The sequence below is a fragment of the Kribbella lupini genome, assembly GCF_039529595.1.
Taxonomy (GTDB): Bacteria; Actinomycetota; Actinomycetes; order Propionibacteriales; family Kribbellaceae; genus Kribbella; species Kribbella lupini.
Map to the genome: position 1 here is coordinate 2,769,292 of NZ_BAAANC010000001.1, position 85,770 is coordinate 2,855,061.

Annotated in this window: 79 protein-coding genes and 1 pseudogene; 19 read left to right on the top strand and 61 right to left on the bottom strand. The window is 70.3% G+C overall.

The genetic code is table 11. The features are described 5' to 3' along the window. Window positions 1–3: 3 nt before the first annotated feature. The 14 genes from secA2 to ABD235_RS12825 all read right to left on the bottom strand — a co-directional run bounded on the left by secA2 (window position 4) and on the right by ABD235_RS12825 (window position 16,081). On the bottom strand, window positions 4–2,478 hold the full coding sequence (secA2, locus tag ABD235_RS12760) for an accessory Sec system translocase SecA2 (protein ID WP_344173454.1): 2,475 nt from the start codon (window positions 2,476–2,478) through the stop codon (window positions 4–6). Window positions 2,479–2,556: 78 nt separating this feature from the next. Further along, on the bottom strand, window positions 2,557–3,354 hold the full coding sequence (locus ABD235_RS12765; RefSeq protein ID WP_344173456.1) for a GNAT family N-acetyltransferase: 798 nt from the start codon (window positions 3,352–3,354) through the stop codon (window positions 2,557–2,559). 53 nt (window positions 3,355–3,407) lie between these two features. Further along, on the bottom strand, window positions 3,408–5,441 hold the full coding sequence (locus ABD235_RS12770) for a GxGYxYP domain-containing protein (RefSeq protein ID WP_344173458.1): 2,034 nt from the start codon (window positions 5,439–5,441) through the stop codon (window positions 3,408–3,410). 157 nt (window positions 5,442–5,598) lie between these two features. Then, window positions 5,599–5,952 carry a GntR family transcriptional regulator gene (locus tag ABD235_RS12775; protein WP_344173460.1) on the bottom strand — a complete coding sequence of 118 codons (354 nt, stop codon included), beginning with the start codon at window positions 5,950–5,952 and terminating at the stop codon, window positions 5,599–5,601. Window positions 5,953–5,974: 22 nt separating this feature from the next. Next, window positions 5,975–6,403, bottom strand: coding sequence for a VOC family protein (locus ABD235_RS12780; RefSeq protein ID WP_344173462.1), 429 nt, complete (start codon window positions 6,401–6,403; stop codon window positions 5,975–5,977). Beyond that, window positions 6,400–6,762, bottom strand: coding sequence for a helix-turn-helix domain-containing protein (locus tag ABD235_RS12785; protein ID WP_344173713.1), 363 nt, complete (start codon window positions 6,760–6,762; stop codon window positions 6,400–6,402). The genes ABD235_RS12780 and ABD235_RS12785 overlap by 4 nt, the downstream gene beginning before the upstream one ends. Further along, the gene (locus tag ABD235_RS12790; RefSeq protein WP_344173464.1) at window positions 6,666–7,601 is read right to left on the bottom strand and encodes a proline iminopeptidase-family hydrolase; all 936 of its coding nucleotides are present in this window, start codon (window positions 7,599–7,601) and stop codon (window positions 6,666–6,668) included. The genes ABD235_RS12785 and ABD235_RS12790 overlap by 97 nt, the downstream gene beginning before the upstream one ends. Before the next feature lie 12 nt (window positions 7,602–7,613). Beyond that, a complete protein-coding gene (locus ABD235_RS12795) occupies window positions 7,614–8,621 on the bottom strand; it encodes an alpha/beta fold hydrolase (protein WP_344173467.1) in 1,008 nt (335 codons plus the stop codon). Beyond that, window positions 8,618–9,556 (bottom strand): acetamidase/formamidase family protein, encoded by a 939-nt coding sequence (locus ABD235_RS12800; protein WP_344173469.1) that lies wholly within the window; start codon window positions 9,554–9,556, stop codon window positions 8,618–8,620. Before ABD235_RS12800 ends, ABD235_RS12795 begins: the two co-directional genes overlap by 4 nt. A 3-nt stretch (window positions 9,557–9,559) precedes the next feature. Next, complete coding sequence (locus tag ABD235_RS12805) at window positions 9,560–11,593, bottom strand: ABC transporter ATP-binding protein (protein ID WP_344173471.1); 2,034 nt, start codon at window positions 11,591–11,593, stop codon at window positions 9,560–9,562. Next, entirely contained in the window at window positions 11,590–12,531 is a 942-nt protein-coding gene (locus ABD235_RS12810; RefSeq protein WP_344173473.1) for an ABC transporter permease, read from the bottom strand. Before ABD235_RS12810 ends, ABD235_RS12805 begins: the two co-directional genes overlap by 4 nt. Further along, window positions 12,528–13,460, bottom strand: coding sequence for an ABC transporter permease (locus tag ABD235_RS12815; RefSeq protein ID WP_344173475.1), 933 nt, complete (start codon window positions 13,458–13,460; stop codon window positions 12,528–12,530). The genes ABD235_RS12810 and ABD235_RS12815 overlap by 4 nt, the downstream gene beginning before the upstream one ends. After that, window positions 13,460–15,136, bottom strand: a complete 1,677-nt coding sequence (locus ABD235_RS12820; protein ID WP_344173477.1) for an ABC transporter substrate-binding protein — start codon at window positions 15,134–15,136, stop codon at window positions 13,460–13,462. The genes ABD235_RS12815 and ABD235_RS12820 overlap by 1 nt, the downstream gene beginning before the upstream one ends. Window positions 15,137–15,406: 270 nt before the next feature. Then, the gene (locus ABD235_RS12825) at window positions 15,407–16,081 is read right to left on the bottom strand and encodes a GntR family transcriptional regulator (RefSeq protein ID WP_344173479.1); all 675 of its coding nucleotides are present in this window, start codon (window positions 16,079–16,081) and stop codon (window positions 15,407–15,409) included. A gap of 88 nt (window positions 16,082–16,169) precedes the next feature. Here ABD235_RS12825 and ABD235_RS12830 point away from each other — a divergent pair, with 88 nt between their 5' ends. Further along, window positions 16,170–16,853: a class I SAM-dependent methyltransferase gene (locus ABD235_RS12830; RefSeq protein ID WP_344173481.1), complete on the top strand. Its 684-nt coding sequence runs from the start codon at window positions 16,170–16,172 to the stop codon at window positions 16,851–16,853. Here the strand turns inward: ABD235_RS12830 and ABD235_RS12835 are convergent. From ABD235_RS12835 to ABD235_RS12855, 5 genes are all read right to left on the bottom strand, one after another. After that, window positions 16,850–17,533, bottom strand: coding sequence for a glycoside hydrolase family 19 protein (locus tag ABD235_RS12835; protein WP_344173483.1), 684 nt, complete (start codon window positions 17,531–17,533; stop codon window positions 16,850–16,852). The genes ABD235_RS12830 and ABD235_RS12835 overlap by 4 nt on opposite strands. Window positions 17,534–17,972: 439 nt before the next feature. Then, window positions 17,973–19,754 carry an aspartate--tRNA ligase gene (gene aspS / locus ABD235_RS12840; RefSeq protein ID WP_344173485.1) on the bottom strand — a complete coding sequence of 594 codons (1,782 nt, stop codon included), beginning with the start codon at window positions 19,752–19,754 and terminating at the stop codon, window positions 17,973–17,975. Next, window positions 19,751–21,094 carry a histidine--tRNA ligase gene (gene hisS / locus ABD235_RS12845; RefSeq protein WP_344173487.1) on the bottom strand — a complete coding sequence of 448 codons (1,344 nt, stop codon included), beginning with the start codon at window positions 21,092–21,094 and terminating at the stop codon, window positions 19,751–19,753. Before hisS ends, aspS begins: the two co-directional genes overlap by 4 nt. Window positions 21,095–21,098: 4 nt before the next feature. Further along, complete coding sequence (locus tag ABD235_RS12850) at window positions 21,099–21,779, bottom strand: MBL fold metallo-hydrolase (RefSeq protein WP_344173489.1); 681 nt, start codon at window positions 21,777–21,779, stop codon at window positions 21,099–21,101. A 72-nt stretch (window positions 21,780–21,851) separates the two neighbouring features. After that, window positions 21,852–22,877 carry a hypothetical protein gene (locus tag ABD235_RS12855; protein ID WP_344173491.1) on the bottom strand — a complete coding sequence of 342 codons (1,026 nt, stop codon included), beginning with the start codon at window positions 22,875–22,877 and terminating at the stop codon, window positions 21,852–21,854. A 248-nt stretch (window positions 22,878–23,125) separates the two neighbouring features. Between ABD235_RS12855 and ABD235_RS12860 the strand changes: the two genes are divergently transcribed. Together ABD235_RS12860 and ABD235_RS12865 are read left to right on the top strand one after the other, a co-directional pair. Beyond that, window positions 23,126–24,352, top strand: a complete 1,227-nt coding sequence (locus ABD235_RS12860; RefSeq protein ID WP_344173493.1) for a DUF349 domain-containing protein — start codon at window positions 23,126–23,128, stop codon at window positions 24,350–24,352. Window positions 24,353–24,403: 51 nt separating this feature from the next. Further along, entirely contained in the window at window positions 24,404–25,243 is an 840-nt protein-coding gene (locus tag ABD235_RS12865; protein WP_344173495.1) for a hypothetical protein, read from the top strand. Between the two features lie 322 nt (window positions 25,244–25,565). Here the strand turns inward: ABD235_RS12865 and ABD235_RS12870 are convergent, their stop codons facing one another. Then, entirely contained in the window at window positions 25,566–26,768 is a 1,203-nt protein-coding gene (locus ABD235_RS12870; protein WP_344173497.1) for an MFS transporter, read from the bottom strand. Window positions 26,769–26,874: 106 nt separating this feature from the next. Here ABD235_RS12870 and ABD235_RS12875 point away from each other — a divergent pair, with 106 nt between their 5' ends. Continuing rightward, complete coding sequence (locus ABD235_RS12875) at window positions 26,875–27,786, top strand: LysR family transcriptional regulator (RefSeq protein WP_344173499.1); 912 nt, start codon at window positions 26,875–26,877, stop codon at window positions 27,784–27,786. A 94-nt stretch (window positions 27,787–27,880) separates the two neighbouring features. On the opposite strand, the gene ABD235_RS12880 is transcribed toward ABD235_RS12875, so the two are convergent. From ABD235_RS12880 to ABD235_RS12960, 17 genes are all read right to left on the bottom strand, one after another. Further along, window positions 27,881–28,894, bottom strand: a complete 1,014-nt coding sequence (locus ABD235_RS12880; protein WP_344173501.1) for a DUF4037 domain-containing protein — start codon at window positions 28,892–28,894, stop codon at window positions 27,881–27,883. A 71-nt stretch (window positions 28,895–28,965) separates the two neighbouring features. Continuing rightward, complete coding sequence (locus ABD235_RS12885; RefSeq protein ID WP_425553101.1) at window positions 28,966–31,338, bottom strand: RelA/SpoT family protein; 2,373 nt, start codon at window positions 31,336–31,338, stop codon at window positions 28,966–28,968. Between the two features lie 118 nt (window positions 31,339–31,456). Next, window positions 31,457–31,996, bottom strand: coding sequence for an adenine phosphoribosyltransferase (locus ABD235_RS12890; RefSeq protein WP_344173503.1), 540 nt, complete (start codon window positions 31,994–31,996; stop codon window positions 31,457–31,459). A gap of 22 nt (window positions 31,997–32,018) precedes the next feature. Next, window positions 32,019–33,203: a protein translocase subunit SecF gene (gene secF / locus ABD235_RS12895; RefSeq protein WP_344173505.1), complete on the bottom strand. Its 1,185-nt coding sequence runs from the start codon at window positions 33,201–33,203 to the stop codon at window positions 32,019–32,021. Continuing rightward, complete coding sequence (gene secD / locus ABD235_RS12900; RefSeq protein WP_425553109.1) at window positions 33,203–34,906, bottom strand: protein translocase subunit SecD; 1,704 nt, start codon at window positions 34,904–34,906, stop codon at window positions 33,203–33,205. The genes secF and secD overlap by 1 nt, the downstream gene beginning before the upstream one ends. Before the next feature lie 124 nt (window positions 34,907–35,030). Beyond that, window positions 35,031–35,498, bottom strand: a complete 468-nt coding sequence (yajC, locus tag ABD235_RS12905; protein WP_344173509.1) for a preprotein translocase subunit YajC — start codon at window positions 35,496–35,498, stop codon at window positions 35,031–35,033. A gap of 390 nt (window positions 35,499–35,888) precedes the next feature. After that, window positions 35,889–36,941, bottom strand: coding sequence for a Holliday junction branch migration DNA helicase RuvB (gene ruvB / locus ABD235_RS12910; protein ID WP_344173511.1), 1,053 nt, complete (start codon window positions 36,939–36,941; stop codon window positions 35,889–35,891). A gap of 3 nt (window positions 36,942–36,944) precedes the next feature. Continuing rightward, entirely contained in the window at window positions 36,945–37,544 is a 600-nt protein-coding gene (ruvA, locus tag ABD235_RS12915) for a Holliday junction branch migration protein RuvA (protein WP_344173513.1), read from the bottom strand. Next, window positions 37,541–38,167 carry a crossover junction endodeoxyribonuclease RuvC gene (gene ruvC / locus ABD235_RS12920; protein WP_344173515.1) on the bottom strand — a complete coding sequence of 209 codons (627 nt, stop codon included), beginning with the start codon at window positions 38,165–38,167 and terminating at the stop codon, window positions 37,541–37,543. The genes ruvA and ruvC overlap by 4 nt, the downstream gene beginning before the upstream one ends. A gap of 90 nt (window positions 38,168–38,257) precedes the next feature. Beyond that, entirely contained in the window at window positions 38,258–39,430 is a 1,173-nt protein-coding gene (locus ABD235_RS12925) for a GNAT family N-acetyltransferase (RefSeq protein WP_344173517.1), read from the bottom strand. Window positions 39,431–39,476: 46 nt separating this feature from the next. After that, window positions 39,477–39,938 carry a hotdog fold domain-containing protein gene (locus ABD235_RS12930; protein ID WP_344173519.1) on the bottom strand — a complete coding sequence of 154 codons (462 nt, stop codon included), beginning with the start codon at window positions 39,936–39,938 and terminating at the stop codon, window positions 39,477–39,479. A 91-nt stretch (window positions 39,939–40,029) separates the two neighbouring features. Next, window positions 40,030–40,791 carry a YebC/PmpR family DNA-binding transcriptional regulator gene (locus ABD235_RS12935; RefSeq protein WP_344173521.1) on the bottom strand — a complete coding sequence of 254 codons (762 nt, stop codon included), beginning with the start codon at window positions 40,789–40,791 and terminating at the stop codon, window positions 40,030–40,032. 32 nt (window positions 40,792–40,823) lie between these two features. Continuing rightward, the gene (gene pdxT / locus ABD235_RS12940; protein WP_344173523.1) at window positions 40,824–41,411 is read right to left on the bottom strand and encodes a pyridoxal 5'-phosphate synthase glutaminase subunit PdxT; all 588 of its coding nucleotides are present in this window, start codon (window positions 41,409–41,411) and stop codon (window positions 40,824–40,826) included. Continuing rightward, complete coding sequence (locus tag ABD235_RS12945) at window positions 41,408–41,971, bottom strand: DUF6891 domain-containing protein (RefSeq protein WP_344173525.1); 564 nt, start codon at window positions 41,969–41,971, stop codon at window positions 41,408–41,410. The genes pdxT and ABD235_RS12945 overlap by 4 nt, the downstream gene beginning before the upstream one ends. A 20-nt stretch (window positions 41,972–41,991) precedes the next feature. Next, complete coding sequence (gene hrpB, locus ABD235_RS12950) at window positions 41,992–44,517, bottom strand: ATP-dependent helicase HrpB (RefSeq protein ID WP_344173527.1); 2,526 nt, start codon at window positions 44,515–44,517, stop codon at window positions 41,992–41,994. Window positions 44,518–44,682: 165 nt separating this feature from the next. Then, a complete protein-coding gene (locus tag ABD235_RS12955; protein WP_344173529.1) occupies window positions 44,683–46,935 on the bottom strand; it encodes an ABC transporter permease in 2,253 nt (750 codons plus the stop codon). Beyond that, window positions 46,932–47,735, bottom strand: a complete 804-nt coding sequence (locus tag ABD235_RS12960) for an ABC transporter ATP-binding protein (protein WP_344173531.1) — start codon at window positions 47,733–47,735, stop codon at window positions 46,932–46,934. The genes ABD235_RS12955 and ABD235_RS12960 overlap by 4 nt, the downstream gene beginning before the upstream one ends. A 192-nt stretch (window positions 47,736–47,927) precedes the next feature. Here ABD235_RS12960 and ABD235_RS12965 point away from each other — a divergent pair, with 192 nt between their 5' ends. Continuing rightward, complete coding sequence (locus ABD235_RS12965; RefSeq protein WP_344173533.1) at window positions 47,928–49,130, top strand: sensor histidine kinase; 1,203 nt, start codon at window positions 47,928–47,930, stop codon at window positions 49,128–49,130. Continuing rightward, window positions 49,127–49,867: a response regulator transcription factor gene (locus tag ABD235_RS12970; RefSeq protein WP_344173535.1), complete on the top strand. Its 741-nt coding sequence runs from the start codon at window positions 49,127–49,129 to the stop codon at window positions 49,865–49,867. The genes ABD235_RS12965 and ABD235_RS12970 overlap by 4 nt, the downstream gene beginning before the upstream one ends. Here ABD235_RS12970 and pdxS read toward each other — a convergent pair whose 3' ends face one another. Both pdxS and ABD235_RS12980 read right to left on the bottom strand, forming a co-directional pair. Next, window positions 49,868–50,767 (bottom strand): pyridoxal 5'-phosphate synthase lyase subunit PdxS, encoded by a 900-nt coding sequence (gene pdxS, locus ABD235_RS12975; protein ID WP_344173538.1) that lies wholly within the window; start codon window positions 50,765–50,767, stop codon window positions 49,868–49,870. A gap of 79 nt (window positions 50,768–50,846) precedes the next feature. Then, window positions 50,847–52,202, bottom strand: a complete 1,356-nt coding sequence (locus ABD235_RS12980; protein ID WP_344173540.1) for an aminotransferase-like domain-containing protein — start codon at window positions 52,200–52,202, stop codon at window positions 50,847–50,849. A 199-nt stretch (window positions 52,203–52,401) separates the two neighbouring features. Here ABD235_RS12980 and ABD235_RS12985 point away from each other — a divergent pair, with 199 nt between their 5' ends. Next, complete coding sequence (locus ABD235_RS12985) at window positions 52,402–54,060, top strand: bifunctional 3'-5' exonuclease/DNA polymerase (protein ID WP_344173542.1); 1,659 nt, start codon at window positions 52,402–52,404, stop codon at window positions 54,058–54,060. Here the strand turns inward: ABD235_RS12985 and ABD235_RS12990 are convergent. Next, on the bottom strand, window positions 54,042–55,007 hold the full coding sequence (locus tag ABD235_RS12990; protein WP_344173544.1) for an RNA polymerase subunit sigma-70: 966 nt from the start codon (window positions 55,005–55,007) through the stop codon (window positions 54,042–54,044). The two genes, ABD235_RS12985 and ABD235_RS12990, sit on opposite strands and share 19 nt — an antisense overlap. Continuing rightward, entirely contained in the window at window positions 55,004–55,492 is a 489-nt protein-coding gene (locus ABD235_RS12995; protein ID WP_344173546.1) for a hypothetical protein, read from the bottom strand. The genes ABD235_RS12990 and ABD235_RS12995 overlap by 4 nt, the downstream gene beginning before the upstream one ends. A gap of 77 nt (window positions 55,493–55,569) precedes the next feature. Between ABD235_RS12995 and ABD235_RS13000 the strand changes: the two genes are divergently transcribed. Next, window positions 55,570–56,367, top strand: a complete 798-nt coding sequence (locus tag ABD235_RS13000; protein WP_344173548.1) for an S-methyl-5'-thioadenosine phosphorylase — start codon at window positions 55,570–55,572, stop codon at window positions 56,365–56,367. Next, window positions 56,364–57,383: an NAD-dependent epimerase/dehydratase family protein gene (locus tag ABD235_RS13005; protein WP_344173550.1), complete on the top strand. Its 1,020-nt coding sequence runs from the start codon at window positions 56,364–56,366 to the stop codon at window positions 57,381–57,383. The genes ABD235_RS13000 and ABD235_RS13005 overlap by 4 nt, the downstream gene beginning before the upstream one ends. Here ABD235_RS13005 and ABD235_RS13010 read toward each other — a convergent pair. Then, a complete protein-coding gene (locus tag ABD235_RS13010) occupies window positions 57,373–58,536 on the bottom strand; it encodes a sensor histidine kinase (RefSeq protein ID WP_344173552.1) in 1,164 nt (387 codons plus the stop codon). The two genes, ABD235_RS13005 and ABD235_RS13010, sit on opposite strands and share 11 nt — an antisense overlap. Further along, window positions 58,533–59,231, bottom strand: coding sequence for a response regulator transcription factor (locus tag ABD235_RS13015; RefSeq protein ID WP_344173554.1), 699 nt, complete (start codon window positions 59,229–59,231; stop codon window positions 58,533–58,535). The genes ABD235_RS13010 and ABD235_RS13015 overlap by 4 nt, the downstream gene beginning before the upstream one ends. A 111-nt stretch (window positions 59,232–59,342) precedes the next feature. Between ABD235_RS13015 and ABD235_RS13020 the strand changes: the two genes are divergently transcribed. Genes ABD235_RS13020 through ABD235_RS13040 form a run of 5 tightly spaced genes read left to right on the top strand, consistent with a single transcriptional unit; the run spans window position 59,343 to window position 64,456 of the window. Next, window positions 59,343–60,002 (top strand): glycosyltransferase family 2 protein, encoded by a 660-nt coding sequence (locus tag ABD235_RS13020; RefSeq protein WP_344173556.1) that lies wholly within the window; start codon window positions 59,343–59,345, stop codon window positions 60,000–60,002. After that, entirely contained in the window at window positions 59,999–61,240 is a 1,242-nt protein-coding gene (locus tag ABD235_RS13025; protein WP_344173558.1) for a DUF2064 domain-containing protein, read from the top strand. Before ABD235_RS13020 ends, ABD235_RS13025 begins: the two co-directional genes overlap by 4 nt. Beyond that, window positions 61,237–62,589: a glycosyltransferase 87 family protein gene (locus ABD235_RS13030; RefSeq protein ID WP_344173560.1), complete on the top strand. Its 1,353-nt coding sequence runs from the start codon at window positions 61,237–61,239 to the stop codon at window positions 62,587–62,589. The genes ABD235_RS13025 and ABD235_RS13030 overlap by 4 nt, the downstream gene beginning before the upstream one ends. 42 nt (window positions 62,590–62,631) lie before the next feature. Then, window positions 62,632–63,498 carry an ATP-grasp domain-containing protein gene (locus ABD235_RS13035; RefSeq protein ID WP_344173562.1) on the top strand — a complete coding sequence of 289 codons (867 nt, stop codon included), beginning with the start codon at window positions 62,632–62,634 and terminating at the stop codon, window positions 63,496–63,498. Window positions 63,499–63,529: 31 nt separating this feature from the next. After that, entirely contained in the window at window positions 63,530–64,456 is a 927-nt protein-coding gene (locus tag ABD235_RS13040; RefSeq protein ID WP_344173564.1) for a threonine ammonia-lyase, read from the top strand. On the opposite strand, the gene ABD235_RS13045 is transcribed toward ABD235_RS13040, so the two are convergent. Beyond that, on the bottom strand, window positions 64,453–65,910 hold the full coding sequence (locus tag ABD235_RS13045; RefSeq protein WP_344173566.1) for a glycosyltransferase family 87 protein: 1,458 nt from the start codon (window positions 65,908–65,910) through the stop codon (window positions 64,453–64,455). The two genes, ABD235_RS13040 and ABD235_RS13045, sit on opposite strands and share 4 nt — an antisense overlap. 118 nt (window positions 65,911–66,028) lie before the next feature. Here ABD235_RS13045 and ABD235_RS13050 point away from each other — a divergent pair, with 118 nt between their 5' ends. Together ABD235_RS13050 and ABD235_RS13055 are read left to right on the top strand one after the other, a co-directional pair. Then, window positions 66,029–66,574 (top strand): SigE family RNA polymerase sigma factor, encoded by a 546-nt coding sequence (locus ABD235_RS13050; protein WP_344173568.1) that lies wholly within the window; start codon window positions 66,029–66,031, stop codon window positions 66,572–66,574. Next, the gene (locus ABD235_RS13055; RefSeq protein WP_344173570.1) at window positions 66,574–67,299 is read left to right on the top strand and encodes a hypothetical protein; all 726 of its coding nucleotides are present in this window, start codon (window positions 66,574–66,576) and stop codon (window positions 67,297–67,299) included. Before ABD235_RS13050 ends, ABD235_RS13055 begins: the two co-directional genes overlap by 1 nt. Here ABD235_RS13055 and ABD235_RS13060 read toward each other — a convergent pair. The 6 genes from ABD235_RS13060 to ykgO all read right to left on the bottom strand — a co-directional run bounded on the left by ABD235_RS13060 (window position 67,292) and on the right by ykgO (window position 72,711). After that, complete coding sequence (locus ABD235_RS13060) at window positions 67,292–68,281, bottom strand: LacI family DNA-binding transcriptional regulator (RefSeq protein ID WP_344173572.1); 990 nt, start codon at window positions 68,279–68,281, stop codon at window positions 67,292–67,294. The genes ABD235_RS13055 and ABD235_RS13060 overlap by 8 nt on opposite strands. Before the next feature lie 15 nt (window positions 68,282–68,296). Continuing rightward, window positions 68,297–69,178 carry a carbohydrate ABC transporter permease gene (locus ABD235_RS13065; protein ID WP_344173574.1) on the bottom strand — a complete coding sequence of 294 codons (882 nt, stop codon included), beginning with the start codon at window positions 69,176–69,178 and terminating at the stop codon, window positions 68,297–68,299. Beyond that, a complete protein-coding gene (locus ABD235_RS13070; protein WP_344173576.1) occupies window positions 69,175–70,110 on the bottom strand; it encodes an ABC transporter permease in 936 nt (311 codons plus the stop codon). Before ABD235_RS13070 ends, ABD235_RS13065 begins: the two co-directional genes overlap by 4 nt. Further along, window positions 70,110–71,756: a type 2 periplasmic-binding domain-containing protein gene (locus tag ABD235_RS13075; RefSeq protein ID WP_344173578.1), complete on the bottom strand. Its 1,647-nt coding sequence runs from the start codon at window positions 71,754–71,756 to the stop codon at window positions 70,110–70,112. Before ABD235_RS13075 ends, ABD235_RS13070 begins: the two co-directional genes overlap by 1 nt. Window positions 71,757–71,868: 112 nt before the next feature. Further along, the gene (locus ABD235_RS13080) at window positions 71,869–72,522 is read right to left on the bottom strand and encodes an HAD family hydrolase (RefSeq protein WP_344173718.1); all 654 of its coding nucleotides are present in this window, start codon (window positions 72,520–72,522) and stop codon (window positions 71,869–71,871) included. Between the two features lie 66 nt (window positions 72,523–72,588). Further along, a complete protein-coding gene (gene ykgO, locus ABD235_RS13085) occupies window positions 72,589–72,711 on the bottom strand; it encodes a type B 50S ribosomal protein L36 (RefSeq protein ID WP_344173580.1) in 123 nt (40 codons plus the stop codon). 295 nt (window positions 72,712–73,006) lie between these two features. On the opposite strand from ykgO, the gene ABD235_RS13090 reads away from it, so the two are divergent. After that, the gene (locus tag ABD235_RS13090; protein WP_344173582.1) at window positions 73,007–73,930 is read left to right on the top strand and encodes a serine/threonine-protein kinase; all 924 of its coding nucleotides are present in this window, start codon (window positions 73,007–73,009) and stop codon (window positions 73,928–73,930) included. Here ABD235_RS13090 and ABD235_RS13095 read toward each other — a convergent pair. From ABD235_RS13095 to ABD235_RS13120, 6 genes are all read right to left on the bottom strand, one after another. Beyond that, a complete protein-coding gene (locus ABD235_RS13095; protein WP_344173584.1) occupies window positions 73,927–74,565 on the bottom strand; it encodes an SGNH/GDSL hydrolase family protein in 639 nt (212 codons plus the stop codon). The genes ABD235_RS13090 and ABD235_RS13095 overlap by 4 nt on opposite strands. Window positions 74,566–74,720: 155 nt before the next feature. Then, on the bottom strand, window positions 74,721–75,329 hold the full coding sequence (locus tag ABD235_RS13100; RefSeq protein WP_344173586.1) for a hypothetical protein: 609 nt from the start codon (window positions 75,327–75,329) through the stop codon (window positions 74,721–74,723). 61 nt (window positions 75,330–75,390) lie between these two features. Continuing rightward, window positions 75,391–75,972, bottom strand: a complete 582-nt coding sequence (locus ABD235_RS13105) for a hypothetical protein (RefSeq protein ID WP_344173588.1) — start codon at window positions 75,970–75,972, stop codon at window positions 75,391–75,393. A 239-nt stretch (window positions 75,973–76,211) separates the two neighbouring features. Further along, window positions 76,212–77,741 carry a cytochrome bc1 complex cytochrome b subunit gene (gene qcrB / locus ABD235_RS13110; RefSeq protein WP_344173590.1) on the bottom strand — a complete coding sequence of 510 codons (1,530 nt, stop codon included), beginning with the start codon at window positions 77,739–77,741 and terminating at the stop codon, window positions 76,212–76,214. Between the two features lie 88 nt (window positions 77,742–77,829). Beyond that, a complete protein-coding gene (locus tag ABD235_RS13115) occupies window positions 77,830–78,720 on the bottom strand; it encodes a MerR family transcriptional regulator (protein WP_344173592.1) in 891 nt (296 codons plus the stop codon). Window positions 78,721–78,742: 22 nt separating this feature from the next. Continuing rightward, on the bottom strand, window positions 78,743–80,773 hold the full coding sequence (locus tag ABD235_RS13120) for an MMPL family transporter (RefSeq protein WP_344173594.1): 2,031 nt from the start codon (window positions 80,771–80,773) through the stop codon (window positions 78,743–78,745). A gap of 92 nt (window positions 80,774–80,865) precedes the next feature. Here ABD235_RS13120 and ABD235_RS13125 point away from each other — a divergent pair, with 92 nt between their 5' ends. Further along, window positions 80,866–81,351 (top strand): MarR family winged helix-turn-helix transcriptional regulator, encoded by a 486-nt coding sequence (locus ABD235_RS13125; protein ID WP_344173596.1) that lies wholly within the window; start codon window positions 80,866–80,868, stop codon window positions 81,349–81,351. Here ABD235_RS13125 and ABD235_RS13130 read toward each other — a convergent pair. The 4 genes from ABD235_RS13130 to ABD235_RS13145 are packed head-to-tail and all read right to left on the bottom strand — an operon-like array spanning window position 81,348 to window position 84,213. After that, the gene (locus ABD235_RS13130) at window positions 81,348–82,112 is read right to left on the bottom strand and encodes an anti-sigma factor (RefSeq protein WP_344173599.1); all 765 of its coding nucleotides are present in this window, start codon (window positions 82,110–82,112) and stop codon (window positions 81,348–81,350) included. The two genes, ABD235_RS13125 and ABD235_RS13130, sit on opposite strands and share 4 nt — an antisense overlap. Further along, window positions 82,096–82,668 carry an RNA polymerase sigma factor gene (locus ABD235_RS13135; RefSeq protein ID WP_344173601.1) on the bottom strand — a complete coding sequence of 191 codons (573 nt, stop codon included), beginning with the start codon at window positions 82,666–82,668 and terminating at the stop codon, window positions 82,096–82,098. Before ABD235_RS13135 ends, ABD235_RS13130 begins: the two co-directional genes overlap by 17 nt. Window positions 82,669–82,702: 34 nt before the next feature. Then, window positions 82,703–83,389 (bottom strand): class F sortase, encoded by a 687-nt coding sequence (locus ABD235_RS13140; protein ID WP_344173603.1) that lies wholly within the window; start codon window positions 83,387–83,389, stop codon window positions 82,703–82,705. Further along, window positions 83,386–84,213: a DUF4397 domain-containing protein gene (locus tag ABD235_RS13145; RefSeq protein ID WP_344173606.1), complete on the bottom strand. Its 828-nt coding sequence runs from the start codon at window positions 84,211–84,213 to the stop codon at window positions 83,386–83,388. Before ABD235_RS13145 ends, ABD235_RS13140 begins: the two co-directional genes overlap by 4 nt. A 142-nt stretch (window positions 84,214–84,355) precedes the next feature. On the opposite strand from ABD235_RS13145, the gene ABD235_RS13150 reads away from it, so the two are divergent. Beyond that, on the top strand, window positions 84,356–85,672 hold the full coding sequence (locus ABD235_RS13150; protein ID WP_344173609.1) for a TIGR01777 family oxidoreductase: 1,317 nt from the start codon (window positions 84,356–84,358) through the stop codon (window positions 85,670–85,672). On the opposite strand, the pseudogene ABD235_RS13155 reads toward ABD235_RS13150, so the two are convergent. Continuing rightward, window positions 85,669–85,770, bottom strand: a pseudogene (locus ABD235_RS13155) (IS481 family transposase); the annotation flags it as partial. The gene ABD235_RS13150 and the pseudogene ABD235_RS13155 sit on opposite strands and share 4 nt — an antisense overlap.

Genomic DNA, 85,770 nt, shown 5'->3' on the forward strand with positions numbered 1-85,770 from the left:
TAGCTACTTCCTCTTCTCGTCTTCGTCCTCGTCCGCCTCGCGGAGCTCCTCCGGCAGCTCGTCGGCGAGCTCGTCCTCGTCGAGGTCGCGGAGCTCCTCGGGCAGGTCGTCCTCGTCGAGCTCGACGGGGGTGTCGTCCTCGACGGTGACCAGCTCGTCGCCCTTGACGGCGTTGCGGAGGCGGCCGAGGATCCGGTCGGCCTCGGTGCCGAAGGGGTTGTCGTTGACCAGGTACGTCCACGTCGCGGTCGGGCGCGGTACGCCGGTCTTCTCCTCGTCGAGGCCGGACTCGCCGATCTCGGCACCGGCCAGCGACTCGGCGGCGTCGGTCCAGGCGTCGTCGACCAGGGTCCTGAACGACTCGATCGCCAGCTTGTTGAACTCGTCGATCGGCTTCTGGTGCACGATGCCGCCGGCCAGCGAGCGCAGGTGGATGCCTTCGCGGAGGTCGGCCAGGTACGCGACGTGGTCGGTCCAGCGGCGGTCGAGGTGGTGCAGGGCGATCCGGCGAGCGGCGTCCTTCACCACGGACTCGTCGTGCGCCTCGACGAGCTCGTCCCAACGCTCCTTCGACGCGGCGGCGAGCTTCTCGGCGGCGAGGTCCGAGACCAGCACCTTCTCCCGGGTGTCCAGCACGATCGCGCGCTGCTGCTCGGTGAGCCGGCTGTACGACCACGTCGTCCGGAGCAGCTCCGCGTTCGCACCGTCGGCGACGCGCTGCGCGTGCTCGAGCGTGCCGATCGCCTTCCGGTCCGTCAGCCGGCCCTCCTTGTCCGGCGACGGCCGCAGCCCCGAGGTGATCGAGTACCGCGTGACCAGCTCGTCGGCCAGGCTCGCGAAGAACACCGACCCGCCCGGGTCACCCTGCCGCCCGGCACGGCCGCGCAGCTGGTCGTCCAGCCGCCGCGAGGCGTGCAGACCGGTGCCGACCACGTACAGACCTCCCAGCTCGGCGGCCCGCTCGCGCCCGTTCGACCCGTCGCGACCACCCAGCCGGATGTCCGTACCGCGGCCGGCCATCTGCGTCGACACGGTCACCGTCTCCGGCACGCCCGCCTCGGCGACGATCGCGGCCTCCTCGGCGTCGTTCTTCGCGTTCAGCACGACGTGCGGCACGTCCGCGGCCTCGAGCTGGTCGCTGAGCTGCTCGGACTCCTCGACGCTGTGCGTGCCGATCAGGATCGGCCGCCCGGTCTCGTGGACCTCCTTGATGTGCGCGACCAGCGCCTTGTTCTTCTGGTCGACGGTCAGGTACAGCCGGTCGGCCTCGTCGATCCGGATGTTCGGCTTGTTCGGCGGGACGACCGCGACCTCGACGTCGTAGAACTCCTGCAGCTGCTCGCCGACGACGACCGCCGTACCGGTCATGCCGCACAGCTTCGGGTACCGCTTGATCAGCGCCTGGACGGTGATGCTGTCGAGCACCTCGCCGCTCTCGCTGACCGGCACGGCCTCCTTCGCCTCGACCGCGGCCTGCAGCCCGTCGGGCCAGCGTTGCAGCTTGGCGATCCGGCCGCGGCTGTTGTTGATCAGGTGGACCTTGCCGTCGCGGACCAGGTAGTCGACGTCCCTGCGCAGCAGCACTTCGGCGTGCAGCGCGACGTTGACCTGGGTCATCTTGTCCAGGTTCGCGTCGTCGTACAGGTCGATGCCACCGAGGTGCTCCTCGACGGTGTCGGTGCCCTTGTCGGTCAACGCGACCGACCGGCCGTCGCCGTCGATCTCGTAGTCGACACCCGCGCGCAGCGTCCGGACCAGCTGGACGACGTCGTCGTCAAGCTCCTCGGACCGGGTCGCACCGGCCAGCACCAGCGGCACCCGGGCCTCGTCGATCAGCACCGAGTCGGCCTCGTCGACCAGGGCCACGTCCGGCTCCGCGGACACCCGGTCCGCGACGTCGGCGACCAGCCGGTCGCGCAGGACATCGAACCCGACCTCGCTCACCGGCGCGTAGCAGACCTCGGCCTGGTACGCCGCGCGCCGCTCCTCGGGCGTCGAGGCCTGCCCGACGTGGCTCACCGTGACGCCGAGCAGCTTGTACAGCGGCTCCATCCACTCCGCGTCGCGCTCGGCCAGGTAGTCGTTGACCGCGAGCACGTGCACCTTGCGGCCACCGATCGCGTACCCGGCGGCGGCGAAGGCGCCGGCCAGGGTCTTGCCCTCACCGGTCGCCATCTCGACGACGCGACCCTGCAGCAGCGCCAGCGCGCCGACGATCTGGCCGTCGAAGGCCCGCTCGCCGAGCGCGCGCTCGCCGGCCTCGCGGGCCAGCGCCAGGAACTCGATCAGCCCGTCCTCGTCCAGGCCGCCCTCGGTCCGCATCTCGGCGACGACCTCGGTCAGCTCCTCGTCGGTGAGGCCCTTGGAGGACTCGCCCGCCTCACCGACCGCGGTGGTCAGCTTCTCGTACGGGCCGAGGTCGATCGAGCCGGGGCGCTGCAGGAGCCGGCGGAAGCGCGAGGTGAGTTTCAGAGCCATGATCTCCGCAACGTACAACGTGACCCGGTCGTTCCGTACGGCGACCCGCGTGTTACCGCGCGAGGACCAGCCGGCCTGTCAGGGAGTCCAGGTGTACGGCGTGGTGGTGGTCACCGCGTGCAGCCCCAGCTTCTGCAGAATCGGGCTGGAGTCCGGCGAGGCGTCGACGCGGAGGTACTCGTACCCACGCTCGCGAGCGATCCGGGCCCGGTGGACCAGCATCGCCGAGTACAGCCCGCGCCGCCGCCACTCCGGCAGCGTCCCGCCGCCCCACAGACTCGCGAACCCCGTCCCGGGGTGGAACCGGATCCATCCGGACGTCAACACCGGCCCAACAGAATCCAGCGCGTTCTCCACCACGCTGACCACCAGCCGGTCGGGGAACATCCGCGCCTCGCCGGCCAGCTGCTCCTCGATCCGCTCCATCCCGTTGTGCCACAGCGTGTCGGTCAGCACGGCGATCCGGTGGAAGTCCGCCGCCGCCTCGACGTCGCGGATCACCACCTTCGACGGCAGCGTCAGCGGGCGCTGCAGGATCGTCTCGACGTCGCCGAGGATCAGCGTCTCCGGGTCCTCGGCGGTGAACCCGTGCCGGACCAGCCGCTCGCCGAGGTCGGCCGGTTCGTCGTACGCGTAGGTCTTCCACTCGAACGCCAGACCGCGCTCGCGGAAGAACGCCAGCTCGCGCTCGATCACGGCGTCCGGGTCGTCGCCCAGGCCACGCGGGGTCTCGACGAAGCCGCCGCCACCCGGGCCTTCGGCGTACGACCGATGGACGAGGCCGTCGTGCTCGACCTTCCAGCCCGGGATGGTGTCCGCGTCGGGCAGACGGATGCGGCGATGGAAGACGTCGAGAAGCTCAGCGGAAGTTTTCATCGAGCCTCATCTTCCTCGCCGTGGTGTCACCCGTCATCCCTATTAGTCCGCGGCTAGAGGACCTTGTTCAGCGCGTCGAAGAAGACGTTGCCGAGGACCAGCTCGTACGGCGCGGTGAGCAGCTCGGCGAGCTCGGCGACGTCGGTCGGGGTCCAGTTCCACGCGTTGATCGCACCGGCGATGAACAGTGGTGCGTCACCGGTCCACGCCTTGGTGTGCTCGTCGAGAGCCGCCTTGTACTCGGCCGCCTTGCCGGGCGGGGAGAAGTTGCCGATCACCGGCAGGCCTCCCCGGCGGACGAGCAGGTCGCCCTTCTCCCAGGACTGGATGATGCCGCGGATCTGGGTGTGCTCGGCGTACGCGCGGCCGATCGCCTCCGAGAACGGCACCCACGCGTCGCCTTCGCGATGGTTGTAGGCGTAGACGAGGTCCATGCCGGTACGGCGTACATAGGTCCCGGAGAGCTTGAGGTACGCCTCCATCTGGTCCGCCGGCCACGCTCCGGGGTAGGTGTAGCCGGCGCCGGACGGGCCGCAGACCAGCAGGTCGTTCTTGGTCGCGGTGCGCTGGTAGTGGCTCAGGATGCCCGGGCCGATGTCGGCCAGCAGCGGGCTGACGGTCCAGTTCGCCGGGGCGTCGCCGCGGCGCGGGTCGTCCCACAGGTCGCGCATGTGCCGCTGGCAGTACTGGACGTTGTCACCCTCGCCGAAGGTCAGCGTCACGTAGATCTTCTTCCGCGGCGTGATCGGCGTGAACTTCCTGACCTTGTCCGAGATCGGCGCGGCGACGCCGGAGTGGACCGTGCCGTTCATGTAGAAGTCGGCCGGCAGCACTTCGGAACCGCCCTGCGCGGCCAGGTCGACCCCGCTCCACTCCCCCGCGACGTCGTTCGCGAACCAGCCGGCGTACGGCGTGGTCGGGCCGACCTTGCTGAAGTGCTCGCGCAGGAGATCGCCGGTCGGCCCGTTCGGCGGGAGCCAGCTGACCAGCGACCTGGTGGCGACGACGTAGTCGCGGAAGTACGGGAACGGCTCGACCCGGGTCGGCGCGGTGTCGGTGGCGGTGACCAGGTACTGGTTCCACATCTCGACGGTGACGGTCAGGTTCGTCGTACCGGCGGGTGGGGTGAACTGGTAGATGAAGTAGCCGCCGCCGTCGGCGAAACGGTTGCCTGCGGCACCGATCGAGGAGTTCAGGCCGTCGAACAGGTACGGCGCCTCCTCGGGGGTGCCGGGTGCGAAGGTGGCGATCGTCACGCCGTTCGCCTTCGCGGTGACCGACAGCACCGACGGGCCCCAGCCGTCGTCGCCGAAGGAGTCCTGGAAGCGCACGAACACGGTGCCCTGGCCGAGCGCCGGCGAGACGTCGAGGGTGAACGTGCCGCGGTTGGACTCGTCGCGGATCTGCCGGGTCTCGCGGGCGATCTCGCGCCAGGTCACGTTCTCGGCCTGCACGACCATGGTCGGCGGCAGGCCGGCGAGCAGTTGGTGCGAGCAGCGCGGGAACAGGTTGGTGAGCTGCCAGCGGTACGTCTTCACGCGGTCGTCGTCGAACATCCCGCGCAGGTCCTTCACGACGCGCAGCCCGTGCGCCTTGGCCTGGGCCGCGTCGGCGACGACCGCGTTCTCCAAGCCGGCCAGGGTGGTCGCGACGTTGAGCGAGTCGGGGACCTCGGGGTCGTGCAGGACCGCTCCGCGGACGTGGCGCTTGTACTTCGCGACCAGGTCCAGCGGGTCGGCGTACCGGGTGGTCGGTACGCCGGTGTTGCGCAGCCAGCGGGCGTCGACGCCGTCCGTGCCGCCTGGTGAGTAGAGGAAGTAGAGCTCGGGGCGGGTGCGGTTCACCACGCCCTGGAGGGTGGTGAGCAGGGTCTGATCGCCGCCGCTCAGCTTGCTGACATCGCCGTAGTGCAGGTGGTGGGGGCGGGCGAAGGCCGGCAGCAGGCGCCGGCCTCCGGTGTTGCTCGCAGCGCTCACCAGACCGCTGCCGACCTGCCCGGTCGCTGCCGCGGACCCGGCCTGGAACCAGCCGAATCCACCGGCGGCCACCGCGCCGCTGCCCGCCAGGAACGTTCGTCTCGAGACCATCGTGACCACTCCCCTGTCGCTGACATCGCTGTCAAATGCGGGCGACAGTAACAACGGCGTCACACGCTGTACAGAGCTCGACAACGTTGTCCGGGAAGATTTTGGAATCGTTTCCGTCCGAGCGGGCTCAAGCGGCTGGGACGACCGCCGCGGTCGGCTACCAGGCTTCGTCGAGCAGCCGGCCGGCCTCGGACCGGCTCAACCCCGCGCGACGCGCGGCCCGGGCGAAGGTCTCCGCCGCGGCCCGGGCCTGCTCGTCGTCCACCTGGCTGCGCGAGGCGAGCACGAACGTCCCGTTCCGGCCCTCGGTGCGGACCAGCCGGTCCGCCTCCAGCTCCTTGTACGCCCGGGCGATCGTGTTCGTCGCCAGCCCGAGATCGCCCGCGAGCCCACGGACGGTCGGCAACCGCGTCCCCTGGGCCAGGTCCCCGTTCCGGATCAGTGCCTCGATCTGGTTCTTCACCTGCTCGTACGGCGGCTCGGAGCCGGCCGGATCCACCGAGATGTCCACCCGGCTGATCCAACCACCTCGATCAGGCGAAGTCCTCCGCGGCGTACGGGTGCTGCTCGACCAGGACCAGCCAGTTGCCGGAGTTGTCGCGCAGGACCGCCTCCACGCCGTACGGGCGTTGCGACGGTTCCTGGATGTGCTCGACGCCCTTGGCGACCAGTTCGTCGAAGGTCTTGCGGCAGTCGTCGGTGGCGATGCCGACGCCGTGCATCATGCCCTTGGCCATGATCCGGCGGATCGCGGCGGCCGACTCCTCGTCCATCGGCGGGCCGGGGATCATCAGCGCCAGCTCGAGCTCGGGGTGGTCGCGCTGGTAGACCGTCACCCAGCGGAACTCGGGACTGAGCGTGATGTCGTTGCGCAGCACGAAGCCGAGCGTGCTGGTGTAGAAGTCCTTCGCCTCGTCGAGATCGTTGACGTAGACGGTGACCAGGTGGACGTTGGTGATCACGCGCGCTCCTCGGTGTCGTCGGTGCTTCGACCGTACGGCGCCTGCCGCCGATCCGGCTTCGCCGGAATTGCGGAGCTCAGACCGAGCATGAACACGTAGCACCCCGGGATCCGCGCGCCGGTCTGGGTGCGCTGGTACTCCGACGGGCTGACGCCGACCAGCTCGGTGAACCGCCGGGTGAACGAGCCGAGCGCGGAGTAGCCGACCATGACCGACACCTCGGTCACCGTCAGGTTGGTGTGCCACAGCCCGGCCTTCGAGGTCAGTCGCGGCCGCGGAGAAAGGACTCGACCACCGACACGTACCGGCTGTGCTCCTCGACGTGGGGCATGTGGCTGGAATACTGGAACACCTCCCAGTGCACGTCCGGGATCAGCTGCACGTACGGCATCACCGCGACCGGCGCCGCCTCGTCGTACGCGCCGGAGACCACCAGCGTCGGGACGTCGATGTTCGGCAGCCGGTCCACGACGCTCCAGTCGCGCAGACTGCCGACGACGTGGAACTCGCTCGGCCCGTTCATCGTGTGGTAGACGGTCGGGTCTTCGGCCAGCGCGGCGAACGCTGCCCGCACCTCCGGCGGGTTGGGCACCATGCGGCAGACGTGCCTGTCGTAGAACGTCGTCATCGCTGCCTCGTACGCCGGGGAGTCGGTCGTGCCGGCCTCCTCGTGCGCACGCAGCGTCTGGTCGATCACCGGAGGCAGCTCGGCCCGCAACGAGGCAGCGGCCTCCAGCCACAACGGCATCGAGGCCGGTGAGTTCGCGATGACGAGCCGCTTCAGCCCGGCCGGACGCCGTACCGCGTGCTCCGCGGCCAGCATGCCTCCCCACGACTGGCCGAGCAGGTGGTAGTTGTCCGCGATCCCGAGCAGCGTCACCAGGTTCTCCAGCTCGGCGAGGAACAACTCGACCGTCCAGTACGACGGATCGGCGTCAGGCAGGTGGGTGGAGTTGCCGCAGCCGACCTGGTCGTAGTGCACCACCGGACGCGCGGGCCCGTCCGGATCGGCGAAGGCGGTCAGCGACAACAGGTACTGGTGGGTGGCGCCCGGACCGCCGTGGGCGACGACCAGCGGCGTGACGCCACTGGACAGGTCGCCGGTCACGCGGAACCAGGTCTCGCCGTCGGCGAACGGGATTCGCCCGTCCAGCGTCGGCGGCAGGATGCGGTAGGGCGACGACTCGATGATGCTCATGCGGGGAACCTTTCAGTCGGCAAGCCAGCTGCGCACGTGCCGGCGCAGGAAGGCGAGGTCTTCGGGGATGTCGCGGGGCGAGCCGGCCCGGTGTCCCCACACACTCGGGATCTCGGCCAGTTCGGCCTTGCGCAGGGCGGCCAGTTCGAGCTCGTTGTCGGCCGTCCGGAAGTACAGATCCGTTGCCGAGGGCACCAGAAGTACGCGGGCCGTGATCGCCGCCAGCGCGGCGTCCAGGTCACCGCCGTACGGCGTACTGATGTCGGCGGCGAGCCAGGTGAGCGCCTGGGCGTACTGGTCGGCCGCGCGTCCCTCCGCGAACTTGTCGACCCAGTCGGCCTGCAGGAACGTCTCCAGATCGGTGTACCCGAGCGACTCGAACAGGCGGGCGCGGTAGAAGTCCTGGCTCAGGCCCCACCCGGCGTACACGTGTGCGAAGGCCTTCTTCGCCGCGACCGGTTCGGCCCTGAACCGACCGCCGCCGAGGTGCTCCGGCGCGGCCTCCAGGATGCGCAGCAGCCCGGACAGGAACACCCGATTGTGCAGCGACGTCCGGGCGCTGCCGCACACCACGACGGCCCGCTCGACGAAGTCCGGGTACAGCGCCGCCCAGTGATAGGCCTGCCCGGCCCCCATCGAGAACCCGTACGCCGCCTGCAGCCCGGCGATCCCGAACACTTCCGTCAGCAACCGGTACTGCGCATGCACGTTGTCGGCCATCGTCACCAGCGCCGGGTACTCCGGGTCCGTGGACGGGCTCGACGACAACCCGTTGCCGAACATGTCCGGGATCACCACGAACCATCGCTCCGGATCGAGTACGCCGTCCGGCCCGATCAGCCACTCCTGCGACTCGTGCGTCGCGCCGTAGCTGCACGGGTAGACGATCATGTTGTCCCGGCCGGGCGACAACGTGCCGTACGTCCGCCAGGACAGCCGGGCGTCGTGGATGAGGCCGCCGCGTTCCACCGGAAGGTCGCCGAGCGCGAACACGCCGGTCTCCACCGGCCAACCCGTCATGCCAGGACTCCGGTCGGCAGGACGGCGTGCACGCCCCAGGTCTGGTTCGCGACCTGGGTGATCCTCAGGTCGACGGCGGTACTGGCAAGGGCCAGGGCGGTGCTCTTGTCCACGTCGAGAATCACCTGCAGCCAGCACACCATCGCGTCCAGCGCGTCGCCCATCGCGACGTCGAGGTCGGGATCGAAGCCGAACGTGATCCGTCCCGCCGGGGTGACCGCGTGGATCGAGCGCAGCGGCGGTTCGTCGGGGACCAGGTCGACCGTCAGCGTGGTCGTCATCGGGCACTCGATCGCGGTCCCGCCGACCTCGCCGTCGCCCTGGGCCGCGTGCCCGTCGCCGAGGCTGAGCATCGCCTCGGCGACGGCGACCGGAAGGTAGAGCGTCGAACCGGCGACGAGCTCCTTGCAGTCGATGTTGCCGCCGCCGACCGCGCGCGGCGGGATGGTCGAGAACTCGCCGGTCGCCTGCGGAGCAACGCCGATCACCCCGAGGAACGGCGCCAGCGCGCGGGTGAAACCGCCGTTGCAGCTGCCCGACCCGGCCTCGGCGTCGAGATTCCACAACAGCCAGGCCGGCGGCTGCCCAGTGATGCCGAGCCGCTCGGTGATCGGCGACTCGAGCGCACCCGCGACGGTCCAGCCCCACGGGTCGGGTGTCAGCGAGACGAGCCGCACCGCCAGCAGATCGCCGGGCTCAGCGCCCCGTACGGCGATCGGTCCGGTCAGGCAGTGCCCCCGCGACTCGGCGAACATCGTCGGCTGCTTCTCCCCCGGCGTCGTCTGCGGCTGGAGGTAACCCGAGGCGTCCAGCGACCGTACGACGATCGTCTCGCCCGGCTCGACGGTGAGCACGGGATCGCGCTCGGCAGTGAACACGTCGACCGTCGTACCGGGAGCCGGATCGAGCCTGTGAGTGGTGTCCTGCATGGTCATCCGCTACCTCGCCGGGGTCAGGAGTTCGGTGGTCAGGGGGTGGTGGCAGGCCACCGCGTGCAGACCTTCGCCGGCGGTCAGGGCCGGTGCCTCCACTGCACAGCGGTCGGTGGCCAAAGGGCAACGGGTCCGGAAGTGGCAACCGCTGGGCGGATCGATCGCGGACGGCAGCTCACCGCCGAGCCCGACGGACTTCTCCGGACCCACGCCGGTCCGCGCGGCCGAGGGCAACGGGATCGCTTTGATCAGGCCCGCCGTGTACGGGTGCCGGGGCGCGCCGTACACCTGCTCGCTCGGGCCGAGCTCGACGAGCCGGCCCAGGTACATCACGCCGATCCGGTCGGCCAGGTACTTCAGCAGCGACAGGTCGTGCGAGATCACCACGTACGTCTGGCCGTACCGGTCCTGCAGCGAGCGCATCAGGTTCAGGATCTGCGCCTGGACCGACACGTCGAGCGCCGAGACCGGCTCGTCGGCCACGATCACCTTCGGGCGCAGGGCCAGCGCGCGGGCCATCGCGATCCGCTGCCGCTGTCCACCGGAGAACTCGTGCGGGTAACGCTGCGCGGCCTCGGGCGGCAGACCCACCGCATCCAGCAGTTCGCGGACCGTATCGCGTCGTTCGCGGCGGGTGCCGACGCCCTGCGCGACCAGCGGTTCCTCGATCAGCGCGGCCACCGTCATCCGCGGGTCCAGGGCGGCCGCGGAGTCCTGGAACATCATCTGCAGGTCCCGCCGGCGACGGCGTCGTACCGCCGGGCTCTGGGCGGACAGGTCACGGCCGTCAAAGGTGACCGAGCCGCTGCTCGGGCGCTCCAGCCCGACCAGCATCCGCCCGATCGTGGTCTTGCCGCAGCCCGACTCCCCCACGATGCCGAGCGTCTCACCGGCCGCGATCGACAACGTCACGCCGGACACCGCGTGCACCGCCCGGCGCGGCCCGAACGGCCGTTGCGCCTTGAGCCCGAAGCGTTTGTGCACGTCGAAGAGCTGGACCAGCGTCTCGCTTCCCCGCGGCTCGTCGGCTCCCGTACGCGGTACCGACGGCTCGGTTCGCACCGCCGGCTCGGTCGCCGGGTGGAAACACGCGTGCAGGTGATCGCTGTCGGGCGCGACCGTTGTCAACGCCGGGTCGGTACGGCGGCAGTCGTCCTGGGCGAACGCACAGCGCGGCGCGAACCGGCACTGCGGCGCGAGGTCCAGCAGCTTCGGCGGAGCACCGGGAATCGTGGCCAGCTCGGCGCCGCGGTCCAGCTCCAGCGTCGGCATCGCCGCGAGCAGGGCCTTCGTGTAGCGGTGCCTCGGCGCTTCGAACAGCTCCTGGACGCCGGCCTGCTCGACCATGCGGCCGCCGTACATCACCGCGACCCGGTCGGCGTACTCGGCGATCACGCCCATGTCGTGGGTGACCAGCAGCACGCCCATCGACAGCTGCGACTTCAGGTCGTCGATCAGGGTCAGGATCTGGGCCTGGATCGACACGTCCAGCGCGGTGGTCGGTTCGTCGGCGATCAGCAGCTTCGGCTCGCACATCAGGCCGAGCGCAATCATGACCCGCTGCCGCATGCCGCCGGACAGCTGGTGCGGGTAGTCGTGCAGGCGTTCCCGCGGCCGGGGCATGCCGACGAGCCCGAGTACGTCGGTGGCGCGAGCGGTGGCGGCCGACCGGCTGCCACCGACGTGAATCCGGTACGCCTCGCGCAGCTGGCTGCCGATCGTGCGGACCGGGTTCAGCGAGGTCATCGGGTCCTGGAAGATCATCGCCATCCGGCTCCCCCGCAACCGGCGCATGGCGGGCTCGTCCAGGCCGGTCAGCTCCTCGCCGTCCAGACGGACCGATCCGCCGGTGATCGCACCGCCGGGCGGCAGCAGGCGCAGGATCGACAGGCCGGTCAACGTCTTGCCGCAACCCGACTCGCCGACCAGGCCGAGGGTCTGGCCCGCCTCGACGGAGAAGCTGACGCCGTCGACCGGCCGGATCGTGCCCTGCCGGGTGTCGATCTCGGTCCGCAAGTTGGTGACTTCGAGCAGGCTCATGCGTCGTCCCCTCCGTCGCGGGTGGCGGACCGCCGTACGGCGGCCGGACGGAAGAGGCGGCCGAAGCGGACGCCCTCGCGCGGGTCCAGCACCCGCATCAGGTGGTCGCCGGCGAAGTTGGCCAGCAGGATCGTGGCCATGATCGCCAGGCCGGGGAAGGTGGACAGCCACCAGGCGTCGGCGAGGTTCGTCGCGCCCGCGGCGAGGTCGCTGCCCCAGTCGGGCGCGGGCAACCGGACGCCCAGGCCGAGGAAGCTGAGCGTTGTCGCCGTCAGCACTCCCCACCCGATCGCGCTGCTGCCCAGGACGACGACCTCGGTGAGCAGGTTGGGGATCAGGTGCCGCCAGGAGGTGCGCAGGGTGGTCGATCCGAAGACCCGCGCGGCTTCGACGTACTCCGCTCTGCGCAACCGGCGGACCGAGGACTCCACCACGCGGGCGAAGCCGGGGGTGAAGGCGACGCCGATCGCGAGCACGATGCTGCGGACGCCGGAGCCGGCGGTCGCGATCAGGATCAGCGCGATCAGCAGCACCGGCAGGGCGAGGAACACGTCGACCAGCCGCATCACCAGCGCGTTGACCAGGCGCGGAGCGACTCCGCCCAGGACGCCGATGGCGACCCCGGCCGCCGTGGCGAGCAGTACGCCGAGCAGGCTGGCCAGGAGCACCGGCCGCGCGCCGTGCACGGTGCGGCTGAAGATGTCGCGGCCGAGCAGGTCGGTGCCGAACAGGTGACTGGCGCTGGGGCCCCGCAGGTTGGCGTCGCTGGTGGCGACCGGGTCGACGTGGGCCAGCAGGCCGGGCGCTACCAGGAGGACGACCAGCAGGAGGACCGCGACGAGCAGCGCCGCGCGGCCGATGGTTGCCTTGAGCCCCTTGATGCCGACCGGCCGCGGCGTCCTCGTGGCCACTGTCATGCTCAACGGATCGGTCGTCATCCGCGGGCCTCCTGCCGGGTGCGGGGGTCGATGGCGCCGACGAGCAGGTCGACGCCGAGATTGATCAGCACGTAGGCGACACCGATCACCACGACCGCGCCCTGTACGACGGGGATGTTCTTGCTGGTGATCGAGGTGGCCAGGAAGCTGCCGAGCCCGGCGCGGCCGAAGATCACCTCGGTGATCGCGGCCCCGGTCAGGATGTTGCCGAACTGCAGGCCGATCGTGGTGACCGCCGGCACCGACGAGTTGCGCAGCACCTGCCGCAGCAGCACCCGGACGTCGCCGCTGCCGCGAGCGCGGGCCGCCTTCACGTAGTCGCTGCGCAGTTCCTCGATCACCCGGCCGCGCACCAGCCGGGTCAGGATCGCGGCGTAGCCCCAGCCGAGGGAGACGGCCGGCAGCACGAGGCTTCGCGCCGTACCGTCGTCGATCGCGGAGAACCACTGCAGCTTCACGCTGAACACGAGCACGAGCAGCAGGGCCAGGAAGAAGTACGGGACGGCGACGCCCGCGAAGGAGATCCAGCGGGCCAGCGTGTCGAGCACCGAGCCGGGCCGCATGCCCGCGACCAGACCGAGCGGGACGCCGATCAGGATCGCGACCAGCATCGACGCCGCGGTGAGGACCAGCGTGCTCGGTGCCCGCGAGAGCAGCTCGAAGGCGACCGAGTTCTGGGTCAGGAACGAGGTACCGAGGTTGCCGTGCAGCAGTTGGCCGGCGAAGTCGGCGTACTGGCGCCAGATCGGGAGGTCGAGGCCGAGCTGCTGCCGCAGGGCCGCGATCTGCTCGGGCGAGGCGTTCGCGCCGTACAGGATCACTTTGGCGGGATCACCCGGTACGACGTGCACGAGGACGAACGCGATCACGGTGATGCCCAGCACGACCGGCACCGCGGCGCCGAGCCGGCGCAGGACGAACAGCGTCATCAGCCGACGGTGGCGCTGTGGAACGCCAGATAGCCGTTGAGGGTCTGGTGCAGGTTCTTCACCTTCGGCGAGAGCGTGAAGGCGCCGGCCACGTCCCACAGCGGCAGGAACATCGCGTCCTGCATCAGCTTGGTGCCGACCTGCTGGTACAGCCGGTCGCGGGTCGCGTCGGCCGCGGTGGCGTTGGCGGTCGCGATCATCTTGTCGACCGCGGGGTTGTCGTAGTGCGACCAGTTGAAGCCGGACTCGATCGCGCCGGAGTTGACCCAGATGTTGAGCAGGTACGGATCGGCGCCGTAGTAGCCGAACGAGCCGAGGTTGTGGACGCCGGAGTTGAAGCTCGCCTGTGCGGTGGCGAACGGCTGCACCGACGTGGTCGCGGCGAAGCCGACCTTCTGCAGCTCGGAGACCACGAACTGGGTCGGCAGCTCCAGGCCTCCCCCACTGAACAGGATGATGTTCAGGTCAAGCTTCTGCCCGTTCTTGGTCCGGGTGCCGCCGTCGCCGACCGACCAGCCGGCCCGGTCGAGCAGCGCCGCGGCCTTGTCCGGGTCGTAGGTGTGGACCTTGCTCGCCGACTCGCTGTAGCCGGGCGTGATCGGGGTCAGCACGTTGTGGGCCGGCTTGTAGACGTCGTACAGGACGCTCTTGACCATCGCGTCCTGGTCGACCGCGGCCAGGATCGCCTGCCGGACCAGCGGGTCGTCGGTCGGCGGCTTGGCCACGTTGATCGGCATCCCGAGCGGCGTACCGATCGAGGGCACCAGCAGTTGCTCGTACTTGCCGGACTTCTGCGCGGCGGAGATGTTGTTCGGCGGCAGGTTCATCGCGATCTGCAGCTGGCCGCTCTGCAGCGCGTTGTAGCGGCCACTGTCGTCGGTGACGATCCGGAAGACCAGCTTGTCCAGCTTGGCCGGACCGTCGCCCAGCGCCTTCGGGCCCCAGGTGTACTTCGGGTTCTTGAGCAACGTGAGCTGGCTGCCGGTCTGGTAGCTGTCGAAGGTGAACGGGCCGGTGCCGACAGGGTTGTTGCCGAAGCCGGTCGGACCGTACTTGGTCAGCGCGGCCGGCGAGGAGATCCCGAAGTTCCCGGCCGCCTGCTGGTGCAGGAAGGACGCGTTCGGCGCGCTGAAGACGATCTGCGCGGTGTAGTCGTCGATGACCTTGGTCTCGCGGTACGGGCCGAGGGCGCCGAGCCCGCTCTTGGACTTCGTCCGCGGGTCGACCACGTGGTCGTACGTCGCCTTGACCGCGGCGGCGTTGAACGGCGTGCCGTCGTGGAACGTCACGCCCTTGCGCAACTTGAAGGTGTAGACCGACGCGTCCGGTGAGATCGTCCAGGACTCGGCCAGCCCGGGGTGGAAGGCACTGCCGCCCTTGCCGTCGGGCAGCCAGTAGACCAGCGGGTCGAACAGCGCGAACGAGATCAGCAGGGTCAGCGCCAGGCCGGTCGCGCCCGGGTCGAGGGTGTCGGGCGTGGCGTTGATGCCCATGGTGAGCGTGCCGCCACCGGCGGAGACGGAGGCGGACGTGGTGGCGTCGTCGGCGCTGCAGGCCGACAGCGCCGGGGCGAGGCCGATACCGGCGGCCAGGCCGCCGCTCATCCCCAGGAGCCGGCGGCGGGACAGCGGGCGGCGCAGGGCCGCGGTGGTGGAGCGACGGGGGTTGTGGTCCATGGGAGGTGCTCCTCGGGGACGAACAGACGGAAGCTGTTCCGTATGTTGTATACGAAACATGCTACGCCCGTATTTCCGATCCGCCACGAGCAGATTTCGTCTCCGACGGTGCTGCAGCCGCCACGGAGCGCCAGATCTGTTGAAAACAAGGTGCTTCGGCGTTGCCGCGCCATCAGATTTCAGGCGAGGGGTCGCCGCAGGCCGCAGAATCGGCGGGGCCTGCCTATCACCTACGGAGGAAATCCGTATACAGCTTTGGCGATCAGTGGCTCAATCGGCGGGGTCGAGCCGCGGGCGCAGCGTGCTCCGCACGCTCAGCACGTGATGGCGGGCGGCCGCCTCGGCGAGGTCGGCGTCGCCGGCCGCGATCGCCTCGATCAGGCCGTGGTGCTCGGTCCAGGCCGCCGGGTCCTGCAGAGGAGCGCTCTGCCGGAGCAGCCACTGCCCCCGCTTGACCATCGGAATCGCGATCGCGATCAGGTAATCGTTGCGGGTCATCTCGAAGATCAGCGAGTGCAACTCGGTGTGCAGGGTCGACAGGACGTCGAGATCCTGGCCCGGCCCCGAGTCGCGGACCAACTCCAGGATCTCCCAGGCCCGTTCCAGGGCAGCGGTTTCGGGCTCCTCGACCGAGGCGGCCAGCCGCGCTCCGAGTGGCTCCAGGGCGAGCCGGACGTGAAACAGGTCGTCGGCCTGACGAGCCGACAGCTTGGCCACGAACGCCCCGCGCCGCGACACCACGTCGAGGAAGCCTTCCGCCTCCAGGACCCGCATCGCCTCCCGGATCGGGTTCCGCGACACCCCCAACTGCTGGGCGAGCCGGTCCTCGACCAGTCGCTCGCCGGGACGCAGTGAACCGTCCAGGATCAGCCGGCGCAGCTCCGCCGCGACGACGTCCCGCAGTGGCAGGTGGCCGTCTCCGACGAGTACCGGGTTCGAGGTCACCGCTGAACTGTATACGAAGCACCGATCGACCTTCGGCCCGTGCCGAAAGTCTCCCCGCTCCCCCGTCCGATCGGCGATGCTGGCCGGCATGGACATCCGAGGCAGTTCCGGGCAAGGCGGCAGTGGTCCCGGCGCGATCACGCCGGACGGCAGTCCGGTCGAGCTGTACGTCGACGCCGGCGCACACGGCGACGACGAGGTGATCGCCGCCGCGATCCCGACGTACGCCGAGATCCTCGAGCTGGGCTGCGGCACCGGCCGGATCACCCGGCCGCTCACCGCCCGCGGCCACCAGGTCGTTGCCGTCGACGAGTCACCGGACATGCTGGCCCACGTCACCACCGCGGGGACCGTCTGCAGCTCGATCGAGGACCTCCGTCTCGACCGGCGCTTCGACGTGGTGCTGATGATGTCGTTCCTCATCAACGCTCCCGACGACGCCGTACGCCGTCGCCTGCTGGCGACCTGCACCCACGACGTGCGCGCGGACGGAGTCGTCGTCCTCCAGCGCCACGACCGGGCGTCCTTCGCCGAGCCGCGCGTGCTGGAGCGGGAGGACCACCGCCTGGAGATCGCCGACGTCGAGCACCTGCCGGGCGACGTCGACGCGGCGACCATGACCCACACCGTCGCAGGCCGCACGTGGAGCCAGCGCGTGGTGGTGCAGAACTTCACCGACGAGCAGCTGGAGGCCCTGCTCGCCGAGGCGGGCCTGGGGAAGGTCGACTACCTCACCCCAGACCACACCTGGCTGACCGCTCAGCTCCTTTAGCCGGCGATGGCGTCGAACTGCGCCCTGGTCAGCCGGCTGGTGTCCTCGGCCAGCTTGCCGGTGCGACTGCAGTTGACGGCGGGCGCCGGCTGGCCGGTGAGGTAGGCGATGGCCGTCTGGAACGTCGCGCACCGTCGCCCGTCCTCAGCACCGGCCGGGTAGCCGATCGCCGCGTTGACCCGGCCCATCTTCAGCTGGTCGGCGTACGGGTTGATGTTGCGGGCGACCGTCCAGTACCAGCGGGCGATCTGCGCGCTGTACCGGATGTCCCGCGCCAGCTCGGGGTTGCCGATCAGGTCGACGCCGAGCCACTGCCCGGCGGGCCGGTAGTTGAAGTCACCGGTCAGCTGGATGTACCCGCGGCCGCCGTACAGGCGGGTGTCCCCGATCTCGCGGATGTTGTACTCCAGCCGCGACTCGTGCACGAGCGTCGCCAGGAAGGCGGCCTTGCGGTACGGCGTGTTGACCTGCGCGTCGCGCATCGCCTGGTTCAGCGACGGCAGGCCGGTCTGCACCAGCGAGGGATTCGCGATCCGGCTGCCGAACATCGCCTGGACGTCGGCCAGCGTGATGTCGCCGGTCGGCGGGTTCGGATTGCTGCCGCACTCGGCGACCCCGGGCAGCTTGTCCTCGGGAATCGCGACGTAGGCGACCGTGACGTACCCGCCGAGCGCGGGCACGTGGGCCCACCACCGGCTGGAGCCGCCGCTGACGGTGTGACCAGGTCACCGAGCTTCTGGCAGTCGACGTCGATCGCGGTGGGGCCGGGCAGCGTGCGGACGACCGGTGACGACAGGGAGGCGTCGGCCCGGACGTTCACGCCGGTGCCGTAGGTCTGGAAGACGGCGGCGTGGGCGGGGAGGGCGGTGACCAGGCCGGCGACGGTCAGGCCGGTCAGGGCCAGGGCGGCGGTGAGGAGAGGACGGAATCTGCGCATGTCGTGCTCCCGGGGCGGGAAGGGCGGACGGAGCGTCGCGTCGTGAAAAGTTGGCTACTCCGCGAGGCGACTCTGTCACTTTCCACCGACGCCGGGCGACGCTCAACCCTTTCCACCCCCATCACACGGTGCCGTGACCGCTACCTGCCACGGCACCGTGCGCGGTACTGCTCGAGGCCGAACTAGGCCTTGGCCTCTTTGTCCTCCGGCTTGGCGTCGACGCCGGCTTCCTTGCGCTGCTCCGGGGTGATCGGCGCCGGCGCCGCGGTCAGCGGGTCGTAGCCGCCGCCGGACTTCGGGAACGCGATCACGTCGCGGATCGAGTCCGCGCCGGCCAGCAGCGCGGTGATCCGGTCCCAGCCGAACGCGATGCCGCCGTGCGGCGGGGCGCCGAACTTGAACGCGTCGAGCAGGAAGCCGAACTTCTCGGTGGCCTCCTCGTCGGTCAGGCCCATCACCTTGAACACGCGCTTCTGCACGTCCTCGCGGTGGATACGGATCGACCCGCCGCCGATCTCGTTGCCGTTGCAGACGATGTCGTAGGCGTAGGCCAGGGCCGAGCCCGGGTCGGTGTCGAAGGTCGCCAGCGAGTCCGGCTTCGGCGAGGTGAACGCGTGGTGCACGGCGGTCCAGGCGCCCGAACCGACGGCGACGTCACCGGCGGCGGTCGCGTCGTCGGCCGGCTCGAACAGCGGCGCGTCGACGACCCACACGAACGACCAGGCCGACTCGTCGATCAGGCCGCCGCGACGGCCGATCTCCAGCCGCGCCGCACCGAGCAGCGCGCGCGACGACTTGACCGGGCCGGCGGCGAAGAAGATGCAGTCGCCCGGCTTGGCGCCCACGTGGTCGGCGAGGCCGGCGCGCTCCTGCTCGGACAGGTTCTTGGCGACCGGGCCACCCAGCTCGCCGTCCTGACCGACCAGCACGTACGCGAGACCCTTGGCGCCGCGCTGCTTGGCCCAGTCCTGCCACGCGTCCAGCTGCTTGCGCGGCTGGTCGGCGCCACCCGGCATCACGACCGCACCGACGTACTGCGCCTGGAAGACCCGGAACGGGGTGTCCTTGAAGTAGTCGGTGCACTCGACCAGCTCCAGACCCATCCGGAGGTCGGGCTTGTCGGAGCCGAAGCGGGCCATCGCCTCGGCGTACGTCATCCGCTGGATCGGCGTCTGCACCTCGTGCCCGGCGAGCTTCCACAGCTCGACCAGGATCTCCTCGGACAGCGCGATGATGTCGTCCTGGTCGACGAAGCTCATCTCGACGTCGAGCTGGGTGAACTCCGGCTGCCGGTCGGCGCGGAAGTCCTCGTCGCGGTAGCAGCGGGCGATCTGGTAGTACCGCTCCATCCCGGCCACCATCAGCAGCTGCTTGAACAGCTGCGGCGACTGCGGCAACGCGTACCAAGAGCCCGGCTGCAGACGCGCCGGGACCAGGAAGTCGCGGGCGCCTTCCGGCGTCGACTTGGTCAGCGTCGGCGTCTCGATCTCGACGAAGTCGTGCTTGGCCAGGACGTCGCGGGCCGCCTTGTTCACCTTGCTGCGCAGGCGCAGCGCGGCGCCGGGGCCCTGCCGCCGCAGGTCGAGGTACCGGTACTTCAGCCGGACCTCCTCGTTCACCGGCGTCGCGTGGTGCTCCTCGACCGGGAACGGCAGCGGCGCGGCCTCGCTGAGGACCTCGATCTCCTCGGTGATGATCTCGATCTCACCGGTCGGCAGGTCGGGGTTCGCGTTGCCCTCGGGGCGCGCCGCGACGGTGCCGACGATCTTCAGGCAGTACTCCGAGCGCAGGCCGTGCGCGGCCTCCTCGTCGCGGATGACCACCTGGACGGTGCCGCTGGAGTCGCGCAGGTCGATGAACGCCACGCCACCGTGATCGCGCCGCCGCGCCACCCAGCCCGCCAGGGTGACGGTCTGCCCGGTGTGCTCGGCCCTGAGCGAGCCGGCGGAATGGGTACGGATCACGAGTTCTCCTGTGGGGTTTCGATGCTGGGTCGTACGTCGTGCTGCGGCGGCGTCCAGGTCGCCGGGTCGGCCGGCACCTGCTCACCGCTGCGGATGTCCTTGACCTCGGGGCCGTTCTCGGTGCTGAACCAGACGAACGGGATGCCGCGACGGTCCGCGAACTTGATCTGCTTGCCGAACTTGGCCGCGGCCGGCGCGACCTCGACCGGGATGCCACGCTGCCGGAGCACCGCCGCCGTCCGCATCGCGTCGGCGCGGTCGGCTTCGTCGTTCAGCGCGACCAGGACGGCGGTCGGCGTACTGCGGCTGCCCTTGAGCAGGCCCTGGCTGAACAGCCGGGCCAGCAGGCGGCTGACACCGATCGAGATGCCGACGCCCGGGTACGTCGTCTTGCCGTCGGTCGCGAGCGCGTCGTACCGGCCGCCGGAGCAGATCGAGCCGTAGGACTCGTGCCCGATCAGCTGGGTCTCGTAGACCGTGCCGGTGTAGTAGTCCAGGCCGCGGGCGATCTTCAGGTCGGCGACCAGCAGGCCGGGGGCGTGCTCGTTGGCCGCCGTCATGATCGCGGCCAGCCGCTCCAGGCCCTCGTCGAGCACCTCGTGCTGGACGCCGAGCGCCCGCACCTGCTCGACGAACGACGCGTCGGTCGACGAGATCTCGGCCAGCCGCAGCACCTGCTTGGCGGTCTCGGCCTCCAGCGCTGGACCGTCGGCCGCGGTCAGCAGCTGGGTCACCTTGTCCGGACCGATCTTGTCCAGCTTGTCGACGATCCGCAGGACCGCGGTGACGTCCTCGACGCCCAGGCCGCGGTAGAACCCCTCGGGGATCTGCCGGTTGTTGACCTGGATCCGGAACGGCGGGATCGGCAGCTTGCTGAACGCGTCGGCGATCACCAGCGGCAGCTCGACCTCGTAGTGGAACGGCAGCGTGCCGTCGCCGACCACGTCGATGTCGGCCTGGGTGAACTCGCGGTACCGGCCCTCCTGCGGCCGCTCGCCCCGCCAGACCTTCTGGATCTGGTAGCGGCGGAACGGGAACGCGAGCTTGCCCGAGTTCTCCAGCACGTAGCGGGCGAACGGGACCGTCAGGTCGAAGTGCAGCCCGAGGCCCGGGCCCTCGTCGTCGGCGGCCGCGCCGAGCCGGCGTACGGCGTAGATCTCCTTGTCCGCGTCCTCGCCCTGGTTCGACAGCCGCTCGACCGGCTCGACCGCGCGGGTCTCGATCGAGGCGAACCCGTGCAGCTCGAACGTCTCCCGGATCACGTCGAGGAAGTGCTGCTCGACGATCCGGTCCGACGGGAGGAATTCGGGGAACCCACTGATCGGGGTCACCTTTGCCATTGCCTTATGTCTCCAGGTCCTGCAAGTAGGGGTTGGTCGCCTTCTCCCGGCCGATGGTCGTCTGGCCACCATGACCCGGCAGCACGACGATCTCGTCGCGCATCGGGAGGATCTTGGTGGCCAACGTATGCAGCATCGTCGGATGGTCGCCGCCGGGCAGGTCCGTCCGGCCGATCGACCCGGCGAACAGCACGTCCCCGGAGAACAGCACCGCCGGGACGTCCTCCGGCCCGTCGTACGGCGTGGTGAAGGTGACCGAGCCGCGGGTGTGCCCCGGGGTGTGGTCGACCGTGAACTGCAGCCCGGCCAGCTCGAGCGCCTGGCCGTCCTTGAGCTCGGCGACGTCGTCCGGCTCGGCGAACTTGTGGTCACCGCCGAGCAGCATCCGCGCGCTCTCCGCGCTGATCCCGGCCATCGGGTCGCTCAGCAGGTGCCGGTCGTCGGCGTGGATCCAGGCGGTGCTGTCGTAGGTCCCGCAGACCGGCAGCACCGAGAACATGTGGTCGATGTGGCCGTGCGTCAGCAGGACGGCGACCGGCTTGAGCTTGTTCTCCCGAACCACCTGGTCGACGCCCTTCGCGGCGTCCTGACCCGGGTCGATCACGATGCACTCAGCGCCCTGGCCGGTGGCGACCACGTAGCAGTTCGTACCCCACGACCCCGCGGGGAACCCGGCGATGAGCACGACTGACCTTCCTGAACGGGTGCGGGACCATCCAAGGCTACCGGTCGGCCCCCTCCCCGCAGGTACCGGGTTTCAGCCCAGCAGCGCCCGCATCCGCGCGACCGCGTCGGCCGCCTGTTCCGGCGTACGGCGGCCGAGCCCGCAGGCGGTCGCGATGTCGACCGGCCGGCCGACGGCGTCCTCCACCAGGCGTCGTACGACGAACTGGTCGGCGAGCGGCTGCGCTTCGTGCGCGATGCCGGCGACGAGCGGAGGCTCGCCGTTCAGCTTCTTCAGGGGCGCGTAGAACGCCGGGTCGGTGCTCGGCGGTTGCTGGCCGCCGCAGAGCGGCAGATGAAGGTATTCGAGCGTGCTGCCCTGCGGCCAGTGCCGCTGCAGGGCGTTGGCCAATGTGACGAGCGGAGCGGCGGTCTTGGGCTGCAGCTTCGCCTCGTGGCCCATGTCGCCGAAGCAGAGGTGGAGGCCGAACCGGGTTCGCTGCGGTGCGCTAGCGACCTGCCGAAGGACCATTCGACTCATCAGGTCGGCGAGGACTGCCCGGATCGGCGGCGGGGCGGAGCTGACCGCGATCAGCGCGGCCGGGGTCTCCAGCTGATAGACCACCCGGTCGCCGGCAACGGCGCTGATCTCTTCGATCTGCGCCGCCACGGCGTCCAGGAACGCCCGGCCGTGCCGGATCGCGCCGCTCGGGCCGAAGATGAACAGCGCCATGTCGAGGTAGCCCGGGACACCGATCTGGAGCGGCCGATCGGGCGTGGCCGGCGAGCCGCTGTCCTCGAGCACGGCCAGTTCCTCCTTGGCCCACTCGGCGAGGTGCAACGGGATGTCACCGCTCGTCAGCTGCTCACCGCGACGAACGGCCAGCCGGTCGACGTCGTCGTAGTCGGTCCAGTCGCCTTCCCGGACCGCACGGATCTTGGGGTGCCGTTTGAGTTCCTTGACCAGCGGTACGAACCACGCCAGTCGCGGCCCGGTCTCGCCGCCACTGAGGCGCCGGACCTGTGCACCGAGCTCGGTGAGCTGCCAGGTGAACGCCTCGGCCGCCGTACCGAACTGCGGCATGGTGCCGACGAAGTGCAGCCGTCGCGTGTCTGCCATCGATGATTCGCCCCGTTCCCCGTGATTCAAATTTCAAGCAGACAGTACTGGTCCGGGTGGGCGCCGGCCCGGAGTACGCCGGATTGTGACGGCAACCCCGTTGCGTCCGGGCTGCTTGTTTGTGATTGTTCAGTGATAAGCGCCGGGAGGAGTTCCGACGCGCCCGGCCGGACCCTGTGCACCCGGATGGACCAGGGGCCGACCAGAATGGGCACGAGCGCAGTGCATACCGCCGGAAGGGGCGAGTTGTGGCCGAGGAAAGCTGGGGCCGGGTAGCAGACGACGGAACGGTGTACGTCCGGACCAAGGACGGCGAACGGGCGGTCGGCCAGTGGCCGGACGCGAACCCGGAGGAGGCCCTCGCCTTCTACACCCGACGGTACGACGCGCTGGCGTTCGAGGTGGACCTGCTGGAGAAGCGGGTGCAGGCCGGCACGGTGTCGCCCGACGACGCCCGCGCCGCGGTGAAGAAGGTGACCAGCTCGATCACCGACGCCCAGGCGGTCGGCGACCTGGACGGCCTGCTCGCCCGGCTCGAGGCGCTCACCCCGCTGGTCGCCCAGCAGCGCGAGAAGAAGAAGGCCGAGCGTGCGGCGAAGGTCGAGGAGGCCCGCGAGGCCAAGACCAAGATCGCCACCGAGGCCGAGACGATCGCCGCCGGCACCGACTGGCGGCACGGCGTCACCCGGCTGCGCGAGCTCCTCGACGAGTGGAAGGCGCTGCCGCGGCTGGACAAGTCCAGCGACGACGAGCTGTGGCACCGGTTCTCGTCGGCGCGTACGACGTACACGCGGCACCGCAAGCAGCACTTCGCCGAGCTGTCCTCCAAGCGCGACGAGGCCGCCACGGTCAAGGAACGCCTGGCTGCCGAGGCCGAGTCGATCGCGACGTCGACCGACTGGGGCCCGACGTCGGGCCGCTTCCGCGACCTGATGCGCCAGTGGAAGGCCGCCGGCCCCGCGCCGCGCGAGGTCGACGACAAGCTCTGGGCCCGCTTCCGCAGCGCCCAGGACACCTTCTTCGGCGCCCGTGACGCCGTCCAGGCCGAGGAGAACGTCGAGCAGCAGGCCAACCTGCAGGCCAAGGAAGCCCTTCTGGTCGAGATCGAGGCGATCCTCCCGGTCACCGACGCCAAGGCCGCCCGCGAACAGCTCCGCGGCCTGCTCGACCGCTGGGACGAGATCGGCAAGGTCCCCCGCGACTCGATGCGCTCCATCGACGGCCGCCTGCGCGCCGTCGAGCAGGCCGTCAAGTCCGCCGAGGACGAGGTCTGGAACAACACCAACCCCGAAGCCCGAGCCCGAGCCGAGGCCACGGTCAAGCAACTCCAGTCCCTGATCACGGACCTGGAGAAGCAAGCGTCCAAGCACGAGGCCCAAGGCAACGCCCGCAAGGCCAAGGAAGCCCGCGAGGCCATCGCCGCCCGCCGCGAATGGCTCACCCAGGCCCAGAACGCGCTCGCAGACTTCAGCTGACCTGTGGACAACTGAAATCACCGAAGGATGGTCATCGACCATCCTTCGGTGATGGACTCCCCGCTGTACTTCTGCGGCCTGCCCTTCACGGGTCGTCAGGTCGGGCGCAAACTCAACTGGCTCCTCGGCTCGGGACAGATCCGTCCGGTGCTGAAAGGCGTGTACGTCGACGCCCGCGTTCCCGACACCCCTGAGCTCCGCGCCCTGTCGGTCACTCGGCTGCTCCCACCGGACGCGACCGCCTGCGGCCGCACCGCGGCCTGGATCCACGGAATCGACACCACCGCCCTCGGCGAATCGGGCGAGCCCGGCCTGCAGTGGACCAACCAACCGACCGACACCGTCGAGCTCGCCGGCCTGCAGGTCACCTCCCCCGCCTCCACCGCCCTGGCCCTCGCGACGAACCTCCCGCGCCCTTTCGCCCTGTCAGCAGTCGACGCCTTTCTCCGCTCAGGGGCGACCACCCTCGACGTACTCCGCCAACTGGCGTCCCACTCCGACCAGCCACGCATTTGGCAGGCCCGACGAATCCTCGAGTACGCCGACGCTCGCGCCGAATCCCCCGGCGAGTCCTGGCTCCGCCTCCGCCTCCTCGACGCCGGCTTCCCCCGCCCGGCCCTCCAGGTCCACGCCGGCAAGTACCGCCTCGACCTCGCCTACCCCGAGCCTCTCGAGGACGGCCGCCGCCTGGGCCTCGAGTACGACAGCGACCGCTGGCACTCCCGCCCCCGCCAGCAAGCCCGCGACGAACGCCGCCAGGAGGAGCTGGCCAAGCTCGGCTGGCACATCATCTCCGTCCGCCGCCCGGACCTCTGGGGCAGCTACCCCGCCCTGGAACTGGCCGTAGGCAGCTACCTCAGCCAACAACCCCGCCTCCCCCGCCGCTGGTAGCCGGCGCCCATCGCCGCCCAGCACTGATCAACCTGCTGGGCCGAGGCCTTTAACCCGCTTGCTGAGCGTGGAGTCCGCCGGCGGACGGCGGTTGATCAGTGGTGGGCGACGGCCACCGCCGTCGAACCTGCTGCGGAGGAGCCTCGGGGCGCCTGCTGAGCGTTGGGTCTGGCGACGGGTGGGGGTTGGACGGTGGTGGGTGGCGGTGATCGGGCGGTGGGCAGGCGCGCGCTGGATCTGCGGCAGCCGCGGCTCGGTTGGTGCCTTCGTGATGAGGGTTATGTTTCCTGCGTGGCTCGGTTGGTGGCTTGGTGGTGAGGGGTCATGGCTGGGTAGCTCCCGTGGCGGTGGTGGAACTGCGGCGGCGGATGAGGGTGGTCAGTAGCGACGCGGTGGTCAGGGCCAGGCCGAAGTACACGGCACTGGTGACGCTGGATTGATCGGCGGTCAGGCCGCCGAGTAGGGCGCCGAGGGCTATGGAGGTGTTGTAGGCGAGGGTGTTGATCGACATGGCGGCTTCGAAGGTGTTGGGGGCGGCGGCGAGGGTGAGGTTGATCTGGCAGAGGTTGGCGGCGCCGAAGGAGATGCCCCACAGGGCCAGGGCGATGATCGCGCCGGGGGTGGTGTGGCCGATGGTGAGGAGTAGGAGGAGGGCGGCGACCAGGCCGGCGCGGGCGATGGCGAAGGTGGCGGCGAGGTTGAGCGTGGTGGTGTAGCCGGCGACGAAGTTGCCGATCGCGCCGCCTGCGCCGTACACGATCAGGAGGGTGGCGATGAAGCCGGGCGTGACCGACGAGTTCTCCTCCAGGAACGGGCGGACGAAGGTGTACGCCGCGAAGTGGCCCAGCACGTAGAGGGCGACGGTGATCATCACCAGGCGCAGCGGGATGTTCTTGAGTGGTAGCGCGAAAACCTCACGGACCGGGACGGCGTTGCTCGACGGGAGCGACGGTACGACGGCGGCGACCGCGACGAGGACCAGGGCGCTGAGGCCGCTCCAGATCAGGAACGTCGTACGCCAACTGGTGAGGCTTTCCAGGAACGTCCCCAGCGGGATCCCCGCGACGGTGGCGATCGAGATGCCGGACAGGGCGACCGCCGCGGCTCGGCCGGCGCGGTGCTGCGGGACCAGGCGCATCGCCATGCTGACGCCGATCGCCCAGAACACGCCGTTGGCGAACCCCATCAGCAGCCGGGCGGTCAGCACCAGCGGGTAGTTCGGCGAGATCGCGGTAATCAAGTTGCCGATGGCAAGGACTGTCAGCAGGGCGGACAGCAGCGCCCGCCGGTTGACGCGGCGGGTCCACGCGACGATGAACGGCACGCCCAGACCGGCGGAGACGCCGTACAGCGTGACCATCAGGCCGGCGACGCCGACGGAGATGCCGAGGCTCGCGCCGATCGGGGTGAGCAGGCCGACCGGCATCAGCTCGGTGGTGACGAACGTGAACAGGCTGGCGGTGATGACAGCGACGCCCAGCCACGACTTGACCGTCGAGGCCGGAGTTTCCACGGATGTGCTCATTTCTCCTCAGCGCTTTCTGGAGGGTTCGCTGAAAGTCTCCAGCCGCCGGGATCGATGAGTCCAACACATGTTTGTCATCGGATCGATCGTGAATCACGATGGACCGATGGAGCTGCAGCAGATCCGGTACGTCGTCGCCGTCGCCGAGACGAACAACTTCACCCGGGCCGCCGAGCGCTGCCACGTGGTCCAGTCCGCGCTCAGCCACCAGATCGCGCGCCTCGAACGCGAACTCGGTTTCCGGCTGTTCGAACGCAGCAGCCGGCGCGTGCAGCTGACCCCGGCCGGTACGGCGTTCCTCCCGGCCGCTCGCCAGTGCCTCGACGCCGCCGAGCGCGCGACCGCACTCGCCGCCGCGGCGGTCGGTGAGATCCGTGGCCGGCTCGCCGTCGGGCTGATCCCCACGGTCGCCGCGGTCGACATCCCGCGAGCGCTGCGCACGTTCCACGAGCAGTACCCCGACGTGCGGATCAGCCTGCGCGTCGGCGCCAGCGACGAACTCGTCGAGCAGGTCAGGGCCGAAGCCATCGACCTTGCGTTCCTCGGACTGCCGACCACCGCCCGGCCGCACGGCGTCGACGCCTGGGAGCTCGGCCGCGACCGGCTGGTCGCCACGGTCGCTCCCGACCACCCCTTGGCCGGCGAATCAGCCGTCAGCCTGAGCAGGCTCGCGTCCGAGGTCTTCGTGGACCTCCCGGCGAGGACCGCCGGACGCGCCCAGACCGACCAGGCCTTCGCCGCCGCCGGCCTCACCCGCGATGTCGCCTACGAGGTCACCAACGCCGACTTCATCGCGCGCCTGGTCGTCAACGGCCTCGGCATCGCGCTGCTCCCGTCGGCGTACGTCCCCCAGCTCACCGGCCTGACGACGATCGAGGTCACCGACGCCCCCGGCCGCGTCGAGTACGTCGTCTGGAACCGCTTCACCCGCCCGCCAGCCGCCACGGCGTTCCTCGCCGGCCTGGACATCCCCACTGGCGCAGGACCGAAGGCAACCCAGCAGCACACGAGCAGCTAGCGCGGGAATCAGCTGCGGCGCCTCCACTTGGCCCGGCTTCAGCAGCTAGCACGGGACTCACCTGCAGCGCCTGCACCTGGGCCGGCTTCAGCAGCTAGCACGGCTCAGGCGGCGACAAGAGGCTGAGCAGCGCCGCGCGTTCGCGGGGATGCCAGAGGAGTTCGCGGACCTGGTCGACGGCTCCGGCCGGCCAGCGGTCGGCCAGGGCTTTGACCTCGGGGTCCGTGATCCGCGCGGCGAGTGCTTCCGGGAAAGGTCCCCAGAACACCTTGAACGGGCGGTCCCACATCTGGACCACCTCGGTCGCGACCGGCGGCGTGATGGCCAGCGCGTTGTGCCGGGCGGCCACCAGTCCGTACGCCGTCAGCAGCGCGTCCTCGCGCTCACGCCAGGAGCGGGCCCGGACGACGTCCGACAGCACCGGCGTCAGCTCCGCGGCAGAGGCGAGTCGGCTGAACGCCGTGCCGAACCACTTGGCGTACGGCGCGTAGACGCGCTCCTGCAGGAAGCACAGGTGCATCAGGTCGTGCACGAGCCGGGAACCGATCAGCGCCGAACCGAGCTCGTCGCCGGCCTGGCCGGCGCGGCCGACGAGGTTGACCTCCGGGTGGATGCGCCACCAGCCGGCCAGCTGCAGGTAGAGCCAGACGTCGTGGGGGTAGTAGGCGAAGCGCTGACGCGCCGGCTCCAGGTCGACCTCGTCGTGGAAGACCCTGCCGGCGGTGATCTTCCGCAGGCTCTGCTCCGAGAACGTCAGCCAGTCCCGCGCCTCCGGCGAGCTGTCGGGGTCGATGCCGAGGTGCCGCGTGAAGTAGCTCCGCACGGTGTGGAGGCTGACGTCGGTGGGGCGATCCGCGAAGGACGAGGGGACCTGCTGACGCAGCGGCTCGGCGTACCGGTCCAGGTCCTCGTCGCGCAGGAACAGCTGGATCCGCGGCAACCCGTCGTGGTCCGTCGACATCGGGTCGTCGAAGCCCAGCACCTCCGAGCCACGCCCCATCAGGGCTGCCGCGTGCGGCAGACCGGGGAAGGCCGAGTCCAGCATCGGCCGGACAGCCTCGGAGTAGAACCGCCCGCTGAGCTCCAGACCGGACTCGAACGCCACCATCGCCTACTCCCCCAGGAACTACCGGCCGAGGAACGAGGGTCGGGTCGGACCAATGGGCCGGCCCGACCCTCCTACTGCGTGACGCGGTAGACGTCGAAGACGCCCTCAACCGAGCGCACTGCCTTCAGCACGTGCCCCAGATGCGTCGGGTCGCCCATCTCGAACGTGAAGCGGGACTTGGCGATCCGGTCGCGGGTGGTGGTGAGCGCCGCCGAGAGGATGTTCACGTGGTAGTCCGACAGGACTCGCGTGATGTCCGACAGCAACCGCGCCCGATCCAGGGCCTCGACCTGGATGGCGACCAGGAAGACCGACTGGGCGGTCGGGGCCCACTCGACCTCGACGATGCGCTCGGGCTGGGTCTGCAGGTTCTCGACGTTCGCGCAGTCCGCCCGGTGCACCGAGACGCCCGCGCCGCGGGTGACCCAGCCGATGATCTCGTCACCGGGAACCGGCGTGCAGCACCGGGCCAGCTTGGACAGTACGTCGGTCGCGCCCTTGACGATGACCCCGGCGTCGCCGCGCGCGGTGCGCTTGCGCCGTTCGCGCGTCTGCGGGAGTCGCAGGCCCTCGGCCAGGTCCTCGGCCGCGCCCTCTTCCCCGCCGTACGTCTCGATCAACCGCCGGACGACGGCCTGGGCGCTGACGTGGCTCTCGCCGACCGCGGCGTACAGACCGGTCACGTCGGGATAGCGCAGTGAGTTCGCGACCGCGGTGAGCGTCTCGTGCGACAGCAGGCGCTGCAGCGGCAGACCCTCCTTGCGCAGCTGCTTGGCGATCGCGTCCTTGCCGTGCTCGATCGCCTCGTCGCGGCGTTCCTTGGAGAACCAGTGCTTGATCTTGTTCCGCGCGCGCGGGCTCTTGACGAACCCGAGCCAGTCGCGGGACGGACCCGCGCCCTGCGCCTTCGAGGTGAACACCTCGACGACGTCGCCGTTCTCGAGCGTGCTCTCCAGCGGGACGAGCCGGCCGTTCACCCGGGCGCCGATGCAGCGGTGCCCGACCTCGGTGTGCACGGCGTACGCGAAGTCGACCGGCGACGAGCCCGTCGGCAGCGACATCACGTCGCCGCGCGGGGTGAAGACGTAGACCTCGGAGTTGTTGATCTCGAACCGCAGCGAGTCGAGGAACTCCGACGGGTCGGAGGTCTCCCGCTGCCAGTCGACCAGCTGCCGCACCCAGGGCATCTCGTTCGGCGTGCTGACGTCGGTGGTCGGCGCGGCGCCCGCCTCCGGGGCCGGCGCGTTCGGGTCCTCCTTGTACTTCCAGTGCGCGGCGATGCCGTACTCCGCGCGCCGGTGCATCGAGAAGGACCGGATCTGCAGCTCCACCGGCTTGCCCTGCGGGCCGATCACGGTGGTGTGCAGCGACTGGTACATGTTGAACTTCGGCATCGCGATGTAGTCCTTGAACCGGCCGGGGACCGGGTTCCACCGCGCGTGCAGGACGCCGAGCGCGGCGTAGCAGTCCCGGACCGACTCGACCAGCACGCGAATGCCGACCAGGTCGTAGATGTCGCCGAACTCGCGGCCGCGGACGATCATCTTCTGGTAGATCGAGTAGTAGTGCTTGGGCCGGCCGGTGACGGTCGCCTTCACCTTCGCGGCGCGCAGGTCCTCGTGGACCTGGTCGATCACCGAGGCCAGGTACTCGTCGCGCGACGGCGCGCGCTCGGCGACCAGGCGGACGATCTCGTCGTACACCTTCGGGTGCAGGGTCGAGAACGACAGGTCCTCGAGCTCCCACTTGATCGTGTTCATACCCAGCCGGTGGGCCAGCGGGGCGTAGATCTCGAGGGTCTCGCGGGCGATCCGCTCCTGCTTCTCCTGCCGCAGGAAGCCGAGTGTGCGCATGTTGTGCAGCCGGTCGGCGAGCTTGATCACCAGCACCCGGATGTCCTTGGCCATCGCGACGACCATCTTGCGGATCGTCTCGGCCTGCGCGGACTCGCCGTACTTGACCTTGTCCAGCTTGGTCACGCCGTCGACCAGCATCGCGATCTCTTCGCTGAAGTCCTTGGTCAGCTCGGCGATCGTGTAGTCGGTGTCCTCGACGGTGTCGTGCAGCAGCGCGGCGCACAGCGTCGGCGCGGTCATGCCCAGCTCGGCCAGGATGGTCGCGACGGCGAGCGGATGGGTGATGTAGGCGTCACCGCTCTTGCGCAGCTGGCCGGTGTGGTGCTTCTCCGCGGTCCGGTAGGCGCGCTCGATCATCGCCAGGTCGGCCTTGGGGTGGGTCGCCCGGACGACCCGGAACAGCGGCTCCAGCATCGGGGCCCGGTTCGGGTGGCGGGTGCCCCCCAGGCGGGCGAGCCGGGCGCGCACCCGGGCGGGCGCGATCCGCGGCGGTTGGGCGGCAGGCGGCGGCGCCGAGCTGACCGGGCGCACCGGTGCGGGCGCGCGCGGAGGCTCGTGCGGCACCACATCCGGTACCGCTGACGTCATCGCCGGGTCTTCGCCCACGTTGTGTCCCTCCGCCGACAGACCACCAGTCTAGGGGGTCACGACCAACGAGGTGGACACGGCCTGTGGACAACACGCCGATTCGACCAACCGGCCGGTTTCACACAGTGACGAGGGCGTCCACCCGCTCGTCCGCCAGCCGCTTGCGACCGGGCAGGAACGACAGCTCGATCAGTACGGCGGTACCGACGACCTCGGCCCCGCAGCGCCGGATCAGCCGCAGGCACGCCTCGACCGTGCCGCCGGTGGCGAGCACGTCGTCGATCACCAGCACCCGGTCGCCGGGCGCGAACGCGTCCTGGTGCACCTCGATCGTCGCCTCGCCGTACTCCAGCGCGTACGACTCCGCGAACGTCGCCGCCGGCAGCTTGCCCTGCTTGCGGACCGGGACGAACCCGGCCCCGAGCGCGAGCGCGACCGGGGCGGCCAGGATGAAGCCGCGGGCCTCGATCCCGACCACCTTGTCGACCACGACCTCGCCGTCGTCGTCCTTGCCGAACGCGGCCAGCGCCTCGACCACCTGGGTGAACCCGGTGTGATCGGCCAGCAGGGGGGTGATGTCCTTGAACAGCACCCCCGGCTGCGGGTAGTCCGGGATGTCGCGGATGCCCTGGGCCAGGACGTCTTCCAGCGAGCGCATCAGCAACCCTTCGTCGAGGTGATCACTTGCCGCGCTTGGAGCGCGGCTTGCGGCTCGGCTGCGGCCGCCCGGCCGCGCTGGTCGACTTCACCGGCCGGCTCGACGCCACCGGCGTACCGGCCTTGGGCGCACGGTCCTGCGGCCGTACGGCGGTCGCGGCGCCGCCGCCACCGACCAGCGCACCCGCCGGCTCGGCACCGGCGACGGCCGGGGCCGAACCGCTCTGCTGGGCCCGCTTGGCGAGTACTCGGCGGCGCAGCGCCTGCATGCCCGGCTCGCGCTCTTTGAAGGTGGCCAGCAGCGCCGGGGCGATGAAGACCGAGGAGTACGCACCGACGGCGATACCGACGAACAGCGCCAGCGACAGGTCCTTCAGCGGACCGGTGCCGAGCACGACCGTGCCGACGACGAGGATCGAGCCGACCGGCATCAGCGCGATCAGCGTGGTGTTGATCGAGCGGACGACGGTCTGGTTGACGGCCAGGTTGGTCGCGTCGCTGTAGGTGTAGCGGTTCGAGCCGGTGATGCCGCGGGTGTTCTCGCGGACCTTGTCGAAGACCACGACGGTGTCGTACAGCGAGTACCCGAGGATCGTCAGGACGCCGATCACCGTGGCCGGGGTGACGTCGAACCCGATCAGCGCGTACACGCCGACCGTGATCAGCACGTCGTGCAGCAGCGCGATGATGGCGGCCATCGAGGCCTTGGGTTCGCGGAAGTAGATCCAGATCACCAGAAAGACCAGGACCAGGAAGACGATCAGCGCGAGCACGGCCTTGTGCGCGATCTGGTCACCCCAGGAGGCGCCGATCTGCGACGTACTGACCTGGTTCGGCTGGACGCCGGCCTGCTGGGCGATCGCGTTGCGGACCTTGGTGATGTCGTCCTGGCTCAGCGGCCGGGTCTGGACCCGGACCTTGTCGCTGCCGACCGTGGTGACGACCGGGTCGCCGAGGTCCTGGGCGTTGGTCGCCTTCACCGCGTTGGTGAAGTCGTCGACCGTGCTGTCGGTGACGCGGACCGAGGTCTGGTACTCCGTGCCGCCCTTGAACTCGATGCCGAGCGCCAGGCCGCGGACGGCCAGGCCGATCACCGAGATCGCGACCAGGACCAGCGAGACGGTGAACCACACCTTGCGCTTGCCGATGAAGTCGTAGGAGACCTCACCGCGGTGCAGCTTCGCACCGATGTTTCCGAGCTTCGACATCAGACCTCCCCTCCCACGGGCTTGCGCGTCGACTTGGCCGGACGGGCGGCCGGTTTCATCTGGCCGGGCAGGCGCTCCACCCCGAGGTGCTCGGGGTCGAGGCCGGACAGCTTGTGACCGTGGCCGAAGAAGTCGGTCCGGGCCAGCAGCGTGACCAGCGGCTTGGTGAAGATGAACACCACCAGCAGGTCGATCAGCGTGGTCAGGCCGAGCGTGAACGCGAAGCCCTTCACGCCGCCGACCGCGAGGATGTACAGCACGACGGCGGCCAGCAGCGAGATCGAGTCGGCCGCGATGATCGTGTGCTTGGCCCGGGTCCAGCCGGTCTCCACCGAGGAGCGCAGGCTGCGGCCCTCGCGGACCTCGTCGCGGAGTCGCTCGAAGTAGATGACGAACGAGTCCGCGGTGATACCGATCGCCACGATCAGACCGGCGATCCCGGCCAGCGTCAGGGTGAACCCGATCGCCTGGCCGAGCAGCACCACCGACGCGTACGTCAGCGCCGCCGCGGCCGCCAGCGAGGCGACCACGACCAGGCCGAGGCCGCGGTAGTACAGGAACGAGAAGATGATCACCAGCGCCAGGCCGATGATGCCCGCGGTGATCCCGGCCGACAGCTGGTCACCGCCGAGCTGCGGCGAGATGGTCTCCACCGACGAGATGTCGAACGAGACCGGCAGCGCGCCGTACTTGAGGACGTTGGCCAGGTCGCGGGCCTCGGTCTCGGTGAAGCTGCCGCTGATCTGTGCCTGACCGCCGGGGATCGGCTGGTCGACGCTCGGCGTCGAGATGGTCTCGCCGTCCAGCACGATCGCGAACAGGTTGTTGCCCTGGCCGCGCTGGGCGATCGCGGTGGTGGCCTTGAGGAACTTGTCGCCACCCTCGCTGTTGAAGTTCAGGTTGACCTGCCACTGGAAGCCGCCCTGCGGGATGCCCGCGCTGGCGTCGGACAGGTCGGTGCCCTTGAGGATCGCGGGGCCGAGCAGGTACTTGCTGGTGCCGGCCTTGTCGCAGGAGAACAGCGGCTTGTCCGGGTTGTCCTCGGGCTTCGCGTTCTTCCCGTCGGGGCACTTGAAGGTCGCGAACGCCGCCGTGGTGGCCGCGTCGGGCTGCCAGGCGAGCGGGTCGCCGCTGTTCGCGGGCGGGGTCGCCGGGGGCGTGGCCGGCGGGGTCGCCGGAGTGCTCGGCTTCACCGACGGCGTCGGGGTGTCGGCCTCGCCGAGCGCGCTGCTCCAGCCGCGGCCGTTCGGCGACGGGGTGGTGCTCGGCTTCAGCGTGGTCGACGGCTTCGGCGTGGTGCTCGGCTTCGGCGTCGTGGTCGGCTTGCCGGTCGGCGTGGCCGTCGGAGCCGGCGGCGGCACCGCCTGCTGCGCGTCGTACACGACCCGGAAGTACAGCAGGGCGGTCTGGCCGACCTGCTTGACCAGGCTGTCCTGGTTGGCACCGGGGACCGCCACGTTGATGTGGTTGCCACCGGCGGTGGTGATCTCGGCCTCGCCGACGCCCGCGCCGTTGACCCGCTGCGAGATGATGTTCTTCGCCTCGGCCAGCTGCTCGGCGGTGATGGAACCGCCACCGGCCAGGGACTTCGCGGTGAGCGTGATGGTGGTGCCACCGCGCAGGTCCAGGCCGAGCTTGGGCGCCCAGTGCTTGGTCAGCCCCATGATCCCGAACAGCAGGACCAGGATGACTCCCAAGACGATCAGGAGCCGCCCTGGGCGGGATGTCGTCGTTGATGCCACGTCAGATTCAACCTTTGCGCTTCTGGGCGCGCCGGGGTGTCAGGGTGACGCCCGGGCGCGCCGCACGCCGATAGGACGGGGAAGTTCAGTTCTCGGTGTGCGTCGGCGGCAGTTTCTTGTCCTGCGCCTTCGGGTCGCCCGTCTCCGGTACGTCGACGGTGTCGCGCTCCGGCACCTCGTCCGTGACCCGGTCCTCCACCGGGGCCTCGGACGGCTCGTCGGCCGCCGCGTCGGCGGTCAGCTCGTCGTCACCGGCGTCGTCGGGGAGCACCCGGCCGACCGCGGCCTTGACGAACTGGACCAGGATCCCGTCGGAGATCTCGAGGGTGACGTACTCGTCGTCGACCTCTTCGACGACGCCGACCATGCCGCTGGTGGTGACCACCTTGGTGCCGGGAGACAGCGCAGCCACCGTGTCGGCCTGCTTCTGGCGCTGCTTGCGCTGCGTGCGGCTCATGAACCAGATCATTCCGACGATCAGGATCAGCGGGAGCAGGAGCGTGAAGCCCGAGCCGCCCCCGGAGGAGGCCATCGGTACGGCGAGCAGTTCCATCGGGACTCAGAATCCTTCGTCGGTTGCGGGGGCCCGGCACGCTCTGCGCGCGCAGGTCGTCACGGGATGGCCCGAGGTCAGGCCACCGGGGAGTCTAACCCTGGGCGGCGACAAGTGCCGCATGACACCGGGTCACGTTTGCGTTACTCGCCACCGTACGCCGATCCCGGCTCGCGCGGCGTACCCGAGCCACCGCACTGGGTGCGCGGTGTACTCCTTCAACGTGTACGACGCACCCCGGAGTTCCCTTGGCCGTACGACGCACCGCGGAGTTCCCTTGGCCGTACGACGCACCGCGGATTTCCCGCGGCCGCGGGACGAGGCACCGCGGAGTCCCCGGCCGCGTACGGAGTCCCCCGGCCGGCGGAACCGCCGACGCACCCGCGGCGGTTACTCGTCCTCGGCGTCGAACAGGGTGTCGGCGAAGGTGGCGTTCTTGGGGACGCTGAGCCCCAGGTGGCGCCAGGCGGCGGGAGTGGCGACGCGGCCGCGCGGCGTACGGGCGAGGTAGCCGGAGCGGACCAGGAACGGTTCGGCGACCTCCTCGACCGTCTCGCGTTCCTCACCGACTGCGACGGCCAGCGTGGACAGGCCGACCGGTCCCCCGCCGAAGCGACGGCACAGCGCGTCGAGCACGCCGCGGTCGAGCCGGTCCAGGCCCATCTTGTCGACCTCGTACAGGTCGAGCGCGGCCTTCGACAGCGCGATCGTGATGATGCCGTCGGCCCGGACCTCGGCGTAGTCGCGCACCCGGCGGAGCAGCCGGTTCGCGATCCGGGGTGTGCCGCGGGAGCGCGACGCGATCTCGCTGGCACCCTCCGGCGTGATGTCGACGTCGAGCAGCGCGGCGGACCGGTTGACGATCTTCTCCAGCTCGGCCGCCTCGTAGAACTCCAGGTGCCCGGTGAACCCGAACCGGTCCCGCAGCGGTCCCGGCAGCAGGCCGGCCCGCGTGGTCGCGCCGACCAGCGTGAACGGCGGGATCTCCAGCGGGATCGCGGTCGCGCCGGGCCCCTTGCCGACGATGACGTCGACCCGGAAGTCCTCCATCGCCATGTACAGCAGCTCTTCGGCCGGCCGCGACATCCGATGGATCTCGTCGAGGAACAGCACTTCGCCCTCGCTGAGGCCGGACAGGATCGCGGCCAGGTCGCCGGCGTGCTGGATCGCCGGGCCGCTGGTGATCCGCAGCGGCGCCGACAGCTCGGCCGCGATGATCATCGCCAGCGTGGTCTTGCCCAGCCCGGGCGGACCGGACAGCAGCACGTGATCGGGCGCGCGGTTGCGGCCGCGGGCCGCGTGCAGCACCAGCTCGAGCTGCTCGCTGACCCGGCGCTGCCCACCGAACTCGGCCAGCGTGCGCGGGCGCAGCGCCGACTCGATCTTGCGTTCCTCGAGGTCGACCGCGTCCGCGGAGACCAGGGGCCTGACGTTGTCTTCCATCCCTTACGCCTTGGACAGCACGCGCAGCGCGGCGCGCAGAAGGTTGGGGACGGACGGCTCGCCCTCGTCGGCCAGTGGCGACACGGCGATCACCGCGTCCTCGGCGTCGCGGGCCGACCAGCCCAGTCCGACCAGACCGGCCTGCACCTGGTCCTTCCACGCCTCGGTGGTCTGCAGCGGACGCCCGGTGACCGTCCTGGACGGGGCACCGATCTTGTCCTTCAGCTCCAGCACGATCCGCTGCGCGCCCTTCTTCCCGATGCCCGGCACCTTCACCAGCATCGCCAGGTCCTCGGAGGCGACGGCCTGCCGCAGCTGGTCAGGACTCAGTACGGCGAGCGCGGCCTGCGCCAGCTTCGGCCCGACGCCCGACGCGGTCTGCAGCAGCTCGAACAGGCTCTTCTCGTCGTCGTCCGCGAACCCGTACAGCGTCAGCGAATCCTCGCGGACCACCATCGAGGTCGACACCCGAGCCTCCTGACCGGGCCGCAGCCCGGCCAGCGTGCCCGGGTGGCAGTACACCTGCAGCCCGATCCCACCGACCTCGATCACCGCACTGTCCAGCCCGATCGCAGCCACCGGGCCACGCACGAACGCGATCATCGCCTACCTCCTCGAACCGCCCGGAGCTGTGCCTCCCGGGCTTCGGTCGCCTGTGCCAGCGCCGCTTGAACCTTGGCCAACTGGACTTTGGACTGTGCCTGCGCGCGGGCCTCCAGCTGAGACTTCGCCGCGTCCTGCAGCCGACTCGTCACTCCCCCACGCCACACGTGACAGATCGCGAGCGCCAACGCGTCAGCGGCGTCCGCGGGCGTCGGTCGCTCGGGCAGCTGCAGGATCCTGGTCACCATCGTGGTCACCTGGTCCTTGTCAGCCCGGCCCGAGCCCGTCACCGCGGCCTTCACCTCGCTCGGTGTGTGCAGCGCGACCGGCAGTCCACGCCGAGCGGCCACCACCATCGCGATCCCGGACGCCTGCGCGGTCCCCATCACCGTCCGCACGTTGTGCTGCGCGAACACCCGCTCGACCGCGACCGCGTCCGGCGCGTGCTCGTCGATCCACTGCTCGATCCCGGCCTCGATCTGGACCAGCCGGCGCGCGACGTCCAGGTCGGTCGGCGTCCGGATCACGCCGACGGCGACCAGCTTCGGCGGCCGTCCGGGCGCACCCTCGACCACGCCGAGGCCGCACCGGGTCAGCCCCGGGTCGACGCCGAGCACGCGCATGAACCACCTCCGAACGTTTGTTCGACAAACACTATGCGGGGAGTCTGGCCGCCAGGAAATCGACTCGCCGCGTGCTTGTGGACAACGCGATCAGAAGAAGTCGAGCATGTACGCCGGAGCGCCGCCGAAAGCCGTGTCGAGCACGCCATCGGCCGCCACCGAGCCACCGGAAGCCAGGCCCGAGCCCCGCAGCGTGGCCAGCGGCGTACCGGCGTACAGGGCAGACAGCCCGCGCGAGCCGAGCCGCAGTACGTCGCCAGTCCCCTCCGAGGGCATCAGCTTGCCGGAGCCGTCGGCCACGGACAGGTGCCAGCGGCCGGAGTGGGCAGGCACCTCAGCGTCGTCCAACCAGAGGTCGACCTCGGCGACCACACCGGGCGCGAAGCCCCGCGCGGCGATCGCGGCCGGGGCGTCGAGCAGCCGCAGCATCCAGTGCTGGACGTGGGTCTCCTTGTCCGCCTCCAGCTGCGCCAGCAGGTGCACCGGGTCGTTCGGCGAGATGTAGGCGTGCACCGTCCGGGCTGTCGACGAGCCGGAGCCGACAGTGGCCCACAGCGCCCGCGCGGTCGTCTCGGAGTGGGCGATGAGCTCGTCGACCCGCAGGTTGTTGCCGTCCCAGTTGTAGACGACGAACCCGTCGTCGGCGAGGTAGGCGAAGACGTCCTCGTCGTCGGCCAGCCACTCGGCCACCTTCGCCTCCGGCCACCCCAGTACGCCGCTGGCCCGCCCGCCCTCGTGCGCCTCGGCGACCAGCTCCAGGAACCGCCCGGCGTCCGCAGGACCGGCCCGGCGGATGTCGACGCCGCGACCGCCCAGGGACCGCAGATCCGCCGCCTGGAAGGAGAACCGGTACCGTCCACCGCCGAACTCGTAGCCGAGCTTGCGGTAGATCACCGTGGTCGCCGGGTACAGCGCGGTGAGCGGGAAACCCCGGTCGATGCTCCGCTGCAGCACCCCGCGCATCAGCATGCTGCCGACGCCACGCCCCCGGTACTCCGGGGACACCACCACTCCGGCGATCCCGGCCATCGGGACCTGCCGCCCGCCCCACCACTGCCGGAAGTCCCAAATCCGCGCCGCGGCAATCACCTCGTCGCCGTCCACCACCCCGACGTACCGGCCGTCCTCCAGGAACTCCACCGCGTCCTTGTGCCACTGCTCCCGCGAGGAGCCGGGCAACGGGCCGAACGACCGGGCCCTCACTCGCAGTACGGCGTCCAGCTGGTCTTCGGTGATGTCGACAAGTCGCAGCGCATCGGTCACGCCCAGACCCTACGACGGGCATCTGAACCGAGCGACAGCAATACCGCTACTTCCGGTCCGTGACCCAGAGATTGATGGTGCCCTCGACAACGACCGTGCCGTCGGTACGAGTCGCCTTGACGCGAACCGGTACGTCGGGACCGGCGGTCCAGGCGGACGGGTCGGTCTCCGCGGTGCAGGTCAGGTCCGAGGTGGACTTGGCCAGGTAGGCGACGTCCATGCCCTTCGGCAGCCAGCGCTTGCCGGCCGGGACGGTCGCCTCGGCGAGTGCGCCCATCGCGGCCTCGAGGCCGTTGCAGACGGCGATCGCGTGCACGGTGCCGATGTGGTTCTGCACCGCGCGGCGCTTGGGCAGCACCAGGGAGGCGAAGTTCGGGCTGACCTGGACGAAGCGCGGCCGGATGGATCCGAAGTACGGCGCCCGCCGGCTGAACGCGAAGGAGAAGATCCGCGGACCGCCCGGAACCGTGCGCAACCGCTCCCACATCGCCAGCACCTGAGTCGCCATGCGGCAGATGTTACCCACGAGTTAACAAAGGCCACAAGACAGCAGCGGCGCCCGGGAGGCATCCCCGGCGCCGCTGCTCAAAAGAAAAGCGTCAGCCGACCTCGGCCATCACGTCGTCCGACACGTCGAAGTTCGCGTACACGTTCTGCACGTCGTCGCTGTCCTCGAGCGCGTCGATCAGCCGGAAGATCTTGTTCGCGCCGTCGGCGTCCAGCTCGACCGTCATCGACGGGACGAACGACGCGTCGGCCGACTCGTAGTCGATCCCGGCGTCCTGCAGCGCGGTCCGGACCTTGACCAGGTCGGTCGCCTCGCTGATCACCTCGAAGGCCTCGCCGAGGTCGTTGACCTCGTCGGCGCCGGCCTCGAGCACGGCCTCCATCACGTCGTCCTCGGAGTAGGTCTTGCCGTCCTGCTCCTTGTTCACCACGATGACGCCCTTGCGGTTGAACAGGTACGCGACCGAGTTCGGGTCCGCCAGCGAGCCGCCGTTGCGGGTCATCGCGGTCCGGACGTCGGCCGCGGCGCGGTTGCGGTTGTCGGTCAGGCACTCGATCAGCATCGCGACACCGTTCGGGCCGTAGCCCTCGTAGGTGATCGACTGCCAGTCCGCGCCACCGGCCTCGGCGCCGGAGCCACGCTTGACCGCGCGGTCGATGTTGTCGTTCGGGACCGACGACTTCTTGGCCTTCTGCACCGCGTCGTACAGGGTCGGGTTCCCGGCCAGGTCACCGCCGCCGGTGCGGGCGGCCACCTCGATGTTCTTGATCAGCTTCGCGAAGAGCTTGGCGCGCCTCGAGTCGATGACCGCTTTCTTGTGCTTGGTGGTGGCCCATTTGGAGTGGCCTGACATCGCGAACCCAACCCTTCTACCGCCGAACAGACTTAGAGGTCACGCACCAGGTCGGCGAAGTACCCGTGCAGCCTGGCGTCACCCGTCATCTCGGGGTGGAACGACGTGGCCAGCAGCCGATCGTGGCGAACCGCGACGATCCTACCCATCGCCGGGCCGGACCTCACCGTCGACAGTACCTCCACGTCGGGCCCGACCCGCTCCACCCAAGGTGCCCGGATGAACACCGCGTGGTACGGCGCGTCGAAGGCCGCGAACTCCAGATCGGCCTCGAACGAGTCGACCTGCCGCCCGAACGCGTTCCGCTGGACGGTGACGTCGAGCCCGCCGAGCGTCTCCTGGCCCTCGATCCCGCCGGTGATCCGGTCCGCGAGCATGATCATCCCGGCGCACGTCCCGAACACCGGCATCCCGTCCGCGATCCGCTTCTGCAGCGGCTCGAACAGCTCGAACGACCGCGCCAGCTTGTACATCGTCGTCGACTCGCCCCCCGGCAGCACGAGCGCGTCGACGGCGTCAAGCTCGGACGGCCGGCGTACGGGCACGGCCTGCTCGCCGACCTGGGCCAGCATCTGGAGGTGCTCGCGGACGTTGCCCTGCAGGGCGAAGACGCCGATCACAGCTCGACCCTCCGCTGCCAGTCCACGGTGACCTCGATGCGTCCCTCGTCGAAGGTCGCCGGCAGATCCCGCTCGTGCAGCAGCGCCAGTACGTCGTCCAGCAGCGGCTCACCGGGCGCGACGTTCGCGGTGTCGGGGTGCCAGACCTTCAACTCCAGCATCCCGAAGTCGACGGCGTGCCAGACGTCGGTGTCGGTGAAGAACACCAGCCCCTTCGGATCGGTCGCGGCCTCCAGCGCCCGGCGGGCGTCGTGGTGATCCGCGCAGTACCGCACGACGACGATCCCCAACGACTCCAGCTCAGCCAGTACGGCGTCCAGCCGGTCCGGCCCGGTCTCAGCCGGCCAGGTCTCCGCATCGGCCTTCACATCAGCCCATGCCTCGGCGATCAACTCCGGTACGACGGCCGCCGGGTCCGCCGCGGGCGCGTCCTCCTGGACGGCCTCGGTCAGCGCGGAAGTCACCGCCGCACGGTCCGCGTAGCCGGACCGGACGAGCACGCGCGCGAGGCCACGCAGCTCACGAGCGGTGCGCTCGCCCGCCGCAGACAGAACATCCATGGTGTTCAGCGTATCTCCGTTCATTGGCGCGGTTTCACGCGCTTGGTCGGGACGGCGGTGAGTGGATCCTCCGGCCAGGGATGGCGCGGGTACCGGGCGCGCAGGTCGGCGCGGACCTGGGGATAGCCCTGCTTCCAGAACGACGCCAGGTCGCTCGTGATCGCGACCGGGCGCCGGGCCGGCGACAGCAGGTGCAGGACGACCGGGACCCGACCGTCCGCGACGACCGGTGTGGTGGTCCAGCCGAAGACTTCCTGCAGCTTCACGGCGAGGACCGGTGGCTCGGCGCCGTCGTACGCGAGTCGTACTTCGGAGCCCGAGGGGACCTTGAGCCGTTCCGGCGCGAGCTCGCCGAAGCGGGTCGCCGCGGGCCAGGGCAGCAGTCGCCGGAGCGCTGACGCCACGTCGATGCGGGCGAGATCACCTGCGCGTCGCACCGAGGCGAGCTCGGTCCCCAGCCATTCGTCCAGGTTGGCCAGCAGGGCTTCGTCGTCGACCGCGGGCCACGGGTCTCCGAGGTGCGCATGGCAGAACGCGAGCCGCTCCCGCAAGGCGAGCGCCGCCTCGGACCACCGCAGTACGGACAGACCGCTGCGGCGGATGCCGTCCCGGACAGCCGCTTGGACGAGCAGCCGGTCGGGCTTGGCCAGCGGTACGTCGTTGAGCACGATCGCGCCGAGCGCCTCGATGCGCCGCGTGACGATCCGGCCGTCGTCCCAGCGGATCTGGTCGGTGGTCGTGACGAGCTCGCCCGCGACGTCCCGCGCGGTCTGCTCGTCGATCGGCGCCGCGGACCGGATCCTGGCGTCCGCGCGCCCGGGCGCCCGATCGGCCACCGCAATCGCCAGCCAGGCTGTGTTCCGCAACGGCGACTGCGGATCCAGCGCGGCGCCGGTGCCGCCCGACATCTGGTACGTCGCCGAGTCAGCGCCGCGAATCCGCGCGATCCGATCTGGATATGCCAGTCCCACCACGATTCCTGCTGCAAGATCATCAGGTACCGTGCCGGTCGACCGCACCCTGTCTCCGCCCACCGTGTCGTCGACCGTCGTACCTCGATTAAGGCGCTTGGCTTCTTCTCTCCAACGGGCTGTAGCTCCGCGGTCCTCGCCACGCCGGAGCGCCCGCCAGCGAGCCGGCAAGTCATCTCCGAAGTCACGAGCCGAGTCGTCCGACAGCATCGCCACCACCTCACGCGCCCGATCCGCACCAACCCTCGGCGTACCGTCCAGCAACGCCCGAGCCAACCGCGGATGCGCCCCGACCGCCGCCATCCGCCGCCCTCGCTCGGTGATCCGGCCGCGGTCGTCCACGGCGTCGAGGCGGCGCAGCAGATCAGTGGCCGCGGTCATCGCAACAGCCGGCGGGGCCTCGAGCAAGGTCAGCCCGTCACCAGCCGGCGCACCCCACGCCGCAAGATCGAGCGCGAACCCGGCCAGATCGGCGATCGCGATCTCCGGCGCCGGATGATCGTCGAGATGTGCGTGGTCGGTGGCCGACCAGCACCGATAGACCCGTCCGGGCGCCTCCCGCCCAGCACGCCCCGCCCGCTGATCAGCCGACGACTTCGAAACCCGGCAGGTCACCAACGCACCCAGCCCCCGGGACTGATCCGTCCGCGGTTCCCGGGCGAGACCAGAGTCGACCACCACCCGAACCCCAGGCACCGTCAGCGAACTCTCCGCGACCGACGTCGTCACCACGATCCGGCGCGCAGCACCCGGCGCCAGCGCGCGATCCTGCTCGGCCCTGGACTGCCGGCCGAACAACGGCAGCACGTTCTCACCGGCCAACCGCCGGGTCACCCCGTTGATCTCGCCCTCCCCCGGCACGAAGACGAGGATGTCGCCCTCGTTCTCAGCCAACGCCCGCCGTACGACGGCCGCAACGTGATCCAGCAAGCGCGGATCGACCCGCCCACCAGGCAGCAACGGCACAGGCACCGGCGGCGGCGCCCACTCGACCGCCACGTCGTACAGCGCGGCAGACGCCGTGATCACCGGCGCCGCAACCTCAGCACCCAAAGCCCGACTCAACCTGACCGTGTCCGGCGTCGCCGACGTCGCGACGAGCGCGAGATCCTCCCGCAGATTCGCCCGGACATCGAGGCAGAACGCCAGCAGCAGATCAGCATCCAGATGCCGCTCGTGGCACTCGTCGATCACGATCGCGGCGACCCCAGGCAACTCCGGGTTCTGCTGCAACCGCCGTACGAGAAGCCCGGTCGTCACCACCTCGACCCGGAGCCCCTGACCGCCGCTGCGCTCACCACGCATCGCATAACCGATCCGCTGCCCCAGCGGTTCGCCCACCAACGTCGCCAACCGAGCCGCCGCCGCCCGGGTCGCCATCCGCCGCGGCTCCGCAACGACGATCGTCCCCCCGAGCGCATCACCGAGTGCCAACGGCAACAAGGAGGTCTTCCCCGACCCAGGCGGCGCCACCAGCACCGCGGTCCCCCGCGAACGCACCGCATCAACCGTGGCAGGCAGCACCGCCCGAACAGGCAGATCCGCCCCCGGCACCGACACCCCAGGCAGCAACACGCCCCGACGCTAGCCGACCACCACCGCGGGACTTCCGACCAACCCACATCGTGGTGAGCTCAGAACACTCCTGGTCGGGATCGAACGGCGAGCGAGGTGCATCTGGCCTGGCTCGGAGTTCGGGCGACCTGTCGTACCAACAGGCCGCCCGAGGCATGGAGCCGGCTACTCGACGGCGAGCGCCGCTTCCGCCGGGCGCCCCCGGGTCGCACGCCATGCGGGCAGGAGCATCGCGCCCAGGGTCAGCAACACGGTCAGGGCGACCGTCGTCAGGTAGATCCACGGCGATCCGACAGGGAGAACGGTGTCGAGCCGCTTGAGGCTGACGGGCACCAGGATCGCGACCGCCGCGGCGGTGCCCAGGACGACGCCGCTGAGAGCCACGATCACGCCTTCCAGACCCACCATCTGCATCACCTGGCCACGCGTGGAGCCCGCGAGCCGCTGCAGGCCGAACTCCCGCCGCCGGGCTGTCATGCTCGACGCGAGGGTGTTGATCACCGTGATGGCCGAGTACCCGGCGATCATGACGACCATGATGTAGATCGCGAAGTTCGCGGTCTTCTTCTGGTCGTCGAACTCGCCGAGGAGAACGTCGCGGCCACTCACCGCAAGGCCGTCCTGGGCAGACGCCCAGTCGGTCAGTTCCTTCTCCATCCGCGCCGAGTCGGCGTCCTGGTCGAACGAGACGAGCATTCGTGTCGCGCCGCCCGCCGTCGTGTGGGCGGCGAGGGTGTCCGCGGGGAGCAACAGCGTGTCGTAGTCGTCCGGAGCGGAGAACAAGGCGGCCACCCGGACGTCGAGAGCCGTGTTGTCACCCAGCCTGAGGGTGATCGCGTCGCCGAGGTCGACGCCCAGCCTCTCGGCATGCTGTTCGTCGATCGCGATCGTGTCGTCCCGCAGGTTCGCGAACGAGCCGGCCGTGATCTTGACGGGGGTGGTGGCCCCGGCGCCTACGGGCGACACGCCCTGCAGGTTCCACCCCTCGTTCAACGGAGAGCTGTCCTTCGGATTCTCGATGAACCCCAGACTGTCGATGTACTCCGAGGCGCCGGCGACACCGGGCAGGTCGTTGACCCGTTCGACCACGCCTGGATCGAATCCGGTCTCGGTGGTCAGCACGGCATCGGCGACCAGGTTGTCTGCGAAAGCCCGCCGGTCCGCCTCGTCACTCGTCGTCTGCAGGTACAGCAACCCGGTCGACACCGCGGTCAGCAGGATGACCGGGGCCATCACGGCTGCCAGGCGGCCGCTTCGGCCCCTGGCGTTGAGGACGGCGAGCTGGCCGGTCACCCCGCCGACCGCACGGACAGGCCACTGCCAGACGAACGTGGTGAGCTTGGTCAGGACCGGAGCCAGGAGGGCTGCTCCGATGGCAAGGAGAATCACCGCCGGCGCGCCAGTGGCCGGAGTGAGTGGCCCGCTCATCACGGTCATGGTGACGACGGTCAGTCCGATGCCGGCGCCGAGAACGACGACCGCGAGGAGCAGGCGGCCGCCACCGATCAGTCGCCCGTCGACGGAGACCTCCGCCAGCGCCTGCGTCGGCTTGATCCGAGAGACCCGTCGACCTGCGCCCAAAGCGCCGGCCAGAGCGGCGACGACCGCCACAGCCATGGCGGCCGCGGTGGGGATCCACCCTTGGTGGAAGACGACGCCGTCAGCGGCGATACCGCGATCGACCAGCAGCTCGAACAGGAACCGGCCGAGGAGCTGACCGGGCAGGACGGCCAGCGCGGTGGCGATCAGCGAGAGCATCAACGTCTCGCGAAAGATCAGCCGACGCAGCTGGCGAGACGTCGCACCGATGGCCCGTAGCAGCGCCAGGTCCCGTTGCCGTTGGGTGATCGACAAACCAAGCATGGACGAGACCCCGAAGACCGACACCAGGAGCGCGAAGGCGGTGAAGACCCCGGCAAGGGCCATCACGGTGACCCCGCCGGCCTTGGCCTCGCGCAGCTCCGCCTGCCCCCGTTGATCTCCGACGAGGGTCACCGCCCTGTCGTCGAGCTCAGCGTCGATCCGCTGCCGCAGCTCGTCCACGTCGGTTCCCGGCGCGGCCACGACGCCGATCGCGTCGACCGTCCCGGTCGGCGCCTCGCCCTCGAAGACGTAGCTTTTGGTCTCCAGCACCCCCGGCAGCACCGAGAGCTTCTCCTCGAGGCCCGCGTCGATCCGGACCCGCTCGGGGAGGATGGGCGGTTCGTCCGGATCGCCCCCGGAGGCGTGGTACTCCTGGTCACCGGCGACGACGACGTCGGCCGCCGCGATCTCCTGCGGCGTGACCGCGGAGCGGGTCCCGGTCTCGATGAGTCCGCCGGTGGCCATCATCATGGCCGCCGCGAAGAACATGGCCAGGAAGGCGGCCGCGAACATCCCCGCCCGGAAGCGCAGGGTGCGAAGCGCGAGCTGCATCATCGGTGCTGCCCTCCCGAGGTCTTGTCCAGGCGAGGCAGCGGCAGGGGTCGCTCGTCGGCGAAGGCGCCCAGATGGGTCATCCGCTCAGCCACGGACTCGGCGGTCGGCGAGTGGAGCTCCCCCGCGAGACGACCGTCGGCGAGGAACAGGACGCGATCGGCGTACGACGCCGCGACCGGGTCGTGAGTCACCATCACGATCGTCTGGTGGGCCGTCCGCGCCGAGTGCCGCAGCAGGGAGAGGATGTCCTGCGCCGTTCTGGTGTCCAGCGCACCGGTCGGTTCGTCGGCGAAGAGGACGGCGGGTTCGCTGATCAGCGCCCGAGCGATGGCCACCCGCTGCTGCTGCCCGCCGGACAGCTCCGACGGACGGTGGTGGCTTCGCCGGGCCAGACCGACCTGGTCCAGCACGGTCGACACCCTGCTCCGGGACGGCGGTCGCCCGGCGAGCCGGAGCGGCAGCGTGACGTTCTGGCGCACCGTCAGCACCGGCAGCAGGTTGAACGACTGGAAGACGAACCCGATGCGGTCGCGCCGCAGCTTCGTCAGCTCGGTCTCGTCCAGCTCGCTGATCTCGTGCCCCTCCAGCAGCACCGAACCCGACGTCGGCTGGTCGAGCCCTGCCGCGCACTGCATCAGAGTGCTCTTACCGGACCCGGACGGGCCCATGATCGCGGTGAAGGTCCCCCGACCGAACTGCGTCGTCACGCCGTCGAGCGCGACCACCTCGTTGTCCCGTTTGCCGTAGACCTTGCGCACGTTCGTCAGCCCTACCGCAGCCAGGGCGCCGCTTGTTTTCATCAGAGATTTCCTTGCGATTTGCTGTCCGGCCGATGCCGGACGGTTCGTCACCAACCCTCTCGTCGACGCCCTTCGTGCACATCGTTCGTCAACACCAACCTGGTGCTGGTGCCACCGGACCAGATCCGACGGCGTCTGGTGCGGACGCACTACGTCCCTCGGCCGGAGGTGGCCATGTCCTACCCTGAACAGATGACGCCGTGGGTGACCTGGCGCGAGGGAGCGATCGTGACCACGGCCTTCCTGGTGTGCCTGCTGGGGAGCGTGCTGCAGGTCGACGACACGGTGGCACCGCCATCCGTAGCGGCCTGTCTGCTGGCGGCGACGTCGGCGGCGGTGACGCTCGCCCGCCACCGGGCGCCGGTCGCCACGCTGGCGGTCACAACGGTTCTCGGCATGCTCGTCGCGCCCCTCGGCCTCCTGCCGACTCCGCTCACGATCGCCCCGGCCGTCATCAGCGCCTACGCCGTGGCGATGCGCACCGAGCGACGTACCGCCGTCGCGGCCCTCCTCACGTCGGCGGCACTGCTCGTCGCCTCGACCTTGTTCTTCGAGGAGAACCTCTCCTGGGAAGACACGAGCAGGTTGGTGACCGTGGCGTCCTCGCCGCTCGTGGCGGCCGTGCTCGGGCGTTTGGCGAAGCACCGGCAGGCCCAGCTGGCGTACGTCGCGGAGCGGGCACTGCGAGCCGAGACGAGCCGGGACAGCGAAGCCCGCCGGAAGGTCGGCGAGGAACGAATTCGCATCGCGCGCGAGCTGCACGACCTGGTCGCCCACCAGATCACGCTGGCGAACGCCCAGGCGAATGTGGCGGCTCACCTCTTCAGCACGCGCCCGGACCAGGCCCGCACCAGCCTGGACGAGGTGGTCGAGACCACCCGCCAGGCCCTCGACGAACTGCGAGCCACCGTCGGACTCCTGCGTCAGAGCGACGACGCTCCCGCGCCCCATGAGCCGGCGCCCGGGCTGGCACTCGTACCGACCCTGCTGGAGTCCTTCCGCCTCGCGGGGCTGGAGGTGTCGATGCACCACGACGGCACTGCTGGACCGCTGCCGCCGGCAGTGGATCTCACCGCCTACCGCGTCATCCAGGAGGCTCTGACCAACGTGACGAAGCACGCCGCTGCTCGCAGCGCCGACGTCCGCCTCAGCTGGGAGCGTGAGCGGGTGGGCATCAGGATCATCAACGACGGCGTCAGTTCCCGTACGCCGCTGGAGCATTCGCCCGGCTACGGTCTGATCGGGTTGCGCGAACGGACCACCGCCCTCGGCGGCAGCCTCACAGCGGGCCCTCGACCCGAAGGCGGCTTCATCGTTGCCGCCGAGCTACCTCTGCCCGTCGCCGGATCCGGAGCACGGACGACCGCCAGAGCATCTGACAGGGAGGGCCGATGATCGGAGACATGGCCGACCAAGGACTGAACGACGACCCAGCATCCGGACGCCGGCTGCGGGTGGTCCTCGCCGACGACCAGGCGTTGCTGCGAGGTGCCTTCCGTACTCTGCTGGACAGCGCCAATGACATCGCTGTCGTCGGCGAGGCCGGCGATGGCGAGGAGGCGGTGGAGGTGACCCGCCGCACGCACCCGGACGTGGTGGTCATGGACATCCGGATGCCTGGCATGGACGGACTCACCGCCACCGCCCAGATCTGCGCCGACCCGGACCTGCGCGCCAGCCGCGTGCTCGTCCTCACCACCTACGAGACCGACGAGTACGTCGCCCAAGCCCTGCGGGCGGGAGCGAGCGGCTTCATCGGCAAGGGGATCGACGCTGACGGACTGCTCGATGCCGTCCGCACGATCGCCGACGGCGACGCCCTCCTGTCCCCGGCCGCGACCCGATCACTGGTCGCCCGATTCCTCGCCGCCCCCGTCGACACCGCACCGCCCGACGTCGAGCGGCTCGTCGCGCTCACTCCACGCGAGCGCGAGATGGTCGCACTCGTCGCGACGGGACTGTCGAACCTCGAGATCGCCGATCGGCTGTACGTCAGCCCTTTCACCGTCCGGGCTCACGTGCAGCGTGCCATGACGAAGCTGGAGGCACGAGACCGCGCGCAGCTCGTCGCCATCGCCTACCAAACCGGCCTGGCGCGCGGCCTTACCGACGGGGACCGGGGGTCCCGGTAGCTACCAGCCGCGCTCGGCCAGGCGGTGGGGCTGGGGGATCTCGTCGACGTTGATGCCGACCATCGCTTCGCCGAGGCCGCGGGAGACCTTGGCGATCACGTCGGGGTCGTCGTGGAAGGTGGTCGCCTTGACGATCGCCTCGGCGCGCTGGGCCGGGTTGCCGGACTTGAAGATGCCGGAGCCGACGAACACGCCCTCGGCGCCGAGCTGCATCATCATCGCGGCGTCGGCCGGGGTGGCGATGCCGCCGGCGGTGAACAGCACCACGGGGAGCTTGCCGAGCTCGGCGACCTCCTTGACCAGCTCGTACGGCGCCTGCAGCTCCTTGGCGGCGACGAACAGCTCGTCCTCCGGCAGGTTCTGCAGCCGGCGCAGCTCCTGGCGGATCTGGCGCATGTGGGTGGTCGCGTTGGACACGTCACCGGTGCCGGCCTCGCCCTTGGAGCGGATCATCGCCGCGCCCTCGGTGATCCGGCGCAGCGCCTCGCCGAGGTTGGTCGCGCCGCAGACGAACGGAACGGTGAAGTTCCACTTGTCGATGTGGTTGGCGTAGTCGGCCGGGGTGAGCACCTCGGACTCGTCGATGTAGTCGACGCCGAGGCTCTGCAGCACCTGGGCCTCGACGAAGTGACCGATCCGGGCCTTGGCCATCACCGGGATCGAGACCGCGCTGATGATCGAGTCGATCATGTCCGGGTCGCTCATCCGGGAGACGCCGCCCTGGGCGCGGATGTCGGCCGGGACCCGCTCCAGCGCCATCACCGCGACAGCGCCGGCGTCCTCGGCGATCTTGGCCTGCTCGGCGGTGACGACGTCCATGATCACGCCGCCCTTGAGCATCTCCGCCATGCCACGCTTGACCTTCGCGGTACCGGTCTGCGGTGCGGTGGTCTCAGTCACTTCGGGGTCCTCCTGGTCAGAGCTGGGGTACGCCACCAGCCTAGGACTCCGACACCTGCCGACTTCAGTCCACTCTGAATCAACTGGACTGAGCAATCGCGGCCGTCAGCCGAGCCACCACCAGCCGCAGTGTCGCGGGCGGCGCGGTGAACGGGATCCGCAGGTGCCGCCGGTCCGTGCCGTCCGGCGTGAACAGGTCACCGGCCCCCAGCAGCAGCCCCTGCTCCCGCGCTGCCTCCAGCACCTTCCGCGACCGCACCTCGGTCAGCTCCAGCCAGAGCGTCATCCCACCGGTCGGAGTCGACCAGGCCACTCCGGGCACTGCCTTCAGTCCGGTCTCCAGCGCCGCCAGGTTGGCCCGGAGCCGGGTCTTGCGCCGGGAGATCACCCGGTCGAGCCGGTCCAGGATCGCCAACGCCAGCAGGTCGTCCAGCGCACTGGGCGACGTCACACTGAGCTGCGCCGAGGTGTTGATCCGCCTGCGCAGCTGCCGACCGGTCCGGACCCAGCCGACGCGCAGGCCTCCCCACACCGTCTTGCTGAGCGAGCCGACGCTGACAGTGCGCGGGTACCGGCTCAGCGGGTCGGCCTGCTTGCCGCTGGCCAGCCAGAGCGGCCGCATGGTCTCGTCGCTGATCAGCGCGGCGCCGTACCGCCGGGCGATCTCCACCACCGCCGTACGCCGGTCCGCCGGCAGGCTGAGCCCGGTCGGGTTGTGGTTGTCGGCCTGCAGGTAGATGACCTTCGGCTTGTGGCGCCGGCAGAGGTGAGCGAGCTGGTCGGTGTCCCAGACGCCGGCAGGCCAGCCGACGACGTCCAGCCGGTGGTTGCGCAACAGGTCGAAGGCCGCCGGGTACGTCGGGGTCTCGGTGATCGCGACGCCCGGTCCGAGGTCGAGCCCAGCCAGCGCCGCGTTCAGCCCAGCCGCCGCGCCAACTGTCAGCGTCAGCTGGCCCGGCTCGGTCGGAACGCCTTCGGACGTCAGCCGCTCGGCCAGCGCCGTACGTAGCTCCATCGACCCACCCGGCGGCGGCCCGTCGCCGCCCATCGCCTGCGGCAGCCCCTCCGCCACGATCTGCGCCGCCACCTCGGCGACATCATGCGGAGCCGCCGTCGTGGCGAACCGCAGGTCCAGCAGCGGCTGGTCCCCCGGCGTCACCGTCGACACCGGAGCAATCGGGTCCAGCAGCCGGTCCAGCGGCCGCACATGCGTCCCGGACCCGCGCCTGGTCTCCAGTACGCCGTCCGCCCGCAACTGGTCGAGCGCCCGGACCACCGTCACCCGGCTCACCCCGAGCCGCTCCGCCAGCACCCGCTCCGACGGCAACCGCGACCCGATCGACAGGTCCCCTCGCTCGATCCGCCGCAGCACCAACGCCTCGACCTGCTCGGTCCGGTTCCCGTCCGCCGGGTCCAGATCACTCCCCCGCCACATGAGTCCAGTCTGACACCACTGGCCTGATCCCACCCCCGACACCACCCCGCGGTCATTCGCCCCACCGCCCCTCCACCGCCGACTTTGAGCACCGGCCAGCCATCTCGAGCGCGACTTGGTGGCTGGCCGGTGCACAAAGTCGAGGTGGAGGGGCCGAGGAGGTCGGAGGAGTGTCGGTGGCGGGTGCGAGGATCTCCGTGTGGACGAGAGATGGGCGATTGCTCCGACCGAAGGTGGTGGCGCGCTGCTCGTTGCCCTCCATCCGGACGGGCAACCTGCTGGTGAAATCGTCCAAGAGCACGACCTCGCAACTGCTGTCGCTTCTCGTCCTCAGGTCAGCAGATGGGTCTGGCGATCGACCGCCGAGATCTACCCGCGCCTCCTCGCGGCCGGCGTCCGGGTCGAGCGCTGCTACGACATCGAGACCGCCGAAGGCCTTCTCCTGGGACACGCGGGTCGACTGGGCGAGCCACGCTCAGCAGCCGCCGCCTGGGCCCGCCTCACCAACCAGCCGGTCCCACCCGACCCACCGATGCGCGCCACTGAGCCGGGCGGCGAGCAGTCCTCGCTGTTCGACATCGAGACCGAGCCACTCCCCTTCGAAGCCCTCCTCCGCGTGTACGCCGACCAGCTCCGTCGCCACCACGACACCGAGCACCCGGACCGCATGCGCCTGCTCATCGCGTCCGAGTCCTCCGGCTGGCTCATCGCCACCGAGATGGACCGCGCCGGCCTCCCCTGGAGCGCCGAGGCGCACCGGGCGCTCCTGAGCGAACTCCTGGGCGAGCGGTACGCCGGTGGCGGGGAGCCCCGCCGTCTGACCGAGCTGGCCGAGCAGGTGTCCGCCGCGTTCGGCCGACGCGTGCGGCCGGACCTGCCGGCCGACGTACTGAAGGCGTTCAAGCAGGCCGGCCACCAGCTCAGCTCCACCAGGCGCTGGGAGTTGCAGACCATCGACCACCCCGCGGTCGAGCCCCTGATCGAGTACAAGAAGCTCTACCGGATCTACACCGCCAACGGCTGGACCTGGCTGCACGACTGGGTCCACGACGGCCGCTTCCGCCCCGGCTTCGTCCCCGGCGGCACGGTCTCCGGCCGCTGGGTCACCAACGGCGGTGGTGGCCTGCAGATCCCGAAGGTGATCCGCCGCGCGGTCGTCGCGGATCCCGGATGGCGGCTGGTCGTGGCCGACGCCTCCCAGCTCGAGCCACGCATCCTGGCCGCGATCTCCCGCGACGAGGCCTTCATGCAGGTCGCCGGCGACGCCGCCGACCTCTACAAGGCGGTCTCGGACAAGGCCTTCGCCGGTAATCGCGACAAGGCCAAGATCGCCGTACTGGGCGCCATCTACGGCCAGACCTCCGGCGACGGCCTGAAGAACCTGGCCGACCTCCGCAAGCGGTTCCCCAAGGCCGTCCAGTACGTCGACGACGCCGCTCGCGCCGGCGAGGACGGCCGCCTGGTCCGCACTTGGCTCGGCCGCACCTGCCCACCCTCTGGTTCGCAACTCGACGCCGCACAACTCGAGGGTCCGCCGGCCGACGAGCCACAGGTGGACGGACGCCGGGCCCGCGCCCGCGGCCGCTTCACCCGCAACTTCGTCGTGCAGGGCAGCGCGGCCGACTGGGCCGTGCTGATGATGGCCGCCCTGCGACAGTCGATCGCGTCACTCAAGGCCGAACTGGTCTTCTTCCAGCACGACGAGGTGATCGTGCACTGCCCGGCCGACGAGGCCGAGCAGGTCGCCGCCGCGATCCAGGCCGCCGGCGACCTGGCCGGCACCCTCTGCTTCGGTACGACGCCGACCCGCTTCCCGTTCGGCACCGCGATCGTCGAGTGCTACGCCGACGCCAAGTAGGCCGGCAGCCCCAGCAGCGCGAAGTCGACCCCCTCGAACGCGGTCATCTCCAGCACCAACCCGGCCTCGATCCGGAACACGGTCACCGCGAACGGCCGGTACCGGTCGTCACCCGGTGCCCGCAGGTAGGCCGCGGCCGCCGGCTGCCGATTGAGGCCGACAGCAACGAACCGCCACGACCCGCGGTTGACCGGCCCACCCGGCGCGAAGTTCGCCGCGAACACCTGCTCGGCCCGGTCCCGCCCGCTGTACCAGAACGGGTACGGCGGCATGCTGACCCGTACGTCCTCGTGCATCAACGCCGCCAGCCCGGCAGCGTCCCCTGCCTCGAAGGCCGCCATGTACTTCGCCACCAAGGCCTGCTCTCCAGCCGTGGCCGCCGCAGACCACTCCGTACGGCGTACCGGCAGGTGCTCCCGCAGGACCGGCCGCGCCCGTTGCAGCGCCGAGTTCGCCGCCGGCACCGACAGGTCGAGCACGTCGGCGGTCTCCTTCGCCGACCAGCCGAGCACGTCCCGGAAGATCAGCACAGCCCGCTGCCGCGGCGGCAGCTGCTGGATCGCGGTCAGGAAGGCCAGCTCGATCGTCTCCCGCCGGATCACCTGCGCATCCGGCTCCTCGGCCCGGTCCAGCAACACGTCCGGGAACGGCTGCAGCCACGGCAAGTCGTCGCGGGCGGGTAGCGCCTCAGCAGGCAGCGACTCCGGCTCCAGCTGGTGCGGCAGGACGCGGGAAGCTCGGCGTACGTCGTCGAGGCAGGCGTTGGTGGCGATCCGGTAGAGCCAGGCGCGCAGACTCGACCGGCCCTCGAAGCTGTCGCGGGCTCGCCAGGCGCGCAGGTAGGTCTCCTGGACGAGGTCCTCGGCGTCGTCGTACGAGCCGAGCATCCGGTAGCAGTGCACGCGCAGCTCGTGCCGGTAGCGCTCGATGTCCTCGACGAAGGTCAACTGCCGTCCTCCAGCTCGATCGTCGACGGCATCGGCGCGTGCCCGGCCAGCCGGAACCAGGTCACGAGCCGCCGGGTCCGCAGGTCGCGCGTCGAGACCACGATGTCGTTGTGGAACCGCCGAGCCAGCTGTACCCGCCGTACGGCGGCCGCCAGCTCACCTGCCCACGGCTGCTCGTCAGTGCCGGTCGCGGCGATCGCTCTGGTCAGCGCGGACTCCCGCTGCTCTCGCTCCTCGTCCGGCGCGGTCCTGGCGCGGTGAGCGGCGTCCAGCAGGAGCAGCGACGAGGCTGGGTCCAGTACGCCGCTGCCGGCCAGTTCGGCGACCAGAGCGGACCGGCGAGCCAGCTCGGTCTCCAGCCGGGCCCGGGCGGTAGCGACCCGGTGGTGCAGCCGGTCGAGCCGGCCGGCCGTCCAGCTGCCGTAGAGGATCACCAGCAGCAGCACGGCCGCGACGGCCGGTAGCAGTACGCTCGTGAGCTCCACGCCCCCATTCTTACGGCCCGCTGACGATCCCCCGCGATCAGCTCCACGCCGACAGGCCAGCCCATAGGTTCGGAACCATGGCAGAGATCGGTGTGATCGGTGGTTCCGGCTTCTACTCGTTCCTGGCCGACGCGCGGCCGGTCGCGGTCGAGACGCCGTTCGGGCCACCCAGCGAGCCGCCGGTGGTCGGCGAGGTGAACGGCCGCGAGGTCGCCTTCATCCCGCGGCACGGCGCCGACCACCGCCTGCCGCCGCACCGCGTCAACTACCGCGCGAACCTCTGGGCCCTGCACTCGCTCGGTGTCCGCACGGTCCTCGGCCCCTGCGCCGTGGGCTCCCTGCGCTCCGAGCTCACGCCCGGCACGATCGTCGTCCCCGACCAGTACGTCGACCGCACCTGGGGCCGCGAACACACCGTGTACGACGGCGAGCAGCGCCCGGTCGTCCACATCTCCCCCGCCGACCCGTACTGTCCCGTCGGCCGCAAGACGGTCGTTGCCTCCGACAAGGGAATCGTCGACGGCGGCACCATGGTCGTGATCAACGGCCCGCGCTTCTCGACCCGCGCCGAGTCCCAGTGGCACGCCGCCCAAGGCTGGTCGCTGGTCGGCATGACCGGCGCCCCCGAAGCCTCCGTCGCCCGCGAGCTCGCGCTCTGCTACACCTCGGTCGCCGTCGTCACCGACCACGACGCCGGCATCGCCACCGGCGAGGGCGTCACCCAGGCCGAGGTGTTCCAGGTCTTCGGCCGCAGCATCGAACGCCTGAAGACTCTGCTCACCGACGTGATCGGCCGCATCCCGACCGACGACTGCACCTGCCACCACTCCCTCGACGGCACCGCCGCCGAGCACCTGTGGACGGTGACCCGATGAGAGTCCTGATCACCGGCGGCGCCGGCTTCATCGGCCAGCACGTCCGCACCCAGTTGCTTGCCGAGGGCCACAACCCCGTCGTCCTCGACTCGCTCCGCCCGGACGTCCACTCCACTCCACCCACGATTGACCTGGTCAAAGGCGACATCCGCGACCCCGACGCCGTGGCCGCCGCGCTCGACGGCGTCGACGTCGTCGTCCATCTGGCCGCGAAGGTCGGTCTCGGAGTGGACCTCGACGACATCGACGACTACGTCTCCAGCAACAGCCTCGGCACCGCAGTCCTGCTCAAGCAGCTCGCCCACAGCACCGTCCGCAACCTCGTCTACGCCAGCTCCATGGTCGTGTACGGCGAAGGCCGCTACGAGTGCGACCGCCACGGCCAGGTCGCGCCCGGCCCCCGGCGTACCGAGGACCTGGACGCCGGACGCTTCGAGCCGCCCTGCCCGATCTGCGGCAAGCAGCTGCGCCCCGGCCTGGTCGACGAGACCGCACCGGCCGACCCGCGCAACACCTACGCCACCACCAAGCTGAACGGCGAGCACCTCGCCTCCACCTGGGCCCGCGAGACCGGCGGCCGCGTGGCCGCCCTGCGTTTCCACAACGTCTACGGCCCCGGCATGCCCCGCAACACCCCGTACGCCGGGGTCGCGTCGCTCTTCCGCTCCGCACTCGCCCGCGGCGAGGCCCCGCGGGTCTACGAGGACGGCGGGCAACGGCGGGACTTCATCCACGTCCACGACATCGCGACGGCGGTCACCACGGCGGCTGCCGCCGTACAGGACTCCCCTGCCTTCACGGCGTACAACGTCGGCAGCGGCACGGTCCACACCATCGCCGACCTCGCCACTGAACTGGCCACGGCGCTCAACGGCCCAGCGCCGGTCGTGACGGGCCAGTACCGGCTGGGCGACGTCCGGCACATCACCGCCAGCTCCCAGCGCCTGCGTGACTCTCTCGGCTGGAAGCCGACCTACGACCTCGCCACCGGCATCGCCGACCTCGTCACCCGTTGACGGGTGCGTTCACCTGCGGCAGATCGATACTGAACGCGCACCCACCCGGCACGTTGTTGACCTCGATCGTGCCCTCGTGCGACTCCACCACGCCTCGGGCAATGGCCAGCCCGAGGCCACCCCCACTGCTGTCGGCGGAACTCGCGGCCGGCGTCCGCTGCTCGTCGCCACGCCAGCCGATGTCGAACACCCGCTCCAGGTCGTCGCTCGGGATGCCGCCGCAGCCGTCGGTCACGGCCAGCCGCACGCGCCCGTCGGTCTCGCGATCGACCGTGAGCTTCACCGTGCCGCCGGGAGCCGTGTGGCGGATCGCGTTGCCCACCAGGTTCGTCACTGCCCGCGTGAGCTCGTCGGCATCGCCGTGAACCGCCAGGCGGTCGTCGTCCTCCGGTGCGGACACGGCCACCGTCACCCCGTTGGCACGGGCGTGCTCGGAGGTCTCGCCCGCCACGTCCTCGGCCAGCTCACGCAGACTGACCGCCGACCGGCGCCGAGGCGGCGGAGCGGCCGACAGCCGGGACAGCTCGAACAGGTCGTCCACCAGCCCGGTCATCCGGTCCACCGTCGTCCGCATCTGCCGCAGCGCGCCCGGCGCGTCCTCGATGACGCCGTCCTCCAGCCCCTCCGACAGCGCGCGCAGCCCCGCCAGCGGCGTACGGAGGTCGTGAGACATGAACGCGACCAGCTCCCGCCGGCTCGACTCCAGAGCGCGCTCCCGTTCGCGGGAGGCAGCCAGCCGAGCCCTGGTCGATTCCAGCTCGTCCGTCAGCTCAGCCAGCTCGGCGGGGACGTTGCCGTTCGTCGCAACGCCCACTGACTCGTACGACGTACCGAGGTCCCGCAGCCGGCGTCCGACATCCCGCGAACCCGTGCTGATCCAGTGCGCGAGCACCACCGACATCGCCAGCCCGAGCAGGCCGGAGAACGCCAGCGTCCAGAGCACCACCAGCGAGTCGTGCGCGGAGATGAACATCGCCCGCACGCTCTGCCCGACCGCCGCCAGCGCGGCCGCCAGCGGAGCCAGGGCGACCACGATGATCGTGACCCGCAGCGAGCGGCGCCGGAACTGCCACAGCACCAGCGCGCCGATCGCACCGACCACCAGGGTCCACAGCGCGGTCAGCGCGAGGATCGTGACCTGATCACGGTTCACTGCGCATCACCCGCGAAGCGGTAGCCGGTCCGCGGCACCGTCAGCACCAGCTTCGGGTCGGACGGGTCGGCCTCGATCTTCTCCCGCAGCCGGCGGATGTGCACGGTGACCGTCGACGAGTCGCCGAAGTCCCAGCCCCAGACGCGCCGCAGCAGCTCGGCCTTCGTGTACGCCTTGCCCGGGTGCGCGACCAGGAACGCCAGCAGGTCGAACTCGCGGTGCGTCAGCGACAGCTCGCCGCCGTCCAGCGTCGCGGTCCGGGCCGCGGTGTCGACGACGATCGGGCCGGAGTGCAGCTTGGTCGGCGTCAGGTCCAGCCCGGCCAGGCGCTCCTCGCGGCGCAGCATGGCCTGCACCCGCAGCGTCAGCTCGCGCGGACTGAACGGCTTGACCACGTAGTCGTCCGCACCGAACTCCAGCCCGACCAGGCGGTCCTCCTCCTCGCCGCGGGCCGACAGCATGATCACCGCCGCGCCGTCGTCGGCAGCGCGCAGCCGGCGCAGCACCTCCAGACCGGACAGCCCGGGCAGCATCACGTCCAGTACGACGACCGACGGCTTCCACTGCTGCCAGACCTCGACCGCCGACACGCCGTCCGCGACCACGCGGCCGTCGTACCCGGCCTTGGTCAGGTACGCCGAGACGACGTTCGAGACGGTCGGGTCGTCGTCCACCACGAGCACACGAGTAGCCACGGTCAGAGCCTAAGTCGTCCGCCGTGCCGGTCCGGCCAGGTGATCGGTCCGTAAGCGACCTGTAGCCATGAGATGCATCTCAAGCCGCCGATTTCTCCCTACGGTCGAAGTGTGTCTGTTGCCGAGGTCGATCTGATCCTGCCGTGTCTCAACGAGGCCGCTGCTCTGCCCTGGGTGCTGGGCCGGTTGCCGGACGGCGTACGGGCTGTTGTCGTGGACAACGGCTCCACCGACGGTTCGGCGGAGATCGCCGCGCGGCTGGGAGCGACGGTGGTGTCGTGCACGACCCGCGGGTACGGCGCGGCCTGCCACGCCGGGCTGGAGGCGGCTACCGCCGACGTGGTCGCCTTCCTGGACGCTGACGCCTCGCTGGACCCCCGCCAGCTGGTCCGCGTCACGGCACCCGTCCTGTCCGGCCGGATCGACCTCATGGTCGGGCGGCGGCGGCCTGTCTCCCGCAACGTCTGGCCGTGGCACCTGCGGCTGGCCAACGCTGAGCTGTCCCGCCGCATCCGCCGCCGGACCGGCGTACAGCTGCACGACCTGGGGCCGATGCGCGCTGCCCGGCGGGAGTCGCTGCTGGGGCTCCAGTTGGTCGACCGGCGCTCCGGCTACCCGCTGGAGACAGTGGTAAAGGCCTCCGACGCCGGCTGGCGGATCGCCGAGGTCGAGGTGGACTACCTGCCCCGCTCCGGCCGTTCCAAGGTCACCGGTACGCCGCTCGGCGCGGCCCGCGCGGTGAAGGACATGTCGAAGGTGCTGGCCCGATGAACACGCTGATCGTCATCGCCAAGGAGCCACGCCCCGGCAAGGTGAAGACCCGGCTGCAGTCCGAGTTCACCCCGAAGGAGGCGGCCGCGCTCGCCCGAGCCTCGCTCTCCGACACCCTGGCGGCCGTCAGCGCCACTCCCGCGCACCGGTACGTCGTGGCGCTCGACGGCGACACCGGTCCCTGGCTGCCTGACCACTTCACGGTGGTCGCTCAGCGCGGCGACGGACTCGACGAACGCCTGGCCGGTGCCTTCGAGGACGCGTACGACGGTACGCCGATGCTGCTGGTCGGCATGGACACCCCACAGCTGACTCCGGCGCTGCTGAGCACGGACTGGGAGGGCCACGACGCCGTACTCGGCCTGACCGAGGACGGCGGCTACTGGTGTCTCGGACTGCGCACTCCCGACCGGTGGGCGCTGGTCGGCGTACCGATGTCCACCGATCACACCGGGCGGGACCAGCTGAACCGGCTGCGGGCGCTGGGCTACAAGGTGAAGCTGCTGCCGAGCCTGCGCGACATGGACACCCCGGTGGACGCGGCGGTAATCGCGGCGGCGTACCCGGAGCTGCGGGTGTCCCGGCTGCACAAGCGGCTGCAGACCTCGGCTCACCCGGCCCTGCTGTTCGAGCGGGCGCTGGACGGTGTGGAAGTCGTTGCTACTGGCACTGACGGCCGGATGGTCCCGTCACTGAGCGAGGTGGACCGCTGGAGCGCTCCGGCCGACGAGGCCGACCGGCTCGCGCTGAGCCGCTGCGAGGGGCCGGTGCTGGACATCGGCTGTGGGCCTGGGCGGATCGTGACAGCCCTGGCCGAGCAGGGCATCGCGGCACTCGGCGTGGACATCTCCGAGCAGGCCGTCCGGCTGACCACCAAGCGTGGAGCGCCCGCACTGCTCCGGCCCGTGGAGGCCGCGCTGCCCGGTGAAGGACGGTGGGGCAGCGTGCTGCTGATGGACGGCAACATCGGCATCGGCGGACAGCCGGAGTCGCTGCTGCGCCGGTGCGCGGAGCTGATCCGGCCCGACGGCATCGTGCTGGTCGAGGTCGACCCGGACGACGACCTCGACGATACCCACCCGATCATCCTGCGGACAACGACGGGCCGCCGGTCCCACCCTCTCCCCTGGGCCCGTCTCGGCACCCGGGCCGTGCTCCGCCACGCCCACGCGGCCGGCCTGCACCCGACCGAGGACTGGCGGACCAACCACCGCGCGTTCCTGACCTTCCGCCGATGAAGCGTTCGTGGCCGGGCTGGACGACCGCACTGGTTGTCCTGCTCGCCGTCGCCTGCAGCACGGGGGCCATCATCACCGCCGCCTACAGCTGGTACCCCAACCTCTTTCTGGTCGGCACCACGATCCTGCTGCTCCTACTGATCAAGTTCGCCCGGACCAGGTCCGTCCTACTCCTCGTAGCCGGCGCCGCGCTCTGCCAGGTCCCCGGCCTGACCCACGCGCCCATCACCAGCACCGACGCCTACCGGTACGTCTGGGACGGCCGGGTCCAGCTCTCAGGCTCCTCGCCGTACTCGCACGTCCCACTGGACGACGCGCTGGCCAAGCTCCGCGACCCGATCCTGTTCCCTGGGCTGAGCCCGACCGACCGGTCCGGCGTCGTCGGCCCGCCGCGCGCCGACGCACCGTTGGACGACGACCCGCGGACCAGGATCAACCGGCCGCAGGTGCCGACCATCTACCCACCTGTCGCCCAGGCCTACTTCACCGTCGTCGCTCTCTTCACTCCGTGGTCAGCAGGCACCTTCGGCCTGCAGCTGGCCGCAGCAGCGATCGCGGTCGCGCTCACCTGGTTACTCGCCGTAGAACTACGGCGACGCGGACGTGATCCACGCTGGGCGGCGCTGTGGGGTTGGTCACCGATCGTGGCCCTGGAAGCCGGCAGCGCGGCGCACGTCGACGTGCTCGCCGCACTGCTGATCATCCTGGCGCTCACCCGCCGCCGCGCCTGGCTGACCGGCCTGCTCCTCGGCGCGGCCGGCGCCGTCAAGCTGCTCCCGCTGCTGCTCCTTCCCGCGATCCCCCGACTCCGCCCGAAGTTCGTTGCCGTCAGCACCTTTTTGGCGAGCTACGTGCCGCATCTGGCCGTCGCCGGCACGCTCGTCGCCGGGTTCCTGCCCGGCTACCTCCACCAAGAGGGCTTCTCCGACGGCAGCTCACGGTTCGCGATTCTCGCGCTGGTGCTGCCTCCTGAGGCCCGCCAGCTCGTCGCCGGGGTCATCGCGGTCGGGCTGGCGCTGCTGGCGCTCAGCAGGCACGGACGGGAGCCGGTCGCGGTCACCTGCTGCTGGCTGTACGGCGCGGCGCTGCTCGTCGCGACACCGACGTACCCCTGGTACGGACTGCCCTTGATCGCCCTCGCCGTGCTCGCCGGACGGATCGAGTGGATCGCCGTACCGCTGGCCGCGTACTGGGCCTACGCGAGCTTCGGCCACGACGTCCGGCAGGGCCTGATCCAGCTCGCCGCGCTCCTGGTCGTCGTCATCACGATCACACTCCGTTACCGCCCGGACGCGGTTTCCCGGTTGATTTCTGGCCCCACCGCTCGGACACTGATCCGGGCGCCGTAGCCACGGGGCCTTGCGACCCCTCCTGAAAGGCAGCCCGTGACCGTGCGTATCGCTCTCGCGACCTCCGCCGAGCACCCGGACCTGCACGAGCACGACCTCCCGCTCGTCACCGCCCTCCGCACCGCCGGGCTCGAGCCCGCTGTCGAGCTCTGGTCCGACCCGTCGGTCGACTGGTCGGCGTACGACGCCGTGCTGCTGCGCTCGGTGTGGGACTACCACACCCGGTACCTGGAGTTCAGCGAGTGGCTCGGCCAGCTCGACAAGGCCGGCGTCCGGGTGCTGAACGACTCGGCCCTGGTCCGCTGGAACGCCGACAAGTCCTACCTGCTGGAACTGCGCGAGCGCGGCGTCGCCATCGTGCCGTCCCAGGTCGCGGCCGGGGACTGCCTGCGCGAGGTCGTCGGCGGCCTGTCCGGCCGGGAGGTCGTCATCAAGCCGACGGTGAGCGCCAGCGCGCTCCACACCGTCCGCGGGGTCGCCGGCTCCGAGGAGCTCAGCCGCGCGATGGACGACCTGCCCGACACCGTCTACCTGGTCCAGCCGTTCCAGCCGGAGATCCAGACCGACGGCGAGTGGTCCCTGATGTTCTTCGGCGGCGTCTTCTCGCACGCCGTGGTCAAGCGCCCCGCGGCCGACGACTACCGCGTCCAGCACGAGTACGGCGGCAGCGTGGAACTGGCCGACCCCACCCCCGCCGTCCTCGAAGGCGCCACCGAGGCCCTCACCGCCGCGGGTGCCACCACCACGCCGTACGCCCGGGTCGACGGCATCGTCTCCAACGGTCGCTTCCTCCTGATGGAGCTCGAGCTCATCGAGCCGTACCTGTTCCTGCCCGACCACCCCGAGTCGTACACGACCCTCGCCCAGGCGGTCGCCGCGCAACTCGTCCCCGCAGGAATCTCTCAGTAGGACCGCCTGGAAGCGCACTAGGCTCGGCGGCATGCCGACCCTCGAGGACATCAGCCAGGCCGCCGCTCAGCTCGCGGGACGGATCCACCGCACCCCAGTGGTCACGTCGTCCGCCCTCGACGCGTTGTTCGGCGGCCCGCTGACGCTGAAGGCCGAGCTGTTCCAGAAGACCGGCAGCTTCAAGGTGCGCGGCCTGCTGCACAAGACGTTGCAGCTCACCGCCGAGGAACGCGAGCGCGGCGTGATCACGGTGTCCGCGGGCAACGCGGCCGGCGCGCTCGCCTGGGCCGCGCGCAACGCCCAGGTCCCGGCGACGGTCGTGATGGCGACGACGGCGGTCCAGGCGAAGGTCGACGCCGCCCGTGCGTACGGCGCGCACGTGGAACTCGTCGACGGCGACCTGATCGCGGCGTACGAGAGCATCCGCGACGAGCGGAAGCTGACCGGCGTGCACCCGTTCGACGACCTCGACGTGATCACCGGGCACGGCAGCCTCGGCCTCGAGCTTCTCGAGAACGCACCGGACACCAGGACCGTCCTGGTGCCGGTCGGCGGCGGCGGACTGATCTCCGGCGTCGCCCTCGCGATCAAGCTCACCGACCCGTCGATCCGCATCGTCGGCGTCGAACCCGAGAACGCCGACGTGGTCAGCCGCAGCCTAGCGGCCGGCTCACCGCAGAAGCTGCCGACCGCGAAGAGCATCGCCGACGGCCTGGCCGCGCCGGTCTGCGGCACGCACAACTTCGGCATCATCCAGCAGTACGTCGACGAGATGATCCGTGTCAGCGAGGACGCCCTGCTGGACGCCACCCGCTTGGTGATGTCCCGCACCAAGCTCGCCCTCGAACCCGCCGCGGCGGCACCCTGCGCCGCCCTGCTCGAAGGCAAGCTCGAGCTGACCGGCCCCACCGCGACCGTGGTCAGCGGCGGGAACCTGGACGTCTCGAAGCTGTACTAAACGGGGACGCGCTCGCGCGGCGGCAGGTCGGACACGACACCGTCGCCGGGATCGTCGACGAGATCCCCCTGCCGGACCGGGTCCCGCTCCGGCAGCAGGATGTCGCGCGCCACCACCAGCATCAGGTACAGCGTGCCGGCCATCCGCAGGACGACGGAGAACCAGTAGATCTTGTCCGGCGCGTCCGGCTGCCCGGGCGCCAGGAACTGCGCCAGATGGAGCCAGACCATCATCCAGTAGAAGCACTCGCAGGCCTGCCAGATCAGCCAGTCCCGCAGTTTCGGCCGGGCCAGCGCGACCAGCGGCAGCAGCCAGAGCACGTACTGCGGCGAGTACACCTTGTTGATCAGCAGGAACGCGGCGACCACCAGGAACGCCAGCTGCGCGAACCGCGGTGGACGCGGCGCCATCAGCCCGAGGATCGCGATCGACAGGCACAGCCCGGCGAAGATCACGATGTTCAGCTTGTTGACGTCGGCGACCTCGTGGTCGGCCAGCTTCAGCACGTACCAGATCGAGCCGTAGTCGCTCTCGCGCTCGTCGTTGAAGACCCAGAACGACATCCACTCGTTCTTGGCCAGCAGGTAGATCGGCGCGTTGACCAGCGCCCACGCCGCCACCGCCGCGACCGTCGCCTGGAACCACGGCCAGAGCTTCCGCCCGCGCAGGCACACGATCAGCAGCGGCCCGAGCAGCAGGAACGGATAGAACTTGGCCGCCGTCCCGAGCCCGAGCAGGATGCCGAACCAGATCGGTTTGCCGCGCGACCACGCCCACATCGCACCAGCGGTCAGTACGACGGCGAACAGGTCCCAGTTGATCGTCGAGGTCAGCGCCAGCACGGGCGCGGCCGCGACGTACAGGGCGTCGAGCGGCTGCCCCCGGGCCCCGCCCGGCCGTGAAGCGACACCACGCGCCGTGGCGACGGTCAGTCCGACCAGCAGCAGCGCGCAGATGAACAGCAGCGCGACGTTCACCACAAAGAAGACCCCGGCGGTGTCGCGCTTCTGCTCGGCCGTGACGTCCTGCTTCGGGTCGCCGGTGATCACCCAGGTGATCTGCGCGGCAACCTCCATGAACCCACCGGTCAGCACCGGGTACTCGAGCACCGGGTAGTTGCCGGTGTCGAGGAACGGCCGGTTGCCCTCGGCGAAACCGCGCTCCTGGTACAGGTAGCCGATGTCGGAGTAGCACAGCGCCTTGAACGGCCGCCAGCTCTGCCGGTCCCAGCCGGCCTCCATGCAGGGCGCCTTCTGCAGCACGCCGAGCGCGAAGGTGATCGTGCAGACCGCCAGCGCGATCCGCAGCGGCGTCCACCACGACGAGCTCAACCGGGCGAACCGCCCCGTCGGCCCACCCAGCCCCACCGTCAGGCCGGCGACCGCCGGATCGGCCTCCGACGGAGCCGGCCGGGCCTGCGCGTCCTGGGCGTCACGTGAGCTCACGGGGGACATCGTCTCCTATCCGGTGAACCGCCGGGCCAGGCGGCGCCCGCAAGGTTACCCACCCACCCCACCGGTGTGCGCAACCGACACCGAGGCGTCCTGGCGCTGACCTGGTCCGTATCTACCGTTGACCGAGCACGACCAGCAGAAGAGGACGCCGATGGGCGAACGCCGCGATCGTGAGTTCACCGAGTTCGTGCTGACCAGACAGTCGCGGCTGCTCGGCACCGCCTACCTGCTCTGCGGCGACCTGCACACCGCCGAGGATCTGGTCCAGACCGCGCTGACCAAGCTGTACGTCGCGTGGCCGCGCGTCCAGCGCTCCGGCAGCGAGGACGCCTACGTCCGCCGCATCCTGGTCAACGCGTCGATCGACTCCAGCCGCCGCGCCTGGCGCCGCGAACGCAGTACGGCGGACCTGCCGGAGGTCGCCGGGCCCTCGGACTTCCCCGTCGAGGACCGCGACGAACTGGTCGCCGCCCTCGCCCTGCTCGCCCCGAAACAACGCCGCATCGTCGTACTGCGCTACTGGCTGGGCCTCCCGATCGAGGACGTCGCCGCCGACCTCCAGGTCACCGCGAGCACCGTCAAGAGCCAGAGCGCCAAGGCGTTGCAGAACCTCCGAAGCCACCTGTCCGACTCCCGCTACGCCCTGCTGACGGAGGAGTGCTGATGTCAGACCAAGACCTGATCGACCGACTGGCCACCAGCGCCCACCGCGCTGACGCCATCCAACTGAACCCCGCCGACCTCATCACCGCCGGCCGCCGCCGCATCCACCGCCGCCGTGTCACCGCCGCCGCCTCGGCGATCCTCACCCTGGCCGCGGCCGTGGCGGTCACCCTGACAGGCATCCGCACCACCGCCGAAGGACAGCCGGAGGTTGCGGGGAATTCCCCTGCCGTCCAGCAAACACTCCTCGACGATCCCTTGACCATCACGCTTCCGGAGTTCTCGCAACTGTCGGTGGTGATGAGGAAGCACCTCGGCCCGGCCGAACCGAGGCCCGGAGCCATGGTCTTCAGCGCCTCCAGTCGCTCGATCAAGGTCTCGGCCACCGACGGCACCGTCGCTGTCTTGCGTGTGGTCGATCCCCGCACGAACCGGCCCGGTGAAGTGGAGTCCCCCGACGTCTGCCGGATCGCCGGCGAGCTTTCCACCTTCACCAGTTGCTCGATCACCACCTTCGGCGGCCACCAGCTTCGGACCGGTCAGCGCGACGACCGCGCCTACTTCGCCAGCACGACCCGAGCCGACGGAAGCCTGGTCATGGCTCTGCTCGACAAGGACGCCAACGCTCCGAGGATCGGAGTCCAGCCGGCGCTCTTCTTCGCCGACCTCACGGTGTCGGACCTGGCCGCCCTGGTCACCGACCCGGACGTCCCGAAGGTCAGGTGAGCCGCGTCGACTCGCGCACGATCAGCTGCCAGGGAAAGTCGAACACCTTGCCCGGGGCCCCTTCCCGGTCGGTCAGCCGGCCGACCAGGATGTCGGCCAGCGCCTCGTTGAAACCGACCGGCCCGACCGTCGACAGCGAGGGATCGAGGTGCTCGCCGTCCGGGGTGTTGCCGACGCCGATCACCGCGAGATCACCCGGTACGTCGAGCCGCAGCCGGTGCGCGGCCCGGACGGCGGCGATCGCGGCGAAGTCGGTCGTGCAGAACAGCGCGGTGGGGCGATCGTCCTTGGTCAGCAGGGACATCGCCGCCCGGTACGCGCCTTCGGGGTGCCGCTCGAAGACCGCGACGTCGTCCTCCCGGTACGGCAGACCGGCCGCGGCCAGGCCTTCGACGTACGCCGTGAAGCGGGTCGACCGGTGGACCTCGGAGGTCAGCGCGCCGATCCGCGTGTGCCGCTCGAGCAGGTGCTCGACCGCGAGGTGGCAGGTCGGCTCGGCGCCGGATCGGATCACGTCGAAGCCGCGCGGCTCGAGCACCTCGCTGAACGCGACGATCTGGACGCCCCGCTCCGCGAACCGCTCCAGCTCGGCGACCACCTCCGGCGCGGGGTCGACGTTGTCGATGAAGATGACGTCCGGCGTCCGGTTCGCCAGCACGGTGCGCCAGTCGCCGTCGGCCACGATCAGCGCGGTCTTGCCGAGCGGCGTGACCCGCTCGTTGACGGTCGCCGCGACCGCCTGCGACCAGGGATCGGCCAGCACGGTCAGCGAGAGCAGCACCAGGTCCGACTTGCCCGTCCGGATCGCCCGCGCGGCGTCGTTGCGCCGGTAGCCGAGCCGGGTCGCCACGTCCCGCACCCGGTCGGCCGTCGTCGCGGAGATCGTCCGGCCACGCTCGTGGCCGGACAACACGTAGGACACGGTCGCGATCGAGACACCGGCCTCGGCCGCGACCGTGCGCAAAGTCGGTCGGTCGGACATAAGTGACATTGTGTCTTAACCCTTGACCGCCCCGGTGATGACGCCCTTGGTGAAGTGCCGCTGCAGGAACGGGTAGACCAGCGCGATCGGGACCAGCGCGACCACGACGACCGCCATCTGCAGCGACTGCGGCTGCGGCAGCGGTTCGACGCCGAGCTGGTCGGCCGACAACGACTTGCCCTGCAGCACGTACGTCCGCAGGATCACCTGGACCGGCCATTTCGAGGTGTCGTTCAGGTAGAGCAGCGCGTTGAAGAAGGCGTTCCAGAACCCGACCGCGTAGAACAGGCCGACCACCGCGATCACCGCCTTCGACAGCGGCATGATCACCGTGCGCAGGATGGTGAAGTCGCTGGCGCCGTCGATCCGCGCGCTCTCCAGCAGCTCGCCCGGGACGTTCATGAAGAACGTCCGCAGCACGATGAAGTTGAACGCGCCCAGCGCGCCGGGCAGGATCAGCGACCACAGGCTGTCGATCAGCCCGAGCTGCTTGACCACCAGGAACATCGGGATGATGCCCGGCGCGAACAGCAGCGTGAACAGCACCATCAGCAGCACCGGCCGCCCGAACAGCACCGGCCGCGACGTCGCGTAGGCCAGTGCGATCGTGGTCGCCAGCGCGATCGCCGTACCGACCAGCGTGACGAACACGCTGACCCCGATCGCCCGCGCCATCAGGCCACCGCTGAACAGCGTCTCGTACGCCTTGAACGTCGGGTGCGACGGCCAGAGCACGTACCCGCCGGCGTCGATGATGTCCTGGTCGCTGGCCAGCGACGTCGAGACCACCACCATGATCGGCACGATGATCGCGACCGCGAACCCGCCCAGCACCAGCGTCTTCACCGACTGGTAGACCGGCGACGGCCGTTCCTTCCAGATGGGCCGCGCGGTCATTGCTGTCCCCTCTTCTGGAAGATGCCGGGCTCCCCCAGCTTGTGCGCGATCGTGTTCGCACCCCACAGCAGCAGCGCGCTGATCACGCCCTTGGCCAGACCGGCCGCGGCACCGCTGCTCCAGTCACCGCCGACGACTCCGGCGTAGTACGTGAAGGTGTCGAGCACTTCCGCGGCGCCCGGTCCGACCGAGTCGCGTTGCAGGATGAACTGCTCGAAGCCGACGCTCAGCACGTCGCCGATCCGCAGGATCAGCAGCAGCACGATGACCGTCCGCATCGACGGCAGCGTGATGTGCCACAGCCGCCGCCAGCGCCCGGCGCCGTCCGCGGCGGCGGCCTCGTACAGGGCGACGTCGACGCTGGTCAGCGCGGCCAGGAAGATGATCATCGCCCAGCCCGCGTCCTTCCAGACCAGCTGCGCGACGACCAGCAGCGGGAACGTGTCGGGGTTCGTCATGAACGGGATCGGATCGAGCCCGGCCTGCCGGAGCAGGTTGTTGACGAACCCGGCACCGCCGAGCGACTGCTGGAAGAGCGCGATCACGAGCACCCACGACAGGAAGTGCGGCAGGTACGCGACGGTCTGGAACGCGCGCCGGATCCGGTTGCTGACCAGCGAGTCGACGATCAGCGCGAGCGCCAGCGGGACCGGGAAGAACAGCACCAGCTGGGCCAGCGCGAGGATCAGCGTGTTGCGCAACGCGTCCCAGAAGTCCGGGTTGGCGTACAGGTTGACGAAGTTCTGTACGCCGTTCCACTCGCTGTGCATGATCCCGAGGAACGGCTGGAAGTCCTGGAAGGCGACCACGTTGCCGATCACCGGCAGGTAGAAGAACACCAGCAGGAAGACCACGCCCGGGACCATCAAGAACACCATCTGCCGGTCCCGGCGCCAGCGGACGGCGAACGGCAGGTTGTCCGACCGCCGCATCAGGACCCCGTGACCGGTACGCCGGCCGGCAGCACGGCCTCGAACTCGCCGCGCATCTTGTCACCGCCACCGGACTTCCAGCGCTTCAGCGCCTCGTCGTACGCGTCCAGCTTCTGCCGCCCGGTGACGATGTCGACGATCGTGTCGCGGAACGCCTCGGTCAGCTTCGGCCCGACCTTGCTGCTGGTGTCGGAGTAGGTGCCGGCCGTCGGGTTGCGCATCGCGAACTTCAGCAGCTGCTGCTCGGTCGCGTGGATCTTGCGGGTGTCGTCGGGGAACGCCGGGTTGAAGATCACGCTCTCCGGCGCGGTCATGATCTGCAGCGCGCTGACCAGGCCGGGCGCCTGCTGCGTGCCGGCCTTGGTCAGCACCGGGTTCTTCTGGCCGTCGAGCTGGTACTGCTCGCCCGCCGTCCCGAAGTTCTTCTGCAGGAACTCCTTGGTCCCGAACGGCGCCGAGAGGTAGTTGACCAGGGCCAGCAGTTCCCGGATCCGGCCCTCGTCGGTCTTCTTGAACGGCGTGAACCCGACCGTTCCGTAGCCCATGTCGTAGACCGGCTTGGCCTTGCCGTCGTGCCCGAACGGGATCAGCGTGTCGACGAACAGCGACGGGTCGAGGGCCCGGAAGTCCGACGTGGCGCGCGGGCCGACGGTGACCTGCGCGGCGATCTGGCCGTTCACGGTCTTCGGCGTCGCGTCGGCCAGGTTGAGGTCGGGGTAGAACACCTTCGCGGCCCACAGCTTGGCGGCGTACTCGACGGCGGCCTTGTAGTTGTCGGTCTCGTACAGGTGGGTCAGCGAGCGGTCGGAGTTGACCCGCCAGCCGTTCGGCGCGCCGAACCACTCGCCGAACATGTGCAGCATGTTCACGATCGCGGGCTCCAGCGCGTAGTTCGTGCCGCTGGTCAGCTCCTTGCACTTGCCGAAGAACTCCTCGGCGGTCGTGCACTGCAGGCCACCGACCTTCGCCCAGGTCTTCGGGTTGCCCATCATCACCTGACCGAACGGCGTCGACGGGATCGGAGCGCCCCAGATCTTGCCGTTCACCACCGCGGTCCGCCACGACGCCGGCTTCAGCGCGGCGAGGTTCGGGTACTCCAGCACCGCGTCACCGGACAGGTACTTGGTCAGGTCCTGGAACTTGGCCTCGAGCATCGGCCCGACGTTCGGGATGCCCTGGTTCGGCGGCAGCCACATCAGGTCGGGCAGCGAGTCGCCGGCCAGCAGGGTCGCGAACTTCTCCGGGTAGCCCGGGTCGGTGCCGATGGTGAGCTTGAGGTCGGCCCCGAGCGCACGGTTCAGCGCCTGCCACATCGGGTTGCTGCCCATCGGGGGCGGCGGCGTCGCGAACGTCTCGGTGAGCGCGGTCACCGCGTTCTTCAGCGGCGGCGACTGCACGCTCGCGATCGCGTTCTCCGGGAACCGCAGGAAGCCCGGCTCGAGGCCCGACTCGGCGCCCGGCAGGTCCGGCGTCAGTCCGCCGAACGGCTTGTACGTCGGCAGTGCCACGTCCCCGGACGCCTTCGCGCCGCCCGCCTGCGCACCCCCGTCGCCGCAGGCGGACGCGAACGCCACCGCGCCCACCGCCGCGGCACTCAGCCCGAGGAACCGTCGCCGATCCATCCTGCGCTCCGCCGTACCCGACATGACTGCCTCCTCGATGACTGTTACTGATCTTTTCAACGCCAAACGCTCAGAAAAAATCAGTTAAACGTTAACTCGGAGACCGTAAACTGCCGACCGAGGTCGGCGCAAGAGATCAGTCGGCCAGAAGTGTGAGCGCGTCCGGCACGGAGTCGGTGACCGGGAAGCCGGTCGCCTGCAACGCCGTGCGCGACATCGCGCCGGTCGTCACCAGCACGCACTGCGCGCCGACGGCCTTGGCCGCGTCGGCGTCGTCCACCACGTCACCGATCAGTACGACGTCCGCCGGGTCCAGCTCCTGCGCCTCGAGGTGGAGCGCCAGGTGCTCGGCCTTCGACCCACCGCCGACCGCGCTCTGCAACCCGTCGACCCGCTGGAACAGCTCGGTCAGCCCGAACCCGTCGATCGTCGGGACCAGCTGCGCGTGGAACCACATCGACAGCAGCGACTGCGTGCGCCCACTCGAACCCCAGGTGTGCAAAGCGTCCGGCACGCCCATCGCCAGCCCGCACGTGTGCAGCAGCAGGTCGTACCGCTCGTGGTAGAGCTTGTCGACCCGCGCCCAGTCCTCCGCGCCCAGCTCGCGACCGAGGATCTTCTCGTACGACAGCTTCATCGGCCGCGCGTACACCTCGCGCCACTCGTCCCACGTGATCGCGGCGCGTCCGAACGCCGCGCACACCTCGTTGCACGCGGCCAGTACCGCCTTGTTGTCGTCCAGCAGCGTCCCGTTCCAGTCCCAGACGATGTGCGACACCTCGAGCCTCATCACAGCCGTAACCCTAGAAGGCCCGCGCAGCCGATGGCTGCACGGGCCTTCCGGGCCGATCCACGGTCAGCCCTGGCGGGCCTTGACGCGCGGGTCGCGACGGTTGATCACGAAGACGCGACCACGCCGGCGGACCACCTGGGCGCCGGGGCGTGCCTTCAGTGCGCGAAGTGAGTTCCGGACCTTCATCTGCTGCTCCTCTCGTCCTGCTGAGGACAGAACACCGCCGTACGGCGTGATGTTCCCGCGCATCCGCAGGTGTGAGAACACCGCGATGGGGCACCGAGTGGTCAGGTGGTTGGAACAACCCGCGGGTAGTCGAATCACCAAGGTCGCGCGCGTTGAACCAACCAGCGCGCGCGACCGCTTCCATCATCGCCAACCGCCCACCACCCGGCAACAACGTGCACAAGATCGCTGTCCGCGCATGCCCACTCACGCTCCGGGGTACCTGACAGGTCACACGGGGACGCGGGAGGCCACGATGCGGATCGCGAATCGGTACCAGCTGGAGAGCGTGCTCGGGCGCGGTGGGATGGGCGAGGTCTGGCGCGCCACCGACGAGCTGCTCGGCCGTCCGGTCGCGATCAAGCTGCTGCCCCCCGAGCACACCGACGACCAGGCGATGGAACGGTTTCGCCGCGAGGCGCACGCCGGTGCCGTGGTCAACAATCCGCACGTGATCGGCGTCCACGACTTCGGCCCGTACGGCGACAGCTGCTACCTGGTGATGGAGCTCGTCGACGGCACCAACCTCGCCGCCGAGCTGCGCCGCGAGGGCTGCTTCGAACCGGCCGACGCCGCGTGGATCGCGGCCCAGGTCGCCGAGGGCCTGGCCGCGGCGCACCACGAAGGCGTCGTCCACCGCGACATCAAACCCGGCAACCTGCTGATCACCGCCGACCGCACGGTGAAGATCGCCGACTTCGGGATCGCCGGCTTCGTCACCGAGCCCGCAGACGACGACACTCCCGAGGGCCACGTCCTCGGCACCAGCTACTACCTCGCCCCCGAGCGAGCCAGCGCCCAGCCGTCGGGCCCCGCCGCCGACGTCTACTCCCTCGGCTGCGTCCTCTACCAACTCCTGACCGGCGATCCGCCCTTCGTCGCCGACACTCCCACCGGTGTCCTCCGCCAGCACCTCCACGAATGCCCGGCCCAACCGGACCAGGTGCATCGCAACTTCCGCCGCTACCTCCAACGCATGCTCGCCAAGAACCCCGCCGAACGTCCCGACGCAACAGACGTCGCCACCTGGTGCTGGCACACCTACTTGAAGTCCCCCCACCGCCGCTCCCGCCGGCTCCCCCTGCCGTCGGTGGCCGCAGCCGACACGGCACCCGCGGCGGCCGTGGCTCCGGCCGACACGGCAGGCGCGCCCACCGCCCTCACCGACCTCGCCGGCTAGCGACCCTCGACGAGATCCGTGCAGATGCTCCACGTCGCGCGCCTGATCAGTTCCGCCGTCCCGGCGTCCAGCCCCTTCACCGGCAGGTCGATCCCCACCGGGTTCTCCTCCAGCAGCGCGATCAGGAAGACGCAGGCCGCGAGATAACTACCGGCCGGCGCCGGGTGACTGTTGTCGGCGTCGTGCAGCGCCGGCTCCTCGTACGTCGCCAAGAAGCGCTCCCACACCAGCCCGACCGGGACGAGCGTCGCGCCGACCTCGGCGGCGCTCGCGGCGTACGCCGTGGTGAGGGCCTGCTGCGCCTCGGGTTGGTTGCGCCGGGCCCATGTCAGGTAGAGCGCCGTCCGCGCACCGGCGGCCTCGATCGCCGCCTGGAAGTCGCGGACGCTGTCCCGCATCCGCGCCGGGCTCTTCACCGGCAGCGTGCTCTGCTCCTGCAGGACGACGACGTCGTACCCGCCGGACGCGATCTCGGCCAGGGCCTTGCCGGCGTTCAGGTGCTGCCGCAGCGACGCACCACCGGCGGAGATCAGCCGGTGCGTGACCTCGATCCCCCGCGCGCCCGCCAGCGCGGCGACCGTGCCGGGCAGGTTGTTGCGCGAGGTGAAGCTGTTGCCGACGTACAGGATCCGCATCAGCCGACGGTACTGGACACATAGGGGCTCGGCCTGGCCGTCACGGGGGGAACGGCCAGGTCGAGCCGGAAAGGAAGGTATCGATTCCAGCAGGGATTCGGCAACCCCTTGAGAGAAATCGACACCGTTCAGTCACCTAAAGGACTGCCGCGGCGTCAGCCGCAGTGCTGGCTCTTCTCCTCCGGAGTCATCACGGCGGTCTTCTTGGTGATCAGTCCGGGCGCATCCTTGACCGGCCCGACCGCCTCGAACTCCTGGTACCAGATGTAGTGGTCGTAGTAGCGGTCCGGGAAGTGCATCTCGTACTGACCCTTGACCCGGTTCATCTCGGTGGCCCGCTCGACCCACCCCTTCTCGCCGGGCTTGACGTCGATGCTGTCGTCCTGGCCGACCGTGCTCGAGCTCTCCCAGGTGTGCTGGTACGAGGTCTCGATCGACACCTTGAACACGTCGGAGAACCCGTACTCGGCCGACAGCGAGACGCCGAAGCTGTTCGACTCACCGGTGGTCTCGGACCACTTCACCGTCGAGCGCTGCAGGTCGGCCGTGCAGTTGAACACCGTGTCGCCGACCTGGTGCACGTCACCGCGGAACGTCTCCGGCGCACCGTGCGGGTGAAACACGCAGCTGTCGGTCCCGTTGTTGCACTTGTCCAGCAACTCCCGGCCGGTCGGTCCGTCCGCGGCGTACGCCGACGAAGCGGTCAGGGTCGTCGCCGCGCAGAGGAACGCGGCACCGGTCAGGGCGATCACTCGTTTCGACATGGTTCTACTTCCTCACGTGATGGATTGGGGCGAAACCGTGGCAGGGAAGGGGAACTGCCGCTCAGCTGAAGCCGACCGAGTCGGTCCGGTCGTCCATGAACTCGCCGACCCAGCCGGTGTTGGCCGTGAACGGCCCGTCCCGGTCGCCGGTCAGGTCGGCGTCGGGGTACAGCCAGATCTTGCAGCTCGCCCAGGGCTGGACCGAGCTGATCCGGTTGAACCAGTCACCGGGGAAGGTGAACTCGTAGTTGATCACCCCGTCGGAGCCGTCGCACAGCCCCGCGCCGGTGACGGTGAAGGAGGATCCGCCGAAGTCGCGGTTGTCGAAGAAGGTGCCCTGAATGACCTCGCCGGCGGCCGCGTCCCGGCCGGATTTGTTGCCGACGGCACCGGACTCCGCGAGCCGGCGATGCAGTGCGGCCTTGCCTGCCGCGTCCGGGACCTCGGCCGGCGCCGACGTCACCGCGCCGCGCGTCGCCGTACTGATGGCTTCGGTGAAGGTCGCGAAGCACTGCTGGGCTCCACTGCTGAAACTCCCCACACAGTGCCGGGCGGACGGCGGTGCGGCCTCGGCGGACGGAACGGCGAGCAGTCCGGAGATCCCCAAGGTGGCGACTCCGGCCAGGGCGGTTGCCTTGCGCATCTGAACTCAACTCCAAGGTCGGACTGATGGACGGTGGCGGGCGAATGACTCCGCCGCCGGGACATGTGCCCGCTCTCATCAGTTCCAGACTGCTCATCTGAGCGTGAAGTAGTTGCCCCATCACCCTTTGTTCATCGAATTCACGCGGCAGACAACGGTTTCCGTCCACCGCGCCGGAGACCTACACGCAAAGTGACCGCAACAGCACCGAGACATCCGGAACCGTTTGCGCAAACGCTTCAGTCCGCGTAGAACCGCGAGAGCGCGGAGCGCAGCCGGCGGCGGCGCCGGCCGGGAGCCGGTACGCCGTTGCTGTCGGCATCCGATCCGGCCTCGATCGCGCGCGGCTTGGCGGCGGTGGTCAGCACGTACGCCTCGGACCTCGAGATCGGCGCGTGCTTCTCGCTGTAGCCGCCGTCGGGATCGCGCACGACCACTCCGGTCTCCAGACCGTGCAGGACCCGCTCCTCGTCGGCGCGCTGCAGCGAGTACGCGATTCGGCGGGTGATCCAGAACGCCATCACCGGCCCGAGCACCACCAGCACCCGGCAGACCCACGTGATGGTGTTGATCGAACTGTGGAAGTGGGTGGCGATCAGGTCGTTCCCGCTGTTCAGCCACAACACGCCGTAGAAGGTGATCATCGCGGCGCCGATCCCGGTCCGGGTCGGGTTGTTGCGCGGCCGGTCGAGCAGGTGGTGCTCGCGCTTGTCGCCGGTGATCCACTGCTCGATGAACGGGTACAGCGCGACGAGCACGATGAACAACGGCGGCACGATCAACGCCGGCAGCAGGATGTTCCAGCTCAGCGTGACGCCCCAGACGTGGGTCTCGAAGCCGGGCATCAGCCGGACCGCGCCGTCCAGCCAGCCCATGTACCAGTCCGGCTGCGAACCGGCGGTCACCTCGGCCGGGTTGTACGGCCCGTACAGCCAGACCGGGTTGATCTGCAGCAGCGCGCCCATCAGGGCGGTGATGCCGAACACGACGAAGAAGAACCCGCCCGCCTTGGCGGCGTACACCGGGAGCAGCGGGAACCCCACGACGTTCTTCTCGGTCCGGCCGGGCCCCGGGAACTGGGTGTGCTTGTGGTAGACGACCAGCATCAGGTGCACGGTGATCAACCCGAGCAGCAGCCCGGGGATCAGCAGCACGTGCACGGTGAAGAACCGGGAGACGAAGTCGTCGCCGGGGAACTCCCCGCCGAAGATGAAGAAGCTCAGCCAGGTCCCGATCACCGGCGAGGCCAGGACGAGCCCTTCGGTGATCCGCAGGCCGGTGCCCGACAGCAGGTCGTCGGGCAGGCCGTACCCGATGAAGCCCTCGACCACGCCGAGGAACAGCATCGCGATCCCGATCAGCCAGTTGAGCTCCCGCGGCTTGCGGAACGCGCCGGTGAAGAAGATCCGCAGCAGGTGCACGCTCATCGCCGCGACGAACAGCACCGCCGCCCAGTGGTGGATCTGGCGCATCAGCAGCCCGCCGCGGATGTCGAACGAGATCGTCAGCGCCGACTCGTACGCCTCCGACATCCGCAGCCCCTTGAGCAGGCTGTACGAGCCCTGGTACTCGACCTCGGCCATCGACGGCTTGAACCACAGCGTCAGGAACACCCCGGTCAGCAGCAGAATGACGAAGCTGTAGAGCGCGATCTCCCCGAGCATGAACGACCAGTGGTCGGGGAACACCTTGCGCAGGTTCTTCCTGCCGAGTTTGGCGATCCCGACGCGGTCGTCGAGCCACGCCACCGGTGCCGGAAGTTGTGCCATGGGAGCCCCTTAGAACTTATGCACAATTTATGCACGCGTCCGGCCGGGGCGGCAACAATTGCATAAGTTCGGGCCGCCGGGCCAAGCCTCAGCGCGAGGGCGAACGGGCCGCGCGACGGCGGATGAGTGCATCGGCAGCGTCGCGCAAGCTGTCCACCGCGGCCACCGAGCGCGGCCAGCCGGCGCCCGCGGCAACGACCTCGTGGGCGCGATCGGCGAGCCGGTCGAGCAGTTCCCGCTGACCGTGCCGGCGGATGCTCGACCACAGCACGACAGCGGCCGGCCGGACCCGGTCGACCGCGTTCAGGACGGCCTGATCGGTGGTCTCCGGACCGAGCGGGACCACCGGCTGACTGCGTTCCAGCAGGACGGCGCGCAGCACGGCCATCGGCAGCGTGTGCCGCTCGCCGGGGCAGCAGACGAGCAGGACGGGATCCGGTCCGTCGAGGCGCAACCTGCGGCGGTCGACGTACCGCTCGATCGCTTCCGCGGTGCCCTGGGCCAGCAGCAGCTCGATGTCGGTGCAGTCGCCCTGATCGCCGAAACGCTCGTCCAGGCAGCGAAAAGCCGGCGCGACCACCTCTTCCCACCACCGGCTCGCGCCGAGCCGGTCCAGCGCCTCGTCCAGCAGCTCGGCCAGCGTCGCGACCCGGAACGCTTCCGTTGCCTCCAGCAACGATCCGGTCTCGTCGAGCACTCCCCCGGGCCGCGCCGCGACCCGTTCCAGGCTCAGCCGGGCGGCGTCCTGCGGAGCGATTCCCTCGGCGATCAAACGGTGCATCCGTCGCAGGCGTTCGACCTCGGCCTCGTTGTAGCGCCGGTGCTGCCCCGGGGTCCGTTGTGACGGCCCGATGCCGTACCGCGCCTCCCAGCTGCGGATCGTCACCGCAGGCACCCCGAGCATGGTCGCCACCCGGCCGACCGACCACACCGGGGCGACGGACCCGTCGTGGGCGACGGACGACTGCGGGGACGTCATGCCCCCTACGATGACACGGAACTCACCTCTCGGTTCCGCGCACGACCGGCCGCGCCGGCCACCAGAACCGGTCGCCGAGCAGGAACGCCAACGCCGGGACGACCACGGTCCGGACCAGCAGGGTGTCCAGCAGGACGCCGACGCAGACGATCACTCCGACCTGCGTCAAGGTGATCAGCGGCAGCACGCCCAGGACCGCGAACACCGCCGCGAGCAGCAGCCCCGCACTGGTGATGACGCCGCCGGTGACCGCCAGCGCGGTCCGCATTCCGGCCCGGGTTCCCTGAGTGGCCGCCTCCTCGCGCGCCCGCGTGCTGAGGAAGATGTTGTAGTCGACCCCGAGCGCGACCAGGAACAGGAACGACAGCAGCACCACCGAGCCGTCCAGTGCCGGGAAGCCGAGCACGTGGTCGAAGATCAGCCAGCTCAGCCCGAAGCTCGCGAAGAACGAGGCCACCACCGTCAGCAGCAGGAGCAGCGGCGCGAGCAACGACCGCAGTACGGCGACCAGGACGGCGCCGACGAGCAGCAGGACCAGCGGGATGACGATCAGCTGATCACGCCGGTCGGCGCGTTGCAGATCGAGGCTCTCCGCGGCGCCTCCGCCGACGAGAACGTCCGGACCGACCTGGTCGAGCTTCGTCCGCAGTTCCCGAACAGCCTGGAACGACTGCTCGCTTCCCGGCTCCGAGGTCAGGACGACGTCGTACTGCGCGAGCTCGGCGGTGCGTGCGCCCGGCCGGACCGACGCGACGCCGTCGACGGCACCCGCTACCCGGGTGATCTCGGCCGCGGCCGACGGCGGACCGAGGACGACCACGGGCTCGGTCGTCCCGGCGGGGAACGCGTCCGCCAGGACCTTCGCGCCCTGCACCGACTCGGGCTCGACCCGGAACTGCTCGTTCTGCGCGAGTCCGGTGCGAACCCCGAACGTCCCGGCCGCGCACCCGGCCAGCAGGATCGCGGCCGCGACCAGCACCAGCACCGGCCGCCGCGCCACGACGCCACCGAGGCGGCCCCAGACCTTGCCGTCGCGCGCCGCGTCGCCGACCCGCGGCACGAACGGCCAGAAGATCCCGCGGCCGAACACCGCCAGCGCGGCCGGCAGCACCACGAGGCCCGCGCACATCGCCAAGGCGATGCCGATGATGCAGGTGATCGCGATCCCGCGCAGCGTTTCCGTGCTCGCCAGCAGCAGGACGCCGAGTGCGCCGATCACGGTCCCTCCACTGGCCAGCACCGGCTCGGCAACTCGCCGTACGGCGGCACGCAGTGCGGCCAGGGCGTCGTCCGTGCCGCGCAACTGCTCGCGGTACCGCGCGATCAGCAGTAGCGCGTAGTCGGTGGTCGCACCGAAGACGAGCACGCTGGTGATCCCGGTGACCTGGCCACCACCCGGCAAGCCGAACAGGGCAAGCGCCTGCTCGGACAACGCCGTGGTGACCTGCTCGGTCAGCGCGACGACAGCCAGCGGCACCAGGACGAGCCCCGGGCTGCGGTAGGTCAGCAGCAGGAGCACCGCGACAACGCCCGCGGTGACGATCAGCAGCCGGACGTCCGCACCGTCGAAGACCCGGGTCAGGTCCGTGGTGAAGGCGGGCGGCCCGGTCACCTGAGCCTCGACCCCGGCCGGCAACTGCTCGCGCACTTTCGCCCGCAGGTCGTCGACCTGACGTTCCGTACCGGCCTCGTCCGCGGCGGGCAGCGGCAGGATCACCAACGCCACCTGACCGTTCTCGGCCAGCTGCGGCGGCGGACCCGACCCCAAGGATCTGGCCAGCGCCTGGACAGCGGCCTGGTCCTGCGCGGTCAGCCGTCCGTCACCGGCCCGGCTGACCACGATCAGCGCGGTCGACTCGTCGGCCTTCGGCAGGCTCTCCCTCAGCTGCTCGACCCGCGCGGACTCGGCCGCCGTCGACAGCCCGGTCGACGAGCGTGGCTCGGCCGGAGTCGGCGACGGCAGCAGCAACGCCAGGACGGCGACCGCGAGGCTGCCGAGCAGCACCAGCCCGGCGACCCAGCGGGAGCGAAGGACGGAACGCGGACCTGGCACAGTGACTCCACACGAGTTCGGGATCGGATCTTTCTTCGCAGCAATGCCTTGAGGATCAAGTATCTTGATGATCAAGACGATAGGAGGAACGGGTGACTGCGCGCAAGCCGACGGACGGCGGACGGGACGAGCTGGTCCGGTTGGTCCAGGCCTTGGTGGCCGAGGGCCAGCGGATCGGCCACGCGTTCGCGCACCGGCACGGGGTGCACGGCACCGACGTCGAGGCCTTGATCCGGGTCCTGGTCGCCGGTGACGGCGGCCGCCCGCTCACCGCCGGCGAACTGGCCAGCGAGCTCGGCCTGACCACCGGCGCCGTCACCACGCTGCTGGACCGGCTCGAGCGGGCCGGCCACGTCCGCCGCGAGCGTGACGACAAGGACCGCCGCCGGGTCAACCTGCACTACGGCGACGCCGGCCTCGAGCTGGCCCAGCAGTTCTTCACGCCGCTCGGCGACCTGCACCGCGCGGCCACCGGCGACTTCTCCCCCGAGGAACTGGCGACCGTACGGCGTTACCTCGGCGCCACCATCGGTGCCTTCCGGACCTATCGAGAGCAGCTGGACTCAGGAAAGGCCTAGGCCGGAAGGGTCCCGCGGATGACGCTGTCGAGCGAGTGCGCCGGGTTGCCGTCGTCCGGTTCGAGCGAGACGTCGACGATCCGGTAGCCCTGCGCGGGGAGATCGCCGGGCAGCTGGAAGGTGCCGTCGTGACCGGCCGCGAGTACGCCGAGCGAGACCATCCGCTTGCCGTCCTCGTTGATCAGCCAGACCTCGTAGTACCCGCCGGTGGCAGTCAGCCCGGACGCCGAGACCTTGAGCTGCTGACCACCCTGCACCAGCCCCGCCGTACCGCTCCCGGTCTTCCCGGCCAGCGGAGCCAGCTGTACGACGGCCTGCGGCGCCGGTTCGTCGTCCGACCCCAGCAGCAACGTGCCACCGACACCGATACCGATCCCCGCCACCACCGCGATCGACGCGGCCAGCACGACCGCCCGCCGCGTCGTGCGCCGCGCCGAACCGACAATGCGGTGGCCTGATCCATCGTCCGCACCGCCCGGAGCCGTGGCATCGCCGGGCACGCCCCCAGCTCCCCGGTGATCCGGGGAGCTGGGGGCACTTTCGGCCCGGAGACCGAGCTCGGCGGTGACGCGCTGCCAGACTTCGGCCGGCGGATTCTCCAGCCGTGGCAGGTCGTCGACGGCGACCATCAGCTGGCGCAGCTCGGTCAGGTTCGCGGTGCACGCCGTACACGTCCGCAGGTGCTCGCCGGCCTCGGCGTCGGGCTCGACCTGCTCGAAGGCCCACTGGGCCAGCAGCTCATCGTCAAGATGCGTCGTCACCCTTCACCTCCTTCAGCCGGTCGCGCAGGGACAGCAGGCCACGCCGTACGTGACTCTTCACCGTCCCCAACGGTAGTTCGAGCCGGTCCGCGATCTGCGGGTACGTCTGGTCTTCGTAGAAGGCGAGCCGCAGGATGGTTCGCCGCGGCTCGTCGATCCGCTCCAGCTCGTCGGCGATCACCACACGATCGACCAGCAGCTGGTCGTGACCGGGCTCGACCTCCAGCTCGGCCAGGCGTTCGGCCGCGGCCTGGGAGCGCTGCAGCCGGTACCGCTCGGCCAGCCGGTCCGAGATCCGGTGCCGGGCCACGCCCGCCAGCCACGCCCCCAGCTCGCCGGACCCGGGATCGAAGCTGCCGCGTCCGCGCCAGGCCGACACGAACACCTGCTGGGTGACGTCCTCGGCGTCGGTCCGGTCGCCGAGCGCGCGCAGGCAGAGCGTGAAGACCAGCCCCGACCACCGCCGGTAGGCGTCGGCAAGGCTGTCCTCCCGGCCGTCCGCGAATCCCTTCGCGATCTCGGCCGGAGCGGGTCCACCCTGCTCCACGCTGGTCACGAGCGGAACTCTAACCGTGCGGGGGCGGGTCCTGTCACTGCCCAGACGCGGTGACGACGAGGTTGTCGCGGTACCCACCGCCGTTCGCGTCGTACGGTCCACCGCAGGTGACCAGCTGGAGGCGGCGCGCACCGGTCCGGGCGAAGAGCTCGCCGACAGCCAGCTTCTGCTTGTCGACATCGCGCACTCCCTCCACCGTGTACCGCGCCGTCGCGCCGTCGGCGGTCCGGACCTCGATCACCGCGCCGGGCCGGAGCTTGCGCAACCGGACCAGCGGCCCCACGCCGTACTCACGACTGTCCAGGTGCCCGCCGAGCACCACCGAACCCTCGCGATCCGCCGGCGCCGGCCCGAACCGGTACCAGCCGACCACCGACGGATCGGCCGGCAGTTCCATCTGCCCGTCGGCGGCCACCCCGACCGCCCGGACCGGGAGGTCCAGGCCGATCGAGGCGATCGTCACCCGGTCCGGCGCCGGTACGACGGTTGCCGAGGGCAACTCGGCGGCCCGGGTCCGGACCGGCGTCCCCGACGGTACGGGTGAAGGCGTGGCGGAACCGGGAGTGGGGGAACCACCGGTTGCCGGACCCACGCTCTCCACCCGCCCGCCTCCGGACGCCGTCGACGACGGGGCGCCGGAGCCGGCGCAGCCGCCCAGCAGCAGGACCGTCAGGACCACGGTCACGCTCCGGACGAGCCGCGCGCTGTGCGGATCCGTCACGACCGCGAGCGCACCGCGGACGTGCCGACCCCGATCACACCGAGGGCGAGCGCGCCGCACAGCAGACCGAGCCACACCGGTACGCCGTCCTGCGCGGCGGCCTGGCCACCGGTCCCACCCGGCACGCCGCTCGGGTCACCGTGCAGCCCGGAGATCGTCTGGACGGCGAGCTTCAGGTTCTTGCCACTCGCGCTGCCCCAGGCGTACACGATCGTGTTCGTGCCCTCCTTGAGGTTCACGTCGGCCGGTCCGATCGCGACCGTCGAGGTCCCGGCCAGGACGACGTCCGCCTTGACCGTCCCGGCCGGCAGGTCCGCCTTCACCTGCTGGGGATTCGTCAGCCCCTTGAACACCGGGTCCCCACCGGCGCGGACGTCGACGGCCGGGGCGGCCGCGGTGTGCCGCACGGTCAGCCGGGCCTTGCCGGCGGCCAGCTTCGACACGTCGTTCACGAACGGCGTCAGCGTCGGCTTGCCCGCCGCGTCGAGATGCGCCACCACGGTGACGTTCGCACCACCCGGTACGGCGACGTCGTTGGCCTGGATCACGGCCGCACCACCCGCGCCCGCTCCGGCCGCGGTCACCTTCAGGTCGTACTCGCCCTCCGGCAGCTTGAGCGGGTCGGTCAGCGTGCCGGGCTTGAAGTCGGTCAGCAACGCCTTCCCGTTGGCGTACACGTCGACGGTCGCTCCCGGTACGGCGTGCAGCACCGAAACCGTCGCGTCGGCCGTCGGGCGGGCGTCCGCCGTGGTGGCGGCCGCGACGGGCAGGGCCGCGGCGAGCAGACCCGCGGCGGTCAGCGCGGTGATTCGTCGTACAGACATTGGAACCCTCCAGGGTTTGCGGTCTTGTGCCTGTCTCTTCCGGCCGGACCCGCACGGCGGATGCACAAGATACGAACCAAAACTTATGCAAAACCCCGGCGTGGGATGCTGGGGGCAGGACAACGAGCGGAGGAGAGAACCGGTGGGTCTGAGCCTCAGCAGCATCGTCGCGGCGCCCCGCGACGAGGTGTTCGCCTGGCACGAGCGACCGGGGGCGATCGAACGGCTGACTCCCCCGTGGATGCCGGTCCGGATCAAGCAGGAGACCGACGACCTCGGCGCCGGCCGCGCCGTGCTGGGCTTTCCGTTCGGCATCGACTGGGTCGCGCAGCACAGCGAGTCGGTGCCGCCGGACCACTTCGTCGACGAGCTCACCTCGGCGCCGCTGCGCTGGGCCGTCAATTGGCGGCACACCCACCAGTTCGATGCTGTCGGCAACGACCAGACCCGGATCACCGACCGGATCGACAGCAACGTGCCCGGCTTCCTGCTCCGCTCGATGCTCGTCTACCGCCACCAGCAGCTCGCCGACGACCTCGCCGCCCAGCACCGGGCGCACGGGCCCAAGATGACCGTCGCGGTGACCGGCACCCACGGCACCATCGGCCGCGCGCTCGTCGCGCTGCTTGGTACGGCGGGCCACACGGTGATCAAGCTCGTCCGCGGCGAACCCTCGGGCCCGTCAGAGCGGCAGTGGAACCCCGAACACCCGGCCGACGACCTGCTGCACGGCGTCGACGCCGTCGTCCACCTCGCCGGCGCGTCGATCGCCGGACGGTTCACCGACGCGCACCGCAACGCGATCGTCGAGTCCCGGATCGGCCCGACCACCGCGCTCGCGACGCTCGCCGCCGCCAGTGACCCGCGGGTCTTCGTCTGCGCCTCGGCGATCGGCTGGTACGGCGCCGACCGGGGCGACGAACTGCTCACCGAGCACAGCGCCCGCGGCACCGGCTTCCTCGCCGACCTGGTCGAGAACTGGGAACGCGCGACCGACCCGGCCCGGGACGGCGGCGTCCGCGTCGTCAACATCCGCACCGGCCTGGTCCAGACCCCCGCCGGCGGAATCCTCCGCCTCCAGTACCCGATGTTCGCCGCCGGCCTCGGCGGACCACTTGCCGATGGCAAGCAATGGCAACCGTGGATCGGCCTCGACGACCTGCTCGACATCTACCACCGGGCCCTGTACGACGACCAGCTGTCCGGTCCGGTCAACGGCGTCGGCCCCAACCCGGTCCGCAACCGCGACTACACGGCCACGCTGGCGCGGGTCGTTCACCGCCCGGCGCTGTTCCGCGTCCCGTCGTTCGGCCCGCGCCTGCTGTTCGGCCCCGAAGGCGCCAAGGAACTCGCCGAGGCGTCGCAGCGCGTCGTCCCCGCCGTACTGGACCAGCTCGGGCACACCTTCCGCTACCCGGAGCTCGAGCCGGCCCTACGGCATCTCCTTGGCAGGCCCTAGCTGTGATGTCCAGGGAGGTTGGTCAGTCGGGTGATGGGTGGCTGGCCTCCGATGGCGCTGTGGGGTCGGTGGTGATTGTAGAAGTGCAGCCAGCCGGG

Excerpts from the sequence above, each read along its gene's own strand:
- ABD235_RS13045 (WP_344173566.1), bottom strand. The coding sequence starts at position 65,910 with ATGTCCCCCGTGAGCTCACGTGACGCCCAGGACGCGCAGGCCCGGCCG.
- ruvB (WP_344173511.1), bottom strand. The coding sequence starts at position 36,941 with ATGGAAGACAACGTCAGGCCCCTGGTCTCCGCGGACGCGGTCGACCTC.
- ruvC (WP_344173515.1), bottom strand. The coding sequence starts at position 38,167 with ATGCGCGTGCTCGGCGTCGACCCGGGGCTGACCCGGTGCGGCCTCGGC.
- ABD235_RS12815 (WP_344173475.1), bottom strand. The coding sequence starts at position 13,460 with ATGACGCTGTTCGTCCTGCGCCGGCTCGGCGCCGCGGTGCCGGTCGTG.
- ABD235_RS12870 (WP_344173497.1), bottom strand. The coding sequence starts at position 26,768 with ATGAGCACATCCGTGGAAACTCCGGCCTCGACGGTCAAGTCGTGGCTG.
- ABD235_RS12765 (WP_344173456.1), bottom strand. The coding sequence starts at position 3,354 with ATGAAAACTTCCGCTGAGCTTCTCGACGTCTTCCATCGCCGCATCCGT.
- ABD235_RS12820 (WP_344173477.1), bottom strand. The coding sequence starts at position 15,136 with ATGGACCACAACCCCCGTCGCTCCACCACCGCGGCCCTGCGCCGCCCG.
- ABD235_RS12890 (WP_344173503.1), bottom strand. The coding sequence starts at position 31,996 with ATGCGCTCGCTGGAAGACGTCCTGGCCCAGGGCATCCGCGACATCCCG.
- ABD235_RS12965 (WP_344173533.1), top strand. The coding sequence starts at position 47,928 with ATGACGCCGTGGGTGACCTGGCGCGAGGGAGCGATCGTGACCACGGCC.
- ABD235_RS12955 (WP_344173529.1), bottom strand. The coding sequence starts at position 46,935 with ATGATGCAGCTCGCGCTTCGCACCCTGCGCTTCCGGGCGGGGATGTTC.
- ABD235_RS12980 (WP_344173540.1), bottom strand. The coding sequence starts at position 52,202 with ATGTGGCGGGGGAGTGATCTGGACCCGGCGGACGGGAACCGGACCGAG.
- ruvA (WP_344173513.1), bottom strand. The coding sequence starts at position 37,544 with ATGATCGCGTTCGTGCGTGGCCCGGTGGCTGCGATCGGGCTGGACAGT.
- ABD235_RS13060 (WP_344173572.1), bottom strand. The coding sequence starts at position 68,281 with ATGTCCGACCGACCGACTTTGCGCACGGTCGCGGCCGAGGCCGGTGTC.
- ABD235_RS12960 (WP_344173531.1), bottom strand. The coding sequence starts at position 47,735 with ATGAAAACAAGCGGCGCCCTGGCTGCGGTAGGGCTGACGAACGTGCGC.
- ABD235_RS12795 (WP_344173467.1), bottom strand. The coding sequence starts at position 8,621 with ATGACGGGTTGGCCGGTGGAGACCGGCGTGTTCGCGCTCGGCGACCTT.
- ABD235_RS12880 (WP_344173501.1), bottom strand. The coding sequence starts at position 28,894 with ATGGTGGCGTTCGAGTCCGGTCTGGAGCTCAGCGGGCGGTTCTACTCC.
- yajC (WP_344173509.1), bottom strand. The coding sequence starts at position 35,498 with ATGGAACTGCTCGCCGTACCGATGGCCTCCTCCGGGGGCGGCTCGGGC.
- ABD235_RS12885 (WP_425553101.1), bottom strand. The coding sequence starts at position 31,338 with ATGACGTCAGCGGTACCGGATGTGGTGCCGCACGAGCCTCCGCGCGCG.
- ABD235_RS12945 (WP_344173525.1), bottom strand. The coding sequence starts at position 41,971 with ATGGATGTTCTGTCTGCGGCGGGCGAGCGCACCGCTCGTGAGCTGCGT.
- ABD235_RS12805 (WP_344173471.1), bottom strand. The coding sequence starts at position 11,593 with ATGAGCCTGCTCGAAGTCACCAACTTGCGGACCGAGATCGACACCCGG.
- ABD235_RS13095 (WP_344173584.1), bottom strand. The coding sequence starts at position 74,565 with ATGCGGATCCTGTACGTCGGCAACAGCTTCACCTCGCGCAACAACCTG.
- ABD235_RS13025 (WP_344173558.1), top strand. The coding sequence starts at position 59,999 with ATGAACACGCTGATCGTCATCGCCAAGGAGCCACGCCCCGGCAAGGTG.
- ABD235_RS13090 (WP_344173582.1), top strand. The coding sequence starts at position 73,007 with ATGCGGATCGCGAATCGGTACCAGCTGGAGAGCGTGCTCGGGCGCGGT.
- ABD235_RS12770 (WP_344173458.1), bottom strand. The coding sequence starts at position 5,441 with ATGGTCTCGAGACGAACGTTCCTGGCGGGCAGCGGCGCGGTGGCCGCC.
- ABD235_RS13065 (WP_344173574.1), bottom strand. The coding sequence starts at position 69,178 with ATGACCGCGCGGCCCATCTGGAAGGAACGGCCGTCGCCGGTCTACCAG.
- ABD235_RS12930 (WP_344173519.1), bottom strand. The coding sequence starts at position 39,938 with ATGGCGACTCAGGTGCTGGCGATGTGGGAGCGGTTGCGCACGGTTCCG.
- secF (WP_344173505.1), bottom strand. The coding sequence starts at position 33,203 with ATGTCGAAGCTCGGAAACATCGGTGCGAAGCTGCACCGCGGTGAGGTC.
- ABD235_RS13040 (WP_344173564.1), top strand. The coding sequence starts at position 63,530 with ATGCCGACCCTCGAGGACATCAGCCAGGCCGCCGCTCAGCTCGCGGGA.
- ABD235_RS13075 (WP_344173578.1), bottom strand. The coding sequence starts at position 71,756 with ATGTCGGGTACGGCGGAGCGCAGGATGGATCGGCGACGGTTCCTCGGG.
- ABD235_RS13115 (WP_344173592.1), bottom strand. The coding sequence starts at position 78,720 with ATGACGTCCCCGCAGTCGTCCGTCGCCCACGACGGGTCCGTCGCCCCG.
- ABD235_RS13080 (WP_344173718.1), bottom strand. The coding sequence starts at position 72,522 with ATGAGGCTCGAGGTGTCGCACATCGTCTGGGACTGGAACGGGACGCTG.
- ABD235_RS13005 (WP_344173550.1), top strand. The coding sequence starts at position 56,364 with ATGAGAGTCCTGATCACCGGCGGCGCCGGCTTCATCGGCCAGCACGTC.
- ABD235_RS12830 (WP_344173481.1), top strand. The coding sequence starts at position 16,170 with ATGGACATCCGAGGCAGTTCCGGGCAAGGCGGCAGTGGTCCCGGCGCG.
- ABD235_RS13105 (WP_344173588.1), bottom strand. The coding sequence starts at position 75,972 with ATGCGCAAGGCAACCGCCCTGGCCGGAGTCGCCACCTTGGGGATCTCC.
- ABD235_RS13100 (WP_344173586.1), bottom strand. The coding sequence starts at position 75,329 with ATGTCGAAACGAGTGATCGCCCTGACCGGTGCCGCGTTCCTCTGCGCG.
- ABD235_RS13030 (WP_344173560.1), top strand. The coding sequence starts at position 61,237 with ATGAAGCGTTCGTGGCCGGGCTGGACGACCGCACTGGTTGTCCTGCTC.
- ABD235_RS13000 (WP_344173548.1), top strand. The coding sequence starts at position 55,570 with ATGGCAGAGATCGGTGTGATCGGTGGTTCCGGCTTCTACTCGTTCCTG.
- ABD235_RS12875 (WP_344173499.1), top strand. The coding sequence starts at position 26,875 with ATGGAGCTGCAGCAGATCCGGTACGTCGTCGCCGTCGCCGAGACGAAC.
- ABD235_RS12935 (WP_344173521.1), bottom strand. The coding sequence starts at position 40,791 with ATGTCAGGCCACTCCAAATGGGCCACCACCAAGCACAAGAAAGCGGTC.
- qcrB (WP_344173590.1), bottom strand. The coding sequence starts at position 77,741 with ATGGCACAACTTCCGGCACCGGTGGCGTGGCTCGACGACCGCGTCGGG.
- ABD235_RS12800 (WP_344173469.1), bottom strand. The coding sequence starts at position 9,556 with ATGACCATGCAGGACACCACTCACAGGCTCGATCCGGCTCCCGGTACG.
- ABD235_RS13055 (WP_344173570.1), top strand. The coding sequence starts at position 66,574 with ATGTCAGACCAAGACCTGATCGACCGACTGGCCACCAGCGCCCACCGC.
- ykgO (WP_344173580.1), bottom strand. The coding sequence starts at position 72,711 with ATGAAGGTCCGGAACTCACTTCGCGCACTGAAGGCACGCCCCGGCGCC.
- ABD235_RS13070 (WP_344173576.1), bottom strand. The coding sequence starts at position 70,110 with ATGCGGCGGTCGGACAACCTGCCGTTCGCCGTCCGCTGGCGCCGGGAC.
- hisS (WP_344173487.1), bottom strand. The coding sequence starts at position 21,094 with ATGGCAAAGGTGACCCCGATCAGTGGGTTCCCCGAATTCCTCCCGTCG.
- ABD235_RS12970 (WP_344173535.1), top strand. The coding sequence starts at position 49,127 with ATGATCGGAGACATGGCCGACCAAGGACTGAACGACGACCCAGCATCC.
- ABD235_RS12810 (WP_344173473.1), bottom strand. The coding sequence starts at position 12,531 with ATGACGACCGATCCGTTGAGCATGACAGTGGCCACGAGGACGCCGCGG.
- ABD235_RS13145 (WP_344173606.1), bottom strand. The coding sequence starts at position 84,213 with ATGTCTGTACGACGAATCACCGCGCTGACCGCCGCGGGTCTGCTCGCC.
- ABD235_RS12855 (WP_344173491.1), bottom strand. The coding sequence starts at position 22,877 with ATGGCAGACACGCGACGGCTGCACTTCGTCGGCACCATGCCGCAGTTC.
- ABD235_RS12865 (WP_344173495.1), top strand. The coding sequence starts at position 24,404 with ATGGACTCCCCGCTGTACTTCTGCGGCCTGCCCTTCACGGGTCGTCAG.
- secA2 (WP_344173454.1), bottom strand. The coding sequence starts at position 2,478 with ATGGCTCTGAAACTCACCTCGCGCTTCCGCCGGCTCCTGCAGCGCCCC.
- ABD235_RS12790 (WP_344173464.1), bottom strand. The coding sequence starts at position 7,601 with ATGAGCATCATCGAGTCGTCGCCCTACCGCATCCTGCCGCCGACGCTG.